Source organism: Streptomyces sp. bgisy027, assembly GCF_057710365.1.
Map to the genome: position 1 here is coordinate 1 of NZ_JBYIVZ010000012.1, position 112,375 is coordinate 112,375.

Annotated in this window: 111 protein-coding genes and 2 pseudogenes (1 of these 113 cut by a window edge); 72 read left to right on the forward strand and 41 right to left on the reverse strand. The window is 71.0% G+C overall.

The features are described 5' to 3' along the window. The first annotated feature begins 12 nt into the window (after window positions 1–12). The 9 genes from AC3ETA_RS14335 (at window position 13) to AC3ETA_RS14375 (ending at window position 8,015) form a co-directional block, all read left to right on the forward strand. Window positions 13–657 (forward strand): HAD family hydrolase, encoded by a 645-nt coding sequence (locus AC3ETA_RS14335; protein ID WP_432193422.1) that lies wholly within the window; start codon window positions 13–15, stop codon window positions 655–657. Window positions 658–750: 93 nt separating this feature from the next. Then, window positions 751–1,530: a VC0807 family protein gene (locus AC3ETA_RS14340; protein ID WP_432193264.1), complete on the forward strand. Its 780-nt coding sequence runs from the start codon at window positions 751–753 to the stop codon at window positions 1,528–1,530. A 66-nt stretch (window positions 1,531–1,596) separates the two neighbouring features. Further along, window positions 1,597–2,814, forward strand: a complete 1,218-nt coding sequence (locus AC3ETA_RS14345) for an MFS transporter (RefSeq protein WP_432193265.1) — start codon at window positions 1,597–1,599, stop codon at window positions 2,812–2,814. Beyond that, the gene (locus tag AC3ETA_RS14350; protein WP_432193266.1) at window positions 2,765–3,937 is read left to right on the forward strand and encodes an acetoin utilization protein AcuC; all 1,173 of its coding nucleotides are present in this window, start codon (window positions 2,765–2,767) and stop codon (window positions 3,935–3,937) included. Before AC3ETA_RS14345 ends, AC3ETA_RS14350 begins: the two co-directional genes overlap by 50 nt. Before the next feature lie 281 nt (window positions 3,938–4,218). Continuing rightward, the gene (locus AC3ETA_RS14355) at window positions 4,219–5,034 is read left to right on the forward strand and encodes a phosphatase (RefSeq protein ID WP_432193267.1); all 816 of its coding nucleotides are present in this window, start codon (window positions 4,219–4,221) and stop codon (window positions 5,032–5,034) included. Window positions 5,035–5,163: 129 nt separating this feature from the next. Continuing rightward, window positions 5,164–5,376, forward strand: a complete 213-nt coding sequence (locus tag AC3ETA_RS14360; RefSeq protein ID WP_004984898.1) for a helix-turn-helix domain-containing protein — start codon at window positions 5,164–5,166, stop codon at window positions 5,374–5,376. Between the two features lie 157 nt (window positions 5,377–5,533). Then, complete coding sequence (locus tag AC3ETA_RS14365; RefSeq protein WP_003948845.1) at window positions 5,534–5,632, forward strand: 30S ribosomal protein bS22; 99 nt, start codon at window positions 5,534–5,536, stop codon at window positions 5,630–5,632. A gap of 254 nt (window positions 5,633–5,886) precedes the next feature. Beyond that, window positions 5,887–6,948, forward strand: a complete 1,062-nt coding sequence (locus AC3ETA_RS14370) for an NAD-dependent epimerase/dehydratase family protein (protein WP_432193268.1) — start codon at window positions 5,887–5,889, stop codon at window positions 6,946–6,948. A 14-nt stretch (window positions 6,949–6,962) separates the two neighbouring features. Beyond that, on the forward strand, window positions 6,963–8,015 hold the full coding sequence (locus tag AC3ETA_RS14375; protein ID WP_432193269.1) for a lysophospholipid acyltransferase family protein: 1,053 nt from the start codon (window positions 6,963–6,965) through the stop codon (window positions 8,013–8,015). 96 nt (window positions 8,016–8,111) lie between these two features. On the opposite strand, the gene AC3ETA_RS14380 is transcribed toward AC3ETA_RS14375, so the two are convergent. From AC3ETA_RS14380 to AC3ETA_RS14390, 3 genes are all read right to left on the reverse strand, one after another. Then, on the reverse strand, window positions 8,112–9,359 hold the full coding sequence (locus AC3ETA_RS14380) for a DUF5667 domain-containing protein (RefSeq protein WP_432193270.1): 1,248 nt from the start codon (window positions 9,357–9,359) through the stop codon (window positions 8,112–8,114). 251 nt (window positions 9,360–9,610) lie between these two features. Next, window positions 9,611–10,384, reverse strand: a complete 774-nt coding sequence (locus AC3ETA_RS14385) for an ECF subfamily RNA polymerase sigma factor, BldN family (protein ID WP_432193271.1) — start codon at window positions 10,382–10,384, stop codon at window positions 9,611–9,613. Between the two features lie 411 nt (window positions 10,385–10,795). Continuing rightward, on the reverse strand, window positions 10,796–11,725 hold the full coding sequence (locus tag AC3ETA_RS14390; protein WP_432193272.1) for an HAD family hydrolase: 930 nt from the start codon (window positions 11,723–11,725) through the stop codon (window positions 10,796–10,798). A 131-nt stretch (window positions 11,726–11,856) separates the two neighbouring features. On the opposite strand from AC3ETA_RS14390, the gene AC3ETA_RS14395 reads away from it, so the two are divergent. The 5 genes from AC3ETA_RS14395 (at window position 11,857) to AC3ETA_RS14415 (ending at window position 17,621) form a co-directional block, all read left to right on the forward strand. Next, window positions 11,857–12,144 carry a glutaredoxin family protein gene (locus tag AC3ETA_RS14395; RefSeq protein WP_432193273.1) on the forward strand — a complete coding sequence of 96 codons (288 nt, stop codon included), beginning with the start codon at window positions 11,857–11,859 and terminating at the stop codon, window positions 12,142–12,144. Between the two features lie 281 nt (window positions 12,145–12,425). Next, complete coding sequence (locus tag AC3ETA_RS14400) at window positions 12,426–13,196, forward strand: redox-sensing transcriptional repressor Rex (RefSeq protein ID WP_030957690.1); 771 nt, start codon at window positions 12,426–12,428, stop codon at window positions 13,194–13,196. Beyond that, the gene (locus AC3ETA_RS14405) at window positions 13,193–14,962 is read left to right on the forward strand and encodes a glutamyl-tRNA reductase (RefSeq protein ID WP_432193274.1); all 1,770 of its coding nucleotides are present in this window, start codon (window positions 13,193–13,195) and stop codon (window positions 14,960–14,962) included. Before AC3ETA_RS14400 ends, AC3ETA_RS14405 begins: the two co-directional genes overlap by 4 nt. Then, window positions 14,959–15,918: a hydroxymethylbilane synthase gene (hemC, locus tag AC3ETA_RS14410; protein WP_432193275.1), complete on the forward strand. Its 960-nt coding sequence runs from the start codon at window positions 14,959–14,961 to the stop codon at window positions 15,916–15,918. The genes AC3ETA_RS14405 and hemC overlap by 4 nt, the downstream gene beginning before the upstream one ends. Next, window positions 15,915–17,621 (forward strand): bifunctional uroporphyrinogen-III C-methyltransferase/uroporphyrinogen-III synthase, encoded by a 1,707-nt coding sequence (locus AC3ETA_RS14415; RefSeq protein WP_432193276.1) that lies wholly within the window; start codon window positions 15,915–15,917, stop codon window positions 17,619–17,621. Before hemC ends, AC3ETA_RS14415 begins: the two co-directional genes overlap by 4 nt. A 120-nt stretch (window positions 17,622–17,741) precedes the next feature. Here the strand turns inward: AC3ETA_RS14415 and AC3ETA_RS14420 are convergent, their stop codons facing one another. Then, complete coding sequence (locus AC3ETA_RS14420; RefSeq protein WP_432193277.1) at window positions 17,742–19,145, reverse strand: FAD-binding oxidoreductase; 1,404 nt, start codon at window positions 19,143–19,145, stop codon at window positions 17,742–17,744. A 239-nt stretch (window positions 19,146–19,384) separates the two neighbouring features. On the opposite strand from AC3ETA_RS14420, the gene hemB reads away from it, so the two are divergent. Then, window positions 19,385–20,383 carry a porphobilinogen synthase gene (hemB, locus tag AC3ETA_RS14425; RefSeq protein WP_432193278.1) on the forward strand — a complete coding sequence of 333 codons (999 nt, stop codon included), beginning with the start codon at window positions 19,385–19,387 and terminating at the stop codon, window positions 20,381–20,383. A gap of 10 nt (window positions 20,384–20,393) precedes the next feature. Here the strand turns inward: hemB and AC3ETA_RS14430 are convergent, their stop codons facing one another. The 4 genes from AC3ETA_RS14430 to AC3ETA_RS14445 all read right to left on the reverse strand — a co-directional run bounded on the left by AC3ETA_RS14430 (window position 20,394) and on the right by AC3ETA_RS14445 (window position 23,504). Beyond that, window positions 20,394–20,582, reverse strand: a complete 189-nt coding sequence (locus tag AC3ETA_RS14430) for a hypothetical protein (protein WP_432193279.1) — start codon at window positions 20,580–20,582, stop codon at window positions 20,394–20,396. A gap of 411 nt (window positions 20,583–20,993) precedes the next feature. Further along, the gene (locus tag AC3ETA_RS14435; protein ID WP_432193280.1) at window positions 20,994–21,815 is read right to left on the reverse strand and encodes a DUF4253 domain-containing protein; all 822 of its coding nucleotides are present in this window, start codon (window positions 21,813–21,815) and stop codon (window positions 20,994–20,996) included. Between the two features lie 34 nt (window positions 21,816–21,849). Then, window positions 21,850–22,698: a helix-turn-helix domain-containing protein gene (locus AC3ETA_RS14440; RefSeq protein ID WP_432193281.1), complete on the reverse strand. Its 849-nt coding sequence runs from the start codon at window positions 22,696–22,698 to the stop codon at window positions 21,850–21,852. Next, a complete protein-coding gene (locus tag AC3ETA_RS14445) occupies window positions 22,695–23,504 on the reverse strand; it encodes a peptidoglycan-binding protein (RefSeq protein ID WP_432193282.1) in 810 nt (269 codons plus the stop codon). The genes AC3ETA_RS14440 and AC3ETA_RS14445 overlap by 4 nt, the downstream gene beginning before the upstream one ends. A 321-nt stretch (window positions 23,505–23,825) precedes the next feature. On the opposite strand from AC3ETA_RS14445, the gene AC3ETA_RS14450 reads away from it, so the two are divergent. Further along, complete coding sequence (locus AC3ETA_RS14450) at window positions 23,826–24,281, forward strand: peptidoglycan-binding domain-containing protein (RefSeq protein WP_432193283.1); 456 nt, start codon at window positions 23,826–23,828, stop codon at window positions 24,279–24,281. A gap of 71 nt (window positions 24,282–24,352) precedes the next feature. Here the strand turns inward: AC3ETA_RS14450 and argS are convergent, their stop codons facing one another. After that, window positions 24,353–26,110: an arginine--tRNA ligase gene (gene argS / locus AC3ETA_RS14455; RefSeq protein WP_432193284.1), complete on the reverse strand. Its 1,758-nt coding sequence runs from the start codon at window positions 26,108–26,110 to the stop codon at window positions 24,353–24,355. A gap of 144 nt (window positions 26,111–26,254) precedes the next feature. Here argS and lysS point away from each other — a divergent pair, with 144 nt between their 5' ends. Continuing rightward, entirely contained in the window at window positions 26,255–27,997 is a 1,743-nt protein-coding gene (lysS, locus tag AC3ETA_RS14460; protein ID WP_432193285.1) for a lysine--tRNA ligase, read from the forward strand. Between the two features lie 74 nt (window positions 27,998–28,071). Here the strand turns inward: lysS and AC3ETA_RS14465 are convergent, their stop codons facing one another. The 3 genes from AC3ETA_RS14465 to AC3ETA_RS14475 form a co-directional block, all read right to left on the reverse strand. Next, complete coding sequence (locus AC3ETA_RS14465) at window positions 28,072–29,388, reverse strand: DUF2637 domain-containing protein (RefSeq protein ID WP_432193286.1); 1,317 nt, start codon at window positions 29,386–29,388, stop codon at window positions 28,072–28,074. 214 nt (window positions 29,389–29,602) lie between these two features. Beyond that, window positions 29,603–30,451 carry a DUF3558 family protein gene (locus AC3ETA_RS14470; protein WP_432193287.1) on the reverse strand — a complete coding sequence of 283 codons (849 nt, stop codon included), beginning with the start codon at window positions 30,449–30,451 and terminating at the stop codon, window positions 29,603–29,605. A gap of 121 nt (window positions 30,452–30,572) precedes the next feature. Continuing rightward, window positions 30,573–31,448, reverse strand: coding sequence for a DUF3558 domain-containing protein (locus AC3ETA_RS14475; protein ID WP_432193288.1), 876 nt, complete (start codon window positions 31,446–31,448; stop codon window positions 30,573–30,575). A gap of 216 nt (window positions 31,449–31,664) precedes the next feature. Here AC3ETA_RS14475 and AC3ETA_RS14480 point away from each other — a divergent pair, with 216 nt between their 5' ends. Further along, a complete protein-coding gene (locus AC3ETA_RS14480; RefSeq protein WP_432193423.1) occupies window positions 31,665–32,858 on the forward strand; it encodes an RtcB family protein in 1,194 nt (397 codons plus the stop codon). A gap of 47 nt (window positions 32,859–32,905) precedes the next feature. Here the strand turns inward: AC3ETA_RS14480 and AC3ETA_RS14485 are convergent, their stop codons facing one another. From AC3ETA_RS14485 to AC3ETA_RS14495, 3 genes are all read right to left on the reverse strand, one after another. Continuing rightward, the gene (locus AC3ETA_RS14485; protein WP_432193289.1) at window positions 32,906–33,739 is read right to left on the reverse strand and encodes an LAGLIDADG family homing endonuclease; all 834 of its coding nucleotides are present in this window, start codon (window positions 33,737–33,739) and stop codon (window positions 32,906–32,908) included. 160 nt (window positions 33,740–33,899) lie between these two features. After that, complete coding sequence (locus AC3ETA_RS14490) at window positions 33,900–34,028, reverse strand: hypothetical protein (RefSeq protein ID WP_432193290.1); 129 nt, start codon at window positions 34,026–34,028, stop codon at window positions 33,900–33,902. Next, window positions 34,025–34,804 (reverse strand): SDR family NAD(P)-dependent oxidoreductase, encoded by a 780-nt coding sequence (locus AC3ETA_RS14495; protein ID WP_432193291.1) that lies wholly within the window; start codon window positions 34,802–34,804, stop codon window positions 34,025–34,027. Before AC3ETA_RS14495 ends, AC3ETA_RS14490 begins: the two co-directional genes overlap by 4 nt. Window positions 34,805–34,915: 111 nt before the next feature. On the opposite strand from AC3ETA_RS14495, the gene AC3ETA_RS14500 reads away from it, so the two are divergent. Further along, window positions 34,916–35,350, forward strand: a complete 435-nt coding sequence (locus AC3ETA_RS14500; protein ID WP_432193292.1) for an ester cyclase — start codon at window positions 34,916–34,918, stop codon at window positions 35,348–35,350. Between the two features lie 24 nt (window positions 35,351–35,374). Here AC3ETA_RS14500 and AC3ETA_RS14505 read toward each other — a convergent pair whose 3' ends face one another. Beyond that, window positions 35,375–35,710 (reverse strand): YnfA family protein, encoded by a 336-nt coding sequence (locus AC3ETA_RS14505; protein ID WP_093746886.1) that lies wholly within the window; start codon window positions 35,708–35,710, stop codon window positions 35,375–35,377. A gap of 138 nt (window positions 35,711–35,848) precedes the next feature. Between AC3ETA_RS14505 and AC3ETA_RS14510 the strand changes: the two genes are divergently transcribed. Next, entirely contained in the window at window positions 35,849–36,358 is a 510-nt protein-coding gene (locus AC3ETA_RS14510; protein WP_432193293.1) for a hypothetical protein, read from the forward strand. A gap of 79 nt (window positions 36,359–36,437) precedes the next feature. Here AC3ETA_RS14510 and AC3ETA_RS14515 read toward each other — a convergent pair whose 3' ends face one another. Beyond that, window positions 36,438–36,845, reverse strand: a complete 408-nt coding sequence (locus AC3ETA_RS14515) for a winged helix-turn-helix transcriptional regulator (protein WP_432193294.1) — start codon at window positions 36,843–36,845, stop codon at window positions 36,438–36,440. A gap of 131 nt (window positions 36,846–36,976) precedes the next feature. On the opposite strand from AC3ETA_RS14515, the gene AC3ETA_RS14520 reads away from it, so the two are divergent. Further along, window positions 36,977–37,867, forward strand: a complete 891-nt coding sequence (locus AC3ETA_RS14520; RefSeq protein ID WP_432193295.1) for an NADP-dependent oxidoreductase — start codon at window positions 36,977–36,979, stop codon at window positions 37,865–37,867. A gap of 338 nt (window positions 37,868–38,205) precedes the next feature. Here the strand turns inward: AC3ETA_RS14520 and AC3ETA_RS14525 are convergent, their stop codons facing one another. After that, the gene (locus AC3ETA_RS14525; protein ID WP_432193296.1) at window positions 38,206–39,027 is read right to left on the reverse strand and encodes a DUF6597 domain-containing transcriptional factor; all 822 of its coding nucleotides are present in this window, start codon (window positions 39,025–39,027) and stop codon (window positions 38,206–38,208) included. A 62-nt stretch (window positions 39,028–39,089) separates the two neighbouring features. Between AC3ETA_RS14525 and AC3ETA_RS14530 the strand changes: the two genes are divergently transcribed. The 6 genes from AC3ETA_RS14530 to AC3ETA_RS14555 all read left to right on the forward strand — a co-directional run bounded on the left by AC3ETA_RS14530 (window position 39,090) and on the right by AC3ETA_RS14555 (window position 45,234). Then, window positions 39,090–39,683, forward strand: coding sequence for a TIGR03086 family metal-binding protein (locus tag AC3ETA_RS14530; protein WP_432193297.1), 594 nt, complete (start codon window positions 39,090–39,092; stop codon window positions 39,681–39,683). Window positions 39,684–39,834: 151 nt separating this feature from the next. Then, complete coding sequence (locus AC3ETA_RS14535; RefSeq protein WP_432193298.1) at window positions 39,835–40,929, forward strand: LLM class flavin-dependent oxidoreductase; 1,095 nt, start codon at window positions 39,835–39,837, stop codon at window positions 40,927–40,929. Then, complete coding sequence (locus tag AC3ETA_RS14540) at window positions 40,926–41,522, forward strand: CE1759 family FMN reductase (RefSeq protein WP_432193299.1); 597 nt, start codon at window positions 40,926–40,928, stop codon at window positions 41,520–41,522. The genes AC3ETA_RS14535 and AC3ETA_RS14540 overlap by 4 nt, the downstream gene beginning before the upstream one ends. Window positions 41,523–41,700: 178 nt before the next feature. Then, window positions 41,701–42,423, forward strand: a complete 723-nt coding sequence (locus AC3ETA_RS14545) for a response regulator transcription factor (RefSeq protein ID WP_432193300.1) — start codon at window positions 41,701–41,703, stop codon at window positions 42,421–42,423. Next, window positions 42,424–43,872, forward strand: coding sequence for a sensor histidine kinase (locus AC3ETA_RS14550; RefSeq protein ID WP_432193301.1), 1,449 nt, complete (start codon window positions 42,424–42,426; stop codon window positions 43,870–43,872). It begins immediately after the preceding gene. Between the two features lie 96 nt (window positions 43,873–43,968). Beyond that, window positions 43,969–45,234, forward strand: a complete 1,266-nt coding sequence (locus tag AC3ETA_RS14555) for an ArgE/DapE family deacylase (protein ID WP_432193302.1) — start codon at window positions 43,969–43,971, stop codon at window positions 45,232–45,234. Here AC3ETA_RS14555 and AC3ETA_RS14560 read toward each other — a convergent pair. Then, window positions 45,227–45,982 (reverse strand): thioesterase II family protein, encoded by a 756-nt coding sequence (locus AC3ETA_RS14560; RefSeq protein WP_432193303.1) that lies wholly within the window; start codon window positions 45,980–45,982, stop codon window positions 45,227–45,229. The genes AC3ETA_RS14555 and AC3ETA_RS14560 overlap by 8 nt on opposite strands. Window positions 45,983–46,192: 210 nt before the next feature. Between AC3ETA_RS14560 and AC3ETA_RS14565 the strand changes: the two genes are divergently transcribed. From AC3ETA_RS14565 to AC3ETA_RS14575, 3 genes are read left to right on the forward strand one after another with little or no spacing between them, the layout of a single operon-like run. Then, entirely contained in the window at window positions 46,193–47,257 is a 1,065-nt protein-coding gene (locus tag AC3ETA_RS14565; RefSeq protein ID WP_432193304.1) for an LLM class flavin-dependent oxidoreductase, read from the forward strand. Then, window positions 47,254–48,516, forward strand: a complete 1,263-nt coding sequence (locus tag AC3ETA_RS14570; RefSeq protein WP_432193305.1) for an MFS transporter — start codon at window positions 47,254–47,256, stop codon at window positions 48,514–48,516. The genes AC3ETA_RS14565 and AC3ETA_RS14570 overlap by 4 nt, the downstream gene beginning before the upstream one ends. Next, on the forward strand, window positions 48,516–49,754 hold the full coding sequence (locus tag AC3ETA_RS14575) for an ATP-grasp domain-containing protein (RefSeq protein ID WP_432193306.1): 1,239 nt from the start codon (window positions 48,516–48,518) through the stop codon (window positions 49,752–49,754). Before AC3ETA_RS14570 ends, AC3ETA_RS14575 begins: the two co-directional genes overlap by 1 nt. A 50-nt stretch (window positions 49,755–49,804) precedes the next feature. Here the strand turns inward: AC3ETA_RS14575 and AC3ETA_RS14580 are convergent, their stop codons facing one another. Then, complete coding sequence (locus AC3ETA_RS14580; protein WP_432193307.1) at window positions 49,805–50,560, reverse strand: sulfite exporter TauE/SafE family protein; 756 nt, start codon at window positions 50,558–50,560, stop codon at window positions 49,805–49,807. Between the two features lie 4 nt (window positions 50,561–50,564). After that, a complete protein-coding gene (locus tag AC3ETA_RS14585) occupies window positions 50,565–52,112 on the reverse strand; it encodes a PqqD family protein (RefSeq protein ID WP_432193308.1) in 1,548 nt (515 codons plus the stop codon). Window positions 52,113–52,342: 230 nt separating this feature from the next. On the opposite strand from AC3ETA_RS14585, the gene AC3ETA_RS14590 reads away from it, so the two are divergent. From AC3ETA_RS14590 to AC3ETA_RS14620, 7 genes are read left to right on the forward strand one after another with little or no spacing between them, the layout of a single operon-like run. After that, window positions 52,343–52,588: a phosphopantetheine-binding protein gene (locus tag AC3ETA_RS14590; protein ID WP_163016846.1), complete on the forward strand. Its 246-nt coding sequence runs from the start codon at window positions 52,343–52,345 to the stop codon at window positions 52,586–52,588. Further along, the gene (locus AC3ETA_RS14595) at window positions 52,585–53,391 is read left to right on the forward strand and encodes an FkbM family methyltransferase (protein WP_432193309.1); all 807 of its coding nucleotides are present in this window, start codon (window positions 52,585–52,587) and stop codon (window positions 53,389–53,391) included. The genes AC3ETA_RS14590 and AC3ETA_RS14595 overlap by 4 nt, the downstream gene beginning before the upstream one ends. Then, complete coding sequence (locus tag AC3ETA_RS14600) at window positions 53,388–55,574, forward strand: amino acid adenylation domain-containing protein (RefSeq protein ID WP_432193310.1); 2,187 nt, start codon at window positions 53,388–53,390, stop codon at window positions 55,572–55,574. The genes AC3ETA_RS14595 and AC3ETA_RS14600 overlap by 4 nt, the downstream gene beginning before the upstream one ends. Before the next feature lie 41 nt (window positions 55,575–55,615). Beyond that, window positions 55,616–56,875: a TauD/TfdA family dioxygenase gene (locus AC3ETA_RS14605; RefSeq protein ID WP_432193311.1), complete on the forward strand. Its 1,260-nt coding sequence runs from the start codon at window positions 55,616–55,618 to the stop codon at window positions 56,873–56,875. 44 nt (window positions 56,876–56,919) lie between these two features. After that, a complete protein-coding gene (locus AC3ETA_RS14610; RefSeq protein WP_432193312.1) occupies window positions 56,920–57,159 on the forward strand; it encodes an MbtH family NRPS accessory protein in 240 nt (79 codons plus the stop codon). Continuing rightward, a complete protein-coding gene (locus AC3ETA_RS14615) occupies window positions 57,156–58,391 on the forward strand; it encodes an ATP-grasp domain-containing protein (protein WP_432193313.1) in 1,236 nt (411 codons plus the stop codon). The genes AC3ETA_RS14610 and AC3ETA_RS14615 overlap by 4 nt, the downstream gene beginning before the upstream one ends. A 49-nt stretch (window positions 58,392–58,440) precedes the next feature. After that, window positions 58,441–58,965, forward strand: coding sequence for a flavin reductase family protein (locus tag AC3ETA_RS14620; protein WP_432193314.1), 525 nt, complete (start codon window positions 58,441–58,443; stop codon window positions 58,963–58,965). A 176-nt stretch (window positions 58,966–59,141) separates the two neighbouring features. Here AC3ETA_RS14620 and AC3ETA_RS14625 read toward each other — a convergent pair whose 3' ends face one another. Further along, window positions 59,142–59,744, reverse strand: coding sequence for an ABATE domain-containing protein (locus AC3ETA_RS14625; RefSeq protein ID WP_432193315.1), 603 nt, complete (start codon window positions 59,742–59,744; stop codon window positions 59,142–59,144). A 365-nt stretch (window positions 59,745–60,109) separates the two neighbouring features. Beyond that, on the reverse strand, window positions 60,110–61,009 hold the full coding sequence (locus AC3ETA_RS14630) for a LysR family transcriptional regulator (RefSeq protein ID WP_432193424.1): 900 nt from the start codon (window positions 61,007–61,009) through the stop codon (window positions 60,110–60,112). 79 nt (window positions 61,010–61,088) lie between these two features. Here AC3ETA_RS14630 and AC3ETA_RS14635 point away from each other — a divergent pair, with 79 nt between their 5' ends. From AC3ETA_RS14635 to AC3ETA_RS14645, 3 genes and pseudogenes are all read left to right on the forward strand, one after another. Then, window positions 61,089–62,144 (forward strand): EamA family transporter, encoded by a 1,056-nt coding sequence (locus AC3ETA_RS14635; RefSeq protein ID WP_432193316.1) that lies wholly within the window; start codon window positions 61,089–61,091, stop codon window positions 62,142–62,144. Window positions 62,145–62,368: 224 nt separating this feature from the next. Then, a pseudogene (locus AC3ETA_RS14640) lies at window positions 62,369–62,593 on the forward strand (NAD(P)H-binding protein); the annotation flags it as partial. Window positions 62,594–62,662: 69 nt separating this feature from the next. Then, complete coding sequence (locus AC3ETA_RS14645) at window positions 62,663–63,316, forward strand: NAD(P)-dependent oxidoreductase (protein ID WP_432193425.1); 654 nt, start codon at window positions 62,663–62,665, stop codon at window positions 63,314–63,316. Window positions 63,317–63,399: 83 nt separating this feature from the next. Here the strand turns inward: AC3ETA_RS14645 and AC3ETA_RS14650 are convergent. Together AC3ETA_RS14650 and AC3ETA_RS14655 are read right to left on the reverse strand one after the other, a co-directional pair. Continuing rightward, window positions 63,400–63,719, reverse strand: a pseudogene (locus tag AC3ETA_RS14650) (alpha/beta hydrolase family protein); the annotation flags it as partial. Between the two features lie 253 nt (window positions 63,720–63,972). Further along, window positions 63,973–64,410 carry a hypothetical protein gene (locus AC3ETA_RS14655; RefSeq protein WP_003974483.1) on the reverse strand — a complete coding sequence of 146 codons (438 nt, stop codon included), beginning with the start codon at window positions 64,408–64,410 and terminating at the stop codon, window positions 63,973–63,975. A gap of 604 nt (window positions 64,411–65,014) precedes the next feature. Between AC3ETA_RS14655 and hemL the strand changes: the two genes are divergently transcribed. The 7 genes from hemL to ccsB all read left to right on the forward strand — a co-directional run bounded on the left by hemL (window position 65,015) and on the right by ccsB (window position 72,843). Then, the gene (hemL, locus tag AC3ETA_RS14660) at window positions 65,015–66,349 is read left to right on the forward strand and encodes a glutamate-1-semialdehyde 2,1-aminomutase (RefSeq protein WP_432193317.1); all 1,335 of its coding nucleotides are present in this window, start codon (window positions 65,015–65,017) and stop codon (window positions 66,347–66,349) included. Beyond that, a complete protein-coding gene (locus AC3ETA_RS14665; protein ID WP_432193318.1) occupies window positions 66,346–67,086 on the forward strand; it encodes a histidine phosphatase family protein in 741 nt (246 codons plus the stop codon). Before hemL ends, AC3ETA_RS14665 begins: the two co-directional genes overlap by 4 nt. A 111-nt stretch (window positions 67,087–67,197) precedes the next feature. Further along, window positions 67,198–68,487, forward strand: coding sequence for a polysaccharide deacetylase family protein (locus AC3ETA_RS14670; RefSeq protein ID WP_432193319.1), 1,290 nt, complete (start codon window positions 67,198–67,200; stop codon window positions 68,485–68,487). 66 nt (window positions 68,488–68,553) lie between these two features. Then, window positions 68,554–69,156 carry a TlpA family protein disulfide reductase gene (locus AC3ETA_RS14675; protein ID WP_432193320.1) on the forward strand — a complete coding sequence of 201 codons (603 nt, stop codon included), beginning with the start codon at window positions 68,554–68,556 and terminating at the stop codon, window positions 69,154–69,156. Between the two features lies 1 nt (window position 69,157). Beyond that, a complete protein-coding gene (locus AC3ETA_RS14680) occupies window positions 69,158–69,931 on the forward strand; it encodes a cytochrome c biogenesis CcdA family protein (RefSeq protein WP_432193321.1) in 774 nt (257 codons plus the stop codon). A gap of 3 nt (window positions 69,932–69,934) precedes the next feature. Further along, the gene (resB, locus tag AC3ETA_RS14685) at window positions 69,935–71,746 is read left to right on the forward strand and encodes a cytochrome c biogenesis protein ResB (RefSeq protein ID WP_432193322.1); all 1,812 of its coding nucleotides are present in this window, start codon (window positions 69,935–69,937) and stop codon (window positions 71,744–71,746) included. Beyond that, window positions 71,743–72,843: a c-type cytochrome biogenesis protein CcsB gene (gene ccsB, locus AC3ETA_RS14690; RefSeq protein WP_432193323.1), complete on the forward strand. Its 1,101-nt coding sequence runs from the start codon at window positions 71,743–71,745 to the stop codon at window positions 72,841–72,843. The genes resB and ccsB overlap by 4 nt, the downstream gene beginning before the upstream one ends. A gap of 415 nt (window positions 72,844–73,258) precedes the next feature. Here ccsB and AC3ETA_RS14695 read toward each other — a convergent pair whose 3' ends face one another. Continuing rightward, on the reverse strand, window positions 73,259–73,693 hold the full coding sequence (locus AC3ETA_RS14695; RefSeq protein ID WP_432193324.1) for a hypothetical protein: 435 nt from the start codon (window positions 73,691–73,693) through the stop codon (window positions 73,259–73,261). A 138-nt stretch (window positions 73,694–73,831) separates the two neighbouring features. Here AC3ETA_RS14695 and AC3ETA_RS14700 point away from each other — a divergent pair, with 138 nt between their 5' ends. Then, complete coding sequence (locus AC3ETA_RS14700; RefSeq protein WP_432193325.1) at window positions 73,832–74,029, forward strand: hypothetical protein; 198 nt, start codon at window positions 73,832–73,834, stop codon at window positions 74,027–74,029. Next, complete coding sequence (locus AC3ETA_RS14705) at window positions 74,026–74,427, forward strand: SRPBCC family protein (protein ID WP_432193326.1); 402 nt, start codon at window positions 74,026–74,028, stop codon at window positions 74,425–74,427. The genes AC3ETA_RS14700 and AC3ETA_RS14705 overlap by 4 nt, the downstream gene beginning before the upstream one ends. 15 nt (window positions 74,428–74,442) lie before the next feature. Here AC3ETA_RS14705 and AC3ETA_RS14710 read toward each other — a convergent pair whose 3' ends face one another. The 4 genes from AC3ETA_RS14710 to AC3ETA_RS14725 form a co-directional block, all read right to left on the reverse strand. Then, window positions 74,443–75,834 (reverse strand): condensation domain-containing protein, encoded by a 1,392-nt coding sequence (locus AC3ETA_RS14710; RefSeq protein ID WP_432193327.1) that lies wholly within the window; start codon window positions 75,832–75,834, stop codon window positions 74,443–74,445. An 83-nt stretch (window positions 75,835–75,917) separates the two neighbouring features. Then, window positions 75,918–76,913 carry an isopenicillin N synthase family dioxygenase gene (locus AC3ETA_RS14715; protein WP_432193328.1) on the reverse strand — a complete coding sequence of 332 codons (996 nt, stop codon included), beginning with the start codon at window positions 76,911–76,913 and terminating at the stop codon, window positions 75,918–75,920. Beyond that, entirely contained in the window at window positions 76,906–77,355 is a 450-nt protein-coding gene (locus AC3ETA_RS14720; protein WP_432193329.1) for a nucleoside deaminase, read from the reverse strand. The genes AC3ETA_RS14715 and AC3ETA_RS14720 overlap by 8 nt, the downstream gene beginning before the upstream one ends. Before the next feature lie 878 nt (window positions 77,356–78,233). Beyond that, window positions 78,234–78,563 (reverse strand): PLD nuclease N-terminal domain-containing protein, encoded by a 330-nt coding sequence (locus AC3ETA_RS14725; protein WP_432193330.1) that lies wholly within the window; start codon window positions 78,561–78,563, stop codon window positions 78,234–78,236. A gap of 86 nt (window positions 78,564–78,649) precedes the next feature. On the opposite strand from AC3ETA_RS14725, the gene AC3ETA_RS14730 reads away from it, so the two are divergent. Further along, window positions 78,650–80,107, forward strand: a complete 1,458-nt coding sequence (locus AC3ETA_RS14730; protein WP_432193331.1) for a menaquinone biosynthesis decarboxylase — start codon at window positions 78,650–78,652, stop codon at window positions 80,105–80,107. On the opposite strand, the gene AC3ETA_RS14735 is transcribed toward AC3ETA_RS14730, so the two are convergent. Then, window positions 80,014–81,345: an RNA-guided endonuclease InsQ/TnpB family protein gene (locus AC3ETA_RS14735; RefSeq protein ID WP_432193332.1), complete on the reverse strand. Its 1,332-nt coding sequence runs from the start codon at window positions 81,343–81,345 to the stop codon at window positions 80,014–80,016. The genes AC3ETA_RS14730 and AC3ETA_RS14735 overlap by 94 nt on opposite strands. A 29-nt stretch (window positions 81,346–81,374) precedes the next feature. On the opposite strand from AC3ETA_RS14735, the gene AC3ETA_RS14740 reads away from it, so the two are divergent. After that, entirely contained in the window at window positions 81,375–81,533 is a 159-nt protein-coding gene (locus AC3ETA_RS14740; RefSeq protein WP_432193333.1) for a toxin-antitoxin system HicB family antitoxin, read from the forward strand. A gap of 84 nt (window positions 81,534–81,617) precedes the next feature. Next, window positions 81,618–82,520, forward strand: coding sequence for a menaquinone biosynthesis prenyltransferase MqnP (gene mqnP, locus AC3ETA_RS14745; protein WP_432193334.1), 903 nt, complete (start codon window positions 81,618–81,620; stop codon window positions 82,518–82,520). Between the two features lie 17 nt (window positions 82,521–82,537). Here mqnP and AC3ETA_RS14750 read toward each other — a convergent pair whose 3' ends face one another. Next, window positions 82,538–83,155 carry a rhomboid family intramembrane serine protease gene (locus AC3ETA_RS14750; RefSeq protein ID WP_432193335.1) on the reverse strand — a complete coding sequence of 206 codons (618 nt, stop codon included), beginning with the start codon at window positions 83,153–83,155 and terminating at the stop codon, window positions 82,538–82,540. 92 nt (window positions 83,156–83,247) lie between these two features. Here AC3ETA_RS14750 and AC3ETA_RS14755 point away from each other — a divergent pair, with 92 nt between their 5' ends. The 8 genes from AC3ETA_RS14755 (at window position 83,248) to AC3ETA_RS14790 (ending at window position 90,596) form a co-directional block, all read left to right on the forward strand. Beyond that, entirely contained in the window at window positions 83,248–83,931 is a 684-nt protein-coding gene (locus AC3ETA_RS14755) for a UbiX family flavin prenyltransferase (protein WP_432193336.1), read from the forward strand. Window positions 83,932–84,031: 100 nt separating this feature from the next. Next, window positions 84,032–84,487 carry an Lrp/AsnC family transcriptional regulator gene (locus AC3ETA_RS14760; protein ID WP_030944826.1) on the forward strand — a complete coding sequence of 152 codons (456 nt, stop codon included), beginning with the start codon at window positions 84,032–84,034 and terminating at the stop codon, window positions 84,485–84,487. Between the two features lie 47 nt (window positions 84,488–84,534). Next, window positions 84,535–85,698 (forward strand): aminofutalosine synthase MqnE, encoded by a 1,164-nt coding sequence (gene mqnE / locus AC3ETA_RS14765; RefSeq protein WP_432193337.1) that lies wholly within the window; start codon window positions 84,535–84,537, stop codon window positions 85,696–85,698. A 48-nt stretch (window positions 85,699–85,746) separates the two neighbouring features. Then, window positions 85,747–86,283, forward strand: a complete 537-nt coding sequence (locus AC3ETA_RS14770) for a GNAT family N-acetyltransferase (protein ID WP_432193338.1) — start codon at window positions 85,747–85,749, stop codon at window positions 86,281–86,283. A gap of 75 nt (window positions 86,284–86,358) precedes the next feature. Then, entirely contained in the window at window positions 86,359–86,670 is a 312-nt protein-coding gene (locus tag AC3ETA_RS14775) for a DUF4229 domain-containing protein (protein ID WP_432193339.1), read from the forward strand. 176 nt (window positions 86,671–86,846) lie between these two features. Beyond that, window positions 86,847–88,499: an SPFH domain-containing protein gene (locus tag AC3ETA_RS14780; protein ID WP_432193340.1), complete on the forward strand. Its 1,653-nt coding sequence runs from the start codon at window positions 86,847–86,849 to the stop codon at window positions 88,497–88,499. Then, window positions 88,496–89,836 carry an SPFH domain-containing protein gene (locus tag AC3ETA_RS14785; protein WP_432193341.1) on the forward strand — a complete coding sequence of 447 codons (1,341 nt, stop codon included), beginning with the start codon at window positions 88,496–88,498 and terminating at the stop codon, window positions 89,834–89,836. The genes AC3ETA_RS14780 and AC3ETA_RS14785 overlap by 4 nt, the downstream gene beginning before the upstream one ends. A 58-nt stretch (window positions 89,837–89,894) precedes the next feature. Beyond that, a complete protein-coding gene (locus AC3ETA_RS14790) occupies window positions 89,895–90,596 on the forward strand; it encodes a TetR/AcrR family transcriptional regulator (RefSeq protein ID WP_432193342.1) in 702 nt (233 codons plus the stop codon). On the opposite strand, the gene AC3ETA_RS14795 is transcribed toward AC3ETA_RS14790, so the two are convergent. Both AC3ETA_RS14795 and AC3ETA_RS14800 read right to left on the reverse strand, forming a co-directional pair. After that, on the reverse strand, window positions 90,578–91,429 hold the full coding sequence (locus AC3ETA_RS14795; protein ID WP_432193343.1) for a MaoC family dehydratase: 852 nt from the start codon (window positions 91,427–91,429) through the stop codon (window positions 90,578–90,580). The two genes, AC3ETA_RS14790 and AC3ETA_RS14795, sit on opposite strands and share 19 nt — an antisense overlap. Further along, window positions 91,429–92,724, reverse strand: coding sequence for a 3-oxoacyl-ACP reductase (locus tag AC3ETA_RS14800; RefSeq protein ID WP_432193344.1), 1,296 nt, complete (start codon window positions 92,722–92,724; stop codon window positions 91,429–91,431). Before AC3ETA_RS14800 ends, AC3ETA_RS14795 begins: the two co-directional genes overlap by 1 nt. An 86-nt stretch (window positions 92,725–92,810) precedes the next feature. On the opposite strand from AC3ETA_RS14800, the gene AC3ETA_RS14805 reads away from it, so the two are divergent. The 3 genes from AC3ETA_RS14805 to AC3ETA_RS14815 all read left to right on the forward strand — a co-directional run bounded on the left by AC3ETA_RS14805 (window position 92,811) and on the right by AC3ETA_RS14815 (window position 97,736). Next, window positions 92,811–94,253: an acetyl-CoA C-acetyltransferase gene (locus AC3ETA_RS14805; protein WP_432193345.1), complete on the forward strand. Its 1,443-nt coding sequence runs from the start codon at window positions 92,811–92,813 to the stop codon at window positions 94,251–94,253. Between the two features lie 236 nt (window positions 94,254–94,489). Then, window positions 94,490–96,418, forward strand: coding sequence for an AMP-dependent synthetase/ligase (locus AC3ETA_RS14810; protein ID WP_432193346.1), 1,929 nt, complete (start codon window positions 94,490–94,492; stop codon window positions 96,416–96,418). Between the two features lie 181 nt (window positions 96,419–96,599). Beyond that, window positions 96,600–97,736, forward strand: a complete 1,137-nt coding sequence (locus AC3ETA_RS14815; protein ID WP_432193347.1) for a sugar ABC transporter substrate-binding protein — start codon at window positions 96,600–96,602, stop codon at window positions 97,734–97,736. On the opposite strand, the gene AC3ETA_RS14820 is transcribed toward AC3ETA_RS14815, so the two are convergent. Further along, the gene (locus tag AC3ETA_RS14820; RefSeq protein ID WP_432193348.1) at window positions 97,737–98,624 is read right to left on the reverse strand and encodes a LysR family transcriptional regulator; all 888 of its coding nucleotides are present in this window, start codon (window positions 98,622–98,624) and stop codon (window positions 97,737–97,739) included. 278 nt (window positions 98,625–98,902) lie between these two features. Between AC3ETA_RS14820 and kstD the strand changes: the two genes are divergently transcribed. Beyond that, the gene (gene kstD, locus AC3ETA_RS14825; RefSeq protein ID WP_432193349.1) at window positions 98,903–100,675 is read left to right on the forward strand and encodes a 3-oxosteroid 1-dehydrogenase; all 1,773 of its coding nucleotides are present in this window, start codon (window positions 98,903–98,905) and stop codon (window positions 100,673–100,675) included. A gap of 6 nt (window positions 100,676–100,681) precedes the next feature. Here the strand turns inward: kstD and AC3ETA_RS14830 are convergent, their stop codons facing one another. From AC3ETA_RS14830 to AC3ETA_RS14845, 4 genes are all read right to left on the reverse strand, one after another. Then, a complete protein-coding gene (locus tag AC3ETA_RS14830; RefSeq protein ID WP_432193350.1) occupies window positions 100,682–101,329 on the reverse strand; it encodes a class I SAM-dependent DNA methyltransferase in 648 nt (215 codons plus the stop codon). Between the two features lie 141 nt (window positions 101,330–101,470). After that, on the reverse strand, window positions 101,471–101,731 hold the full coding sequence (locus AC3ETA_RS14835) for a glycine zipper domain-containing protein (protein WP_432193351.1): 261 nt from the start codon (window positions 101,729–101,731) through the stop codon (window positions 101,471–101,473). A 25-nt stretch (window positions 101,732–101,756) separates the two neighbouring features. Beyond that, on the reverse strand, window positions 101,757–102,071 hold the full coding sequence (locus AC3ETA_RS14840; RefSeq protein WP_432193352.1) for an AzlD domain-containing protein: 315 nt from the start codon (window positions 102,069–102,071) through the stop codon (window positions 101,757–101,759). Beyond that, window positions 102,068–102,730, reverse strand: coding sequence for an AzlC family ABC transporter permease (locus AC3ETA_RS14845; protein WP_432193353.1), 663 nt, complete (start codon window positions 102,728–102,730; stop codon window positions 102,068–102,070). The genes AC3ETA_RS14840 and AC3ETA_RS14845 overlap by 4 nt, the downstream gene beginning before the upstream one ends. A 106-nt stretch (window positions 102,731–102,836) precedes the next feature. On the opposite strand from AC3ETA_RS14845, the gene AC3ETA_RS14850 reads away from it, so the two are divergent. Then, the gene (locus AC3ETA_RS14850) at window positions 102,837–103,385 is read left to right on the forward strand and encodes a helix-turn-helix domain-containing protein (RefSeq protein ID WP_150500494.1); all 549 of its coding nucleotides are present in this window, start codon (window positions 102,837–102,839) and stop codon (window positions 103,383–103,385) included. 93 nt (window positions 103,386–103,478) lie between these two features. Here AC3ETA_RS14850 and AC3ETA_RS14855 read toward each other — a convergent pair whose 3' ends face one another. Further along, entirely contained in the window at window positions 103,479–103,682 is a 204-nt protein-coding gene (locus AC3ETA_RS14855) for a cold-shock protein (protein WP_003992177.1), read from the reverse strand. A 357-nt stretch (window positions 103,683–104,039) separates the two neighbouring features. Between AC3ETA_RS14855 and AC3ETA_RS14860 the strand changes: the two genes are divergently transcribed. From AC3ETA_RS14860 to AC3ETA_RS14880, 5 genes are all read left to right on the forward strand, one after another. Beyond that, on the forward strand, window positions 104,040–104,888 hold the full coding sequence (locus AC3ETA_RS14860) for a menaquinone biosynthetic enzyme MqnA/MqnD family protein (RefSeq protein ID WP_380853716.1): 849 nt from the start codon (window positions 104,040–104,042) through the stop codon (window positions 104,886–104,888). Between the two features lie 60 nt (window positions 104,889–104,948). Next, on the forward strand, window positions 104,949–106,754 hold the full coding sequence (locus AC3ETA_RS14865; protein ID WP_432193354.1) for a serine/threonine-protein kinase: 1,806 nt from the start codon (window positions 104,949–104,951) through the stop codon (window positions 106,752–106,754). Window positions 106,755–106,767: 13 nt separating this feature from the next. Continuing rightward, complete coding sequence (locus tag AC3ETA_RS14870) at window positions 106,768–107,499, forward strand: prepilin peptidase (protein WP_432193355.1); 732 nt, start codon at window positions 106,768–106,770, stop codon at window positions 107,497–107,499. A 141-nt stretch (window positions 107,500–107,640) separates the two neighbouring features. Continuing rightward, window positions 107,641–108,840, forward strand: coding sequence for a cyclic dehypoxanthinyl futalosine synthase (mqnC, locus tag AC3ETA_RS14875; RefSeq protein ID WP_432193356.1), 1,200 nt, complete (start codon window positions 107,641–107,643; stop codon window positions 108,838–108,840). 7 nt (window positions 108,841–108,847) lie between these two features. Beyond that, the gene (locus tag AC3ETA_RS14880) at window positions 108,848–109,453 is read left to right on the forward strand and encodes a hypothetical protein (protein ID WP_432193357.1); all 606 of its coding nucleotides are present in this window, start codon (window positions 108,848–108,850) and stop codon (window positions 109,451–109,453) included. Window positions 109,454–109,558: 105 nt separating this feature from the next. Here AC3ETA_RS14880 and AC3ETA_RS14885 read toward each other — a convergent pair whose 3' ends face one another. Next, a complete protein-coding gene (locus tag AC3ETA_RS14885; protein ID WP_432193358.1) occupies window positions 109,559–110,584 on the reverse strand; it encodes a chitinase in 1,026 nt (341 codons plus the stop codon). Between the two features lie 225 nt (window positions 110,585–110,809). On the opposite strand from AC3ETA_RS14885, the gene AC3ETA_RS14890 reads away from it, so the two are divergent. Next, the gene (locus tag AC3ETA_RS14890) at window positions 110,810–111,124 is read left to right on the forward strand and encodes a hypothetical protein (protein ID WP_432193359.1); all 315 of its coding nucleotides are present in this window, start codon (window positions 110,810–110,812) and stop codon (window positions 111,122–111,124) included. A 19-nt stretch (window positions 111,125–111,143) separates the two neighbouring features. Next, on the forward strand, window positions 111,144–112,375 hold the 5' portion of the coding sequence (locus tag AC3ETA_RS14895; RefSeq protein ID WP_432193360.1) for a bifunctional polysaccharide deacetylase/glycosyltransferase family 2 protein. Its footprint extends 1,048 nt past the window's final position; 1,232 of the gene's 2,280 nt are visible here — the first part of the coding sequence; it begins with the start codon at window positions 111,144–111,146; the stop codon falls past the right edge of the window.

Consider the following 112,375-nt stretch of genomic DNA (forward strand, 5'->3'; position numbering starts at 1 on the left):
AAGCTCAAACGTATGCGCTATGACCTGGTGATCTTCGACAATGACGGCGTGCTCGTCGACAGCGAGCCCATTTCCAACCGGTTTCTTGCCGCGTACCTCACGGAGCTGGGGCACCCGACGTCGTACGAGGACTCCATTCGGGACTACATGGGATCGGCGATGCACCGGATTCACGACCTGGTGCTGGAGCGGACCGGGGAGCGGCTGCCCGAGGACTTCGACGACGTGTTCCATGCGCGGGTGTTCGCCGCGTTCGAGCGGGAGTTGAAGGCTGTTCCGGGCGCCGTGGACGCGCTGGAGAAGCTGGGTGCGGACGGGGTGCCGTACTGTGTCGCGTCCTCCGGGAGCCATGAGCGGATTCGGGTGGGGCATCGGACGACGGGGCTCGACCGGTACTTTCACGAGGGGCGGGTCTTCAGCTCGCAGGATGTGGGGCGGGGGAAGCCGGCGCCGGATCTGTTCCTGCATGCCGCTGAGCGGATGGGGGTCGCACCAGCGCGCTGTCTCGTCGTCGAGGACAGTCCGCTGGGGGTGCAGGCGGCCGTCGCGGCCGGGATGGATGTCTATGGGTTCACCGCCATGACGCCGCCCGCGAAGCTCGCCGGGGCCACTCAACTCTTCGCTGACATGGGCGAGTTGGCTGACCTGTTGGTGTGATGCGGCGTGGTGGTGCGGTGCTGACATTTGTCATGCAGAGGGCTGGACGATCGTTTCTACCGGGGGCCCGGCGCCGGACGCGAAGCTGAGGGCATGACGAACACGGGGACCACCAAGGCAAACAGCACCAACCGTCGCCGCGTGCTGCGGAACTTCGCGCCGCTGCTCATCGATGTCGCGGTGCCCATCGGGACGTACTACCTCCTGAAGAACGGCTTCGGGATGAGCACCCTGATGGCGCTCGCGCTGAGCAGCATCGTGCCGGCCGTGCGGACCGGGTGGGGCGTGCTGAAGTCGCGTGAGGTGAACGGGATGGCCGCGCTCATCCTGTTCGTGAACGTCGTGTCGCTGCTGCTGAGCTTCGTCGCCGGGGATCCGCGGCTGATGATCGCCAAGGACAGTGCCGTCAGCAGCACCATCGGGATCGGGATCATCGTCTCCGTGATGCTGGGCAGGCCGATGATGACCGCCGGCATGAAGCCCTGGGTGGTGAAGGGGGACGCCGGTCGGGAGGCCGCCTGGGCTCGGCTGCACGCGGGGTCGGCGCGGTTCCGGCGGGCGGAGCGGATGTTCTCGCTGGTGTGGGGTGTCGTACTGCTCGCGGAGTGTGTGGTGCGGATCGTGGGGGCGTACGCCCTGCCCGTGGACACCATGGTGTGGGCCGGCAATGTGATCATGGTCGGTGCCATGGCCCTGGGCTTCGTGGTCGGCGGTGCGCTGGGTGCCGGTCCGATGGCCGCCATGGTCGTCTCGGAGGCCAAGTCGGGGGCCAAGTCGGAGGCGGGGAAGGGCTGTCGGGCCGGTGAGGTCACCGGGGCTTGTGAGCTCGTCCGAGCTGAGCCGGCGCCCGCCGGTCTGGCGCACGCCAAGTAAAGCTGAGGGAAATTCATCTTTGGCTGGATCTACCCACCGGTACAACGGGGCTCTACGCTCGCCGCCATGACTGATGTGCTGCGGCGCGGTAGGGCCTCGTTGGCGTTGAGCTTCGGCGCTCAGGGTGTTGCCTTTGCCCTGCTGGTGACGCGGATTCCGGCCATCCAGGACCGGTACGGAGTCTCCGACGCGTTGCTGCCCGCTTTCCTCGCGGCCGTACCGGTCCTCGCCGGTGTCGGCAGTGTGGCCACCGAGCGGCTGGTGAAGCGAATACCGCCGAGCCGGGTGCTGCGCTGGTCCCAGCCTGTCGTGCTGCTGGCGCTTCTCGGGGTCGGCGCGGGGGAGCGGATGGTCGAGCTGGGCGTGGCGCTGGCCGCGTTCGGGCTGGCCGTGGGCGCGTTGGACGCCTCGATGAACATGCTCGGGGTGAGCCTCCAGCGGGCGTACGGGCGCAGCATCATGCTCAGCTTCCACGCGGCGTACAGCCTGGGCGGGATCGTCGGGGCCTCGCTGGCGTGGGTGGGGGCGCACTGGGATCTGGCGCTGTTCGTGTCGTATCTGCCGGTCGTCGTGGTGCTGTTGCCGACCGCGCTGGTGGGGAGCCGGTGGTACGTCGACGGGAGTGACGGCGATGAGGTCGTGCCGGAGAGCGCGGGTGAGCGTGGGCCCGTCGTGTTCAAGGTGCTGTTGCCGCTGTGTCTGGTGATGACGTTCGCGTACATCGGGGACTCGACGGTCTCCAACTGGAGCGCCAAGTACCTCCAGGACGTGCTGGGCAGTTCGGAGCAGCTGGCGACCGTGCCGTACAACGTCTACATGGTGACCACGCTGGTGGGGCGGGCCATCGGGGACTTCGGGGTACGGCGGTTCGGGGCCGTGGTGGTCGTGCGGGGCGGGGCGCTGGTGGCGGCGGCCGGGTTCGCGGTCGTGGCCTCGGCGCCGGGGGCCTGGGTCGGGATGCTGGGGTTCACGCTGGTCGGGGTCGGGTTGTGCGTGCTGGTGCCGCAGACTTTCGCGGCGGCCGGGCGGCTGTTCCCAGGGGCTTCGGATGTGGCCGTCGCGCGACTCAATGTCTTCAACTATGTGGGCTTTTTGATCGGGTCGCCGTTGGTCGGGGCGCTGGGCGACGCGTGGAGCTATCGCGGGGCCATGCTCGTGCCGATGGTGTTGGTGCTGGTGACGCTCGGGTACGCCCGTTCGTTCGCCGCTCAACCGGACCGATACGGTGACGGGCATGAGCGGCCGCGCACAGCTGATGTGGGACGAGGCAGTAACGGGCTATGACTTCGGTCCGGAGCATCCGATGGATCCGGTCCGGCTTGCCCTGACCCGGAGGCTCGTCGACGCCTTCGGGCTCGACCGGGAGGTGGAGGTCGTCGCGGCCAAGCCCGCCGGGGAGTCGACGCTGCGGCTGGTCCACCGCGAGGACTACATCGAGGCCGTGAGGGCGGCGTCGGCCGAGCCGGGGGCGGCGGACATGTCGTACGGGCTGGGCACGCTCGATGATCCCGCGTTCGCCGGAATGCACGAGGTGTCGGCGCTGATCGCCGGGCAGTCGGTGGGTGCGGCGGAGGCGGTGTGGCGCGGGGAGGCGCTGCACGCGGTGAACTTCGCGGGCGGGTTGCACCACGCGATGCCGGGCGGGGCCTCGGGTTTCTGCATCTACAACGACGCCTCGCTGGCCATCGCGCGGCTGCTGGAGCTGGGGGCCGAGCGGGTCGCGTACGTCGACGTCGACGTCCACCACGGTGACGGGGTCCAGGCCGCGTTCTGGGACGACCCGCGGGTGCTGACGATCTCGCTGCACGAGCACCCCCGCACCCTGTTCCCGCAGACCGGGTGGCCCGAGGAGACCGGGGCGCCGGGTGCGGAGGGCGCGGCGGTGAACGTGGCCCTGCCGGCCGGCACCGGGGACGCCGGGTGGGTGCGGGCGTTCCATGCCGTGGTGCCGGAGCTGCTGGCGGAGTTCCGGCCGCAGGTGCTGGTGACGCAGCACGGTGCCGACACGCACTTCGAGGATCCGCTGGCGCATCTGGCGGTGTCGCTGGACGCACAGCGGGCCGTGCAGGTGGCGTGTCACGACCTCGCGCACGAGTACGCCGACGGCAGGTGGGTCGCCCTGGGCGGCGGCGGATATGCCGTGGTGGAGGTCGTGCCGCGGTCCTGGACGCATCTCGTGGCCATCACCGCGGGCCGGCCGATCGAGCCCGAGGCGATGATCCCGGAGAGCTGGCGACAGGAGGTCTTCGCGCGGACGCGGCAGCTGGCGCCGATGCGGATGACCGACGGACGGTGGCCGGTGTCCTGGGCGGACTGGGAGTCGGGGTACGACCCCGGGGACCGGCTGGACCAGGCCGTACTGGCGGCCCGGCGGGCGGCGTTCCCGCTGCGGGGACTGCTGCCGTAGCGGCCCCCGCGGGGTCGGGACCCCGGTCGGGTCAGGAGCAGAGCCCGCGCATGCTGTCGTCCCTGTGTTGGCGGACGACGTGTGCGCCGCCCGGGTCGTGGGTGGCGCCGGTCAACTGGCGGTCGTCGCGCCCGTGTGGTGAGACCAGGGACCCTGCCCGACGGTGGTGGGGTGGTTCTGTCGCTGTTCAGTCGCCTCGGTCGCCGTGGTCGTTACGCCAACTGTGCGGTGTTTCCCCGTTCCGTCGGCATTCGTCCGCTTCTTCGGTCACGATCGCTGACGTGTTGAGCACCGGTGCCCTGCGCGCCCATCTCCTCGCCGCGCGTCTTGCCGGGCCCGTGGCCACTTCCCGTGAGGAGAGCCTGCGGAGTTACCGGCTCTTCGCCGCCCGCGATCCTCGTGTGCTGCTCGGGCTGGATCCCGAGGGGGTCTGGGGGCAGCGTGAACTGATTGCGCTGATGGCGGAGAAGTGTGGGGTTTCGGCCGATCCGCATCAGATTTCTGGCCAGGATGTGATCGATCCGGAGCTGACTCTGACCGCTCTGGATGCCTTTGCGGAACGCCTCGCGGCAGTCGCCCAGCGCAGAGCGCCTGTCCTGCTCGGCACCGGGCACCCCCACAGACTGCTCGGGTTCTACGTCGCCTTGGCGGACGCGTTGTCGGCGGCGGGATGTGCCGTTCTCACCCCCGCGCATGGCCACAGTGTCGACATAACGACCCGGTTCGGACTACGCACGTACAACCTTGCCTACGTACGAGGAGTCGCGCTGGTGCGGGAACCCGGCGCCTCTCGCCCCGGTTGTGAGCCCGGCGCACACACGCACTCACCCCTCCCGGTTCGCACGGCCCTGGCAGCCGCGGTGGAGGCCGGCGGCCCCCTGCCGGAGCTGGTGATCGGGGACCACGGCTGGGTCTGCGGGGCAGGTCAGCTGGGGTTTGAGGCCATTGGTCCGGCCGATACGAATGACCCCGCGCTCTTTGTGGGGCAGGCCGAGGGGTCCGTGTCCGTCGTCGTTCCACTTGATGACGCTGTGCGGTCTGATTACTACCGACCGCTTACCCGCTACGTACTCAATCGAGCGTGTCTGTCACAGTAAGGCGCCGATGCCATCCCCTCTTCCCCACTCGCATCACCCGCCCCTACATTGGGGAGTGAGCACGCAGCGACGAAGAGTCACCGGAAGGGGAAGCCGGTGGCCGTCGAGTGCGGAAGGTTCAGGTGTGTCATGGCTGCAGCTGGCGAGAGGCCTCTGAACGAGGTTCAGTTCCTTACCGTGGCGGAAGTCGCCTCGGTGATGCGAGTGTCGAAGATGACCGTGTACCGGCTGGTGCACAGCGGTCATCTGCCCGCGATCCGTGTGGGGCGGTCGTTCCGCGTCCCGGAGCAAGCGGTTCACGAATACCTCCGCGAGAGCTACGTGGGGGTGGAAACCGCCTGACGGCAAAGGGCGGGAGGGGGCCCTCAGGGCACTTCGGGATTCCCTCCCGCCTCCTCGATTACGACCTCAGCGCTCGGGCGGGTAGGCTAGCCCCTCGTAGGTCGTGTGGGCCCATGGCGCCCAAACACCGAGTGATGAGAAGTGAGCGAGGGTAGTCGTGGGCTCTGTTATCAAGAAGCGGCGCAAGCGGATGGCCAAGAAGAAGCACCGCAAGCTGCTCAAGCGCACGCGCGTTCAGCGTCGCAACAAGAAGTGAGCGACGCTGCGAAAGCAGCGTGATTGTGGCCCCCCACCGCACCGGTGGGGGGCCACACGCGTATCGGGGGCGATGTGCGAAGGGCCGAACTCTGTGCGTATGCCTGCACAAAGGACTGACCCGTCCGGTGGTACGCGGAGAATTATCGTCACTTCGTGCATTGGGCGGTCATCACAGTGCAACATCGACCCGCTAAGTTGGCCGCACACGGGGAACTCGGCAGGGGTACGAGTGCTGGAAGGAAGGCGCTGATCTTGGGCAAGGTCGTGCTCGTGACCGGAGTGGCCCGTCAACTGGGGGGCCGTTTCGTACGACGGATCCAGCGTGACCCCCAGGTGGACCGGGTGGTGGCCGTGGACGCGGTTCCGCCCGGGCACCATCTGGGCGGGGCCGACTTCATCCAGGCCGACATCCGCCAGCCCACCATCGCGCGGGTACTGGCGGAGAGCGGTGCCGACACCGTGGTCCACATGGACGTGACCGGGACCGCGCTGGGCAGCGGCAGCCGGACCACGGTCAAGGAGACCAACGTCATCGGGACCATGCAGCTGCTCGGCGCCTGCCAGAAGTCCCCCACCGTCAAGCGCCTCGTGGTGAAGTCCAGTACGAACGTCTACGGGTCCGCGCCCCGCGACCCGGCCGTCTTCACCGAGACGACCCCGCCCAAGTCCCTGCCCAGCGGCGGCTTCGCCAAGGACGCCGTCGAGGTCGAGGGCTATGTGCGCGGGTTCGCCCGGCGGCGGCCGGACGTCGCCGTGTGCGTGCTGCGGTTCGCCAACATCCTCGGCCCCTCCGCGGACACGCCGCTGGCCTCGTACTTCTCGCTGCCGGTGCTGCCGACCGTGTTCGGTTACGACCCGCGGCTCCAGTTCGTCCACGAGGACGACGTGATCGAGGTGCTGCGCATCGCCTCGCACGAGCCGGAGCGGGGCACGCTCAACAGCGGCACCTTCAACATCGCCGGCGACGGCGTCCTGCTGCTCTCGCAGTGCTCCCGACGGCTGGGCCGGCCCACCGTGCCGCTGCTGCTCCCCGCGGTCACCTGGGCGGGCTCCCTGGTGCGTACGCTGGGCATGTCGGACTTCTCGCCGGAGCAGATCCGATTGCTCACTCACGGCCGGGTGGTGTCCACGGACCAGATGCGAGAGACACTCGGATTCAAGCCGAAGTACACGACGGCGGAGACCTTCGCGGAGTTCGCACGCAGCCGCGGACCGGGTCTGCTGCCGCCGGAGGCCCTCGCGGGGGCCGTCGACCGGATCGCCGCGCTGCCCTTGCCGGGCGGCGGCCACCTCCCGACGCAGAGCGCCAACTGAGGAGCGCATCAACGATGGCGGACGCCAAGGTCATTCCGTTCGACGACGACCGGTCCCGCGGGAGCGCCGTGCAGCGGCCGTCGCGGCGCCGGAGCGCGGGGAGCCGGCGCAAGAGCGGTGAATCCGCGCTGGTACGCGAGGTCCAGCCACTCCCGGGACGGTCCATCGCGCAGGATGATGTTCCTGTGACACGTGAGGAACAGCCGCCCCAGCAGCCCCTGGACGACGGCGGCCTGGAGCGGCGTATCGCGAGCGGCCTGGCCTTCCTGCGGCGCCGCCTCACCGGGGACTACGAGGTCGACGACTTCGGGTACGACGAGGAGCTCACCGACCAGGTCCTGATGTCCCTGCTGCGCCCGGTGTACGAGAAGTACTTCCGGGTCGAGGTGAAGGGCGTCGAGAACATCCCGGCCGAGGGTGGCGCGCTGATCGTCGCCAACCACTCGGGCACCGTGCCACTGGACGGCCTGATGATGCAGGTCGCCGTGCACGACCACCACCCCGCGGGCCGGCATCTGCGGCTGCTCGCGGCGGACCTGGTCTTCGTCCTGCCGGTGGTCAACGAACTCGCCCGCAAGCTGGGCCATACCCTGGCCTGCGCGGAGGACGCCGAGCGGCTGCTCGGGAAGGGCGAGTTGGTCGGGGTGATGCCGGAGGGCTTCAAGGGCATCGGAAAGCCGTTCGGCGAGCGCTACAAGCTCCAGCGCTTCGGCCGTGGCGGCTTCGTCTCCACGGCTCTGCGCAAGCGCACGCCGATCATCCCGTGCTCGATCGTCGGGGCCGAGGAGATCTATCCGATGATCGGCAACGCGAAGACGCTGGCCCGGCTCCTGGGCTTCCCGTACTTCCCGCTGACGCCGACCTTCCCGTGGCTCGGCCCGCTCGGCGCGGTCCCGCTGCCGACGAAGTGGACGATCCAGTTCGGCGAACCGATCCCCACGGACGGCTACCCGCCGGAGGCCGCCGAGGACCCGATGCTGATGTTCAACCTGACCGACCAGGTCAGAGAACAGATCCAGCACACGCTGTACAAGTTGTTGGTGCAGCGGCGGTCCGTGTTCTTCTGAGGCCGGCTCTTCAGGCGGAGAAACGTTTGTACGACGATGGGGGCGCCCCTTGTGCGAGGGGCGCCCCCATCGTCGGACTGGCGATTCCGCGGTGGCCTAGTGCGCGTCCTCGCCCTCGATGCCCAGGCCGGGCAGGAGGCCCGGGAGCAGGGGCGGGAGGGTGACCGCGGGCTCGGTGGTGGGGGTCGGGGTGGTGGACGACGAACCCGAGCTGCCGGTGTCCTTGGGCGGGTCGAGGAGGCCGCCGGTGTTTCCGCCGAGCAGGCCCTCGCTCTCGCTGCCGGAGCTGTCCGCCGAGTTGCTCGGACGGCTGGAGCGATGGCCGTCGGAGGAGCCGCTGCCGCCGGCGCTGGGCCGGGCCGTCCGGTCGGAGCCGGACGTACCGGTGGAGGCCGATCCGGAACCGCCGTGCCGCTTGCCCTCGCCGCTCTGGGCCGGCTGCTCCGGCAGGAGGGACTCCAGCGGGGCGACCTCTTCGTCTATGGCGTCGAACACCGAAGACACCTGGTCCCCGACGTCCCCGAGCTGGAGGGGCAGCCGCTCGCGGAGGCTGCCCCACACCGCGCGGTGCGAGCGGGAGAAGGCGGACAGGGCCTGGATGGGGCCCAGGGAGTCGGGGTCGCGCTCGTAGGCCTCGCGCAGCAGCCGGTGGCCCTCCGAGGCGTCGTGCCGCATGCCGTACAGAGTGCGGCGGATCTCCGCCATCGACTCGTGGTCGAGCTGTCCGCCACGGTCGCGCTCCATCAGCCGCCGGGCCTCGCTCAGCCGGGTGGAGGCCTGGTCGAGGTAGCTGCGCCCGCGCTCGTCCTTGCCGTCGGCCAGGACATTGAGCTTGAAGTCCTCGATGCCGCGCTTGAGGCCGTACAGCGAATCGCCGGGCAGGGCGTCGGAGCTCGCGGCGGCCACCCCGCCGAAGGCTCCGGCGGCGACGCCGACACTGAGCCCGCCGGCGGTGAGGCCCTTGGCGAGTCGTGAGCGCGGCCGCAGTTTGCCCAGTGGGGAAGCCCGGTGCGCCCCTCGTTCCCGTTCCGAACGCTGCCCGGGCAGGGTTGGGCCCGCCTCGGTGCCCGTGGTGCCCTCCTGGAGCATGGCCTCCATGGCGGCCACGAGCTGGGCGCGCTGGACGACCTTGACCTCGGGGTCGAGCTCGGGCTTGGGCAGTTCGCCGAGACTCTCGGTGAGGGCCAACAGGCGACCCTGCTCGGTGCGTTCCGCAGCAGTGTCCGCCGGTGCCGTTCCCTCGGGCTGCTCGGGCTGCTCGGCCGCCGAACCCCGGTCGGTCAGCTCGTCCAGGGCCTGGGCGAAGGCGTTCGCCCGCCGGTGTGCCGATACGTTCGCGATCACTGGCGGCACCTCCTCTCGTGATGACGGTCGACTCCCCAGGGGGTCCTGAGGGTTGCACGCCCTGACCACTTGCACACGATCGAGTGATCGAAGTCGGCCAGGGAGTGACCACAGGGAGCCTGCATCCCGCACAACGAGCGGCTTGGCACTTGGGTTACGGACTGCGGATGAACGGACCGCGAAGTCAACAGACTTTCACCGAGGGTGAGTTGGAGGTTGCGGAGAGTGCTGGATCGGTGCCGGTGAAGCGCTCAGCGCGCGTCGTCCGGCAGCAGTCGGGCGAGGGTGCGGACGGCCCGGTACTGGAGGGTCTTGATGGCGCCCTCGTTCTTGCCCATGACACGGGCCGTCTCGGCGACGGACAGGCCCTGGAGGAAGCGGAGGGTGACGCACTCCTGCTGCTGGGGGTTGAGTCGCCGTACGGCTTCCAGGAGGGCGGCGTTGGAGAGGGACTCCAGGACGGAGTCCTCGGGGGAGCGCTCGACCTCGTTGGCGTCGAGCATCTCGCCGGTGGTCACCTCCAGCCGGAAGCGGCTGGACTTGAAGTGGTCGGCGACCAGGTTGCGGGCGATGGTGACGAGCCAGGCGCCGAAGTCCCGGCCCTGCCAGGTGAAGGTGCCGATGCGTCGCAGGGCCCGCAGAAAGGTCTCACTGGTGAGGTCCTCGGCGGTGGCCTTCCCGCCGACGCGGTAGTAGATGTAGCGGTAGACGGTGTCGCTGTACTGGTCGTAGAGCCGGCCGAACGCGTCGGCCTCGCCGGCCTGTGCGCGTTCGACGAGATCCATCATTCGAGCGCTGTCGCTGTCCGCGGCGGGCCGACGCGCGGTCGTCGCGCCGGCCGCGCGTCCCCGTCTGCCGACTGCGGCGCCGCCGTCGGCGAGCGCGTAGCACGGGCCTACGGGTGCGGCGGTTACGGCGAGGGCGGGGACGGCGTACGCGGTGGGGACGAAGCCGCGCAACAGGTCTTGGACCGTTGCGCGCAGCGTAGCCAGGCCCGAGGCGTCAACCCCGACGTGTGGGTACACGGGACTCCCAGAGGCAGAGCTTCCATCACGTGCAGTACGGAACCATTCACCCGTCGTAGCGACGGAGCGGTACCGGTTTGCGTCTGAGGAGAATAACGCTTCGTGCAGGCACTGCTACGCCCAGTTGCTCAAATCACCGATTGCGTCTCTTCTGTAACCGATTGACGCCCGATCAAGTGCCGCAGAGTGACCGTTTGTTGATCGATTGCGTCCGCGTTGGGGCTGACTCCAGGGCGTGTTGTGGCCGTGTGCAGCCAAGGGGACTGGACAGGGAGTCATGGGGGTATGGGGTGCGGATCGGCGGGTCGGCCCGGGCGTGCCCCGCCGCGCGAAACCGCGCCGAGGCCGTCGCGGGCGGATTCCGCGGCGGCCTCGGTACGGAGGGACTCGGTGACGGCGGTGCGGACGCATTCAGCGGCGGCGGCGGTGCAGGGCGATTGCCGCTGCCGTGCCGCCGGCCACCGCGCCGACGCCGGCGGCGGCCGGGATGCCGACCTTGGCCGCCTTCCGGCCCGTGCGGTAGTCGCGCAGGCGCCAGTCCAGGTGGCGGGCGTGTTTGCGGAGCTTGGTGTCCGGGTTGATGGCGTAGGGGTGACCGACCAGGGAGAGCATCGGGATGTCGTTGTGCGAGTCGCTGTACGCCGCGCAGCGGGCGAGGTCCAGGCCCTCCGCCGAGGCCAGCGCGCGCACCGCCTCCGCCTTCGCCGGGCCGTGCAGCGGCTCGCCCACCAGCTTGCCGGTGTAGACGCCGTCGACCGACTCCGCGACCGTGCCCAGGGCGCCGGTCAGGCCCAGGCGGCGGGCGATCACGGTGGCGATCTCCACCGGGGCCGCCGTGACGAGCCACACCTTCTGGCCCGCGTCCAGGTGGGCCTGGGCGAGGGCGCGGGTGCCGGGCCAGATGCGCTCGGCCATGTACTCGTCGTAGATCTCCTCGCCGATCGACTGGAGCTCGGCGACGCGGTGGCCCTTGACGATCGACAGTGCCGAGTCGCGGGCCTCCTGCATGTGTTCCGGATCCTCGACGCCCGCGAGCCTGAACCACGCCTGCTGCCAGGCGAACTTCGCGAGGTCGCGGGTCTCGAAGAACTTCCGCTTGTACAGGCCCCGACCGAAGTGGAAGAGGGCGGCACCTTGCATCACGGTGTTGTCCAGGTCGAAGAAGGCCGCGGCCTGCTCGTCGCCGAGCACCGGGAACTCCGGCTCGGCCTCCGAGGGCTCCGAGACCTCTGTCGCCTCCTGCGAGGACTTGCGCGCGGCCTCCGCCGAAGCCTCGCCAGCCAACACGCTCCGCGCCGTGGCGGAGCGCCTACGGGGAGTGAGCCATCCAAGAGCGGCCATGACCGTGAGCATAGCCAGTCTGTTCGGTGCTTCCGGAGTCGAGAGGTTTGAAGGCCGTGAACTCTCCGCGACCGCGCAGTTAAACGGCGTGGTCGGGCGACGACCGGTCATCCGGGCTCGGGCGCGCGAGAATGGCTGACATGAGCCCCCTCTTCCGTCGCGCCGCGGCCAAGTCCCCCGGGGACCGGCTGGTCACCCTCATCGGCAAACCCGACTGCCATCTGTGTGATGACGCACAGAGTGTCGTCGAGCGGATCTGCGGCGAGCTGGGGGTTCCCTGGGAGTGGAAGGACATCACCCGGGACGCCCGACTCCACGACCAGTACTGGGAACAGATCCCCGTCGTCCTCGTCGACGGAGCCCAGCACACCTTCTGGCGCGTGAACGAGGATCGCCTCCGCAAAGCACTGACCGAGTAGTCCAAAGTCCTCGGGAATCGGCTTAGGATCGACGGCGACTTGGTCTCGGGGGCGGGGATCGTTGAGGAGAGTGTGCGGTTTTGCCCCCAAGAGTTGAGGAACGGTGGTGCGTATGCGCCGGTTCCACACCAGTGCGCCGGGCGTGCGTGAGCCCGGTCACGTTGGGCGGGCAAATCGGACACCATCTTTGTGCACGCGTTCACAAAGACATAGCCTGCATTCGACGGGGCGGTCTAGGTACGTGTGACCGCCTGCCCCCACGCTCTACCCGCAGGAGCACCGTGGCAACTGGCCGAACTCACCGACCGGCGACCCGTAGCCGAGGGATTCCCGAGGCCACCGTCGCCCGGCTTCCGCTGTACCTCCGCGCCCTGACCGCACTGTCGGAGCGCTCGGTACCCACGGTCTCCTCCGAGGAGCTCGCGGCCGCGGCGGGGGTCAACTCCGCCAAGCTGCGCAAGGACTTCTCGTACCTCGGGTCCTACGGAACGCGCGGTGTCGGCTACGACGTCGAGTATCTCGTCTACCAGATCTCCCGCGAACTCGGGCTGACCCAGGACTGGCCGGTTGTCATCGTCGGTATCGGCAACCTCGGCGCCGCCCTCGCCAACTACGGCGGATTCGCCTCCCGCGGCTTCCGGGTCGCCGCGCTCATCGACGCCGACCCGGCCATGGCCGGCAAGCCCGTCGCCGGGATCCCGGTGCAGCACTCCGACAGCCTGGAGAAGATCATCCAGGAGAACGGCGTGTCCATCGGCGTCATCGCCACTCCCGCCGGTGCCGCCCAGCCGGTCTGCGACCGTCTCGTGGCCGCCGGTGTGACCTCCATCCTGAACTTCGCGCCGACCGTGCTGACCGTCCCGGACGGTGTCGACGTGCGCAAGGTCGACCTCTCCATCGAGCTGCAGATCCTCGCCTTCCACGAGCAGCGCAAGGCGGGCGAGGAGGCCCACACCGACGGCGCCGGACCGGCCGCCGCCACCCGTGAGGGGTCCGACGACTCCGCCGATCAGGGGCCCGACGGGGACGTTCCCGCCGTGATGCCGGCATGAGTCTCCTCGTCGTGGGGCTGAGCCACCGCAGCGCCCCGGTCAGCGTGCTGGAGCGGGCCGCGCTGGGCACGGACGCCCAGATCAAGCTGCTTCAGGACACGGTCGCCGCCGAGCCCGCCACCGAGGCCGCGGTGCTCGCCACCTGCAACCGCATCGAGCTGTACGCCGACGTGGACAAGTTCCACGCCGGTGTCGCCGAGCTGTCCACGCTGCTCGCCCAGCACAGCGGGGTGGGGCTGGACGAGCTCACGCCGTACCTCTACGTCCACTACGAGGACCGGGCCGTCCACCACTTCTTCTCGGTGGCCTGCGGGCTCGACTCCATGGTCGTCGGGGAGGGGCAGATCCTCGGGCAGATCAAGGACTCCCTCGCCAAGGCGCAGGAACTGCACAGCGCCGGACGGCTGCTGAACGACCTGTTCCAGCAGGCCCTGCGGGTCGGCAAGCGCGCCCACTCCGAGACCGGCATCGACCGCGCCGGCCAGTCCCTGGTCACCTTCGGCCTTCAGCAGCTGGCCGAGGGCGCGGACGTCACGGCGTGGGCCCGCGGCAAGAAGGCCCTGGTCATCGGCGCCGGTTCGATGTCCTCGCTGGCCGCGGCCACGCTCGCGCGGGCCGGGGTCGCCGAGATCGTCGTCGCCAACCGCACCGCCGACCGCGCCGAGCGCCTGGCGGCCCTGCTCGAAGAGCAATATGGACCGGGTCTCGACGCGGCGGACGACACGCACCTGCTGGCCCGCGCGGTACCGATGGAGTCGGTGCCGGTCGAGCTGACACGTGCCGACGTCGTCGTTTCCTGTACCGGCGCGACCGGCCTCGTCCTCGCGGCCGAGGAGGTCGCCGCCGCGGTGGAGGGCCGTACCGGTCGTCCGGTCGCCTTCGACGGGGCCGGCAGCGGCGGTCGTACGGCCGACCGGGCGCCCGCCCCCAGGACGAACGCCGACAGCGCCGACGTACGGCAGACCCCGCTGCCGCCCACCAGCGTCGGCACCGACGAGAACTGCCCGCTGGACGTCGCCGCCGTGCAGGGAGGTTTCTCCGTGCTCGGCGAGGCCGCCGTCGCCGGGATGGACGCGGCCACCCTGGAGCAGCACGCCGCGTGGGCGGCGGGCAGTGCCGTCGACCGGCGCGAGGCCGCCCGGCGCAGCCCCGAGGCCGACGCCGAGCTGATCACCGCGCTCGCCGCGACCGCGGCCACCGTCGGCCGCATCCCCGAGCGCCGCAAGCCCGAGCCGGTGATCGACGTGCCCCGGCCCGCGCCCGCGCTGTCCCTGCTCGACCTCGCCATGCCCCGCGACATCGACGCGGCCGTGCACCGGCTGACCGGGGTGCGTCTGGTGGACATCGAGTCGCTGGCGGAAGCCTCCGCCGACGCCCCGATGGCGGCCGACGTCGACCAGGTCCGCCGGATCGTCTCCGACGAGGTCGCCGCCTTCGGCGCCGCGCTGCGGGCCGCCCACATCACGCCCACCGTCGTCGCGCTGCGAGCGATGGCCGCCGATGTCGTGGCGAACGAGATCGCCCGCCTTGAGGGCCGTCTGCCCGGCCTCGACGACAAGCACCGCGGTGAGATCACGCAGACCGTGCGGCGCGTGGTCGACAAGCTGCTGCACGCCCCCACCGTGCGGGTCAAGCAGCTCGCGGCCGAGCCCGGCGGCGCCGGGTACGCGGACGCCCTGCGGACCCTGTTCGACCTCGATCAGGAGACGGTGGCCTCCGTCTCCCGCGCCGAGGACAGCACCGAGAAGAACCGAGGCCCACGATGACTCAGCAGGCACTACGGCTCGGCACCAGGCGCAGCAAGCTCGCCATGGCCCAGTCCGGGCAGGTCGCGGACGCCGTGCGTCGGGTGACCGGACGGGCCGTCGAACTCGTCGAGATCACCACGTACGGCGATGTCTCGCGCGAGGCCCTCGCGCAGATCGGCGGCACCGGCGTGTTCGTCACCGCCCTGCGCGACGCGCTCGTGCGGGGCGAGGTCGACTTCGCGGTGCACTCCCTGAAGGACCTGCCGACCACGCAGCCCGAGGAACTGGCCCTGGCGGCCGTCCCCGAGCGCGAGGACCCGCGCGACGTGATCGTCGCCCGGGACGCCCTCAAGCTCACCGACCTGCCGCGCGGCGCGCGCATCGGTACGGGCTCGCCGCGCCGGATGGCCCAGCTGAACGCGTACGCGCGCAGCCACGGGCTGGACTTCGAGACGGTCGCGATCCGCGGCAACGTCGACACCCGGATCCGGTACGTGCGCGACGGCGAGCTGGACGCGGTCGTGCTGGCCGCGGCCGGCCTGAATCGCATCGGCCGCAGCGAAGAAGTGACCGACTTCCTGTCGGTCGACACGGTTTTGCCCGCCCCCGGCCAGGGGGCACTGGCGATCGAGTGCACCGCGGACAACGCGGACCTCGTCGCCGCGCTCGGCGAGCTCGACGACCCGTTCACGCGGGTCGCCGTGAGCGCCGAGCGATCACTGCTCGCCGCCCTGGAGGCCGGCTGCTCCGCCCCTGTGGGGGCGCTGGCCGACCTTTTGGCCGACGGGCAGATTGTCAAGGAAATGCGCCTGCGTGGCGTCGTCGGCACGACCGACGGTTCGCGCATGGTGCAGCTGTCCACCACCGGTCCCGTGCCCGAGACGCACGACCAAGCGCTGGCGCTCGGTCGCGAACTCGCTACCGAGATGCTTGCCCAGGGCGCGGCCGGTCTGATGGGGGAGCGAGCACAGTGAGCCCCACCACCCTTCCCGCCGGCCTTGAACACGGGCACGTCACCTTCCTCGGTGCCGGACCCGGGGATCCGGGGCTGCTGACTCTGCGCGCCGTCGAGGCACTGGCGAACGCGGACGTACTGGTCGCCGAGCACGAGGTGCTCGACGTCGTACGCGTGCACGCCAGAGCCGGCATCGCCGAAGTGCACACGGACACGGGTCCCGATGCGGACGCGGTTCCGGGCACAGGCACGCCTCAACTAGCGGTTGTTGACGGCGCGTCAACGACCGCTGGGCTACCCGCGGTGCGGGATGCCGCACATCTTGTCATGGAGGCCGCACGCGGCGGCAGGCGGGTCGTGCGTGCGGTGTCCGGGGATCCCGGGCTCGACACGTACGCCACCAACGAGATGCTCGCGTGCGCCGCGGCCGGTGTGCCGTTCGAGGTCGTACCGGGTGTCGCCGCGGCCGTCGGCGTCCCCGCCTACGCCGGCGTCCCGTTGCGCGACGCGCAGGGCGCGGACGTGCGGTTCGTCGACGCGCGCACCGCGTCCGACCGGTGCTGGACCGAGGTCGGCGCGTCCGACGGGACCGTGGTCGTGTCGACGACGCTGGACTCCGTGGGCGCGGCCGCCGGTGAACTGGTCTCGGCGGGACGCAAGCCCGACACGCCGCTGACGGTCACCGTCGCCGGTACGACGACCCGGCAGCGGACCTGGACCGCGACGCTGGGCACCATCGCCCAGACGCTGAAGCAGGCCAAGGTGCTGCCCTCACCCGAGGGCGGCCGGCCGGTGATAGCCGTGGTCGGTGAGCGTTCCGCCGCAGCACAGCGCGACCAGTTGTCGTGGTTCGAGTCCAAGCCGCTCTTCGGGTGGCGGGTGCTCGTGCCGCGTACGAAGGAGCAGGCGGCTTCGCTCTCCGACCAGCTGCGGTCGTACGGGGCCGTGCCGCACGAGGTGCCGACGATCGCCGTCGAGCCGCCGCGCACGCCCCAGCAGATGGAGCGGGCCGTCAAGGGGCTCGTGACCGGACGGTACGAATGGATCGCCTTCACCTCGGTGAACGCGGTCAAGGCCGTGCGGGAGAAGTTCGAGGAGTACGGGCTCGACGCCCGTGCGTTCGCCGGGATCAAGGTCGCGGCGGTGGGGGAGCAGACCGCGAAGGCGCTCATCGCCTTCGGCGTGAAGCCGGACCTGGTGCCGAGCGGTGAGCAGTCGGCCGCGGGGCTGCTGGAGGACTGGCCGCCGTACGACCCGGTCTTCGACCCGATCGACCGCGTGTTCCTGCCGCGGGCCGACATCGCCACGGAGACCCTGGTGGCCGGGCTCATCGAGCTGGGCTGGGAGGTCGACGACGTCACGGCCTACCGGACCGTGCGGGCCTCGCCGCCGCCGGCGGAGACCCGGGAGGCGATCAAGGGGGGTGGCTTCGACGCCGTTCTCTTCACCTCGTCGTCCACGGTGCGCAATCTCGTGGGGATCGCCGGCAAGCCGCACAACGTGACCGTGATCGCCTGTATCGGTCCCGCCACCGCGAAGACCGCCGAGGAACACGGGCTGCGGGTGGACGTGATGGCTCCGGAGCCGTCCGTGCACAAGCTGGCCGAGGCGCTGGCGGACTTCGGGCTGCGGCGGCGTGCCGCGGCGGTCGAGGCCGGGGATCCGGTGACTCGGCCGAGCGAGCGGCGGCCGGGGGCGCGTCGGCGGCGGTCGACGACGTAAAGGTGCGGAGGCGGTGGCGGGCGCGGGCCCGAAGGTTCTCGCCCCGCCGCCCCTACCCGTCCCATCCTGAAGGGGCTCCGCCCCTTCGGCCCCGTCGCCGGCCCTGAACGGGCCTTGTCCTCAAACGCCGGACGGGCCGGGAGGGGTCACCGTGTGGCCGAAGCTGAGCAGGTTGGACGGGTCGTAGGTCGACTTGTCCCTGCACAGGCGGTCGTAGACCTCCGGCGTCCAAGCCCGCGCGCGGTCGGCCTCGTCGCCCGGGGTGCCGTGGATGTTGACCATGGTGCGCCCCGTGCCGTAGGGGGCCATCGCCGTGTGCAGGGCTGCCGCGGCGGCCTCGATCGCCTCGGCCGCGGGCGGGGCGGCCAGGACACCCACGGTCTCCAGGAAGTAGTCCGCGTCCCGGGCGCAGATCGCGTCCTCCAGCCGGGCGGGTCGGGCCAGGGCCCCTCCCATGTGCCGGATCTCCACCAGCAGCAGGGGACAGTCCGGAACGTCCGGGCCGACCCGGTCGAGGAACGCGCCGATGGCGTCCGGGGTCAGGTCGTGCAGCAGGGCGCAGGACTCCAGGGCGGGAAGCGGGTCCTGAGGCTCCATGTAGATGCGGTCCATCGCCGCGTACGGCATTTCCTCCACCGTGTCGACGGTCACCGGCGCCGCCGAGCGGATCGGGGACAGCAGCTCTTCGCCCGTCTTCGGGTCGCCGGTCCAGGCGACCGCCACCCTGGCCCAGAAGCCGCCGCGCAGGGGCTCGGGGATCTGGGGCAGGGGCGGCAGGCGCAGCAGGCTGAACGCCGTGCACATCTCGTCCGGGACCTCGTGCGTCCAGTCGGCCCAGGCCGTCAGAAGTGCCTGCGCGTGCTCGCCCGGGCAGTGGATGCCGCCGCCGAGGAGGGTGGCGAGCGGGAGCAGCTCGAAGGTCAGCGACGTCACCACTCCCACGTTGCCCTTGCCGCCGCGCAGCGCCCAGAACAGCTCCGGTTCGTGCTCGGGGTCGGACTCGCGGAGTGTGCCGTCCGGTGTGGCCACCTGGAACGAGCGGACAAGGTCGGCCGCGTAGCCGTAGGTGCGGCCGAGGGCGGGGAGGCCGCCGCCCAGGGTGTAGCCGACCACACCGGCGTCCGTCGATGTGCCGCAGAGTGCGGCGAGGCCGTGCGGCGCGGCGGCGTCCAGGACATGGCGCCACTTCGCCCCGGCCCCGGCGGTGGCGAGGCGCCGGTCCGGATCGATGCGTACGTCGGCCATGCGCATCGTGGTGACCAGCAGGCCGTGGTCGATGGGGAAGTTCGCCCCGTGGCCCGTCGCCTGGATCGCGACGGGAGTGTTCGTGGCCGTGGCCCAGCGCAGCGCCGCGACCACGTCGTCGGCGCCTGTCGCACCCACGACCACCTCGGGGGTGTGCAGCGCGGCCAGGTTGAAGCCGGTGACCTCGTCGGCGTAGCCGTCGTCGCCGGGACGCAGGACCGGGCCGCGGATGTCGGACAGGGCGAACAGATCGGGGATGTTGTGATGGGTGGCGGTCATCGCGTCCTCCGTGGTGCGCGTACGTACGGAGGGACGGCGGCGGCGAAGCGGGGAGGGCGGGGCCGTCGGGTCCTTGAGGCCCTGGCTCTCGGGGCCGGACGGTGCACGGTGTCCCTGAGGGCCTCTCTTCAGGATGGACCCGGGTGCCGGGGGGCCGCATGCGGGGCCGTGCGCGGCGTACGGCCGTCCCGACGGCCAGTCGGCAAAGGTGCTGCCGGGGCGGGCGTAGCGTAGGTGGCATGACGACGTACGGATCCTTTCCCGGTACTCGGCCGCGGCGTCTGCGGACCACCCCCGTCATGCGGCGCATGGTCGCCGAGACCAGGCTGCACCCCGCCGACTTCATCCTCCCGGCCTTCGTCCGCGAGGGTGTCGGCGAGCCGGTGCCGATCGCCACCATGCCGGGGGTCGTCCAGCACACGCGGGACAGCCTGAAGAAGGCGGCGCTGGAGGCCGTGCAGGCCGGTGTCTCCGGGATCATGCTCTTCGGCGTGCCCGAGGAGGGCAAGAAGGACGCGCTCGGGACGCCGGGGACGGATCCCGACGGCATCCTCCAGGTCGCCATCCGCGACGTGCGCGCCGAGGTGGGCGACGACCTGCTCGTCATGTCCGACCTGTGCCTGGACGAGACCACCGACCACGGGCACTGCGGAGTGCTGGACGACGAAGGGCGCGTCGACAACGACGCGACCCTGGAGCGCTACGCCGAGATGGCGCAGGTGCAGGCCGACGCCGGGGCCCATGTCGTGGGGCCCAGCGGCATGATGGACGGGCAGATCGGCGTCGTGCGTGACGCGCTCGACCAGATCGGGCGGGAGGACGTCGCGATCCTCGCCTACACCGCCAAGTACGCCTCCGCCTTCTACGGGCCCTTCCGCGAGGCCGTCGCCTCCTCGCTCAAGGGCGACCGCAAGACGTATCAGCAGGACCCCGCGAACGTCCGGGAGTCGATGCGCGAGCTGGCCCTCGACCTGGAGGAGGGCGCCGACATGGTGATGGTCAAGCCGGCCGGGCCCTACCTCGACATCCTGGCCCGGGTCGCCGACGCGGTGGACGTGCCGGTGGCCGCCTACCAGATCTCCGGCGAGTTCTCGATGATCGAGGCCGCCGCCGAGAAGGGCTGGATCGACCGGGACCGTGCGATCTTCGAGACGCTGACCGGCATCAAGCGGGCCGGCGCGCGCAACATCCTCACCTACTGGGCGACGGAGGCCGCGCAGAAGCTGGGCCGGCAGTAACCGCGGACCGTCACCCGCCGCCGTCCGGCGGAGGCGGCGTCGTGGGCGACGTCGCCGTCGGACTGGTCGGGGTCGACGGACCCTCGTCGCGCAGGCCCTGGCCGTCCTCGCACGCGGTGAGCGCGAGTACGGCGACCGCCACCAGCGTGGCGGCGAGCAGCCGGGCCCGGGAGCGAGGGGGGTGTGCGGACGCGGACATGGCGCGGCCCTCTCCATGGGTGGGGGTCGGGGTCGCCCTCCAGCCTGCGCGATCATCCGTCCCGACCGCCACCATGGACCGCCAATTCGGGACGCCCGAGCCGTGGGACGGTCGCTGACCTGCGGGGACGTCGGATGCCGACGGCTGGCTGTGGGACGCCGGAAGCCGCCGGTCCCGGCGGCCGGGCCAGTGTGCGGGGCGGCGGGTCCGTATCCCGGACCCCTGTGCGCGGGGCGGCGGGGGCCGGGCCCCGGGAAAACGGCCGGCTCCTCGCCGAGACGCGGGCGGACGGAACGGTCGTGGAGCGTGAGGTGACGGGGGAGGCGGAGGCGCGGCGGCTGCTGGACGAGGAGTTCGGGATCGAAGCCTCCGACGGGATGACGCTGCCGCCGCCCGCGTGAGGGCGGGCCGTCAGTCCCACCAGAAGTGCCAGGCCGGCCGGCCCAGCAGACGGTTCTCGGCATAGGCGCGGATGCCGGTGTCGCCGCTCTGGAGGATGTTGTCCGGGCAGAACGCGAAGTGCTCGGCGGCGACGGCCTCCGCCTCGGCCAGGGTGACCGGCGGGAACGCGACGGAGACGAGCAGGTGGTCGAAGCCGAGCGCCACGACGCGTATGCCGAAGCGGTCCTCCCACGAGCGGAGCACCGCGCACAGGCGGGCGGTGTCGCCCTCGTGGTTCACCGGGCCCGACCAGCCGATCGCCGCCGGGATGTCCGCGCTGCGGCGGGCCGGGACGAGCGCGAGGCGGGGCTCCTCCAGCAGGCCGCCCCTCTCCACGAGGTCGTCCGCGATGTCCATGGCCACGGCGTCCGGGTCCTCCGCGGAGCGGGAGCCGGAGCCGGAGTCCGGGTCCGCGGTGGCGTCGGCCAGGCCCGGCCAGTCCTCCTGCGTCTCCCCGGCGGCGTACTCCTCCCAGAGATCCGCCAGCACCTCGTCGGCGTCGTGATCTCCCGGGTACGACACCGCGTCGGGCGCCAGCTCCCAGTCCTGCGGGCCGCCGTGCAGGCCGCCTGCGTCGACTACGACCGGCAGCAGGCCGGCGGACCGCCGGGCCGGGGCCAGCGTGGCCCAGTCACCTGGCGCCGCCTTCTCGTCCGCGAGCCACAGCAAGGGCTCGTGCCAAGGGCCCTCGTCGGTCGCGTCGACGAGCCGCCCGGGCGGGAGTTGGAGACCGAGAGCGGCACCCGTGGGGTCGCTCGTGAGCTTCGGCAGCGGGTTGGGAAGAGTCGCCATGCCGGTGACTGTAGGGGGTGGCACTGACATCGACTTACCTCACCACCCGGCTGTCGAAGCACTCCTCGCCGCTGCCGGCCACCGGGTCGAAGCAGGCCCGCACGACGCTGCCCGGGTCGGCCGCGGTCATGGGCGTGTAGACGTAGGAGTCCGCGTCGACGCCGTTCTGGATCTCCACGCTGCGGACGCGGCCGTGCCCGGCGCCGACTCCGCCGACTCCGGTTGCCGACATCTCCAGCCGGTCGCCGATCCGCGTCCCCCACATCCGGGCCCAACTCGTCCCGCACTCCTGGCTGTAGCGCAGCTCCAGCGAGGCACCGGTCGCGGTCCGGTACGAGGCGAGGGTCAGCGGCGCCGCCGCGCACTTCATCCACATCGGGCTCTTGCCCTCACAGACCTCCCCCCGGCAGCGCGGCCCGGCCGCGGACGGCGGCGGCGACAGCGACGCCCCGGGCCCGCCGCCGGGGTCCGGCAGCAGCAGGGCCGCCGCCGCGACACCCCCGACGGCCACGGCGGACACCGACGCGAGAACCGCGACCAGCGTCGCGCGGCGGTGCGCGGAACTCCGGTCCGCCGAGCCCCGCGCGCCGTCGTCCTCGCCGGGCGCGGCCTCTTCAGGGGGCGGAGCCGCCGCCCGCCCGCTCCCCTCCGACTCGGCGATCTCCCACAGCGCCAGACAGCGCCCCTCCGGCTCCCCGGCAAGGCGGCACAGCTCCTGCACCGCGTCGCGCGGCGGCAGCGTCCTGCCGTTGAGGTAGCGGTCCCAGGACGACTTGCTGAACGCGGTCTTGGCCGCCAGCCCGGCCAGGCTCAGGCCGGTGCGGCCCTTCAACTCCCGCAGCACGGCGGCCAGCCGGGCCCGTTCCGGCGACGGCGCCGTCATCCCCGTAGAGCCTTCCAGGTGTGCGGCCCGATGATGCCGTCCACCACCAGACCCGCCCGCCGCTGCACCTGCCTGACCGCCCGCTCCGTCACCGGCCCGAAGATCCCGTCGACGGCACCCGGCGAAATCCCCGCCCGGCGCAGCAGACACTGCGCCTCGGCGACGTCCGGCCCCGCCTGGCCGCCTGCCAGGATGGCGTCCCGGGTGCGGCTGAGGCCCGCGTACCAGTGGCCGTCGACCCGTTCGAGACGGCAGGTGTACACCGGTGCCGAGGGCGGGGCCGACGCGGACACCACCGGGGAAGACCGTCCGCCGGTCGCCGCCAGGGGCGAAGTCGGCTGTGCCTGGTCGCCGCCGCTCAGCCGGACGACGACGAGCACGGCCGTGGAGAGCGCCAGCACCAGCGCCACGGCCCCCGCCACGAGGGCGACCCGCAGCGAACGGCCGGGCGGCACAGGGCCGGCGACCTCGACGGAGAGGCTCCCGGGCGCCACGAGCGGCTCCCGCTCGGGCTCTCCGGCCGGCGCCTCGCGGCGTCCGTTCCGCCACGCCTCCGCCGCCACCTCGTGCAACGCCAGCAACCGCGTCGGATCCTCGGCCACCGCCCCGGCCAACGCTTCGACGGCCTCCCGCGGCGGCAGCGACCGGCCGCCCAGATACCGCTCCCACGACTTCTGGCTGTACCCCGTCCGCGCCGCCAGCTGCCGCAGGCTCAGCCCGCTGTGATCCTTCAGCCGACGCAACCGCACCACCAACTGCCGCACGCGCGGATCCAGTTCCGCGGGCAGCGCTGCCCAACGCGACATGTTCCCCCCATTCGCGTTCACGGTCCGGGCCCGCGGTCCGTGGTCAGCGGCCCCCGCGCCCCCGCCGCATTCTGCAACAGCATCCACGGCCCGCACCGGAAGTCGGTTCCGGCACCGGTACGGAATCGGCCACCCACCCCGCCACACCCGTCCCGCCGTGCCGCCCAGGCCGGAAGTGTCCGCGCAGGTCAGCGTGTAGGACGTCCCACGATGACGTCACTTGTGCGACGGCCCTGGCAACCCTCGCCGCCCGCCCCGCACTCTCGTCGCACCAGCCGCCGGCAGGGGGCCGGCACCCCAACCAGAGCGAGAGGGAGACACATGCGAGCGAACATCTGGACGAGGACCCTCGTGAGCGCCGGCGCCGTCGTCGGCCTCGCCGCCGGAAGCCTCGCGACCGCGGGCACGTCCTTCGCCGCCTCGGACGCGAAGCCGGCCGTGCGCTCCGAAGTCGGCGTCCTCGCGGTGAACAACCTCGGCCTGAGCACCACTCAGGCCCGCTACGTCCAGTGCTGGATCCAGGACTACTGGGGCTACACCGGCGCCCTCGACGGGCAGCTCGGCACCAACAGCTGGAAGGCGCTCCAGCGCTGGCTCAAGGCGCACTGGGGCTACAACGACAGCATCGACGGGATCGTCGGCCCGAACACCATCAAGGCCCTGCAACGTGACCTGAAGGCGTACCACGGCTACCCCGGCGCGATCGACGGCATCGCCGGATCGGGCACCAAGGCCGCCTTCAAGGACTTCGCGGCCGACTCCAAGCAGTACTGCTGAGCCGTCGGCCCGACATGACCGCGGCCCGTCCTCCCCGCGGGGAGGACGGGCCGCGGCCTCACGTCACAGGCTCAGAGGCGCTCGGGCGTCCGGATGCCCAGCAGGGCCATGCCCCGGTGGAGCGTGCGGGCCGTCATGTCGCACAGCAGCAGACGGTTCTCGACCTGCTCGGGCGACTCGGCCTTCAGCACCGGACACTTGTCGTAGAACGACGTGTACAGCGACGCCAGCTGGTACAGGTACGCGGCCAGCTTGTGCGGGGCGTACTCCGCCGCCGCCTCGAAGACCGTGTCCCCGAACGCGTCCAGGTGCAGGCCCAACGCCCGCTCCGCAGCGTGCAGTTCCAGCTCCGCGTGCGCGACGGGCCGGACGTCGCCCGCCTTGCGCAGGATCGACTGGATACGGGCGTACGCGTACTGGAGGTAGACGGACGTGTCGCCGTTCAGCGAGACCATCTGGTCCAGGTCGAACTTGTAGTCCCGGTTCGGCGACGTCGACAGGTCGGCGTACTTCACGGCGCCGATGCCGACCTGCTGCGCCCGCTCCTGGATCTCGTCCTCGGTCAGGTCCTGCGCCTTCTCCCGGACCACCTCGGCGGCCCGCTGCACCGCCTCGTCGAGCAGGTCCTCAAGGCGTACGGTCTCGCCCTCGCGCGTCTTGAACGGCTTGCCGTCCGCGCCCAGCACCGTGCCGTAGCCCATGTTGTGCGCGGTGACCTCGTCGGTCAGCCAGCCGGCCCTGCGCGCCGCCTCGAAGACCATCTTGAAGTGCAGCGACTGCCGCACGTCCACGACATAGATCAGGGACGTGGCGTTGAGGTCCGTGATCCGGTTGCGGATCGCCGTCAGGTCGGAGGCCGCGTAGCCGAAGCCGCCGTCGGCCTTCTGCACGATCAGCGGGACCGGCTTGTCGTCCTTGCCGCGGATGTCGTCGAAGAACACGACGAGCGCGCCCTCGGAACGCTCCGCGACACCCATCTCCTCCAGAAGACGGGCGGTCTCGGGCATGCCGTCGTTGTACGCGGACTCACCGACGATCTCTTCGTCGCGGATCTCCATGTCGAGCTTCTCGAAGACGGAGTAGAAGTAGACCTTCGACTCGTCGACGAACTGCTGCCACAGCTCCAGCGTCTCCTCGTCGCCGGACTGCAGGGCGACGACCCGCTTACGGGCCCGCTCCTTGAACTCCTCGTCCGAGTCGAAGACCGCGCGCGACGCCTTGTACACCCGGTTCAGGTTGCTCATCGCCTGCTCGCCGTCGACGTCGGCCGCAGGGGCCAGCTCGCCGGGGTTCTCGAACAGGTGCTGGATGAGCATGCCGAACTGGGTGCCCCAGTCGCCGATGTGGTGCCGGCCGATCGTCCTCTCACCGGTGAAGTCGAGCATGCCGCGCAGGGCGTCGCCGATCACCGCGGAGCGCAGATGGCCGACGTGCATCTCCTTGGCCACGTTCGGCTGGGCGTAGTCGACGACCGTGATGCCGGGCTCGGCCTTGGGCGCCACGCCGAGCCGGTCGCCGTCGGCGTACCGCGCGGCCAGGTTCTCGGTGATCGCCCGGTCCGTGAGGGTGATGTTGAGGAAGCCGGGGCCGGAGACCTCGACGTCCTCGATCACGTCACCGGTGGTGATGCCGGCGACGACCTGGGTGGCGAGCTCCCGCGGGTTCGACCCGGCCTTCTTGGCGAGGGCGAGGATGCCGTTCGCCTGGTAGTCCGCCCGGTCGCTACGTCGCAGCAGCGGGTCGACGTCGGTCGCCTCCGGCAGGGTGGCCGAGAGGGCGGACGTGAGCTGCTGTTCGACGGAGGCGCTGAGAGGCGTGACCGAGGCCATGGAATGGGGAGCCGTTCTCCTCGTGGGTCGGATGGACGCAGTCAGTATCCCATGGGTGGTAAAGCCGTTTTCTCGACCGGGAGGCCGTCTGGGAGAATGCAGTGCCGGCCGTTGACCGTACGGCTGCCCTGGAGAAAGAAGGACGTGCCGATCGTGGCTCAGAGCACCGAGACCACCGACTGGGTCTCCCGTTTCGCGGATGAGGTCATCGAGGAGTCGGAGCGTCGGGCCCCGGGCAAACCGGTCGTCGTCGCGTCCGGACTCTCCCCCTCCGGCCCCATCCATCTGGGCAACCTGCGCGAGGTCATGACCCCGCACCTGGTCGCCGACGAGATCCGGCGGCGCGGGCGCGACGTCCGGCACCTGATCTCCTGGGACGACTACGACCGCTACCGCAAGGTGCCGGCCGGCATCGCCGGCGTCGACGAGTCGTGGGCCCAGCACATCGGCAAGCCGCTGACCTCCGTGCCCGCGCCGCACGGGTCGTCGTACCCGAACTGGGCCGAGCACTTCAAGGCCGCGATGGTCGCCTCGCTCGCCGAGCTCGGCGTGGAGTTCGACGGGATCAGCCAGACCGCGCAGTACACCTCCGGCGTGTACCGCGAGCAGATCCTGCACGCCATGAAGCACCGCGGCGACATCGACGCCGTGCTCGCCCAGTACCGCACCAAGCCCAAGGGCGGCGCCAAGAAGTCGCAGAAGCCCCTCGACGAGGCCGAGCTGGAGGCCGCCGAGGGCTCCGGCGCGGCCGGCGAGGACGACGGCAGCTCCGGCTCCGCCGGGTACTTCCCGTACAAGCCCTACTGCGGCAACTGCGAGAAGGACCTCACCACCGTCACCTCCTACATCGACGACACCACCGAGCTGTCGTACACCTGCAACGAATGCGGCTTCTCCGAGACCGTCCGGCTGAACGAGTTCAACCGCGGCAAGCTGGTCTGGAAGGTCGACTGGCCCATGCGCTGGGCCTACGAAGGCGTCGTCTTCGAACCCAGCGGTGTCGACCACTCCTCGCCCGGCTCCAGCTTCCAGGTCGGCGGGCAGATCGTCGGGATCTTCGGCGGCAAGCAGCCCATCGGGCCGATGTACGCCTTCGTCGGCATCAGCGGCATGGCGAAGATGTCCTCCTCGCGCGGCGGGGTGCCCACCCCGGCCGACGCCCTGAAGATCATGGAGCCGCAGATCCTGCGCTGGCTCTACGCCCGCCGCCGGCCCAACCAGTCCTTCAAGATCGCCTTCGACCAGGAGATCCAGCGGCTCTACGACGAGTGGGACAAACTGGACGCCAAGGTCCAGGACGGCTCCGCGCTGCCCGCCGACATCGCCGCGCACTCCCGCGCCGTGCGCACCGCCGCGGGAGAGCTGCCGCGCACGGCACGCCCGATGCCGTACCGGACGCTCGCCTCCGTCGCCGACATCACCGCAGGACACCAGGACCAGGCGCTGCGCATCCTCTCCGAACTCGACCCGGAGAACCCCCTCGCAACCCTGGACGAGGCCCGCCCCCGGTACGACAGGGCCGAGGCGTGGATCAACACCCAGGTACCCGCCGACCAGCGGACCATCGTGCGCGAGGAGCCCGACGGCGAACTGCTGAAGTCCCTCGACGAGGACACCCGGCAGTCGCTGCGGCTGCTGCTCGACGGCCTCGCCGAGCACTGGTCGCTCGACGGGCTCACCCACCTCGTCTACGGCGTGCCCAAGGTGCAGGCCGGGTTCTCCGCCGACGCCACCCCCAAGGAACTGCCCGCCGAGATCAAGACCGCCCAGCGGACGTTCTTCGCCCTGCTCTACCACCTGCTGGTGAGCCGGGACACCGGACCACGACTGCCCACCCTGCTTCTCGCGGTCGGGCAGGAGCGAGTGCGGCGCCTGCTCGGCGAGTAGCAGCCGGCCAGACGGAGAAAGGGGCCCCCGAACCGTCGGGGGCCCCTTCCCATGCGCCTCGGGCGCCGTCCGTGTCAGGCGATGTGCTCGTCCGTCAGCTCCGCGTTCAGACGGTTGGAGAAGCGGTTCACCATCCGCTTGGACTCCGCCTCCTCCAGCGTGACGCCGTACGTCGCCTCGACGTCGGCGATGAACCCGCGCGGAGTCGGCGCGCCGTTCCCGCCCTTGATCGACTCACGGAACACCAGGTAGTAGTCCTCCTCGCCCGGCGCCGGCGCCGGGGTGCCGCCGCCCTCGCCCAGCTGACGGGTGCGGTTGGGCGTCACCGGGATCGGAAAGGTACCGGTGTCCTCCGGAGAGGGCTCCTGGACCGGGGGCTCCTCCACGTACTGGTCCTGGTACTGCTCCGCCTGGACCTGCTCCTGGTACCACTCCTCGTAGTGCTCCTGCGGGTCGTACGAAGCGTCGTAGCCGCCCTGGTACTCGACCTGGCGAGGCGTGTTGAACCAGTCCTGCACATACTCCTGCCGACCCGGCACCGGCGGCCCCGCCAGCTCGGGACGCTGCTCGCCCGAGGGCGCCGACCGCTGCTGCGGGACCGGTGCCGGAGCAGCGGCGGCCGGCGCGGGCGCCGACGCGGCCACCTCGGCCGCGGGCGCCACGCCCAGGACCTGCTGCCGAGCCGGCGGCAGCACCGCCGGCTCGATGCCCGCCGCGGCCAGGCCCGCCGGAGCCGTGTCCGCGAGCGGAACGCCGTAACGCGCCAGACGCAGCGGCATCAGCGACTCCACCGGCGCCTTGCGGCGCCACGCCCGGCCGAAGCGCGAACGCAGCCGGGCCTGATACACCAGGCGCTCCTGCTCCAGCTTGATGACCTGCTCGTAGGAGCGCAGCTCCCACAGCTTCATACGGCGCCACAGCAGGAACGTCGGCAACGGCGAGAGCAGCCAGCGCGTGAGGCGGACACCCTCCATGTGCTTGTCGGCCGTGATGTCCGCTATACGGCCGATCGCATGCCGGGCGGCCTCCACGGCCACCACGAACAGGATCGGGATCACCGCGTGCATGCCCACGCCCAGCGGATCCGGCCACGCCGCCGCCCCGTTGAACGCGATCGTCGCGGCCGTCAGCAGCCAGGCGGTCTGCCGCAGCAGCGGGAACGGTATCCGGATCCAGGTCAGCAGGAGGTCAAGGGCGAGCAGGACACAGATGCCCGCGTCGATGCCGATCGGGAACACATAACTGAAGTTCCCGAAGCCCTTCTGGATGGCCAGCTCGCGGACGGCTGCGTACGAACCGGCGAAGCCGATGCCGGCGATGATCACGGCGCCGAACACGACCACGCCGATGAGAACGCGGTGCATCCGAGTCAGCTGCGGTGGCCCGGCCACTCGTACTCCCCTCCCCTTGCGTGTTGTTGCGCGCAACAGAGTGGCACATCCGTACGGCGAACGTTCTCCCGGTACGGCACGAGCCCGGACCGTTATCGGACCGGGCCCGCCCAAAGGGCTTCGCTGAGCTGCGCGTTGTGACCCAACGCCATGCCGGGTGTGACGGTCAGCTCTTCTTCGCCGCTGACTTGGACGGGGAGCTGGACGCCGCCTTCTACGAGCTGCCGGACGCAGACTTCGAAGCCGACTTCGAGGGGGCGCTGCTCGGCGTGCCCGCACCGCCGCCGTCGTTGGCCTCGGCCACCGCGGCCACGGCCTCCTTGATCGCCTTCTGGGCGAGCTTGTTCAGGGTGTCCGCGCTCGGGGTCTTCTCACCGGCGAGACCGGCACCGTTGTAGTCCAGCGTCACCACGACGTTCTCGACCCGGGCCACGACCGTCTGCTGCTTGAAGGAACCCTCCTTCTTCTTCAGGTCGTAGCGCACCGCCGTCGCCTGGTCCCCCACCCCGGCGACCGGCTCCGACTTCAGGCTCTTCGCACCGGACACCGACTTCGCGTCCTGCACCTGCGTCTCGTAGTACCCCTGCGCCAGATCCTCGCCCGAGCCGCGCGTCACATCGGACTCGAAGCGCAGCAGGGACACATTGAGCCACCGGAACTGCGAGCCCTTCACACCGTTGTTGTCCAGGCTGCTCCAGGAGCAGGAGCCGCGCGTCGACGCATCGTCCGACGAGCCCTTCTTGCCGGACTTGGCCTCGGGAACCAGATCCTCGAGCGTCTTCTTCCCCAGCACCTTGCACGCGTCCGGGATCGACTTGTACACGGCCGCCTGCACCGTCGGCGACGGGCTCGCGGACGACGACGCCGAAGACTTCGTGCCGCTGTCGTCGGCGGCCTTGTCACCCGAACCGGAGTCCGAGGAGCAGCCCGCGGCGATCAGCATCACGGGGACTGCGGCCGCGCAGACAACGGCTCGGCGCAGGCCCCTCGCCCGCTGCTCGCGCTGGTCACGCCGGTCATGCTCGTCTCGCTTCACTGCTCGCTGCATGGTTCCTTCACTCATGACTGCCACTGTGGTTCCTGCGGTCGGATCGGGTCCGAGGGGCCACGGTACGCGGTGAAGAAGCTGTGCGGTCTCGTTTCGGTTACGTCGCACAAGGGGGTGGAGGAGTGAAGAACGGGCGCTAGTCCGACAGCGCGTCCGCCAGCCGGGCGGCCAGTTTCTGGGCCCTGTCCTGCATTTCCTCGCTGTCCGGGACCACGCCCACGGCCGCCGGCTGCTCCTCGTACTCGATGGTCACGATCACGTTGGACGTGCGGAACGCCACAGTCACCGTGCGCTGCCGAGCCGTCGAACCGGAACCGGCGAGCCGGTCGTCGAGGAACGCCTCGTCACCGAGGTCCTCCAGTACCCGGGGCTGGAGTTCGGCGGCGGCCGCGTCGTCGGTGGACGCGGACGAGGAGGGGGAGGCGCTGGATGAAACCGACGGTGACGCGGAGTTGGCCGCCGAGGAGGAGGGCGAGCCGCTCGGGCTGCCGCCGGCGTCGGCCGACGGATCGGTGCTCGCGGTGCCCTCGCCGCCCGCGGTGTCACTGTCCGAACTCGCCGGCTCGGGCAGGTCCGCCGCCTCCTGCTTGGTCGCGAAGAGCTGCTCGGCCTCGCTGTCGTCGCTGACCGCGGTGTCGTACGACACGACGCGCTCGAAGCCGACGAAGAGGTGGTCGGTGGCGTCGGCCGAATCCACCTTCCAACGACAGCCGATCTTGCGGTCGGTGTCGTAGGTGAGCGTCGGCGTGCCCTCGTACGCCTTCTCCTGCTGGTCGGCGTTCGTGAGCTCCTGGATGCCCGGCAGGAGCGAGTCGAGGGTGTCCTCGCCGACCACGCCACACGGCTCCGGGAGCGTGCGGTAGCGGCCGGGTTCGGCCGTCGCGGTCGCCGTGCCGGTGTCGCCCGGGTTGGAGTCGTCGGTCGCGCCGCCGCTGTCGGAGCTGCCGGTGCAGCCGGCCAGCAGTGCCGCGAGGAGGGCTGCGACGCCGGATACGTAGGCCTTCCGCTGCACGGTCAGGCTCCTCTCGACGGTGGCTGTGTGGTCGGTCCGCTGCCGGTCTCTCAGTGTCCCCGCTGGTTATTCGCTTGCCGCGCGGGGGCGCCCACTGGAGACAATGTGTATCGCACGCACCACCGTGGACGCCGGTCCGTTGTCCCTTTTCATCGACCCTGGCGCCGGTTTTGCGTTTTCAGACTTGTGTTTTGTTTCCGGGGGATTGAGGACGATATGTCGTACGTGGAGGTGCCGGGCGCGAAGGTTCCCATCCGTATGTGGGCCGACCCGGCGACGATCGAGGGCTCCGCACTCCAGCAGCTCCAGAACGTCGCGACCCTGCCGTGGATCAAGGGCCTCGCCGTGATGCCGGACGTGCATTACGGAAAGGGCGCGACGGTCGGGTCCGTCATCGCGATGCGCGGGGCCGTGTGCCCCGCGGCGGTCGGCGTGGACATCGGCTGCGGGATGTCGGCGGTGAAGACGTCCCTGACGGCGAACGACCTGCCGGGCGACCTGTCCCGGCTGCGGTCGAAGATCGAGCAGGCGATTCCGGTGGGGCGGGGGATGCACGACAGTCCTGTGGAGCCGGGGCGCTTCCATGGGTTGGCCACCGGAGGTTGGGACGACTTCTGGGAGAGGTTCGACCGGGTCGCTGACGCGGTCCACTTCCGCAAGGAGCGGGCGGCTACGCAAATGGGAACCCTTGGCCAGGGCAATCACTTTGTCGAAGTCTGCGTAGATTCAGACGATTCGGTCTGGCTCATGTTGCACTCCGGATCAAGGAACATCGGCAAGGAACTGGCCGAGCATCACATCGGTGTGGCCCAGAAGCTCCCGCACAACCAGGGCCTGGTCGATCGTGATCTCGCGGTCTTCGTGGCGGACACACCGCAGATGCAGGCGTACCGAAACGACTTGTTCTGGGCGCAGGAGTACGCCAAGTACAACCGCACGATCATGATGGCTCTCCTCAAGGACGTCATCCGCAAGGAGTTCAAGAAGGGGAAGCCGACCTTCGAGCCGGAGATTTCGTGTCACCACAATTATGTGGCCGAGGAGCGGTACGAGGGCATGGATCTGCTCGTGACTCGTAAGGGCGCGATCCGGGCCGGCTCCGGCGAGTACGGGATCATTCCGGGTTCGATGGGAACGGGCTCGTACATCGTGAAGGGTCTCGGTAACGAGCGGTCCTTCAACTCGGCGTCGCACGGCGCGGGTCGGCGCATGAGCCGCAATGCGGCCAAGCGGCGGTTCTCGACAAAGGATCTGGCGGAGCAGACCCGTGGCGTGGAGTGCCGTAAGGACTCCGGTGTCGTGGACGAGATCCCGGGCGCCTACAAGCCGATCGAGCAGGTCATCGATCAGCAGCGCGATCTGGTGCAGGTCGTGGCGAAGCTGAAGCAGGTCGTGTGTGTGAAGGGCTGACGGACGCCTGAGGCCCCCGGTCGCTATCGGGGGCCTCAGGCGCTTTTTCACTGGTTGCCGGGCATGGGTACTTGGCCGCTGCGGAGACGCCAAAGGCGAAGGCTGCAGCTCTGGACGGTTCTACCGAGTGCTTCGGCGGCCGAAGTCGGGCTGTTGTGCCTTAGCAAGATCCGGTCTTCGAATTCGCTCCAGCGGCGTGCCGTGTAGGCAGCCCTCATCGTCGCGGGGCGTGTCCAGTCAGCGAGGGCATCGGCAGCGGCGTACTTGCGCTGCAAGGAAAGGCAGCCGGGATAGTAGAGGTCGAGTGCCAGATCCTGAGCGGCCTCCATGGTGTAGAGAACGTTGTAGATGCCGTCCCGCGAATTGCGCTTGGTGGTCCGCTGGGCTCCCGTCACTTCCTTGGCGTAGCAGGACAAGTACTCCGCGATAGCGGTGCTGGCCGTCGTCAGGGAGACGAAGGGGAAGCCTCTGCTGGTGTAGCCGACCGAGCCGTCCGCGTCGATGACCCCGCGTAGGTAGTCGTGACGTGAGAACTCGCCGTTGGGCGGGGTGATCGTTCTCGACTTGCGGCCGTAGGGGAGGCCCAGTTCGTTGAGCCTGGTCCTGGCCTCCAGGGAACACAGGGTCCAGGCCGCCGAGTTGTGAGCCCTGGCGAAGTTCGTTGACCGAGTGCGCTCGGTGATGCTGGTGTAGTACGGCGTGAGCTTCTGAAACTTTCGCAGGAGTTCGACGTCGCGGGCGTTGATCTCGACGGATAACTTGCCCTTTTGCCCGACGCCCCTCTGTAGGTGCTCGTCCGCCTGTAGAAAGCCGAACATGTACGCGTACTCGGGGACCGTCAGGTCCATGAATTGGTGGACGCTAGGCTCGCAGTCAGCCATGAGGAAGTGATTCCTTCCTTGCTGGTCAGGCCCTCGGGCGGGATGCCGCCCGGCCGGGGGCCGTCGTTTTGATGTTGTGGCGCGAGCCTAGGTCGACTGTTCGGACTGCGGTCGGGTGATCGGTGAGGATCGCCCTTGTGAGTTAACTCGCCGCTCCGGGTTACTTGGGGGCGTGGGTCACCGCGTAGATCATCACGAAGGCCACGATGTGGATGCCGAAGAGGAAGTAGCCGAGCCACCACCACATCTGGCGTTCGTTGTGGGGGTCCTTGCGATCGTCCTGTGTCATGACAGCTCCCTGTGCACCTTCGTGTTGGACGCCTGGGCGCGGGGGCGGACGACGAGGAGGTCGATGTTGACGTGGCTGGGGCGGGTGACCGCCCAGGTGATGGTGTCGGCGACGTCGTCGGCGGTGAGGGGCTCGGCCACACCCTCGTAGACCTTCGCCGCCCTGGTCTCGTCGCCGCCGAAGCGGGTCAGCGCGAACTCGTCGGTCCTGACCATGCCGGGGGCGACCTCGATGACGCGGACCGGGCGGCCGACGATCTCCAGGCGGAGGGTCTCGGCGAGGACGTGGGCGCCGTGCTTGGCGGCGACGTAGCCACCGCCGCCCTCGTAGGTGCCGTGGCCGGCCGTGGAGGACAGGACGACCACCGTGCCGTCGCCGCTCGCCTCCAGCTTGGGCAGCAGGGCCTGGGTGAGGTTCAGGGTGCCGATGACGTTCGTCTCGTACATCGTGCGCCAGTCGGCGGGGTCGCCGGTCGCGACCGGGTCGGCGCCGAGCGCGCCGCCGGCGTTGTTGACGAGGACGCCGATGGTCTTGAAGGCCGTCGCGAACTCGTCCACCGCCGCGCGGTCGGTCACGTCGAGCTGGTACGCGGTCGCGGCGTGCCCGGCCGCGTTGATCTCCTCGGCCAGCGCCTCGATGCGGTCCTTGCGGCGGGCGGTGAGGACCACGCGGTAGCCGGCCGCGGCGAGCTGCCGTGCCGTGGCGGCTCCGATTCCGCTGCTCGCACCGGTGACGACGGCGATGCGGGAGGCGGCGGGCGGTGCGGCGGTGGGCATGGCTGCTCCTCGTGCGGGTCGATGCGGCCGGGGCCGGGCCTGTCCGGCCAGGATAGGCGCGCGGTGCGGTGGGACAATGAGACGGGTGATCCCTCGGGCAGGAGGTGGATCATGGGACAGGCACGTGAGGTCATGGACCGGCTCACCACGGCGATCACCACCGGGAACTCCGACGCCATCGCCGGTCTCTACGCGCAGGACGCGGTCGCGGTCACTCCGGACGGCGGGGAGCTGCACGGGCGCGACGACATCGCCGCGTACTGGCGGCAGATGACCGAGGCGGTGCCGGACGGCTCGTACGAGTCGGTGCACGCCTACGAGGTCGGCAACACGGCCATCGACGAGGGCGTCTTCACCGGCAGGAACACCGGGCCGATCCAGTTGCCGACGGGGGAGACGCTGCCCCCGACGCAGAAGGAGATCAGGATCCGCGGGGTGGACTTCGCCACGGTCGACGACGCCGGGCGGATCGTCGACTACCGGCTCTACTTCGACGAGATGGAGTTCCTGGGGCAGTTGGGGCTGCTGCCCGACGAGCCGTCCTGAGCCGGGACCGGCGGGAGGCGCCGGTCAGTTCCCTCGCGGCGCGTACATGATCACCGCCATGCCCGCGAGGCAGATCAGTGCGCCCGTGACGTCCCAGCGGTCCGGGCGGTAGCCGTCGGCGACCATCCCCCAGGCCAGCGAACCGGCGACGAAGACGCCTCCGTACGCGGCGAGGATCCGGCCGAAGTTCGCGTCGGGCTGGAGTGTGGCGATGAAGCCGTAGGCGCCGAGGGCCATGACGCCGGCGCCGATCCACAGCCAGCCGCGGTGTTCGCGCACGCCCTGCCAGACCAGCCACGCGCCGCCGATCTCGAAGAGCGCGGCGACGACGAACAGGGCGACGGAGCGGAGGATCAGCATGGCGACGAGCTTCGCATGCCGTCGCCGGGGACCCTCGGCCGTGTGTCACCTGTTGGACGGCGCCTGCCGGGCGCCGGGCGGGGGATACATCGCTACGACCACGTGGAGTTACGACCACGTGGAGTGAGGAGTGGCGGTATGCGGCGGATGCGGGTTGCTGCGGTGTGCGGCGCGGTCGTGGTGACGGCGATCGGCGGGGTGACTCCGGCCGCCGGGGCGGTGCGCGGTGCCGAGGCGGTGCGCGGGGTCGGGGCGGTGCGCGGTGCCGAGTCCGGGCTCGCCTATCACGGCTCCGCCGACATGGTCGGGGACCGGGTCGACGTACGGTTCACGCCGCACAATCACGGGCCGGGTGCGGTGCCGGGCTCCGTGGTGCGGATCCGCTGGTCGCAGCCGTTGGAGGAGGGGCAGGCGCTGCCCGTGGGGTGCGTGCCGGAGGGGGATCGGGCGGTGCGGTGCCGGGTCGGGCCGTTGGGTGCGCACGACTCGGGTGAGCGGATCGGCCTGCGGGTACGGCTGCGCGGGGCGCCGTCGGAGGTGCTGGTGGAGTTCGACCCGGTGGGCGCCGACGGGACGGTCGACGAGAGCCGGGCGGCGCAGCGGCAGCGCGTGCTGGTGCTGGACACGGGGGACACGTACTACTTCTGAGAGGTGTTGCTCCTTCTGGCAGGTGTTGCTTCCGACCTCGGCCCGCGCCCCCTGTACGGGCGCTCCTCCGGCTCCGGCGTCAGCCCTCGGGGGTCTCGGCGTCGTAGCGCTCGCGGGAGCGGTGCACCTCGTCGAAGTGGGTCTCCGCCCAGTTCTTCACCGCCAGCAGCAGCAGGGCCAGGTTCTGGCCGAGCGGGGTCAGTTCGTAGTCGACGCGGACCGGGACGGACGGGGTGACGGTGCGGGTGAGGAGGCCGTCGCGTTCGAGGGAGCGCAGGGTCTGGGTCAGCATCTTGGGACTGACGCCGGCGATCTTGCGGCCGAGGTCGCTGTAGCGCAGGGGGCCGGGGGCGAGGGCGGAGACGACGAGGCTGACCCACTTGTCGCTGATGCGGTCCAGGAGCTGGTTGGTCGGGCAGCTCTTGAGGAACGCGTCGTACTCGATCCGGGCCTGTTCGCGTCGCTGGGCCGCCGTCGTGGTCGCCATGGCTCACCTCTGGGGTACGTACGCACTCTCAGGTAACTACTTACCCAGAGATAGTAACTCTTCCTAGGGTTGTTCGCAGGTGGTCGGGAGAACGTCCCGTCCACACGCTGACGGACAACAGGAGAGTCGCTGTGCGTGCTGTAGTGGTGGATTCGGTCGGTGGGCCCGAGGTCGTGGAGGTCGTGGAGACGGGCGTACCGGAGCCCGGCGAGCGGCAGATACGGATCAAGGTCGCGGCGGCCGCGCTGAACCCCGTGGACGCGGGTGTGCGGGCCGGGGTCTTCGGAGGTCTTCAGGGGCGGACCGGGCTCGGCTGGGACGTCGCCGGGACGGTGGACGCGGTCGGCGGCGCCGGCCCCTGGAGCGTGGGTGACGAGGTGGTGGCCCTGCACTACGGCATGGTCAAGCCGCTCGGCACCCATGCCGAGTATGTCGTCGTGGACTCGGACGCCGTGGCCTCGGCGCCGGCGACCGCGGACGCCGTGCACGCGGCCTCGCTGCCGCTGAACGCGCTGACCGCCCTGCAGGCGCTGGATCGCCTTGAGCTGACGTCCGGGCAGTCGCTCCTGGTCACGGGTGCGGCGGGGGCGGTCGGTTCCTACGCCGTGGAGCTCGCCGCGCGGCGCGGGATCGAGGTCACCGCGCTGGCGCGGGAGGCCGACGAAGAGTTCGTGCGGTCGCTGGGTGCCGCCGGTTTCTCGGCGGGCGGGGCCGGGGTGGGGAGTTTCGACGCGGTGCTGGACGCGGCCGTCCTGGGCGAGCCCGCGCTGGAGTGGGTGCGGGACGGGGGTGCCTACATCGGCGTCATCCCGCATGCCGAGCCGGGGCCGGTGCGTGGGGTGCGGACGGGCGCGGTCGAGGTGAGCGCCGACGGTGCGCAGCTCGCCGGACTGGTCCGGCTGGTGGACGAGGGCGTGCTGACCCTGCGGGTGGCGGAGACCTACGCCCTGGACGACGCGGCGAAGGCGCACGCGCGGCTGGCGGAGGGTGGGATTCGGGGGCGGTTGGTGCTGGTGCCGTGACCGGGTGCCGGGAGGTGTCGTGGGTCGGGTGCGGCGGCGTTGTGGCCGGTCGCGCAGTTCCCCGCGCCCCTTGAGGGGGTGCCGCGGTGCGTGGTTGTTCGGGTGCGGCGGTGTTGTGGCTGGTTGCGCAGTTCCCCGCGCCCTTTGAGGGGGTGCCGCGGTGTGTGGTTGTTCGGGTGCGGCGGTGTTGTGGCTGGTTGCGCAGTTCCCCGCGCCCCTTGGGGGGGTGCCGGGAGGTGTCGTGGGTCGGGTGCGGCGGTGTTGTGGCCGGTCGCGCAGTTCCCCGCGCCCCTTGGGGCGTTGCTGCTCGGCGGTGTCGTCGAACAGGCCCGGCGGGGCTATCGGGGGTCTGTGCCCTGTGCGTACGCCGTCGGTGGTACCCCCACCGTCGTGGTGAAGTCCCTGACCAGGTGGGCCTGGTCGGCGTAGCCGAGGTCGGCTGCGAGGGTGGCCCAGTCGACGTCCGTGCGGGTGCCGGCGAGTTCCAGGGCCTCGTGGATGCGGTAGCGCAGGATGCACCACTTGGGGCTGACGCCGACGTAGGTCGAGAAGAGCCGTTGCAGCGCCCGGACCGACAGGCCCTGCGCCTGGGCGAAGTCGCCGACGCGCAGGACGGTGCGGTCGGCGCGGATGTGGCGGACGAGGCCGATCGCGAGATCGGCCTGGGGGTCGGGGGTGCGGGGGAGTGCGAGGAGGAAGGCGTCCAGGGCGGCCACCCGGGCGTGGTCGTCGGCCCCGGTGACGATCGTGCGGGTGGTCTCGGCCGAGACCCCCGGGAACACCTCGCCGGCGGGCAGTGCGCGGCCCGTCCAGCGGGACACCGGGGCCCCGGGGGCGTACGGGCGGAATCCGCCGGGCCGGAACTTCACCCCGCAGACCCGGCCCCGCCCGGTCAGCTTCCGGGTGTACATGCCGAGCGCGACGCCGGTGAGCTCGGCATACGGGGGACCTTCGTCCTTGTCCCACTGGAAGGTGAGGTTGACGGCCGGGTGCGGGACGAGGTGGGAGGCGTAGGGCTCGGGCAGGTCCCAGTCGATGAGCCAGTACCACTCGACGTACCGGCGCAGCGGCTCGGCGGGCTCGTGGCGGCGGAACCGCACGCGCCGCAGCAGCCCGGACGGGTCGACGATCCCGCGGGTGTCGTGGCGGGGTGCCTCCATGGCCGGATCGTACGTCGCGTTTCTTCAAGAAGGGCAGCCGCCGGAGTCCCTACCGTCGAGCCATGGACACGAATGGTGTGAAGACGTACGGCATCGGCGAGCTGCTGGTTATGGCGCGCGAGCGGGCGGTCGTGGTGGTGCGGGGCATCCCCGACGAGGCGCTCACCGCGCCCACGCCCTGCGCCGAGTACGACGTGAAGGCCCTGGTCAATCACCTGTACCAGGTGATCGTGCAGTTCCAGCGGCTGGCCGCGAAGGAGGCGTCGGAGTTCGGCGACAGCACCCCGGACCGGGTCGCCGGGGACGCCGAGTGGCGCGAGGGGCTCGTGCGGGAGGCGGACCGGCTGGTGGCGGCCTGGTCCGCGCCCGGCGCCGAGGAGGGGAGGACCGGTGGGATGGACATGCCCGCCCGGCTGGTCGGCTCGATGGCGCTGCTCGATCTGACCGTGCACGTGTGGGACCTGGCCCGGGCGACCGGCCAGGACCACCCCGGCGCCGACGAGCCGGTCGTGGTGGAGCTCACCGGCGCGGTGGACACGCTGGCGCCGACGGCCCGGAAGATGGGCGTCTTCGGGGAGCCGGCGCCGGAGCCGGCGGGCGCGTCTCCCTTCGAGCGCCTGCTCGCCCGGACCGGCCGGGACCCGCACTGGCGTTAGTCGCGGCGGGTCGGCGGGTCGGCGGGCGTCCGGACAGGTCGGCAGTGCTCTGTTCGGTTGCCATTCGTCCCGGCGGGCCGGGAATAGTCCTCGCCGGGTCTCCGTTCTCCGGGTATAGTTGAACCGTCAACAACCTGGAGGGTGAGCGACCATGCAGTTCGGGATCTTCAGCGTCGGCGACGTGACGCCGGACCCCACCACGGGCCGTACGCCGACCGAGCGCGATCGCATCAAGGCCATGGTCGCCATCGCGCTGAAGGCCGAGGAGGTCGGACTCGACGTCTTCGCGACCGGTGAGCACCACAATCCGCCGTTCGTGCCGTCGTCGCCGACGACGATGCTCGGCTACATCGCGGCGCGCACGGAGCGGCTGGTGCTGTCCACCTCCACCACGCTCATCACCACGAACGACCCGGTGAAGATCGCCGAGGACTTCGCGATGCTCCAGCACCTGGCCGACGGCCGGACGGACCTGATGATGGGCCGCGGCAACACCGGCCCGGTCTACCCCTGGTTCGGGCAGGACATCCGCCAGGGCATCAACCTCGCCATCGAGAACTACGCCCTGCTGCACCGGCTGTGGCGCGAGGACGTGGTGAACTGGGAGGGGAAGTTGCGCTCGCCGCTGCAGGGCTTCACCTCCACGCCCCGCCCGCTGGACGGCGTCGCGCCGTTCGTCTGGCACGGCTCCATCCGCTCCCCGGAGATCGCCGAGCAGGCCGCGTACTACGGCGACGGCTTCTTCCACAACAACATCTTCTGGCCGGCCGACCACACCAAGCGGATGGTCGAGCTGTACCGGTCCCGGTACGCCCACTACGGCCACGGCACGCCCGAGCAGGCGATCGTCGGGCTTGGCGGCCAGGTGTTCATGCGGAAGAACTCCCAGGACGCGATCCGCGAGTTCCGGCCCTACTTCGACGTCGCCCCGGTCTACGGGCACGGCCCGTCGCTGGAGGACTTCATGGACCAGACCCCGCTGACGGTCGGCTCCCCGCAGCAGGTGATCGAGAAGACGCTCGCCTTCCGCGACTACGCCGGTGACTACCAGCGCCAGCTGTTCCTGATGGACCACGCCGGGCTGCCGCTCAAGACCGTCCTGGAGCAGCTCGATCTGCTCGGCGAGGAGGTCGTGCCGGTGCTGCGCAAGGAGTTCGCCGCCGGGCGCCCGGCCGACGTCCCGGAGGCGCCGACCCACGCTTCCCTGCTGGCCAGGAAGGAGTCGGAAGAGGTGACCGTCGCATGAGGCTCGTAGTCGTGTCCGCGGGGCTGAGCGTCCCGTCCTCCACCCGGCTGCTGGGCGACCGGCTGGCGGCGGCGGCCGTACGGACCGCCGCGGAGCCGGTGGAGGTCGAGGTCGTCGAGCTGCGCGACCTCGCCGTGGAGATCGCGCACAACTTCACAGGCGGTTTCCCCGGCCGGCAGCTGGCCGCCGCGATCGACGCGGTGACCTCGGCCGACGGACTGATCGTCGTCACGCCGGTGTTCTCGGCGTCGTACAGCGGGCTGTTCAAGTCGTTCTTCGACGTGATCGAGAAGGACGCGCTGGCGGGTCTGCCGGTGCTGATCGCCGCGACCGGCGGCACGGCACGGCACTCCCTGGTCCTGGAGCACGCGCTGCGCCCCCTCTTCGCCCACCTGCGGGCCGTGGTCGTCCCGACCGGCGTGTACGCCGCCTCGGAGGACTGGGGCGCGCAGGGCCTGGACGGGCGCGTCGAGCGGGCGGCGGGGGAGCTGGTCGGGCTGACGTCCGGACGGCCCGCCCGGAGAAGGGCGGAGCCCGAGGTGGTGCCGTTCGCCGAACAGCTGGCGGCCCAGTCGGGCCCGGCCGGAGGCTGAGGCCGGGAGGCATGTCCCAGTCCGTCCGGCGTTTGAGGACGAGGCCGTCCAGGCCGCAACGGGGGTCCGGGGGCGGAGCCCCCGGAGGCGGCCCTGTGACGGTGAGATCCCAGTAAGAAGGGCAACCGCGGCGCACCCGAAACGGCCGAACCGCCACAGGCCTTGGCAGACTGAACGGGTGTCCCAGACTGTTCTCCTCGCCGAAGACGACCGCGCCATCCGCCACGCCCTGGAGCGCGCGCTGACCCTGGAGGGCTACCAGGTCACCGCGGTCGCCGACGGCGTGGAGGCGCTGGCGCAGGCCCACCGCACGCCGCCGGACGTGCTCGTGCTGGACGTGATGATGCCCGGCATAGACGGGCTCCAGGTCTGCCGGGTGCTGCGCGCCGAGGGCGACCGCACCCCGATCCTGATGCTGACGGCGCTCGTGGAGACCCAGGACCGCATCGCCGGCCTGGACGCGGGCGCCGACGACTATGTGGTCAAGCCCTTCGACGTGGAGGAGGTCTTCGCCCGGCTGCGCGCCCTGCTGCGCCGCACCAGCGAGGCCAACGGAGCCCCTGTCGACGCACCCCCGAAGCCGGCCCCCGAGCCCGTCGGCCGGCTGATCGAGGCGGCCGGGCTGCGGATGGACCCGCAGGCGCGCCGGGCCTGGCGGGGCGGGCGGGAGCTGGAGCTGACGCGGACCGAGTTCGAGCTGCTGGAGCTGCTCGTGCGCAACGCCGGCATCGTCCTCGACCACGCCACCATCTACGACCGCATCTGGGGCTACGACTTCGGCCCCGGCTCCAAGAACCTCGCCGTCTACGTCGGCTACCTGCGCCGCAAACTCGACGAGCCGGGCGCCCCGCAGCTGATCCACACGGTCCGCGGGGTGGGTTACGTGCTGCGGGAGGACTGAGTGGGCGGCCCCGCCCGCCGGCGGCTCGCCCGGCTCGTCGCCGCACGGCTGCTGACCGGACGCCGGCGTACCGGGCTCGTCTCGCTGCGCTCCACCTTCGCCGTGTCCTTCGCGGCCGTCACCGCCGTCGTCACCGTCCTGGTCGGCCTGCTGTCGTACACCGCCGCCGCCCGGCTGGTGCGGGTGGACCAGGAGTCCGTGTTCGACGAGGTCGTGCAGGACCTGCGCGGGGAGGTGACCCAGCGGCCGATGCTGCCGGACGACTTCTCCTCCTCCGCGCCCGGCCACGATCTCGTACGGCCCGCCCGTACCGATGTGCAGGTGCTGGGCCCGGACGGCGCCGTCGTCGACCCGGGGCGCCCGGGGCTGCCGGTGACGGCCTCCGACCGGCGGATCGCGGCCGACGGGACGGCCGGGCGCATGGTCCAGCACAAGGACGTCGACGTCGGCAGCGACGTCTACCGCGTGGCGACCGTGGCGCTCGGCGGCGGCCGGGGCGCGGTGCAGATCGCCCAGGAGTTCAGCGACACCGAGGACCTGCTGCGGGCGCTCCAGCAGCGGACGCTGCTGCTGATGGCGGCCGTGGTGGTCCTCGCGGGGCTCTTCGGCTGGTGGCTGGCCCGGCGCATCACCCGCCGGCTGGTCGTCCTGACCGACGCGGCCGAGGACGTCGCGCGCACCCGGCAGCTCGGCATCCAGGTGCCCGTCACCGGCTACGACGAGGTCGGCCGCCTCGGCCGGGCCTTCGACCGCATGCTGGGGCGGCTGGCCCAGTCGGAGGAGGACCAGCGGCGGCTGGTGCAGGACGCGGGCCACGAGCTGCGCACCCCGCTCACCTCGCTGCGCACCAACATCTCCCTGCTGCGCCGCATCGACGAGCTGCCGCCCGACACCCGTAACGAGCTGGTGGCCGACCTGGGCCAGGAGGCGCGCGAACTGACCGACCTGGTCAACGAGCTGGTCGATCTGGCGGCCGGGCAGTCCGACACCGAGCCGGCCCAGCGGGTGGACCTCGCCGACATCGCGGAGGACGTCGCCGGGCTCGCACGGCGGCGTACGGGACGGCGGATCCAGGTCCGGGCGTGCGGCGACACGACCACGCAGGGCCGGCCCGCGATGCTCCAGCGTGCGGTGACCAACCTCGTGGAGAACGCGGCGAAGTTCGACCGCGACGGCACCGCGCCCATCGAGATCAGCGTCGCCGGACCCGCACGGCCCGGCACGGTCCGCGTCGAGGTCCTGGACCGGGGACCCGGCATCGCCGAGGACGACCTGATCAGGGTCTTCGACCGCTTCTACCGCGCCGCCGCCGCCCGCTCCCTGCCCGGGTCGGGGCTGGGTCTGTCGATCGTGCGGGAGGTGGCGCTGGCGCACGGCGGGGCGCCGTTCGCGTTCCGCCGGGAGGGCGGCGGGACGGCGATCGGCTTCACGGTCGGCGGCTCCGGCTGACCCGGCGAGGGTCCGCGCTCTCTCGGATCTCCCCGTCATGGGCCACCATCTGATCGGGCGGGCCGTGCGCCCGGTGGCGAGGGGAGGGACGTCGTCGTGCTGAGTGACGTGGAGAACGCCGTACTGGCGGAGATCGACGAGGCCGGGATCGGGCGGACGCTGCTGGAGCTGATCTCCGTGCCGAGCGTGACCGGGAGCGCCGCCGAGTCCGAGCTCCAGCATCTGCTGGCCGGGCGGCTGGAGCGGCTCGGTCTCGACGTCGACCTGTGGTCCATGGACCTGGACGCGCTGCGCGCGGACCCGGAGTTCCCGGGGACGGAGGCCGAGCGCGAGGAGGCCTGGGGGCTGGCCGGGGTCACCGGGGACGGCGGTGACGGGCCCGCCTTCGTCCTGCAGGGCCATGTGGACGTCGTACCGCCCGGGGATCCGGAGGCCTGGGACGGCGACCCGTTCGTGCCCAGGGTCGTCGGGGACGTCGTGCACGGTCGCGGCGCCTGCGACATGAAGGCCGGGCTGACCGCCCACCTCGCCGCGCTCGCCGCGATACGGGCCGCCGGGGTACGGCTGCGCGGGCGGGTCGGGGTGCACTTCGTGGTCGGGGAGGAGGACGGCGGCCTCGGCGCCTTCGGCACGCTGCGCCGCGGCCACCGCGGCGACGTCTGCGTCATCACCGAGCCGACCGGCGGCGCCCTCGTCACCGCCAACGCCGGCGCGCTGACGTTCCGGATCGCCGTGCCCGGCAAGGCGGCCCACGGCAGCGCCCGCGACCAGGGCGTCAGCGCGATCGACGCCTATGTGCCGCTGCACGCGGCGCTGGCCCGGCTGGAGACCGAGCGCAACCGGGACGCCGACGCGCTGATGGCCGAGCACCCCGTCCCCTACGCCCTGTCGGTGGGTACCGTGCGCGCCGGGGACTGGGCGAGCAGCGTGCCCGATCTGCTTCTCGCCGAGGGGCGGCTCGGCGTACGGCTCGGCGAGGACCCGGCCCGGGCGCGGGCCGCCTTCGAGCGGTGCGTCGCCGAGGCGTGTGCCGCCGACCCGTGGCTGCGCGGGCATCCGGCGACGGTGACCTGGCCGGGCGGGCAGTTCGCCAGCGGCCGGCTGCCCGAGGGCCACCCCCTGCCGGCGCTGATACGCGGCGCCCACGCCGATGCCGGGGGAGCCGCGGACCCGCGCGAGTGCGGGGCGCCGTACGGCAGCGATCTGCGGCTGTACTCCGGGGCGGGGATCCCGACGCTGCAGTACGGGCCGGGCGACATCCGGGTGGCGCACAGCGCGCGGGAGAAGGTGTCGCTGGCCGAAGTGGCCGAGGTGGCGCGGACGTTGGCGGTGACGGTGCTGCGGACGGTCGGCGTCAGGTGAACGCGCGGGTGGCAAAAACGCCGCTCAGGATGTCGGCCAGCACCTCTTGCTGGTGCTCCGTCAGGAAGAAGTGGCCGCCCGGAAAGGTACGCAGGGCGAAGTCGCCGGTGGTCGCCTCGCGCCAGGCCGCCGCCTGCGCCACCGTGACACCGGGGTCCGTCTCGCCCGTGTGGACGGTCACCGGCGTGGTGATCCGCGCGCCGGGCGCCGGGCGGTAGGTCTCCATCAGGCGCAGGTCGGCGCGCAGGGAGGGCAGGACGACCTCCAGCAGGTCGGGGTCGTCGGCCAGCGTCTCGTACGCCCCGCCCAGGCCGCGCACGCCCGCGAGCATCGTGGCGTCGTCCTCGTGGTGCAGCGGGCGGCCGGTCCGCTCCGCGAAGGGGGTGGCCTGACCCGAGGCGAACAGCCGCAGCGGGGGTGTGCCGCGGTCCTCCAGGCGGCGCGTCACCTCGTAGCCGACGGTGGCTCCCATGCTGTGGCCGAACAGGGCGAACGGCGCCTCCAGCAGCGGGGCGAGGGCGTCGGCGACGGCGTCCGCGAGGGTGTCCATGTCCGTGACGCACGGCTCGGCCAGGCGGTCCTGGCGGCCCGGGTACTGGACGGCCACGGGCTCCACCTCCTCGGGCAGGTTCTGCGCCCAGTCGCGGAAGAATGCGGCGGTGCCACCGCCGTGCGGCAGACAGAACAGCCGCAGCCGGGGTGCGGCCGAGGGGCGGTAACGCTTTAGCCAGCGGGTGGAGTGGAGCACTTTTCAGACATCCTTTCCTCGCCCTTGGACAAGCCACGGTAACCGCCGATCGACATCTCCGGCGGGCATTCCAGAATATGGATCGATCTTGACTGCCCAGGCGGGCACGTGTCAGTGTCCCCAAGGAATATGAGTCGCACGGGGGAGCGAACGCCCGGTTTGGCCATGATCGGGTAGGGGTGACCTCGTATTCACGAACGGGGAACCAGCATGGCGGAGCTGAAGTTCCATTGGTGTTCACCGCTGGACAGTGGGCAGCAGAAAGCGACCGAAAAATACCGGTCCGGGGAGCTTGACTTCGACGGGATCGTCGACTTCGCGCGGGAGGCCGAGCAACTCGGCGTCGACTCCCTGCTCATGGGCATCAGCTACCACATGCCCGACCCGCTTCCGATGATCGGCGCCCTGGTGCGCGAGACGGAACGCGTCAAGTTCATTCTCGCCTATCGTCCGGGCCTTTTAGGTCCGACGCTCTTCACCCAGGTCGTGAACACCATTTCCTGGATGTCGGACGGCCGGATATCGCTGAATCTGGTGGCCGGAATTTCCCCCGCCGAGCAGGCGTACTACGGCGACTTCCTGGCTCACGACGACCGCTATGCCCGCTCGAACGAGTTCCTGAGCGTCCTGCACCGCTTCTGGGAGGGCGAGAATCCGCTTTCTCACCGGGGCGCGCACTATCGCATCGAAGAAGCCCAGCTCGGACTGGGATACAAAGGCGGCGGCCGGCCCACGATCTACATCAGCGGCGCCTCCGCCCCCGCGCAGAAGACCGCCGTCGACTTCGGCGACTGCTGGCTGCGCTACGGAGACACCCCGGAGGGCATCGCGCGGGCCACCGCCCCCGTGCTCGCCAACGGCTGCCGGGCCGGCATCCGCATGCACGTCCTGGCCCGCCCGACCCGCGAGGAGGCGCTGACCGACCTCGCCGAGATGATGCGGGACCCCGACGAGGACCACCGCGCCTGGGTCAGCAGCTTCGTCGCCGCCTCCGACTCCGAGGCGGTGAAGAACTCCTTCCGCCTGGCCGAGAAGGCCCAGGACGACTGGCTGTCCCCCTACCTCTACTCCGGCGCCGTCGCCTACCGCGGCGGCCCCGCGCTCTGCGTCGTCGGCAGCTACCAGGAGGTCGCGGCCTACCTGTACGAGTACAAGGCCGCCGGCGTCAGCGAGTTCATCTTCTCCGGCTGGCCCACCCGCGACGAGATGCGGATCTTCTACACCCACGTACTGCCGCTGATCCGCGAGCACGAGCGCACCGCCGGACCGGCATGACGGCGCGGGTGGAGAGCCTGCACCGGGGGCTGTTCGGCACCGGCGTGCTGCTCGGGCTCATCGCGGAGCAAGTGGTGCTGTTCGCCGTGCCGTTGCTCATCTTCCAGGACACCGGCGACGTCTCGACGCTCGGCTTCGCGTTCGCCCTGGAATGGCTTCCCGGGCTGCTGGCCTACCCCTTCGCGGGACTGATCGCCGACCGGGACGGCGGCGCCCGGCTGTTCTCCCGGGTCTCGATCGGCCGTGCCGCCGTCCTCGGCCTCGTCGTCGTGATCGTCGTGGCCGAGCCGGGCTGGACCACGGCCGCCCTGATGGCCAACGGCGCACTGCTGTCGATCCTCGCGGCACCCGTGCGGATGTCGGTCGAGAAGATGGTCCCGCAGGTGGCCCGCGGCGAGAAACTGGCGACCACGCAGTCCCTGGTGCAGAACATGGAACTGCTGGCGATGGCCCTCGGACCCGCCCTCGCCGCCGTCGCCGTACTGGTCCTCGGCAAGGTGTGGCTGCTCGCCCTCGCCGCCGGCGTCTTCCTGGTCGCCGCCGCCTGCTGGCTCCCGCTGCCCCGGCAGAAGTGGCAGCCCGGCAACGGCGGCGGCGCCCGCGAGATCCTCGGCGAACTCGGGCTCGGCTGGAGACTGCTGATCCGCAACCGCCCCGTCCGGCTGCTGGCCGTGCTCAACTTCGCCATCAACCTGGTCTTCGCCACCGTGCTCAGCGCCAACGCCGCCCTGGTCACCGGGGTGTTCGGCGCCTCCGAGTCGTCCTACGGCCTGCTCAACACCTTCGTCGGCATCGTGGGCCTTGGAAACCTGCTGGTCATCCCGCTGCTGCTGCGCAAGCTCGATGTGCACGTCCTCGGCGTCATCGGGTTCACCTCGCTGTGCGCGGCCCTGCTGGTCGCCGGCACCGCGTCCTCGTTCGCCGTCTACGGCACCGCCTTCGTCGCGGGGATGACCGGAGTGGCGTACTACAACGTCTTCAACCGCACCCAGCGGATCAAGGTCATCCCGCAGGAGCACCTGGGCAAGGTCATGGGCCCCTTCTACCTGCTCAACCTGCTCTCCTACCCGATGGCCGGGCTCCTGGTCGGCACCGCCGGCGAGGCGATCGAGCCCCAGGACCTGGTGACCGGGCTCGCCGTGCTGCTCAGCGTCTTCGGGGCCGTCCTGCTGCCGCTGGTGATGCGCAGCTTCCGCCAGGTGCTCACCCCGCGGGACACGGGCTCCCCGGACGTTCCCCAGACAACAGAGGTGCACTGATGCATATCGTCCTGGTCAATCGCTGGCCCCGCTTCTCGGACGGGATCCGCTGGGACAACGAGCTCACGCGGTACGAGGAGTTCATCGACCACGACAAGCACCGGGTGAGCTACGTCGTCGACGCGCTCGGCGCCGAGGGCGTGCTCGTCGACCCCGCCCGCATCGCGCACTACGTGCAGGTCGAGGACGTCAACGACTACGACGCGCTGCGCTCGGCGGTCCAGGAGGTCACCGAGAAGGCCGGGCCCGTCGACCAGCTCATCGCGCTGTCCGAGTTCACGCTGGAGATCGCCGCCCGGGTGCGGGTCGCGCTCGGCATCCCCGGGCCCACTCCCGAGCAGGTGGCCGTGTACCGGGACAAGGTCCGCATGAAGGAGGTGCTGGCCGAGGCGGGGGTACGGGTACCGCGCTTCGCGCCCTGCGCCGACCTGGAGAGCTGCGTGGCCTTCGCCGGCTCCACCGGCTACCCGGTGATCCTCAAGCCCGTCGACGGGGCCGCGAGCATCGGCGTCCACCGCGTCGACGACGAGGCCGCGCTGCGGGAGCTCGTGCCCACGCTCGACCTGACCCGGTACGAGATCGAGGAGTTCGTCACCGGAGTCATCCACCACGTGGACGGCTTCGCCGACGCGCGCTGCCAGGTCCCCTTCCAGGTCGCGTCCGTGTACGTCAACGACTGCCTCGCCTTCGGCTCCGGCTCGCCGCTCGGCTCGGTGGTGCTGCGCGAGAGCGAACTGCGCACCCGCATCGAGGACTTCACCCGCGAGTGCATCGCCGTCCTCGGGATGTACGACACCCCCTTCCACCTGGAGCTGTTCGTCACCGGCAGCGGGGAGTTGGTCTTCCTGGAGGTGGGCGGCCGGGTCGGCGGCAGCGAGGTGCCGCACCTGGTGAACAAGCTCTTCGGGGTCAACCTGTACGAGGCGTGGCTGCGCGCCCTGTCCGGCGAGAGCGTCGACCTGCCGCCCAAGTCGGGCGACCCGAGCGGCGGCTGGCTCGTGCTGCCCAAGCCGGACGGGCTGCCGCTGCGGGTGCGCAGGGCGTCCCCGATGAAGGAACGTTTCGAGACGATCTGGCGCGAACTCGTGCCCCGGCCGGGGCAGGTCCTGGAACCGGGCGGCAGCTACGACGCCCTGCACAGCGGCCGGTTCATCCTGCTCCACGAGGACCAGCAGCGCGTCACGGACGACATCCACCGCATCATCGAGACCTTCGAGTTCGAGGTGGAGCAGCCATGAGCCGGGCCGGCCGGTGAACGCCCCTCACGCGAGGGGCGCCCACCGGTGGCTCACGTGACGATCATGACCGTCGCCGCGGTGACCCCGACGACGACGATCACGACACGCAACGCCATCGCCGGCAGCTTGCGGCCCACCTTGGCCCCGAGCAGACCGCCGACCGTCGAACCGGCCGCGATCACCGCGGCGGCCGCCCAGTCGACGTCGGCGACCGCCACGAACACCACCGCCGCGGCACCGTTGACGACGGCGGCCAGCACGTTCTTCGCCGCGTTCAGCCGCTGGAGGTCGTCCCGCAGAAAGCTCCCGAACAGGCCCATGAGCAACACCCCCTGGGCCGCGCCGAAGTAGCCGCCGTACACGCCGGTGCCCAGCACCCCGCACCACAGCGGGACCCCGCCGTCCGCGCCGCCGCGCTCCGGGCGCTTCCTCAGCCAGGCGTTCAGCCGGGGCTGGAGCAGCACCAGCGCGCACGCGGCGAGGATCAGCACCGGCACCACGGTGTCGAAGGCGGCGGAGTCCAGCTGGAGCAGCAGCAGGGCTCCGGTCAGGCCACCGATCAGGGACGCGACGCCGAACCGCAGCAGCCGGCGCCGCTGCCCGCGCAGCTCACGGCGGTAGCCGTAGGCGGCGCTGAGCACCCCCGGGACGAGCCCGATGTTGTTGGTCACGTTGGCCAGAACCGGCGGAAAACCGCAGGCCACCAGAGTCGGAAAGGTGATGAGCGTGCCGGACCCCACCACCGCGTTGATGGCGCCCGCGGCCACGCTCGCGGCCCCGATGGCGACGGCTTCCACGAAGTTCAACGAGTCACCTTCCGGAGATCAGCTCGTCGACGACGGGACCGTCGGGCGTGTGCCGGGTCGCGATGCGCTGCTTGTGGGGATCGCCGTCGAGAATCAGGTCCACGACACCCGACTGTCCCATGCCGGTCATGGAGCGCGTGGTCCGGGCCGCCAGAACGCGCAGCTGGGCCAGCGGGAGCCCGCTGAACCGCTCCAGCTCGGCGACCAGGTCCGCCTCGTCGCCGGTCGGGTCCGCGTCGGAGGTGAGGAGCGCGACCATGGCGTCCACCCGCTCCAGCAGCTCGGGCTGTTCGGCCCTGACGTAGCCGGCCAGACCGGCGCCGCCGTCGGTGAAGGGCGAGTGGACCATGCAGACCAGCTGCTCCTCGGTGATCGCGAAGCAGTCCTGTGCGTAGGTGTCCATGCCGGCGCGCATCCGCTCGACGGCGCCCTCGCCCTCGTACCGGGAACCGATCAGCTCGATCAGCTGGTCAGGGAACTCCTTCTTCCGCATCAGCTGCTTGCCGAACCTCACGTACTCGTCCAGGCCCTCCTCGTAGGAACGGCCGTAGACGCGCTCGCACTTCAGGCCGCGGATGTGGGCCATCAGCGCCGGGTTGCCGCAGTCGGACTCGGAGAAGCTGAAGGCGAGTTCGTCGAAGCGGAAGCCGAGGAAGTCCGTCAGCAGGTCCCAGTGGTCGCCGGAGGCGTAGGCGGTGTCGTCGTAGATCGAGAAGAAACGCAGCTGGTCGGGGGTGTCGTGGTGGACCCGGCGCTCGTGGATCAGGTTCTTGGCCCCGGCCCCGTAGATGTCGCCGAAGTAGGCGCGCCCGATGTTGTCCGTGGCCTTGAGGACGCCGCGGAAGCCGGCCCGGTCCTGTCCCTCGGGGGCGACGCCCATCTTCTCGGCGAGGCGGTGGATCCAGACCAGGTAGGTGCGCTGCTCGTAGGGGGAGTCGCCGGTGATGATGACGTCCACGCCGCCGTCGTACGAGGCGCCGAGGCCGAAGGCGTGGGCCGCGCTCAGGTTGCAGGCGTTGCAGAAGGTGGGGCGGCCGTCGCCGAGGGTGCGGTGGCCGGTGACCAGGATGTCGAGGCGGTTGCGGGCTATGACGTGGTCGCGCTGCGGCAGGTCGACGTGGAATGGCGAGATTTCGTCCCCGTCGACGAGCAGTTGCTCGCAGTCGGGGTCGGCCTCCAGCCGGAGTGCCGCATAGGTGCGGTCGATGTTGTGCATGACGGCGACCGGCATTCCGGCGTGCCGCATGGTGACCACACGCAGCCGGAACGTCTCACCCGCCTCCTCCAGCAGCCGCAGCTGCATGGCCCGCACGAACGCGGTGGTGTACGCGCTGTCCTTGCCGCCGCCGTAGGCGACCATGACGACCCGCTCCGGGAGCGGGCCCAGTTCCTCCAGCTGGGCGCGGAGTTTGGGGACGCAGCGCTCCACCTCGTCCCAGTGGCCCGAGGACATCCAGTGCCGCAGCTCCTTCAGGGTCGTCCTGCGCAGCTCGGCGACGTCCCGCGGGGCCGGCCGGCCGGGCCCGGTCGTTTCGGTGGTCTGGGTGGACAATGTCGGATCCCCTCACAAACGGAAGGGGGAATTTCCAAATTCAGTACGCGATCCGCGCGTCCCGGGCATCCCCCAATGCAACTCGCCGGAGGATAGCGCAGGGGTCACTCGGAATGTCCACCACAAGAAAAGGATTGAGACGCGGCAAAAGCGGACTCTCCTCTTCGGTTGTCTCATGATCCGAGATCGAACCTTTTCCGATCCGTTAAGTGCGTGCTACCGTCCGTGGCGTGATCGAGAATGGCCTCTCAGGCGCAGAGATCGAGCAGGAGATTCGAGACATCTGGAGGGGGTTGTTCGGTGTCGACGTAGGTCCTGATGACAACTTCTTCGACCTTGGCGGCGACTCGTTGAAGGTGGTGGACGTCGTCGCGGCCGCTCGAAAGCGGGGGATCACTTTCCGCAGTTCGGCGGTGTTCAGAAACCCGACGCCGTCTCTGCTGGCGTCCAGCCTGACCAGGGATGATGCCAGGTGACCCAGCAGGAGTTGCCCAACGGTATGACGGTGCACGGGCTGAACCGCAATGAGACCGAGTATCTCTACAAGGAAATCTTCGAGGACGAGGTTTATACGCCGGGCGACGGTTTCGGTTTTCCGGAACGGCCCGTTGTCTGTGATGTGGGCGCCAACATAGGAATGTTCGCTCTGTTCATGGCGGCGAAGTTCCCGGAAGCCCGGATCTTCTCCTTCGAGCCGGTGCCGCGCACGTTCGACGCATTGCGGAAGAACGCCGGTGGTGTGCCGAACGTGTCCGTCTTCAACATGGCCCTCGGGGACACCGCGCAAACCCGTGAGCTGACCTTTTACCCGCAGTACTCGATGATGTCGGGCTTCGACGCCGATCCGGAGGTCGACCGGGCCTTGGTCAAGTCGTACATCGGGAACATCGCGGAAACACTCGACGAAGACCGCCGGGATTTGCTGCTGGAAGAGGCGGACGAACTGATCGGCGAGCGCTTCGACACGGTGGAGCGGGTGCCCGTCCGGATCGACCGACTGGAGACGGTCGCCGCCGACCTCGGCATCGACCGCATCGACTTCCTGAAGATCGACGTCGAGGGCTTCGAGGTGAAGGTCCTTCAGGGCATCGGCGACGCGCTGTGGTCCCGCATCGGCCGGGCCGCCGTCGAGGTCGAGGACGACAACGGCGAACTGGCCGAGGTCACCGAGCTGTTCGCCGCGCACGGCATGGAGACCGTGGTCGAGCAGCCGGCCGAGTACCGCGGCACCAGCGTCTACACCGTCTTCGCCACCCGCCCGGCCGGAGTCGCGCCATGACCCCGGCCGGCGCGAGCGGCGCCACGGTGTTCGCGCTGCCCACGGCCTGGCGCCCGGCGCCCGGATCCGACCCGGCACCCGGGACGGCCGTCGTCGAGCACGCCGATCTCGCCGACGGGCTGGACGCGCTCGCCGGGATCTGCGGCACCGACCTGCCGACGGTGCTGCTGGCCGCCCACATCAAAGTGCTGGGCATGCTGGGCGAGGCGGACGAGCGGTGCGCCGAGGTCGCGGACGGTGCCGGGGTGCGGCACGTCGCCGTGGTCCGGTCGGCGGCCACCTGGCAGGAGCTGGTGTTACGCGTCGCCAAGGCGGAGCGGCCGGTGGCCGGGTCGGCCGACGAGGTGACGTACGGCGAACGCGCGCTGTTCACCGCCGGGGCGGAGGCCGGCGGTGAGCACGGCGGGCGGGACGGGAGTGCCGAACGGTCCGGGGGTGGCGGGAGTGTCGAGCGGTCCAGGTACGGCCTGCGCGTTCACGCGGGTGAACGTCGGCTGACGTTCACCGCAGCCCTCGCGCCGCCGTACCTCGCCCGCCTCGCCTCGATGCACCGCGAGGTCCTGCGGGCCATGGCGGCCGACCCCGACGGCGACGCGCTCGCCGCCCGCCTCGACCCGGACGAGCGGCGGGCGGTGCTCGGCGACTGGAGCACCGGGCCGCGGGTCGACCGGGGCAACGGCACCGTCGTCGAGCGGATCGAGGCCCAGGCCGCCACGACGCCCGACGCGATCGCCGTCAAGGTCGCCGGCGCCGGGACGACGTACCGGGAACTCGACGAGCGGGCCAACCGCATCGCCCGCCGCCTGACCGGGCTCGGCGCCCGTCCCGACGCCCTGGTCGGCGTCTGCCTGCGCCGCACCGCCGATCTGCTGCCCGCGCTGCTCGGCGTGTGGAAGTCCGGCGCCGGCTATCTCCCGCTCGACCCGGCCCTGCCCGCCGAGCGGCTGCGGCACATGATCGCCGCCGCCGGATGTGAGCTGGTGCTCACCGAGTCCGCCCATCTGCCGGCCCTGGAACCGCCGGCCGGCGGCGACGTCGTCCTCCTGGACCGGGAACGGGAGTCGATCGAGGCGCTGCCCGCGACACCCCTCGACCGCACGACGGATCCGCGCTCCCTCGCCTACGTCATCTACACCTCGGGCTCCACCGGCAACCCCAAGGGCGTGATGGTGGAGCACGCCGGCCTCGCCAACTACCTGCTGTGGACGGCCGAGACCTACGCGGCCCGCGGCACCGGCGGCTCCCCGGTGTTCTCGTCGATCTCCTTCGACCTGGGCATGCCCAGCCTGTTCGCCCCGCTGCTGACCGGGCAGCCCGTCCATCTGCTGCCCGACCCGCTGGACACCGCCGACCTCGGCGACGAGCTCGCGGCCGGGGCGCCGTACAGCTTCATCAAGATGACGCCCGGCCATCTCGACCTGCTGAGCTACGACCTGACCCCCGAGGAGATCCACTCGCTCGCCGGTCTCGTCATCGCCGCGGGCGACGCGTTCACCAGCGAACTGGCACGGCGCTGGCTGGAGTTCGCCGGGCCCGGCGGCACCCCGGTGGCCACCGAGTACGGGCCCACCGAGATCACCGTCGGCAACTCCGGGGAGACGCTCGCCGAGCCGCCCGCCACCGAGCTGATCCCACTGGGCGCCCCCATTCCCAACACCACCATGTACGTCCTCACCGACCGACTCGAACCCGTGCCCGTCGGCGTCCCCGGCGAGGTGTACATCGGCGGCACGGGCGTGGCCCGCGGCTACCTGGACCGCCCCGGCCTGACCGCCGAGAGGTTCCTGCCCGACCCGTACGGCGCTCCCGGATCCTGTCTCTACCGCACCGGCGACCGGGCCCGGTGGCGGGCCGACGGCTCGCTGGAGTTCCTCGGCCGGGTCGACCACCAGGTCAAGATCCGCGGGTTCCGGGTCGAACTCGGCGAGATCCAGGCCCGGTTGCGCGAGCACGCGGACGTCGCCGAGGCCGTCGTCATCGCGGTCGGCCCGGTCCGCTCCCGCTCCCTCGCGGCCTATGTGATCCCCGCCGAGGGAGCGCCGATGGACGCCACCGGACTCCGGGACCACCTGGCGGCCGCACTGCCCGCCTACATGCTCCCCGCGCACTTCGTCGCCATCGACCAGGTGCCGCTGACGACCAACGGAAAGGTCGACACCCGCGTGCTGCAGGGCCTGCTCTGACCGCGGCGTGTCCCGTCCGTACCTCACGAGAGGCGAACAACGTGTCCATCGCTGACATATCGGCCGGGTCGGGGACGTCCCACGAGACGGCCGGACCGAAGGAAGGGGCCGAGCCCCGGTCCGGGTCGGAGGCCGACGACACGGCCGGGTACGGGGTCGAGGTGCAAGACGCGGCGGGGCCCGGGTACGGGGTCGAGGTGCAAGACGCGGCGGGGCCCGGGTACGGGGTCGAGGTGCAAGACGCGGCCGGGCCCGGGTACGGGGTCGAGGTCCATGACGCGGCGGGGCCCGGGTACGGGGTCGAGGTGCAAGACGCGGCCGAGTGCCGCCCCGGTGCCGGGAGCGAGCTTCCCGTCCGGCTGGAGCTCACCGGTGCGGAGCGTGCCGCCGTGCGCGACCTGGCCGAGCAACTCACCCGGGTCGCCCCGGGCCTGATCGACGCACATGCCTGGGTGGCCGAGGCTCGCCGGCTGAGCTGCCGGCTGCCCCTGCGGCTGCTGGAGCGCATCCGCCAGTACCGCAGCGACCCCGGCCCCGACGGCATGCTGTGCCTGGCCAACCTGCCGGTCGAGGACGGGCTGCTGCCCGAGACGCCGGCCGTGGCGGACTCGGTCGAGCGGGACGCCACCGTGCCGTCGGCCGTCGCGATGCTGATCGGGCAGCAGCTCGGCGAGGTCATCGCCTACCGCGACGAGAAGTACGGGGCGCTGGTGCAGAACGTCGTACCGGTGCCCTCGCTCGCCGCCTCCCAGAGCAACGGCGGTTCCGTACCGCTGGAGTTCCACATCGAGAACGCCTTCCACCCGCACCGGCCGCACTACGTCGGCCTGCTGTGCCTGCGCTCCGACCACGAGGGGACGGCCGGTACCCAGATCTGCTCGGTCCGCCGGGTCCTCGGCCTGATCGACGAGGCCGACCGCAAGATCCTGGAGGCGCCCCGCTTCGTGACCGAGGCACCGCCGTCCTTCCGCTCCGCCGAGCGCACCGAGGCCCACCCGGTCCTCGTCGGCAGCCCCGAGGACCCCGACATCCGCGTGGACTTCAACGCCACGGTCGCCCTCGACGAGGAGGCCGCCGGCGCCCTGGTCCGGCTGCGCGAGACCATGACGGACGCCTCCGAGTCGGTGGTGCTGCGCCCCGGCGAGCTGGTCTTCGTCGACAACCGCCTGGTCCTGCACGGCCGTACGAACTTCGTCCCCCGCTACGACGGCCGGGACCGCTGGCTGCACCGCATCTTCGTCCACCTGGACAACCGCCTCACCCGGGCGCACCGGGCGGGCAACGGTCCGGTGCTGGTCTGAGCGGGCCACCGACAACCGACGGACGGCACATGGAGAGCAGCAGCGTGACGACAGCAGACGTGAACGACGCGCCCGGGGCGGGCGCGGGGGATACCGACGAGACGTTCGTCGTGGTCGTCAACGACGAGGGCCGGCATTCCCTCTGGTGGCCCGGTCGAACGGTGCCCGCGGGCTGGCGCGTGGCGTCGGACCCCGGCAGCCGGCAGGAGGTCCTAACCCTGATCGAGGAGCGCTGGACCGGACTGCGGACCCGGCCCCGGCTCGCCCAGGGGGACCCGCGGTGAGCGCCCGCCCCACCCTGGTCCTGGTGGACGCCCTCACCACGGGCGCCATGCTGGCGCGCGCGGCCGCCGCCGACCACCGCGTGGTGCATGTGCGTTCGCGCGCACAACTGCCGGAGACCTTCGCCGCGAGCCTGCCCACCGAGGTCTTCGCGGAGGACCTCATGTATGCGGGCCGGGCACAGGAGGTGCTCGCCCGGCTGCGGGCGCAGGCACCGGTCGCCGTGATCGCCGCCAGCGAGTTCGGCGTGGAGGTCGCCGACGAACTCGCCTCGCGACTCGGACTGCGCGGCAACGACCCCGCGCTGTCCACGGCCCGGCGCGACAAGTCCCGCATGATGGACGTGCTCGCGGCGGCCGGCGTGCCGACCCCGCGCCAGCTGCGCGGCAGCGATCTCCCGGAACTGCTGGACTGGCGCCGCGCTCAGGGCCTTCAGCGGGTGGTCGTCAAACCGCTGGACAGCGCCGGCTCCGAGGACGTGTACACCTGCGACACCGAGCAGGAGGTGGCCGCGGCACTGCGGGCGGCCCTCGGCAAGACCAACCTGATGCTGTGCGCCAACGAGGCGGTGCTGATCCAGGAGCACCTGGCCGGGGACGAGTACGTCGTCAACAGCGTGAGCAGGGACGGCAAGCACTGGTTCACCGACGCGTGGATCAGCCGCAAGCAGGTCACCTCCGGCAAGCGGCTCGTCTACGACCACGAGGACCTGCTGCCGCCGGACGCGCCCGTGCTCGACGAGATCCTCGGCTATGCCGGCCGGGTGCTCGACGGCCTCGGCATCGCCCACGGCCCGGCCCACACCGAGCTCATCCGCACCCCGCACGGGCCGCGCCTGCTGGAGACCGGCGCCCGCCTGTCCGGCCTCGCCAACCCGCCCGCGCTCCAGCGCTGCACCGGCGCGGACCAGGTCACCCTGACCCTCGACAGCCACACCTCGCGGGCGACGGCACTGCACGCCCGCCCCCGGCGCTACGTCCGCCACGAGTCGGCCCGCTGCGTCAACCTCCTCGCCCACCGCGAGGTGCCCCTGCAGACGCACGCGCTGCGGGCGGCCCTGGAGCAGCTCCCCGCCTTCGAGAGCGTCCGCTTCCGCAAGGCCGACGGCACCCCGACCCGTCCGACCGTCGACCTCAACTCCTCGCCCGGCGTGGTGTTCCTGGTGCACCGGGACCCGGAGGAGATCGAGAGCAGCTACAAGATGCTGCGGGCCGTGGAACGGGAGTTGCTGTGAGGGCGGGGCCGACGAGCACGCCGGGATCCGTGGTGAGGAGGCAGGCCGTATGCCCGTGAGTCCGGAGAGCTTCCGGGAGTTGTTCGGCTCCTTCCCGGCGCAGGTGGCGATCATCACGGCGGTCGGCGCGGACGGCCGGCCGCGCGGATTCACCTGCACGACCACGTGCGCGGTGTCGGCGGCCCCGCCCCTGCTGCTGATCTGCGTGGACGAGAACTCCCAGACGCTGCCCGCGATCCTGGCCGGCCGCGGCTTCGTGGCGAACGTCCTCGCGGCGCCCGGGGAGGAGGCGTCGAGGATCTTCGCCGGCAAGGCGGGTGACAAGTTCGACCGGGTGGCGTGGGAGCCGTCGCGCAGGGCGGGCGGCGCCCCGATCCTCACGGACGTCGTGCTGGCGTACGCGGAGTGCCGGGTGGTGCAGACCGTGACCGCGGGCGACCACCGGATCATCGTCGGCGAGGTCGAGGGCAGCGCGGTCTTCCCGCGCGAGCCGCTGCTGTACGGCAAGGGCGAGTACCACGCCTGGCCGGTCGTCCCGGTGGCCGTGGGCACGGGCGCGAGAGCGGGAGCCTGAGCCGGGTGCTCGCCGCCGGTTCCGCCCGCGTGACACCGGCCCCGCGCCGTACGGTCGGTGCGGTCTGCGTTTCTCAGTCGGTCGTCGGCCGGGTGCGGCGGGCGTAGGCGCGGGCCGGGTGGGCTCGGTCGCGTGATACCGGCCCCGCGCCGTACGGTCGGTGTGGTCCGCGTTTCTCAGTCGGTCGTCGCTCGGGTGCGGCGGGCGTAGGCGCGGGCCGCGCGGGCTCGGTCGCCGCAGCGGGTGGAGCACCAGTGGCGGCGGCCGTGGCGGAGCAGGTAGCGGTTGCAGGGGGCCGAGCCGCAGGCCGTGAGGCGTTCGGCGTCGGCGGAGGTGAGCAGGTCGGCGGCGTCGGCAGCGAGGGTCGCCAGCGCGTGGTCGACGATCGCGGTGGTGGGGTGCGTCGCGGCCCGGTAGGGGCCGTCCTTCTCGTCCCACCCGAGCAGCGGAGCGGTCGGCACCCTGGTCAGCGCGTCGTTGACGGCGGTCAGCGCGGCCGGCAGTGCGGGCAGCGCCGCGACCCGCGAGTCGAACAGCGACCGGACCTGCTCGCGCAGCGACCGCAGCTGCGCCGCGCACATCTCCCGCATCCCGGCGTCGACGGGAGCCAGCCCGCGCTCCACGAGCCAGTCGTTCGCCGCGGTTGGAGTGCCGAGCTGATCCACGAAGTGTCCGCCCGGCAGCGCGATCACGCTGTTGACGAGGGCGAGCGACGGGTACTGCTCCGCGCCCGGCGCGGGCGGCAACGGCGGCTCGACGTTCTCGTTCATGGCTCTCATGGTACGGAGTCCAGCGATCCGTGAGGCGTCCCCAGCCCGGCGCGGCCCGGGGGGAGAGGAGACGCCGGGCGACGCCCCCGCAGCGCTGCATCGCCCCCACCCTTCAGACCCTGACGCCCGGCATCGAGCGGCTCGTGGCCGAGGGGCGCATGGCACGCGTACCGATGGACGTCCCGTTCTTCGCCGTCGTCCCTCCTGTCTCCGGCATGGTGGAGGTGCCGCCGGCCCGCCGCCCGGGCAGACCCAGACCTGTGCCCGCCTCGCCGAGCGGCTCACGGCCGCGGCCGAGACGCTCGCGGCGCTGGTGGTCAACGTGCGGCCGGCGAAGGGGCCCGTACCGCGGGGCCGAGCCCCCTGGCCCAGGGTCAGGAACCCGCGGAGTGCGGGCCGACGCCGAGGACGTCGAGCATCGCCCGGGTCGCCGGGCTGGGGTTGAAGCGGCTCCACACCAGGTACTCCAGGCGATGCGGCCCGTCGAGCACGCGGACCAGCGCCAGTTCGGGATCGCCGGCCGCCAGCGGACGGACGTACGCCGACGGCAGCAGCGCGATGCCGAGCCCGCGCGCGACCAGCCGGGAGATCAGTTCGACGACCCCGGCCTCATAGGCGACGTCGCGGACCAGACCCGCGGCGGCGAAGGCGCGGTCGGACTGGGCGCGGGCGGGCGTGCCGGCCGCGAAGTCCACGAAGGTCTCCCCGGCGATCTCCTCCAGCGTGACCCGGTCCGCGCCCGCGAGCCGGTGCCCGGCCGGCACGACCAGGGCGTGCTCGTCGTGATCGAGGACGAGGGTCTCCACGCCGGACGGCCGCTCGCCCTCCGGCAGCCCGAGGAAGGCGATGTCCAGCTCGCCGTCCCGCACCGCCGCGGCCAGCTCGTCGCTGCGCCCGGAACGCAGCACGACATGCACGTCCGGGTACCGCGCGCGATACCGCTGCAGCAGGTCCGGTACGTCCACCGCGGCCGTCGTCACGATCACACCGACGGCGAGCCGGCCCCGTACGGCACCGGTCGCGGCGGCGGCGTCGGCGACCGCGCGGTCGGCGGCGGCCAGGCACTCGCGCGCCGCGGCCACGAACGCCACCCCGGCACTGGTCGGCTCGACACGGCGGCTGGAGCGGGCGAACAGCTTGACCCCGAGCTCCCGTTCCAGACCGGCGATGCGATGGCTGAGGGACGACTGCACCACGAAGCAGCGCTCCGCGGCGCGCGTGAAGTTGCGGGTTTCGGCCACGGCCACGACGTAGCGCATCTGCTGGAGATCCACGGATCCATGATTCTGATTCATGGCTGTGATGACAACCATGTGTTGGAGTCATGAGGCCGGTCTGCGGAGACTGCTTCTCATGCATCCCACGACCGAGCGGCCATCGGGCCCGCCGCGGACCTCCCGCGCGCTGCCGATCGCAACCGTCGCACTGACCGCCCTCGCCCCCGCGGCCTGGGGCACCACCTACGCCGTGACCACGGAACTCCTGCCGCCCGGCCATCCGATGTTCGCCGGGCTCGTCCGCGCCCTGCCCGCCGGGCTGCTCGCCCTGGCGATCACCCGCGTGCTGCCGCGCGGCGCCTGGTGGTGGAAGGCCGGCGTCCTCGGCGCGCTCAACATCGGCACCCTGTTCCCGCTGCTGTTCCTGGCCGCCGAACGGCTCCCCGGCGGCGTCGCCGCCACCCTCGGCGCCGCCCAGCCGCTGCTGGTCGCCGGGCTCGCGATCGCTGCGCTGCATGTCAGACCGACGGTCTGGCGATGGGCCTGGGGCGTGCTCGGCGTGGCCGGGGTCGGGCTCGTCGTGCTCGGCCCGGAGGCCCGGCTGGACGCGGTCGGAGTGCTCGCCGGACTCGGCGGTACGACCGCGATGGCCTGCGGCACCGTCCTCACCAAGCGCTGGGGGCGACCCGCGGGCGTCGGCCCCCTGACCCTGGCCGGCTGGCAACTGACCGTGGGCGGTCTGCTGTTGCTTCCGCTCACCCTGGTGATCGAGGGCGTGCCGCAGCGGATCGACGCCGGGGCGGCGGCCGGCTACCTGTGGCTCGGCAGCGTGGGCGGGCTGATCGCGTACACGCTGTGGTTCCGCGGCATCGGAAAGCTGTCGGTGGGCGCGTCGGCACCGCTGGTGCTGCTGTCCCCCCTGATCGCGACAGTCATCGGCACGGCCCTTGGCGAGTCCCTGAGCCTGCCCCAGTCCCTCGGCTTCGTCCTCGCTCTGGCCGCATTGCTGGCAGCGCAGTTCGAGTCCGCGGCGGGGGTGTTGCGGATGCCGGCGCGTGGAGCGCGGGGCCGGCGCCGGGGGCCGGAAGGGGCACGTGAAGGGGGGCCGGTTCCGGGGGTGCCGGTTCGGGATGCGGGCGTTCGGGATGCGGGCGTTCGGGATGAGCGGGTTGGAGAGGGGTGGGTTCGGTGACGGGGGGTTCGGCGACGGGAGGTTCGGTGAAAGAGGCGGCGGCGAAAGGGGCTTCGCTGGAGGGGACTTCGCTGGAGGGGACTTCGGTGGAGGGGGTTTCGTTAGAGGGGACTTCGGTGGATGAGGCTCTGGTGGAGGGGCCTTTGACGGCAGCGAGTTCGGTGACCACGGCGGTGCTTTCCCCAACGCTGTTCCGGACTACCGAGGTCACGGCCGCGCCGCCCATGACGATCGCCGTGCTCGGCGCCACCGGCATGGTCGGCAGCCGGGTGATCGCCGAGGCGGTGGCACGCGGCCACCGAGTGCTCGCCATGTCCCGGAAGCCCGGGGACGGCGACCCGAACGTCACGCCGGTCGCGGTCGACGTCGGCGACCCGGAGGCGGTACGCGAGGCACTCGCGGGCACAGCCGCGACCGGCACCATCACGATCGGCTCGGCCGGGACCAGTGCCACCACTAGCGGCTCCGCCGGGACCACTTGCACCACGAGCGGCACAGCCGCGACAGGCGCCACCACGATCAGCCCCGTCCCGACCGGCGCCACTGCGAAGGGCGTCACCGCGACCGGCACCACCTCGCCCCGCCCCGTCCCGACCGGCGCCACTGCGAAGGGCGTCACCGCGACCGGCACCACCTCGCCCCGCCCCGTTGCGACCGGCACCACCCTGCCCCGCCCTGTTGGGACCGGCACCACCCCGCCCCGCCCCCCGGACGCCGTCGTCCTCTCCGTGCGGACCTTCCCGGCCGACCGGGAGTTCCTGGTCGGCGCCACCCGTACGGTGCTGGACGCCGCCGCGCGGCTCGGTACACGGGTCCTCGTGGTCGGCGGGGCCGGCGCCCTGCACAGTCCCGGTGACCCCGACCTGCCGGTGGCCGAGAACCCTGCGTACGTGCCGGACGAGTACCGGGCCGTGGCGCTCGCCGGCACGGCACAGTTGCGGACCTGTGAGGCCCACGCCGACGCCGACTGGGTCTACCTCAGCCCGCCGGCCGTACTCGAACCGGGCGAGCGGACCGGCCGCTACCGGCGCGGCACCGACACCCTGCTCATGGACTCGGACGGCGGCCGGTCGTGGATCAGCGCGGAGGACCTGGCCGTGGCGGTGGTCGACGAGGTCGAGAACCCCGGCGCGGAGCGCCACATCACGGTCGTCCACCTGCCGTCGACGTGAGTGTCGACACGGTGGTCTTCATAGGCCGGAGGCGGCCCACACCACCGCGCTGACGGCTGTCAGGCACCTCCCCCCGCCGATCATTCGAAGATCCCGTCGACCGGCTCGCCGGCCTGCATCGCCCGGCGGAGGTCGGCGCGGGCCTGCTCGTCGGCGGCGGAACGGGGCCGGTCGCCGCATCCGGCGGCGTCGATGGTGGCCACCGCGTAGCCGCACGCCGCGGGGTGCCGGGCCCGGGCCACCAGTCGGCCGTCCTTCTTGGGCAGCCGTTGTTGTGGGCCATGAGGATCAGCGGGACCGGTGCGGCGGACACGGGTGTCCACAGGGTGCCGGGGATCTCACCGAGGGTGAATTCGCGTTCGAGGGCGCCGTCGTCGAGGCGCTGCTCAGAAGTGAACTGCATGGTCGTGCCCTTTCGGGAGTGCGCTGGAACGGCGCTCCCGGACGACCTATCGCCCGACCGCGACCCCGGAGGGGAGCACCCACGTCGATACTGCGTTCACGGGTACCACCTCCTCGCCCTCCGGCACGGCCGCCGAAAACGTAGCAACGGCCGCCACACCCCGCCAACGGGTTTTCACGGCGCCACTTGAAAAGGCGCCCCATGACGAAGGCGGGATCCGAAGATCCCGCCGGAGTGCAGTGAGAAAACCGGATCAGGGCCACACCAGGCAATAAGGCTGATGCCCCGCCTCATGCAACCGATGGCTGAAGTCCTGCCACTCGTGCAGCAGTTGGTACACGTTGAACGCATCCCGCGGGCCGCCCCGGTCCGGCACCGTCGACCAGATGAAGGCGGCCGCGCCGACCGCTTCCTCTCCTATGCCCCGCAGCGGGTCGACGACCGTCATCGGCAGCTTGACGACCGCGTAGTCGGGGTGCAGGACGACAAGCTCCAGCGGCGGCACCTTGTGCAGGGGCACGCCCTCGATGCCGGTCAGCACCATCGCCGCCATGGTCTCCGGCTTGATCTTGGTGAACATGCCGTTCATGCCGAGCTCGTCGCCGCCCAGCTCCTCGGGGCGCATGGAGATGGGGACGCGGGCAGCGGTGGCGCCGTCCGGCGCGCCGAAGTACTTGTACGTCACCCCCACCCGACCACCATTCCTGCTCCCCGCCCGGAGACGGTCGACCTGGCCGTCGATCCGCCGGTCGAACGGCTCATGCTCACTCGGTACACCCGGTACACCCGTTGCGTCTGGCATACCTGGTACAACGTGTCCCTGGCGTGCTTCGTTCGAATCCTCCGCGTCGCGCCGGTGCTTTCCCCGCCGGGCACGTCGAGGACCCAGGTCATCAGTCCCCTCGCCCAGTCCGCCACCGCGATGCATATCTCCACCCGACTGCTTTTCTAGGACGCGCAGGCCCCGCCGCGCAACCCGATCATCGTGTCAGTGACCTCCCCCACGGCCGCCCGCCGAAACGTGCGCTGAAACACCTGTCCGCGGGATCTTTTCAGTCCCCGATCACCACGCCCCGCATGAGCTGTGTGTATCACGTCCAGTCTCGCAGATTCCCGGAGAGGTGACGGCGGGTGAACCAAGGGCGCCAGGGGTGCGGGAGGACGGGACGACCGCTCCCCGCGCCGGTAGCGCCCCGCGGGCGTCGCCGACCGCTGGCCTACCCTGAGGAGGTCACTGGCAACCGGAGTCCGAGATCATCGGAGTAGGTCAGAGAAGGTCGGAGTAGTCGCAGGCCATGAGCGAAGCGCCCTCTTCAGGAACGCCCTATCCATACGATGCGCCTGCCTCGCAGGCGCTGTTCGACCGTGCGGCCGCCGTCACGCCGGGCGGCGTGAACTCCCCGGTGCGCGCCTTCCGCGCCGTGGGCGGTACGCCCCGGTTCATGGTGTCCGGCACCGGTCCGTACCTGACCGACGCGGACGGGCGGGACTACGTCGACCTCGTCTGCTCCTGGGGACCCATGATCCTCGGGCACTCCCACCCGGACGTGCTCGCCGCCGTCCAGGACGCCGTCTCCCGCGGCACGTCCTTCGGCACGCCCGGTGAGGGCGAGGTCGCGCTCGCGGAGGAGATGGTCGACCGGATCGAGCCGCTGGAGCAGGTGCGGCTGGTCTCCAGCGGTACCGAGGCCACCATGTCGGCCATCCGGCTCGCCCGCGGGTTCACCCGGCGGACCAAGGTGATCAAGTTCGCCGGCTGCTACCACGGGCACGTCGACTCGCTGCTGGCCGCCGCCGGCTCGGGTGTGGCCACCTTCGCCCTGCCCGACACGCCCGGTGTCACCGGCGCCCAGGCCGGCGACACCATCGTGCTGCCGTACAACGACCTGGAGTCCGTGCACGAGGCCTTCCACCGGCACCCCGGCGAGATCGCCTGCGTCATCACCGAGGCCTCGCCCGGCAACATGGGCGTCGTCCCGCCGCTGCCCGGCTTCAACGAGGGGCTGCGGGACGCCTGCCACAAGAACGGCGCCCTGTACATCTCCGACGAGGTCATGACCGGCTTCCGCACCAGCCGCGCCGGCTGGTACGGCGTCGACGGGGTCAGGCCCGACCTCATGACGTTCGGCAAGGTGATGGGCGGCGGCTTCCCGGCCGCGGCCTTCGGCGGGCGCGCCGATGTGATGGCCCACCTCGCCCCGGCCGGCCCCGTCTACCAGGCGGGCACCCTGTCCGGGAACCCGATCGCCACCGCCGCGGGCCTCGCCCAGCTGCGGCTCCTCGACGAGGCCGCCTACGAGAAGATCGACGCGGTGTCGCGGACCGTCCAGACCCTCGTCACCGAGGCCCTCACCAAGGAAGGCGTCGCCCACCGGCTGCAGAACGCCTCCAACATGTTCTCGGTGTTCTTCACCGACCGTGAGGTCCGCAACTACGAGGACGCCAAGCGGCAGGAGTCCTTCCGCTTCACCGCGTTCTTCCACTCGATGCTGGCGCAGGGCGTCTATCTGCCGCCCTCGTCCTTCGAGTCCTGGTTCGTGTCCACGGCACACGGCGAGCAGGCGGTCCAGCGCATCGCCGACGCCCTCCCGGCGGCGGCCCGAGCGGCGGCGGAGGCCACGGCGGAATGAGCGACGACATCAACAAGAACGAGAACGACATCGACAAGAACGACGACGACATCGACAAGAACGACAGTGACGTCACCGTCGTCCACGTGCTGCGGCACGGCGAGGTGGCCAACCCGGACGGGATCCTCTACGGCCGGCTCGCGGGCTACCACCTCTCAGAGCTCGGGCGGCAGATGGCCGACCGGGTCGCCGAGCACCTCGCCCCCCGTGACATCACCCATGTGTGCGCCTCCCCGCTGGAGCGGGCGCAGGAGACGGCGACGCCGATCGCCAAGGCGCACGGGCTCGACCTCGCGACCGACGAGCGGCTCATCGAGGCCGGCAACGTCTTCCAGGGCAAGACCTTCGGTGTCGGCGACGGCGCGCTGAAGAAGCCCGCGAACTGGAAGCACCTGGTCAACCCGTTCCGGCCGTCCTGGGGCGAGCCGTACGTCGACCAGGTCGTGCGCATGATGGGCGCGCTGGACGCCGCCAAGGACGCCGCCCGCGGGCACGAGGCCGTGCTGGTCAGTCATCAGCTGCCGATCTGGATCGTGCGCAGCCATGTCGAGCGGCGCCGGCTGTGGCACGACCCGCGCAAGCGGCAGTGCACCCTCGCGTCCCTGACGACCTTCACGTACCAGGGCGACAGCATCGTGTCCGTCGGCTACACCGAGCCCGCCATCGATCTCGTGCCCGCCCATCTCCGCGCCGGCGCCCAGCCGGTGAAGGGGAAGGACAAGGCTTTCGGCGCTTAAGACGCGTTTGTGACATTTGTTTCGAATCCTCCGTGATCCGGAGGAACCTCCTCGTTCGTCGTGCCCTCTGACTGGGTGACCACCAGAGCAAGCACGACGGACGGGGCAGCAATGCGCAACTTCAGCCGAAGGGGAGCCATCGGACTCGGCGCCGGAGCGGCCGCCGGCCTCGGACTCGCAGGGTGCGGCACCCTCACCTCGTCAGACGGTTCGAACGGGTCATCGGGTTCCGGGAACGGCTCGGCGAACAAGCCGGGCACCCAGACCGGCCGCGCCCGCCCCATAGGCGACGGCTCGACCTCCTTCACCGGCAAGCAGCCGAACCAGCCCGCGAAGCCGGAGCCGCTGGAGCCGGGCCAGGAGCCGCCGCAGTTCGTCATCTTCTCCTGGGACGGCGCCGGCGAGGTCGGCAACGGTCTCTTCCCGCGCTTCCTCGACCTCGCCAAGGAGCACGAGGCGCACATGACCTTCTTCCTCTCGGGGCTGTATCTGCTGCCCGAGAGCAAGAAGCGGCTCTACGACCCGCCGAACAACCCGCGCGGCGCCTCCGACATCGGCTACCTCACCGACGACCACATCAAGCAGACGCTCAAGGGTGTCCGGCGCGCCTGGCTCGAAGGTCATGAGATAGGCACCCACTTCAACGGCCACTTCTGCGGCGGCACCGGCACCGTCGGCAACTGGACCCCGAAGCAGTGGCACAGCGAGATAGACCAGGCCAAGTCCTTCGTCAAGGAGTGGCGCACGAACTCCGGGTGGACCGATCTGCCCTCGCTGCCCTTCGACTACGACAAGGAGCTCGTCGGCGGCCGTACGCCCTGCCTGCTCGGCCAGGACAACCTGCTGCCCACCGCCAAGGAACTGGGCTGGCGCTACGACGCCTCCTCGCCCGGCGGCCGTCAGGTGTGGCCGGACAGGAAGCAGGGGCTGTGGGACCTGCCGTTGCAGCAGATACCTTTCCCCGGCCGCAGCTTCGAGGTCCTGTCGATGGACTACAACATGCTCGCCAACCAGTCGGTCAACTCGACGAACGCGCCCAGCCACAACTACCCGGCCTGGCGCGAGCAGTCGGCGCAGGCGTACATACAGGGGTTCAAGCGGGCATTCGAGACGAACCGCGCACCTTTCTTCATAGGCAACCACTTCGAGCAGTGGAACGGCGGCATCTACATGGACGCCGTCGAGGAGGCCCTGAAGCACATCGCGCGGGAGAAGGAGAAGAGTGCGGACGTCCGACTCGTCTCCTTCCGGCAGTTCGTGGACTGGATGGACGTACAGAAGCCAGACATTCTGGACAAGTTGCGCACTCTGGGGGTCGGGCAGGAGCCCGCGGGAGGCTGGGGTGCCTTTCTGAAAGGCGGCCCCACCGGCTCCTCCGGGGATGCCCAGAACGCCGCCTGAAATGCGGGTTCACATCCCGCAGGGGGGTGCGCAAGATCCCCGGAACGGACATGCGAAACTTTTCACATGAGTGCCGCCCGTCGCGCCAGTAGCCGTACCGCCCTGCTCGCCGCCACCGCCGCAGCCGCGGCGCTGGTGCTGTCCGCGTGCAGTTCGGGAGGCGTTTCCGGCGGGGGTGGTGACACCAACTTCATCATGGGCAAGGACGGCATCTCCACCGTCGAGAGGGGTAAGCGCCATCCGGCCCCGGACCTGTCCGGCAAGACCATCGACGACAAGCAGCTCGCGGTTTCCTCCTTCAAGGGCAAGGTCGTCGTCCTGAACGTCTGGGGATCCTGGTGCGCCCCCTGTCGCGCCGAGGCGCCCAATTTCGAGAAGGTGTACAAGGACCTCAAGGCGCGGGGCGTGCAGTTCGTCGGCCTCAACGTCGCCGACCCGCAGGTCAACAACGCCCGTGCCTTCGAGAAGGAGTTCGGCGTCACGTACCCGAGCCTGTACGACCCGAGCAGCAAGCTGATGCTCCGCTTCGGGAAGGGCACGCTCAACCCGCAGGCGATCCCCTCCACGCTGGTTCTCGACCGGGACGGGAAGATCGCGGCTCGCTCCCTGGCCGCGCTCAGCGAGGAGAAGCTGCGCTCCATGATCACTCCCGTCCTCGCGGAGAAGTGACGTGAGCACAGTCGCCACGCTCGCCGCGGCCACAGATCCGAACCAGACCGTGCTGAGCGGCGCTCTGCTGCTCGCTCTGCCCGTCGCGCTGCTCGGCGGCCTCGTCTCCTTCTTCTCTCCGTGCGTCCTGCCGCTGGTCCCCGGATACCTCTCCTACGTGACCGGGGTCACGGGCACGGACCTGGCCGAGGCCCGGCGCGGACGGATGGTCGCGGGCGCCTCCCTGTTCGTGCTCGGCTTCACCGCCGTGTTCGTCTCCAGCGGGGCACTGTTCGGCTACTTCGGTGACAGCCTGCAGGAGCACAAGGACGTCCTGTCCAAGGTGCTGGGCACACTCATGATCGTCATGGGCGTCTTCTTCATGGGCCTGATGCCATGGATGACCCAGCGCGAATTCCGCATCCACACGCGGCCTGTGACCGGGCTGGTCGGCGCGCCTTTCCTCGGCGCTCTGTTCGGCATCGGCTGGACGCCCTGCATCGGTCCGACCCTGACGTCCGTGATCGCGCTTTCCTACAACGAGGCCAGCGCGGGTCGCGGCGCCATACTGACGGTTGCCTACTGCCTCGGCCTCGGTGCGCCGTTCGTGGTCGCGGCGGTCGCCTTCCGCAAGGCGCTCGGTGCGTTCGGCTGGGTCAAGCGGCACTATGCCTGGGTGATGCGGATCGGCGGCACGATGATGATCGTGACCGGTGTGCTGCTGTTGACGGGTATCTGGGACAGCCTCGTCCGGGACATGCAGTCCTGGTCCGCCGGTTTCACTGTGGGGATCTGATCGATGAGCAACACGACCGACAAGGCCGCCCCGGTCGCGCCCGAGGGGCAGGACCAGGACCTGGGCGCCGCCGGCTCCCAGCTCTCCACCGCCCCCGGGACCGACAAGGCCGCCCCGGTCGCGCCCGAGGGGCAGGACCAGGACCTGGGCGCCGCCGGCTCCCAGCTCTCCACCGCCCCCGCCGAGGACGCCCCCAATCTGCCGTCGCTCGGTGTCATCGGCTGGGCCCGCTGGTTCTGGCGGCAGCTCACCTCGATGCGGGTCGCGCTGCTCCTGCTCCTGCTCCTGTCGCTCGGCGCCATCCCCGGCTCGCTCATCCCGCAGACCGGCATCGACGAGACTCAGGTCGCCGAGTTCCGCAAGGCCCACGGGACGCTCGCCCCGATCTACGACAAGCTCGGTCTCTTCAACGTGTACAGCTCGGTGTGGTTCTCCGCGATCTACATCCTGCTGTTCGTCTCCCTCATCGGCTGCATCCTGCCCCGCACCTGGCAGTTCGTGGGTCAGCTGCGCGGCCGTCCGCCGGGCGCGCCCAAGCGGCTGACCCGGCTGCCGGCCTACACCACGTGGCGTACCGAGGCCGAACCGGAGCAGGTGCGCGAGGCGGCGCTGGCGTTGCTGAAGCGGCGCCGCTTCCGCGCTCACCTCGCCGGTGACGCCGTCGCCGCGGAGAAGGGCTATCTGCGCGAGGTCGGCAACCTCGCCTTCCATGTCGCTCTCATCGTGATGCTGGTCGCGTTCGCCTGGGGTCAGCTCTTCAAGTCCGAGGGCAACAAGCTCCTCGTCGAGGGCAATGGGTTCTCCAACACTCTGATCTCCTACGACGACTTCAAGTCGGGCAATCTCTTCACCACGGATGATCTGACGCCGTACAGCTTCAGCCTGAACGACTTCACCGGCACTTACGAGGTCTCCGGCCCCAACAAGGGCACTCCACGTACCTACCAGGCATCCCTCACCTACTCCGAGGGTGCCTACGGCAAGGACAAGAAGACGATCGTCAAGGTCAACCACCCGCTGGCAATCGGCGACTCGAAGGTCTACCTCACGGCCCACGGCTACGCCCCCGTCATCACGGTCCGGGACGGCAGGGGCAAGGTCGTGTTCCACGATGCCGTCCCCTTGCTGCCTCTCGACGGCAACGTCACGTCCACCGGTGTCGTCAAGGTCCTCGATGGCTACAAGAACGCCAAGGGCGTCAGGGAACAGCTCGGCATCTCGGCCTTCCTCCTGCCGACCTACACCAAGGGCAGTGAGACGGCCTCGACGTTCCCGGCACTGCTGAACCCTGTGCTGAACCTGGCGCCGTACTACGGCGACCTCGGCGTCGATTCGGGAATCCCGCAGAGCGTGTACCAGCTCGACAAGTCGCACATGAAGGAGTTCAAGGACTCCAAGGGCAAGCAGCTCAGGGAGAACCTGAAGCCGGGCGAGACCATGAAACTTCCGAACGGTGCCGGCTCGGTCACCTACGAGGGCACCAAGGAGTGGGCGAACTTCCAGATGACGCAGCAGCCCGGCAGCGGCTGGGCGCTCGCCGGTTCCCTCGCCGCGATCTTCGGCCTCGCCGCCTCCCTGTTCATCCAGCGCCGCCGCGTGTGGGTGCGGGCCGCCACCGGCAGCGACGGCGTCACGGTCGTCGAGATGGCCGGCCTCGGCCGCAGCGAGTCCGCCAAGGTGCCCGAGGAACTCGGCGACCTCGCCGGGATCCTCTACGAGCAGGCGCCGGGCGTTCCCGATGCCGACGACGACCCCGCAGAATCCGAAGCCTCCCCCGACCCCCAAGTCGTACCTGCCGAAGGGGCTGAGAAGTGACTCTCGCCGCCGCAACCGATCTGGCCGCCGCCACCAACGAGAACCTGGCCGGCATGAGCAACACGCTGATCTACTCGTCGATGGCCGTCTACACCCTGGCCTTCTTCGCGTACATCGCCGAATGGCTCCTCGGCAGCCGCAGCAAGGTCGGCCGCACGGCCGCCGCGCTCACCCCGGCCAAGGCCGCCAAGGCCGCGGCGCCCGCCGTCACCGTCAAGAAGGGCGGCTCGACCGCCGTACTGGAGCGGCCGAAGGTCGTCGTGCGGGCCACGGCCGGGCAGCGGGACGTGCCGGACGGGCCCGGCGCGCACGGCGGGGACGAGCAGGGCGACCTCTACGGGCGTATCGCCATCTCCCTCACCGTCCTCGCCTTCCTGGTCGAGTTCGGCGGTGTGCTCACGCGGGCCCTGTCGGTGCAGCGGGCGCCGTGGGGCAACATGTACGAGTTCAACATCACCTTCTCCACGGTCGCCGTCGGTGTGTACCTGGCGCTGCTCGCGCTGAAGAAGAACGTGCGCTGGCTCGGGCTGTTCCTGATCACCACGGTCCTCCTCGATCTCGGCCTCGCCGTCACTGTCTTGTACACCGCCAGCGACCAGTTGGTTCCCGCCCTTCACTCGTACTGGCTGTACATCCACGTCTCCACGGCGATCTTCTGCGGCGCGGTGTTCTACGTCGGAGCCGTCTCCACGCTGCTGTACCTCTTCAAGGACAGCTACGAGAACAAGCTGGCGAACGGCGGCAAGCCGGGCCGCTTCGCGAACTCCGTCCTGGACCGGCTGCCCGCCTCGGCGTCCCTGGACAAGTTCTCCTACCGCGTCAACGCCGCCGTCTTCCCGCTGTGGACGTTCACGATCATCGCGGGCGCCATCTGGGCGGGCGACGCCTGGGGCCGCTACTGGGGCTGGGACCCCAAGGAGACCTGGTCCTTCATCACCTGGGTCGCCTACGCCTGCTACCTGCACGCCCGCGCCACGGCCGGCTGGAAGGGCCGCAAGGCCGCCTACCTGGCCCTCATCGCCTTCGGCTGCTGGCTGTTCAACTACTACGGGGTCAACATCTTCGTGTCGGGTAAGCACTCCTACGCGGGCGTGTAGCGGCCCAGAGCGTCGACCCGGGTCAGCGTCTGAGAGCGGCGCGAATCCTCTGCCGGCAGAGGATGGCTGGTCGGCGCTGGCCGCTGCAGACGGACTCCGGTCCTTGTCGGATCCCGACGACGCCCTCCGACTGCGGCTCCACATCCTGGCGCGCCTGGACAGTGCCGGGAATCGACGGTCACGGCCCGGGGTCCGGGCCGCCGAATACGCGTGGAAAACGGGCGTCCTATCCGCTTCGCTTTCGAGCCGACAGGGAGACGGGCGCTGTCCTGCGATTCACCTATGCATTGCCGGGTGACAGAGAAGTGGGATCGCGCTGGCCGACTCGATTTGATTTTCCGGTCGATATCCTGAAATGGAAATGCTGGAGTACCCGCCAGGACAGCGGGTACTCCAGCACGGTTGAGGGGCCTCGCTACGACGTGACCGAGTAGACGTTGGAGCAAGTCAAGCCGGCGGCGTTGCTGCCGATGCAGACCCAGAAGTTGTAAGGCTTGTCCTCACTGAGGTCTCCGCCGACGTTCTTCGTGAACGGGGAGCTCTTGCCGAACGTTCCGGCCTCGCGAACGGGGTTTGTGCCCAGGTACGCGCCGATGCCGTAGCCGTCGGCAGCGGAGTCGTGGGCCGTAAGGGTGTCGCCGTTCGCCGTCCACTTCCCGTATCCGGCGTACTTGTTGTTGAGGTAGACGTCGATCTCGCGTGAGCCGTCGCTCAGCTTGGGGCCGACATCGAACCTGACCCCGGAAGGTCCGGCGGCGGCGGTTCCAGCGCCTATGGAAAGGACCAGCCCAGCCGTGGCTACAGCGGTTCCCAGAACGTGCGCGGACTTTCTGCCCAGAGAGATTTTCATTCCCAGCCGTTTCGATGCGAAAGCATTGGTCGCTCAAGATCGTAATCGAACTTATGCCCCAGTGCTAGCGAATATTGTGGCCTGGAAGGTCAGGCAATGATTGGTTTGCCGGGAATTGGGTGAAAATGCACTGAGGGGGTGAGTGGTGCATCTGGGATGACGGCGTCGGGTACTCAACTCGCGGCCCTCCTCGCGGCCCTCCTCGCGGCCCTCCTCGTGAAGCGGGGCCAGGGCATCGGCAACACGGCGATCCTGGGCCGGGCCCTGGTCGACCGCGCAGGTCAGCGGCCCCAAGGGGTGCACATCGCGCCCGGCGGGGTCAGGCTGGTGTCATGACCGGTTCGATAGAGCAGGGCATCAGCCAGACCCACGGGAACACCCACATCCTGCACTTCCTGGTACGGCTTCCCCGGCCCATGGACGCGGTTTGGCCGTGCCTCGCCACCCCGGAAGGGCTCACGTCCTGGTGCAGTCCGGTCGACATCCTCGAACCGCGCCTCGGCGGCGAGGTCGATCTGCGCGACTTCGGCCGCGGGGAGATCACCGCCTGGGACGTGGACCGGGTCGCCGAGTACACGGTGGAGGGCGGCCGGATCCGGTTCCACCTGGAACGGGACGGCGAGACGGGCGCCGCCCTCCGCTTCACCCACGAGTTCCAGGGCGAGGCGGAGACGGAGCAGCGCTGGCGGGCCCGCTTCGAGCGGCTGATCGAGGTGCTGGAGGACGGCTCCTGAAGGGCCGCCCTCGGCCTACCGGACGGTCGAGGCGATGACGTCCCGCAGCCGCTCCACGTACAGCCGCATGTTCTTCCACGCCACGTCGGTGTCCGGGTAGCGGCCGGCGAACCACAGACCCTCGTGCAGCCGGGTGACCCAGGCACACACCTGGTCGCCGTACGACACCCTGATCAGCCCGTACGCCTTCTGTTCGGTCCACTGTCCGGAGCCGGCGACGCCACGGATGTCGACGTAGGAGACGATCGAGTACAGGTCGGGCGAGGTGGGGCGGAAGTCCGTGCCGAGCAGATGCAGCACCCGGGCGAGCGGCATGCGGGCCAGATGCCGGGCGGCGTGCAGCGCGTCGCGGACCGTGCGCAGGGCGCTGGGCAGGTCGTACGCCTGCTCCACCGGGATCTCGATGGGCGCGCCGCCGACGTACCAGCCCACCGAGTCGGTCCAGCGGGACTTCACCCGGGTGTGGAACGGCACGACGGTGCGGTAGACCGGCTGTCCGCCGAGGTCGTGGACGATGAGGGCGGTGGCGGCCAGGATGCCGACCGAACTGCCGCCGTAGGGACGGCAGTATGCCTCGAACGCGGCGGCCGTGTCCGGGTCGGTGAGTTCCTCGCGCAGCAGCTTCTGGGCGGGCAGGCCGGCCTCGGGGTCGAGGCCGAGGTCGACGGGGAAGTTCGGCAGCCGGCCGTCGCAGCGGCGGATGAACTCCCGCCAGCGCGCGACGATCTCGTGGCGGTCGTCGATCCGGTCGGCGTCCGTGCGCTCGATCTCGCAGAAGTCGACGTAGCTGGCCGCCGGCGCCGGCTGCGGGGACGTGCCCGCGAGCCGCGCCGCGTACAGCTCGTGGATCTCGGCGGGGATGCGGTGGATGGAGTGGGCGTCGACATTGCTGTGGTCGAAGGCCATGTACACGCTGGTGGAGTCGTCCCGGACGACGGCCGTGCAGATGAAGTTGGGCCAGCGCAGCGCGTCCGCCGTGACGTCGAAGCGGTCCTGGAGATGGCGGACCAGGTCGTCGGGGTCGGTGAAGTCGCCGACCACCGTGCGGTGCAGGGACACGGCGTCGGCGTCCAGCGTGAACCGGCGCATCTCGTCGCCGGGCGCGCCGGACCAGCGGAAGCCGCTGCGCAGCGTCTCGTGCCGGAGCGTCCAGTCGCGCAGCGCCTCCTGAAGCGCGTCGAGGTCGGCCCGGCCCGGCATGTCGAAGGCGGTGCCGAGCCAGGTCGGCACGAACAGGCCGCCGTCCCGCACGGACCGGGCGGTCCTGATGTGCGACTCCTGGATGTACGCCGGGGGCCGTGCGTCCTCCGGCAGGTCCGCCGCCGCCGCGACGCTGGCCGGACTGAACGTCCATTCGACGAGTCGTCCGGGTCGGACCTCGCAGCGCTGGATGTCAGTCATTCGCACGGGCGGCTCCATTCGCGGCGGGGGGCACACCCGAAAGGGTGGTATCCCGCCCAACGAGGCAACCCTTTCTCGGAAACGGCGAATCAGCTGGTTCGGTCGACGGTGATCGAGTCCAGCTGCTGCCGCAGATACACGTGCGAGTCGACCGGCGGGTGCGCCACCCGGCCCACCGGGGCGGGCACGGACTCGACGATCGTGCCGGGCGTGCACTCCCCGAAGTACACGAGCGACATCAGCTCCTCGGCGGGCGCGTCCGCGGGCGGCGGCAGTACCCGGTGCCGCCCCGACCGCCACCGGTCACCGGTCCAACGGGCCATCAGATCGCCGATGTTGATGGTGAACGCGGCCGGGTCGTAGGGCGCGTCCTCCCAGCCGCCGGCGTCCGTGTGGACCTGAAGGCCGCCCTTGCCCGCCTGCCGGTCGAGGATCGTCACCGTCCCGAAGTCGGTGTGCGGCCCGATCCGGAACTGCCCCGGCTCCGGGTCTCCCAGGACCTCCCTGCCCGGGTACCAGTTGATGTTGAAGCCGTACGTCGGGTGGTCCATGTGCCGGGTGAAGAAGTCGGGTTCGAGGCCGAGGGCCTCGCCGAGCAGGGCGAGGAGCCGGTTCTCCAGCTCGCCCATCCGCGCGAGGTACTCCTCGACCAGCGGCCGCAGTTCGGGCACCTCGCCGGGCCAGACGTTCGGCGCGTACCACTCGGCGTTGACCACCGGGTCCTCGAAGGGCTCGTGCGTGGCGAAGCTCAGCGACTCCTTGAGGTCCGGCGGGGTCTCGGTGCCCTCGGAGTAGCCGTTGGCCTCCGCGCCCGGCCCGAGCCAGCCGCGTCCGCCGACCTTCACCTCGTACGCCTGTTTGGCCTCGGCGTCGAGCGTGAAGAAGGCGCGTGCGGCGGTGCGGATCCGGGCGCGCAGGGCCGGGTCCACGCCGTGCCCGGTGACCAGGAGGAACCCCGCGGTCCGCAGGGCCTCGTCGACGGTGCGCGCGATGGCCCCGCGGGCCTCGGCGTCGCCGTGCAGCCAGGGCCGCAGGTCGATGGTGGGGATGCGGGGGCTGCCGGGGGTACGGCGTCGGTCACTCACCGATGTCCTCGTTCCACAGGTCGGGATGGTGCTCGATGAAGGCACGCATCAGGTCGACGCACTCGGGGTCGTCGAGGAGCACGATCTCCACACTGTGCCCGGCCAGCCAGTCCTGTCCGCCCCGGAACGTGACCGCCTCGCCGATCACCACCCGGGAGATGCCGAACTGCCGGACCAGGCCCGAGCAGTACCAGCAGGGGGAGAGGGTGGTCACCATGGTCGTGCCGCGGTACGACCGCTGCCGCCCCGCCGCCCGGAAAGCGGCCGTCTCCGCGTGCATGGAGGGGTCGCCGTCCTGCACCCTGCGGTTGTGGCCGCGCCCCAGCAGCGTCCCGTCGGCCCCGTACAGCGCGGCTCCGATGGGGATGCCGCCCTCGCAGAGCCCGGTGCGGGCCTCCGTGAGCGCGGTGGCGAGCCACTCGCGTGCCTCCGACTGATCCATGCCCCCACTCTCCTGTGGCGGACCCGCGCAGGCAACGGCGGGAAGGGGCGAGCCGGCTCGGCGGCGGAGCGTGATGCCGCCTCGCCGTCGCAGGGGAGGCGGGCCACCGTGTCCGGGGCGCGGGGTGTCGTCCGCGGGCGGGCCGCCGCCGCGCCCGCGCGAAGGGGCACCTCGCCGCTGCCGGCGGGGGAGGCACGGTCGTACGGCTCGCGTTCCCCGCCAAGGCGTCCGGGCCGCCCCGCTCCGGTAATTCGGTGGCGGCGCGAGGGCCGGCCGGTGTTGTGTGGCCGGTCCCGGTGATCACCAGGAGCGCCGGAGGTGGGGAGGGTCGATGGTGTGGTGGGAGCGGGCTTGGCGGATCGCCGAGCTGCGGCAGCGGGGGGACGTGCTGGCGGCGTTCGTGGCCGCGTGCGGCGGGCCGGAACGGGCCCGGCAGGCGCGGGAGCTGGCGGCGGGGGTGTGCGAACTCCCGTACGCCGGGGGCGACCTCGACGCGGCCGAGGACGCCGTACGGACGCTGGAGGCGTGGGCCGACGACCTCGCGGACCACCCGTACCGTCCCGGCGAGTCCCGCCCGGACGCGGCGGACCGGCTGACGCGCGACCACTTCAAGGACGTGCTGCGCGAGGCCCTGACGATCCCGGCCCGCGACTGGATGTCGGTCACCCGGCTCTCCCTGGACGTCCACTACCAGGCCCTGTGCCGGGCGCGCGGTCTGGACTACCGGGTGCGCGAGGACGCCTTCTACGTGTACGGGCGCGGCACGATGGCCCTCGACCTCGGCCATCGCGTGGCCGCCGAACGTGAGGCGGCGCGGCTGCGGCAGCTGAGGCAGACCTGCGTCGGCCAGGCGTCTGCGCCCCTTCGGCCGGGGCCGGTCAGGGCTCGTCGCGCTTCTTCTTGTCGTCGTCCTCGTCCGCCGACTTGTCGTCCTCGCCCAGGGACTTCAGGAACTCGGGGTTGTCGTCGGGCGCGACCCACTGCTGACGCCGGCGGTCCCGTACGCCGGACCAGCCCTCCGCGGCCGGGCTGCGCTTCTTGCCCGCGATCAGCCAGGAGATCGAGCCGACCAGCGGGAACACCAGCACGAGGATCGCCCACAGCGGCTTGGGCATGTGGCGGATGTCGTCCTCCTTCGTGCTGATGCAGTCGATGAACGCGTACACGCTCAGCGCCAGTGGCACGAGGAACATCAGCACCCGGAGCATGGGCCCTCTCAGCGAAACGGTCGACGGACCGGGGGCACGGCCCCCGGGGTAAGGGCCAGGGTAGCCGCTCGGGGATACTTGACCCCATGGCTTACGACGATCTTCGTTCCCTGCTCAGGGCGCTGGAGCGCGAGGGCGACCTCAAGCGTGTGAAGGCTGAGGTCGATCCGTATCTGGAGGTCGGGGAGATCGTCGACCGGGTCCAGAAGTGCGGCGGTCCCGCGCTGCTCTTCGAGAACGTGAAGGGCTCCTCGATGCCCCTCGCGATGAACGTGTTCGGCACCGACCGGCGGCTGCTGAAGGCGTTGGGCCTGAGGTCCTACGGGGACATCTCCGACAAGATCGGCGGGCTGCTGAAGCCCGAGCTGCCACACGGGTTCGTCGGTGTCCGCGAGGCCTTCGGGAAGCTCGGCGCGATGACGCACGTGCCGCCGAAGAAGGTGAAGTCCGACAGCGCGCCGGTGCAGGAGGTCGTGCTGCACGGCGACGAGGTCGACCTGGACCGGCTGCCGGCGCTGTTCACCTGGCCCAAGGACGGCGGTTCCTTCTTCAACCTGGGGCTCACCCACACCAAGGACCCGGAGTCCGGCGTCCGCAACCTCGGTCTGTACCGCCTCCAGCGCCACGACAAGCGCACGATCGGCATGCACTGGCAGATCCACAAGGACAGCCGCAACCACTACCAGGTGGCGGCGCGCAGGGGAGAGCGGCTGCCGGTCGCGATCGCCTTCGGCTGCCCGCCGGCGGTGACGTACGCCTCCACCGCGCCGCTGCCCGGTGACATCGACGAGTACCTCTTCGCCGGATTCGTCGCGGGCAAGCGGATCGAGATGGTCGACTGCAAGACCGTCCCGCTCCAGGTCCCCGCGCAGGCCGAGGTCGTGCTGGAGGGCTGGCTGGAGCCGGGGGAGATGCTGCCGGAGGGCCCCTTCGGCGACCACACCGGGTTCTACACCCCGCAGGAGCCGTTCCCGGCCCTGAAGATCGACTGCGTGACGATGCGCCGCCGGCCGCTGCTCCAGTCGATCGTAGTGGGCCGGCCCCCGACGGAGGACGGGCCCCTGGGCCGTGCGACGGAACGCTTCTTCCTGCCCCTGCTGAAGATCATCGTCCCGGACATCGTGGACTACCACCTGCCGGAGTCCGGCGGCTTCCACAACTGCGCGATCGTCTCGATCGACAAGAAGTACCCCAAGCACGCCCAGAAGACGATGCACGCGATCTGGGGCGCGCACATGATGTCCCTGACCAAGCTGATCGTGGTCGTCGACTCCGACTGCGACGTGCACGATCTGCACGAGGTCTCCTGGCGGGCCCTCGGCAACACCGACTACGCCCGCGACCTGACGATCGTCGAAGGTCCCGTCGACCATCTCGACCACGCCTCCTACCAGCAGTTCTGGGGCGGCAAGGCGGGCATCGACGCGACGAAGAAGTGGCCCGAGGAGGGCTACACCCGCGACGGCGGCTGGCCCGACATGGTCGAGTCGGACCCCGAGACGGCGGCGAAGGTCGACCGCCGCTGGAAGGAGTACGGCCTTTGACTGCCTCCCTCCCTGAAAGGGAGGGGATTCCTGGCTCCGGCTGCCTCCGGGAGCGGCGCTCCCGGAGGTCTCACGCCCTCGACACCAGCAGGGTTCAGACCAGCCCGGATGAGCATCACACGGGCGGAGTTCCTGTCTCTGGGGGACACGGCTCCGCACGCGGTGCAGGTGTAGGTACGTTCCGAAAGAGGAAGTGCGTGCTTGGTTCTCGCTCCGCACGACGCGCAGTCCATTGTGGTGTGCGCGGGGTGCACCAGGCGGACGTCCCGCCCATGTTTGCGGCCCATCTCCAGCAGGGCCTTCTTGGTGGTGCCGATCGCTGCGTCGGCGGCCTTGCGCGCGATGGTAGACCGAGCGAGGAATTTCGGACGGAAGTCCTCCACAGCGATGACGTCGTGGGCGGTCACGACATGTTTGGCCCACTTACGGGCGGCGTCCTGCCGCTGACGGGCGGTCTTCTTGTACGTCTTCGCCCGCAGCTTCTTCGCCTCGCGATAACCCTTCGACGCCGACTGCCCCTCGGCGGGTTTACGGCGGGCCATCATCCGGTCGTACCGGGTCAGCGTCGCCTTGGCCTTCCTGCCGTGCTCGGCATGGGGGAGGTCGTGGGCATCACTGGTGGTGGTCGCGGTCTCGCGCACTCCCCAGTCCACGCCGATGACCGCGCCGGTGGTGGGGAGCGGCTGGGTTTGGGTGGGGACGACGAACGAGGCATACCAGTGCCCGAGACTGTCTCGGTACACGCGGACACTGGACGGATCGGAGGGCAGATCACGCGACCACACCACGGTCAGGACGATGCCGCCCGCGAGGTGCAGACGCCCGTCTTTCAAGCGGAAGCCACGCCGGGTGTAGTTGAGGGTGGGGTCGGCCTCGCGCTTTTTCTTGTGCTTCGGCATACCGGCTCGCTGCCGTTGCGGCAGGCGGTCGTGGATGTCCTTCAGTGCCTTTGCCCGGGACTTGCCGAAGTCGCGGATGAGCTGCCGCTGCGGCACCGAGTTGCCTTCAGCCAGCCACGGTGCGACGGCGCGAGCCTCGGTCAGCATCTTGTCCAGCCGTGCGGGGCCGCACTTCTCCCCGTCGCGGTGGGCCCTCTTGGAGCGGGCGACGCATTCGTTCCAGATCCACCGGCAGCGGTCCCATTCGGCCAACAGCGCCGAGTGGGCGGTCGACGACACGCGCAGCCGGTAGGTGTACCGGGCGTGCCCTGCACCTTCCGCCGCTCGTGGTGTCGTCATGACACCACGCTACCGCTAGAGTTCGGAACGTGACTGATGAAGTGCGTATCACGCTCAGGCTCCCCGCCGACCTCCACGCCTGGCTGGTGGCCGAGGCCACGTCCGCCCGCCGGTCCCTCAACTCCGAGATCGTGTATCGCTTGGACGGCGAGCGCTCAGCCGACGCGTCAGACGACGCGTCGCCATGACAGCTATTCAGCTTTCCGTGCCCTGCGCCGCAGGGGTTTGATTCCTCCCCGATCTGAAGGCCGGGGCACCCTCGGAGGTTCTCAGTGAGTTCCGCATCCGCCGCGATCCCGCAGCCTGGACGCACCAAGGCGTTCTTGCGCCTGGTGATGATCGAGCACTCGGTGTTCGCGCTGCCGTTCGCGTACATCGCCGCGCTCACCGCGATGTTCCAGTGGGACAGGAACGTCCACTGGGGTCGGCTGCTGCTGGTGACGATCTGCATGGTGGGCCTGCGGACCTTCGCGATGGCCGTGAACCGGATCATCGACCGTGAGATCGACGCCCGCAATCCGCGCACCGCGCACCGCGAGCTGGTCACCGGCGCGATGTCGGTACGGCACGCCTGGACGGGCGCCCTGATCGCCCTGGTGATCTTCCTGGGCTCGGCCGCCCTGCTGAACCCCCTGTGCCTGGCCCTCGCCCCCATCGCGGTGATCCCGATGGTGGTCTACCCCTACGGCAAGCGGTTCACGAACTTCCCCCAGGCCATCCTCGGCCTCGCCCAGGCGATGGGCCCGGTCGGCGGCTGGCTGGCCGTCACCGGCACCTGGTCCTGGGACGCGGTGATCCTCGGCCTCGCCGTCGGCGTCTGGATCGGCGGCTTCGACCTGATCTACGCCTGCCAGGACGTCGAGTCCGACCGCGAGATCGGCGTCATGTCGGTCCCGGCCCGCTTCGGCGTCCCGGCGGCGATCTGGGGCGCGCGGGTCTGCCACGCCGTCACCACGGCCCTGTTCGCCTGGTACGCGCTCGCCACCGGCGCGGGCGCCTTCTTCTGGCTGGGTCTGCTGATCGTGGCCGGCGCCTTCGGGTACGAGCACTCGATCGTCCGCCCCCATGACCTGTCCCGCCTGAACAGGGCGTTCTTCAGCGTCAACGGGTTCATCGGGATCGCCCTGTTCGTGTGCGCGCTGCTGGACCTGCTGGTGCGCGGGCTCACCGTCTGACAGGACCTGGCTGTGGCCTAGACCGCGAGTTCCCGACGGGAGACGGGGCCGCGGCGGCGGAACACGAACGCCGCCGCCACCCCGGCCACCAGCCCCACCAGATGCCCCTGCCAGCTGACGCCGGACTGGGTCGGGGCGAGGCCCGCCAGGATCGAGCCGCCCCAGACCGCGGCGACCAGCAGGCCGGCCAGCACACCGAGCGGACGCCGCTCGACGAACCCGGTGACCAGGAGGAAGCCGAAGAGGCCGAAGATCAGGCCCGAGGCGCCCGCGGTGTTCGTGCCGGACGGGGATATCAGCCACACGCCCAGCCCGTCCGCGACGACGATCAGCGCACAGACCGCGGCGAACCGGCGGATGCCGCCGAGCGCCGCGAGGAACCCCAGGACCAGCAGCGGCACGCTGTTCGCGGCGACATGGGCGAAGCCGAAGTGGATGAAGGCGGCCGGAACGACGTCGACCAGCTCCGACGGGGTGCGCGGGACTATGCCGAAGCCGTCCAGCGCGTGCCCGCTGATCACGTCGGCCACTTCCAGCAGCCACAGCAGCGCCACCCAGGCGGCCATCAGCTTGGCCGCGGTCAGCGCCCGGTCACTCCGCGACATCTCGCGCCGCGCGTCCCACATGTCCGGCATGGCAACCCCCACTGCCCAACTCGTCCCCAAACGGGAACGCCTGGCACCCCTTGGTCGGTTCCCACCCCGCCGCGCCGGATAGGCTCGGTGTCGTGAACCCAGTCAAGCCAGGAGAGACGGCGCGTACGCCTTGGATCGTAGGGGTGTCCGGCGCTTCCGGCACTCCATACGCCGCCGCCGTGCTCCGCGCGCTCCTCGCCGCCGGGGAAAGCGTCGACCTGGTCGTCAGCCGGGCGTCGCGGCTCACCCTCCTCGACGAGACGGGGATCTCCTTCCGGGACGGCCACTGGCAGGACGACCTGCGGGAATGGCTCGCTCGGGGCGCCGACGGCAAGCCCGGGACCTTCGCGGCGGACATCGCGGACGTCCGGTACTGGAATGCCGGGGACCTCGCCGCCGGGCCGTCCTCGGGGTCGTACGCCACCAAGGGCATGCTGATCGTGCCCGCCTCGACCGCCTGCGTCGCCGGAGTCGCGCTCGGGCTGTCCAAGGACCTGTTGCAGCGGGCGGCGAGCGTGACCCTGAAGGAGGGGCGCGAGCTGGTCGTCGCGGTACGGGAGACGCCTCTGAACGGGCAGACACTGCGCCACCTGGTGACACTGGACGACGCGGGCGCGACCGTCGTGCCCGCCTCGCCCGCCTTCTACGCCGGGGCCACGCACATCCAGGACCTGGTGGACTTCGTCGCCGGACGCGTCCTGGACGCGGCGGGTGTCGAGCACCGCCTCTACCGCCGCTGGAAGGGCGAACTGGGCGGCGGCGCCCGTTCCACCTGACCGGCACGCGACCGCATCACGCGGCAGCACCGGAACTCATCACTTCAAGGCTCAGTTCAGCAAGTACGTCAGACCTCTTCAGCGGAAGGCTTTCAATCGCATGGACGCGGTGGACAGGCAGCTCATCCAGGCCCTGAGGGAGAACGGCCGGGCCTCCTACGCGGAGCTGGGGCGCCTCGTCGGACTGTCGGGGCCCAGCGTCACCGACCGCATCAACCGGCTGGAGGCGGCCGGCGTCATCACCGGCTACCGCGCCACCGTCGACGCCGCCTCGCTCGGACTCGGCGTCACCGCCCTGATCGGCATCTCGCTGTCCGACGCCACCGACCACGAGGACGTGGCCAACCGCCTGCGGGACCTGGGCGAGATCGAGGACTGCTGGTTCATCGCCGGTGACGACTCCTACATGCTCAAGGTGCGCGCGGCCGACGTGGACGGTCTGGAGAAGATCATCCGGCGGCTCAGCGGCACCACGGGCGTCTCCCGGACCCGTACCACGATCGTGCTGTCCACGAAGTGGGAGAACCGGGTGGGCGAGCTGCCGGAAGAGGTCTAGGGGGCTGGGCGTACGGTTGACGGAGTCTGATCGAGAGAGGTGCACGCATGGATGTCGGGCTCAAGCGCGAGCTGGAGGAGAAGGTCCGTTCCGGTGAGCGGCTGTCCCGCGAGGACGGCATCGCGCTGTACGAGTCGGACGACCTGGCGTGGCTCGGCGGCCTCGCCCACGAGGTGCGCACGCGCAAGAACGGCGACGTGGTCCACTTCAACGTCAACCGCCACCTCAACATGACCAACGTCTGCACGGCCTCCTGCGCCTACTGCTCCTTCCAGCGCAAGCCGGGCGAGAAGGATGCGTACACGATGCGCATCGAGGAGGCCGTGAAACTGGCCAAGTCGATGGAGGCGGAGAACCTCACGGAACTCCACATCGTCAACGGCCTGCACCCGAACCTGCCGTGGCGCTACTACCCGCGCTCGCTGCGGGAGCTGAAGGCGGTCCTGCCGGACGTCTCCCTGAAGGCGTTCACCGCCACGGAGATCCACCACTTCGAGACGATCAGCGGGCTGTCCGCCTCGGAGATCCTCGACGAGCTCATCGACGCCGGCCTGGAGTCCCTGACCGGCGGCGGCGCGGAGATCTTCGACTGGGAGGTCCGGCAGCACATCGTGGACCACCGCACCCACTGGGAGGACTGGTCCCGCATCCACCGCCTGGCGCACGAGAAGGGCCTCAAGACGCCCTCCACGATGCTCTACGGCCACATCGAGGAGCCGCGCCACCGCGTCGACCACGTCCTGCGCCTGCGTGAGCTCCAGGACGAGACGAACGGCTTCCAGGTCTTCATCCCGCTGCGCTACCAGCACGACTTCGTCGACATGAAGGACGGCAAGGTACGCAACCGGCTCCAGGCCCGCACCCAGATGGCCACCGGCGCCGAGGCCCTGAAGACCTTCGCGGTCTCCCGGCTGCTCTTCGACAACGTCCCGCACGTGAAGGTCTTCTGGGTCATGCACGGCGTGCAGACCGCCCAACTGGCCCTCCAGCACGGCGCGGACGACATGGACGGCTCGGTCGTCGAGTACAAGATCACTCACGACGCGGACAACTTCGGCACCCCGAACAAGCTGACCCGCGAGGACCTCCTGGACCTGATCCGGGACGCGGGCTTCCGACCGGTGGAGCGCAACACGCGCTACGAGATCATCCGCGAGTACGACGGCCCGGACCCGGAGCGCCGCGAGTCCCCGCAGCCGATGCGGGTCTGAGCCTGCCGGCCGGGGAGAGGCGGGGTGTGTAAGGGATACGATTTCGCCGTGTCCCTTACTTTCACACTCGACCCCGCCGTCACCCCCGACCTGCGTGACGGCATCCTCGATCTGTGGACCGACGTCTCCAACAAGGGCGGAGCCGTCGGGTTCGTGCCGCCCGTGGCGCGCGAGGACGTCCGGCCGGAGCTGGTGCGGCACTTCGTGGCGATGGCGGAGGGACGCTGCCGGCTGCTGGTCGGGCACGACGCGGCGGGCGAGGTCGCCGCGACGGCGTTCTTCACCTTCAACACGCACCGGCTGATGGCCCACTGGGTGTGGCTGTACACGGTGATGGTGCACCCCCGGCACCAGGGCAAGGGCTACGGCCGCGACCTGCTGGCCGCAGCGGAGGGGGCGGCCCGCACCTTCGACGGCGTCGACGCGATCCGCCTCACCTGCCGGGGCGGCCTCGGCCTGGAGCGCTTCTACGGCTCCTGCGGCTACAAGGAGGTCGGCCGGATCCCGGACGCCATCCGGGTCGCGCCGGGCGACGACCGGGACGACGTGATCATGCTGCTGTCCCTCGGCCGGGTCGCCGCCTGACCCCCCTGCAAGATCGGCGGTCCGCCGTGCTTCACTGGGCAGTGGCCCTTTTTGGATTCGGAAGAGTGGATTGAGATGCTCCGCTACACACTGATGCGCCTCGGGATCTTCGTGGGCTGCCTCGTGGTCGTCTGGGGCCTCGTCTACTCCGGCCTCGCCCCGCGCGGCCTGGGCGACTCCAACGGCATGTGGATCGTCCTGCTCGCCCTGGTGCTCTCGGCCCCGATCAGCTTCGTGGTCCTGCGCAAGGAGCGTGACCGCGCCTCCGCCGGGATCGTCCGGCGCGTCGACCGGATGAAGGCCAACCTGGACGCGAACCGCAGCCAGGAGGACGACGCGGTCGACGAGGCCGCCCGGGCTCAGGGGCGGGCTTCCCAGGCCTCGTAGGGCCGACGTGCCGCCGCTTTCCGGAACCCGGCAGTGAATACCGGCTGGTAGCTGCGCGGGCGACCCCCTTACCCTTGTCCGGATCATGATGTGGGATGGCTGGAACCACATCGGGCCGACCGGTGTATCACCAGTAGGACCCGCATTCGACGGGCACCGGAACACAAGGGGGAACCGTGGCGCGAGCGCGCGCGAAACAGGGCGCACGACGTATTGCCGAGGCCGTGGCCTCCGGCACCGATCCGCGGACGGCCGCGCAGGAGGAACTGCGGCGGCAGACCGGCGGACGAGGAACACAGGGCACCGGCGGTGAGTACGACGCCCAGGGCCAGGGCATCGACCCGGCCGACTTCCCGGCCGCACGGGAACAGGGCGGCTCCACCGCCACCGTCATGCGGCAGAAGACGGTGCCGCTGGACGAGGCCGGGGAGGCGCTCGGCCGCAGCGAGCAGGTCCGCGAGGGCACCGAGACGGTGCACGCCATCTGCCCGATGGTGATCCCCAAGGGCCGCTCGATCATCTCCATGCTGCCGGTGCTGATGCTGCTCGTGCTGGGCGCGGTCGGCGCGGGCATCGCGGGGGCGTCCGGCGCTGACGTGCTCACCAACCCCCTGTTCGGCGTGCACTACTGGCTCGTCTCGCTGCTCGCGGTCGCCTTCGTGTGGTGGCGCCAGGGCATGGTCATGGTCCCCGAGGGCTGCCAGGCGATGATCACCCGCTTCGGCAAGCTGGAGAAGGTCGTCGGACCGGGCCGGATCGTGCTGCTGAGCCCGTGGAAGCGGGTGTCGTACATCGTCAACACCACGATCGAGTACCCGTTCAACGCGCCGGTGCGCGAGGCCCCGACCAAGGGCGGCGTGAAGGCGTCGATCGACCTGTTCATCCAGTTCCGGATCAGCGACCCGACCGAGTTCGTCTACACACTCGGCGCGGTGCGCGGCTTCGAGGAGAAGCTGAGCAACGCGGTGAGCGAGACGATCCGCACCCTCGTCTACGAGCAGGAGGCCGCCGGTATCTACGACATGGTGGGCGAGGACACCGGCCGCCTGCTGGACCTGCTCAACCAGCAGTTCCGCCCGGCCGTCGAGCTGACCAACGCCAACATCACCCACGCCGAGCCCTCCGACCAGCGCTACCGCATGGACCTGGCGGCGCCCGAGATGGTGCGCGTGGCCAAGGAGGCGTACACCCACGAGTACGCGCTCCAGCTCCGCAAGGAGCAGGACGAGGGCGACCTCACCCGGGAACTCGCCTCCAGCCACGAGACGCTCTCCGCGATCCAGGCCGACATCGCCCAGTACCAGGCGCAGATGGACACCGCCGTGGAGCGCGAGACCAACCGCGCCGAGGCACTCGCCCGGCAGCGCTACGTCCAGGCCGAGTCGGAGGCGAAGGCCAACGCGGCCCTGCTGGAGGCGCAGGCGCTCGACATCCGCGCGGTGACCGCCGCCGAGGCGCCGGAGATCCTGGAGTACCGCTACCAGCAGCAGGTGCTGGACACGCTGGAGCAGGTCGCCGACCACCTGCCGCGACTGGTGCGCATCGGCGGCACGACCGACGGCGGCGGCGTCGCCGGCATCGACTTCCTGGAGCTGGCCCGCGAGTTGGTCGGCGAGCGCGGCACGGAACTCTTCACCGACGAGGACATGGCCGCCGTACGGGAGCGTCTGGGCGAGGTGTCCGAGCGGATCGCCGCGCGCGAGGCGGAGATCGGCGCGCTGCTGGCGGCCGACCGGCCGACGGTGCCGCAGGTTCCCGACCAGCCCGCACCGGCCGACACGGACGCCGGCGACGACAGCTCCGACACCGCCGAGGAGGCCACCCGATGAGCACCGCCCGTTCCCAGCGCAGGTCGGTCATCTCCGAGAAGGTCGCCCCCTGGTCCGACATCGCGCGGCTGCTGCGCGGCGGCGAGGCCGACACCCTGATCCCGGTGATCATCCCCCGTCACCGGCGCCGCCTGTGGTGGATGCTGCCGCTGTGGCTCGGCGTGTACGCCCTGTTCATGGGCGTGATGCTGTCCCTGAAGGAGGCGGACGCCGAGTCGGCCGCCGGGGACTTCGCCTACGGCACGCTCGCTGCCCTGTCCTACGCCGGCGGTGCAGTGCTGCTGCTGATCGGCGGGCTGTGGTGGTGGCGCTCCTCGATCGTGGAGATCGAGCAGGGCACCAACGGCGTGCTGACCCGCTACGGCGCCGTCACCCGCACGCTGGACGCCGGCCGCCACTATCTGTGGCACCCCTGGTCCCGGGTCGACTTCGTCGTCGACACGGCCACCGAGATCCCGTACTCCGCGCCGGTGATGGCCTGCCCCACGCAGGAGAACGTGCCGCTGCGCTCCATCGAGTTCTTCCTGAAGTTCCGCATCACCGACGCCGTGCTGTTCGTGCGCACCATCGGCGCGGGCAACTTCGACCTGGTGCTCTCCAGCGCCGTGCAGGACGCGATCCGCCAGCGCGCCCGCAAGATGCGCACCGAGCGCGCGTACGACCTGCGCGGCTCGGACGTCGCCGACATGCAGGAGCTGCTCAACCGTCAGCTCTCCGGCTACGGCGTGCGCATCACCGGCTCCAACATCCCCGACGTGCAGCTGCCGGCGCAGTACCAGCAGCACCTGGCCACCCGGGAGCGGGTCGCCAAGGAGCGCACGGCCTACGAGCAGGAGTGGGGCCTGATCCGCAAGCGCCGGATCGACCAGCTGGGCATGGACATCGAGCGGGCCAAGAAGGTGCGCGACGCCCGGATCGTCGAGGTCAAGGCGGCGCTGAACCGGGCTCGTGAGGAGGTCGCCCAGCTGCTGGAGCAGCAGGAGACCAACGCCCAGCGGGTGCGGTTCGAGATCGAGACACGGGGCCGCAGCGGTCTGATCGCCGCCGAGAACGAGGCCCGCGCCCAGCGTGCCCTCGCCAAGGCATACCGCGACAACCGCGCCGTCCTCCAGTACGAACTGGCCCGGCGCCGCCTGGAGGTGGGCGCGAAGCTCGCGGGCCGGGCACCGCAGCCGGTGGTGGTGCGCACCGACGGCACCGGCGCCGACACCTCGGCCCTGTCCACCCTGCTCACCGCGCAGTTGCTGCCCCGGCTGACGGCTCTGCCGCCCGTCGACGGGCAGGCACTGACGGACCGGATGACACGGTTCGCCGGCGAGCTGGGCGGCGAGGACTAGGGCAGGCGTTCACGGCGGGCCGGGTGGGATCTCCCTCCCGGCCCGTACGCTAACGGCCATGGGTGCCGTGAAGACCAAACGGATGCCGCGGGCCGTCCGTGAGCAGCAGATGCTGGACGCCGCCGTGCGGACCTTCGGCAGGCGCGGGTACATGGCCGCGTCGATGGACGAGATAGCCGAACTCGCGGGCGTCTCCAAGCCGTTGGTCTACCTGTACCTGAACTCCAAGGAAGACCTCTTCACCGCCTGCATCCGGCGCGAGGCGGCCGCACTGATCGCGGCCGTGCGCGGCGGTGTGCGGACCGAGCTGCCCGCCGACCGCCAGCTCTGGGACGGACTGCGGGCGTTCTTCACCCACACCTCGCACTACCCGGACGCCTGGTCCGTGCTGCACCTCCAGGCCCGCACCCACGGCGAGCCGTTCGCGACCGAGGTCGCCGCGATGCGCGCGGAGATCGTCGACTTCGTGACGCAGCTGATCGTCGTGGCCGCCCGCGAGGCCCTCCCTCAAGCTCTCAGCTGCGTTCGAGCAGGGGCGACCCCCATCGACCCCGACCTCCCGGCGAGCGAGGTCGCCGGGATCGCCGAAGCCCTGGTGGGCGCCGCGGAGTCGCTCGCCGACTGGGCCAACACCACGCCGGGCGTGAGCGCGCGGCAGGCGGCGGCCACGCTCATGAACTTCGCGTGGGCCGGCCTGGGCAACCTCATGGACGGCCGGCCCTGGACACCGCCGGAGGCCGCTCACGAGGTGAGCGGATAGACCTCCCCGGTCAGATGGACGCGGTCGTCCCCGCCGCGCAGTGCGAACCGCCCGCCCTGCGCGGCGTACGTCACCGTCCCGGGCAGCAGCACCGGCGCCCGGAAGCCGGCCCGTACCCGCACCGCGTCCGGTGCGCCATGGGCGGCGAGACAGCGGGCCACCGTCCACATGCCGTGCGCGATGGCGCGCGGGAAGCCGAACAGGCGGGCGGTGAGGGCGTGCAGGTGGATGGGGTTGCGGTCACCGGAGGCGGCGCCGTAGCGGCGTCCGACGTCCCCGGCGATGCGCCACTCGGCGACCGCCGGGAGCGGCTTCGGCTCCTCGGACTGCAGGACCGGCGCACCGGCTTCCGTGCCATGCGTGCGGTGCCGGGCGAGGTACCTGCTCGTCGACTCCCACACGACGTCCTCGCCCGACCGCACCTCGGTGACCACCACGGCCTCCGTGCCCCGGCGGTGCGCCGCCAGCCGGTCGATGTGCACGCCGATCTCGTAGGCGCCGGTCGCGGGCATCGCCCTGTGCCGGGTGACCTCGATGCAGGTGTGGACGAGCCCGAGCAGCGGCAGCGGGAACGCCCGCTCGCTCATCAGCCGCATGGCCAGCGGAAAGCCGAGGACGTGCGGATAGGTGAGGGGCAGCGCGTCGGCGCCGGTCGCGAAGCCGCACACCCGCTCGTACGCGGCCAGACGCGCAAGGTCGACACGTACGCCGGGCAGCACGAGCCGGGTGCGGGGGAACTCGGCGTCGGGGCGCGGTCGTTTGAAGGCGGAGAGCACCGCGCCCCGGGCGAGCAGGGCGGGAAGCGAGGGGGTGCCGGTCAGGACGGTCGTCATCAGGCCCCCAGCAGACTCTGGCCGCACACCCGGACGACCTGGCCGTTGACCGCGCCCGACGCGGGGTGCGCCAGCCAGGCGGTCGTCTCGGCGACGTCGGCCGGCAGCCCGCCCTGCCCGAGGGAGTTCATGCGCCGGCCCGCCTCCCGGAGGAACAGGGGGATCGCGGCGGTCATCGTCGTCTCGATGAAGCCGGGCGCGACCGCGTTCACGGTCACCCCGTGCTCGGCGAGCGCCCGCGGCGCCAGGGTGCGGACCAGACCGACCACGCCCGCCTTGCTCGCGCCGTAGTTGGTCTGCCCGGCGTTGCCCGCCAGCCCCGCGATGGAGGCCGTCGCCACGATCCGGCCGCCCTCGCGCAGCGTCCCGCCCGCCAGCAGCGTGTCCGTCGTGCGCAGCACGCTCGCGAGGTTCACGTCGAGCACCGAACTCCAGTGCTCGGCGGGCATGTTGACCAGCCGACGGTCCCGGGTGATGCCGGCGTTGTGGACGAGGAGGTCCAGCCCGTCGGGCAGCGCGGCCGCGATCCGCGCCCCGGCGTCGTCGGCGGTGATGTCCAGCGCGAGCGCGGTGCCGCCGAGTCGGTCGGCCACCCGCCGCGCGTCCTGCTCGGCCCGCGGCACGTCCAGTACGACGATCCGGGCGCCGTCCCTGGCCAGCGTCTCGGCGACCGCCTCGCCGATGCCGCGCGCGCCGCCGGTGACCAGGGCGGTGCGGCCGGTGAGGGGACGCTCGGGGTCCGCGGGCGCGGTGACGTCCTGCGGGCCGACCTCGACGACCTGGCCGCTGACGTAGGCCGACTTGGGGGAGAGGAGGAAGGCGAGGGTCGACGCGGCGGCGTGTGCGTCCGTCAGCCGGACCAGGTTCACGGTCCTGCCGCGCCCGATCTCCTTGCCGAGCGAGCGCGTGAAGCCCTCCAGGGCCTGCTGGGCGGCGGCCTGGTGATGGTCGGCGGGGTCGAGGGGCGCGCCGAGGACGACGATCCGGCCGCTGTGCGCCACCGACCGCACGACCGGATGCAGGGCCGCGTGCACCTCGGCGAGCGTCTCGACGTCCCGCACTCCCGTGGCGTCCAGCAGGACGGCCGCCGGGTGCTCGGAGGAAGCCGTCAGGCCCAGTCCCGTCGCGGCGAGGTCGAGGTCCGACTTGCCGGCCGTGCGGAGCAGCCGGTCGCCCCGGAGCGCGGGCCGCTCGGGCGAGAACCGTTTCAGTGACGCGGGCCGGGGCAGGCCCAGGCGGCGCGTGAGAAAGCGGCCGGGTGCGGTGCCGGTGAAGCTCAGATAGCGGTCGGCCATGTGCGACTCCCAGGTGCGCTCCGGAACTGACTCTGGAGTAAGGTTACCGGAGGTAATCCCGTGCTGGACGTGAGGAGTGGGTGGAGATGAGCCCCAGCGAGAGCGCCGGGACGAGCTCCAGCGAGAGCGCCGTGACGAGCTCCAGCGAGAGCGCCGGGACGGGCCCCGGCGAGAGCGCCGGGACGAGCCCCGGCGACGGCTCCGGGGCGAGCCCCGGTGGGAGCTCGGGTGCGAGTTCCGGCAAGAGCGCAGTGCCGGCCCCGGCGGTCCGGCGCGTCGCGGTCATCGGCGGCACCCGCATCCCCTTCGCCCGCTCCGACGGCCCGTACGCCACCGCGTCCAACCAGGACATGCTCACGGCCGCCCTCGACGGCCTGGTCGAGCGGTACGGACTCGGCGACCCGGGCGCCGTCGGCGAGTTCGTGGCCGGGGCCGTCCTCAAGCACAGCCGTGACTTCAACCTCGCCCGCGAGACCGTCCTCGGCTCGAAGCTGGACTCGCGCACACCCGCCTACGACATCCAGCAGGCCTGCGGCACCGGCCTCCAGGCCGTCGTCGCCGCCGCCAACAAGATCGCGCTCGGTCAGACGGACGCGGCGATCGCGGGCGGCGCCGACACGGCCAGCGACGCACCCCTCGGCGTCAACGACCGCCTGCGGCGCATCCTGTTGGAGGCGCGGCGGGCCAAGTCGCTCGGCGGCCGGGTCAAGGCACTCGCTCAGGTGCGGCCCTCCCACCTCGTCCCGGACGTCCCCCGCAACGCCGAGCCGCGCACGAAGCTCTCCATGGGCGAGCACGCCGCCGTCACGGCACGCGCGTGGGGCGTCACCCGCGAGGCCCAGGACGAGTTGGCGGCGGCGAGCCACCAGCGGCTCGCGGCGGCGTACGAACGCGGCTTCTTCGAGGACCTGGTCGTGCCCTTCCGGGGGCTGGAGAGGGACCAGAACCTGCGCCCCGGCTCGACGCCGGAGCAACTTGCCGCGCTGCAGCCGGTGTTCGGCCTGGACGGGGACCACCCGACGATGACGGCGGGCAACTCGACGCCGCTGACGGACGGGGCGGCGGTGGTGCTGCTGGCGAGCGAGGAGTGGGCCGAGCGCCGGGGGCTGCGGCCGCTGGCCTACCTCACCGCCCAGGAGACGGCGGCCGTGGACTTCGTGCACGGTGATGCGGCGGGCGGCGAGGACGGGTTGCTGATGGCGCCGGCGTACGCCGTCCCGCGCATGCTGGAGCGGGCCGGACTCGGCCTCGCCGACTTCGGGTTCGTGGAGATCCACGAGGCCTTCGCCTCCCAGGTGCTGGCCACGCTGGCGGCGTGGGAGAGGCGCGGGCTCGCCACCGTGGACCGTGCCCGGCTGAACGTCAACGGCTCGTCCCTGGCGACCGGCCACCCCTTCGCGGCGACCGGGGCCCGTATCGTGGCGACGCTCGCCAAGTCGCTGGCGGAGAACGGCGGTTCGGGGCGCGGTCTGATCTCGGTCTGCGCGGCCGGCGGCCAGGGGGTGACGGCGATCCTGGAGCGAACGTAAGGATCGGGTGAGACGAAGCTGAGCGCCCCTCACATAAACCCCGAGGTTGCACATACCCGGCTCCGGATCACCGCCGAACCCGCACAACCTCCACACGCGCGAGCCGTACGATCTCCTGCCTAACCAGCGGTAACCCCTTTCCGCAGGCCTCCGCAGGTGAACGCCAAGGTGCGCGAGGCACGTACGTCATGCAGCAAGCAGACTTCCTCGCTGCAAGCCCGTCGCAGGAGCCGCCCGTGTCCACCTCGCTTCCGTCCTTCGCCCCCTCGGCCGCCTATGACGACGCCCCGGGACCGAAACTGGTACAGCCGGAGACGAGGCGGTTGGACGGCGTCGTACGGGAGGCGTACGTGCCGCCGTTCGCGCCGCCGGTCACCCACGGCTCGCTCGCGGACCTGCCGTTCGACAACGCGGACGCGGCTCCCGGCGCCGTGGTCCTCAGCCGCAGGGGCGCGGACGGGCAGTGGACGGACGTGACGGCGGCTCAGTTCGCCGCACAGGTGCAGCAGGTGGCGAAGGGGCTGATCGGCGAGGGCCTGGTGCCCGGGGACCGGATCGCCGTCATGGCCCGCACCTGCTACGAGTGGACGCTGCTCGACTTCGCCGCATGGGCGGCCGGCCTCGTGACGGTCCCGGTCTATCCCACCTCCTCCGTCTTCCAGACCCGCTGGATCCTCCAGGACTCCGGCGCGGTGGCCCTGGTCACCGAGACCGCGGGCCAGGCGGCCGCGCTCGGCCCCGAGCTGGACCGGGTGCCCGACCTGCGTCACATGTGGGTGATGGAGAAGGGCCATGTCGACCGGCTCGCGGAGGCCGGCGCGCAGCAGCCCGACGGGGAGGTGGCCGTACGGCGGGGCATGCTGGTGCCGGACACGCTGGCGACCCTCATCTACACCTCCGGCACCACCGGCCGCCCCAAGGGCTGCGCGCTGAGCCACAGCAACTTCTTCGCCGAGGTCGACAACGCCATCGAGCTGCTCTACCCCATCTTCAAGACGCGGACCAGCGAAGAGGCGTCGGTGCTGCTGTTCCTGCCGATGTCGCACGTCTTCGGCCGGATGGTGGCGGTGGCCTGCGTACGGGCCAGGGTGCGCCTCGGCCACGCGCCGAGCCTGAAGGCACAGGATCTGCTGCCGGACCTCGCGGCGTTTCGCCCGACGTGTCTGCTGACCATCCCCTACATGCTGGAGAAGGTCTTCAACTCCGCCCGCGCCAAGGCCGAGACGGGCGGCCGAGTCTCCTCCTTCGACCGCGCGGCGTCGGTCGCCGAGCGCTACGGCGAGGCGCTTCAGGCCCGCGCGTCCGGGACCGGCGGCGGCCCGAACGCGGCCCTCAAGACCGCCCGCGCCTTCTACGACCCCCTGGTCTACCGCCGTATCCGCAACGCGATGGGCGGCCGCGTGCGGTACGCGATCTGCGGCGGCTCCCCGCTCGGCCGGCGCCTGGCCGCCTTCTACGCCGGGGCGGGCATCGAGATCTACGAGGGTTACGGCCTCACGGAGACGACCGCCGCCGCGACCGTGACGCCACCGCTCAAGCCCCGCCTGGGCACCGTCGGCTGGCCGCTGCCCGGCACCCGCGTCCGGATCGCCGCCGACGGCGAGATCCTCGTCTCCGGCGACCAGGTGCTGCGCGGCTACTGGGACCCGGCCGCCGGCGGTGTCGTCCCGGCGGCGGCGGACGGCTGGCTGCCGACCGGGGACATCGGTGCCCTGGACGACGACGGCTATCTGACGATCACCGGCCGCAAGAAGGAACTCCTCATCACCGCGGGCGGCAAGAGCGTGGCCCCGGCACCGCTGGAGAACTGGCTGCGCTCGCACCCGCTGATCTCCCAGTGCATGGTCCTGGGCGACCGCCGCCCCTACGTCTCCGCGCTGATCACCCTGGACATGGACGGCGTCACCCACTGGCGCCGGATGAACGGCAAACACTCCGTCCCGGCCGAACTCCTCGTGGACGACGCGGAGCTGAGGGCGATCCTGCAACGCGCGATCGACGAGGCCAACAAGCTGGTCTCCCGCCCGGAGTCCATCCGCCGCTTCGCGATCCTGCCGACGGACTTCACGGAGCTGGACGGCCACCTGACGCCGTCGATGAAGCTCCGACGGGACGCGGTGATGCGGGACTTCGCGGGGGAGGTGGAGGGGCTGTATGCGAAGTGACGCCGCGGGCGCGGATCCCGAGGCGGCCGTGAGCGGGTGATCGCCCGAGCGGCGGGCAGGGGCCGCACAGGACGAACGGTTGCCGTCTCGTTACGACAACCGCTTGACGTGACATGCCCTGTCCGCGTTGGCTACCGCCACCCGGGTAGCAACGACGCTCCTCCGCTCGGAAGGCCCAGCAGTGAACGCTCGCACCCCCCGTACCTCCGCCGTACGCCGTATCGGCACAGCCCTCGTCGCCTCCGCCTCGGCGATGTCGCTCACCGCCTGCGGCGTCATCGACGGCATCGGGGGCGGTGACAGCTCGGCCTCGCCGGAGAAGGGTGACGACATCACGGTGGGGCTGCTGCTGCCCGACAAGGAGACCGCACGCTTCGAGAAGTTCGACTATCCGCTCATCGAGAAGGAGGTCGGCAACCTCACCGACGACAAGGGCAAGGTCGTCTACGCCAATGCCGAGGCGAGCGCGGAGAAGCAGAGCGAGCAGTTCCAGCAGATGATCGACGACAAGGTCGACGTCGTCCTGGTGGACGCGGTGGACGCCAAGGCCATCGCCCCGCAGGTGCAGAAGTCGAAGGACGCGGGCATCCCCGTCATCGCCTACGACCGCCTCGCCGAGGGACCCGTCGACGCCTACGTCTCCCACGACAACGAACTCGTCGGCGAGGTGCAGGGCCGTTCCCTCGTGGAGGAACTCGGCGACAAGGCCGCGAGCAGCAAGGTCGTCATGATGAACGGCGACCCGGCCGACCCGAACACCGGCCGCTTCAAGAAGGGCGCCCTCACGGAGCTCGACGGCGCGGTGAACATCGTCAAGAAGTACGACACCGACAAGTGGTCGCCCGAGGCCGCCAAGGCCAACATGCAGAAGGCGATCGCCGCCGTCGGGGTCGGATCGATCGGCGCCGTCTACTCGGCGAACGACGGCATGGCCGGGGCCGTGATCGACGCGCTCAAGGAGGCCGGCGCGAGCACGATCCCGCCGGTGACGGGGCAGGACGCGAACCTGGACGCGGTGCAGCGGATCGTCTCGGGCGAGCAGTTCATGACGGTGTACAAGCCCTTCCTGCTGGAGGCGACCAACGCCGCGAAGATGGCCGTGTACCGGGTGCAGGGCCGCGACCTCGAGTTCGACTCGCTGACCCAGGACTCCGTCGACAGCCCCACCCAGGACGACATTCCGGCCCAGCTGGTGGCGGTGATCGCCCTGACGCAGGCCAACATCGAGGAGACGGTGGTCAAGGACGGCGTCTACACCGTCGACCAGATCTGCACCCCGGAGTACAAGGCGGACTGCGACCGGATAGGCCTGAACTAGTCAGCCCCGGCGGCAGCTCTCCACGAGGTCCGCGAACGCCCTGGCCGGCGGGCTGAGCGCGTCCCACCGGCGCACGGCCCAGCCGACCGGCAGCGGCCGCAGCGCGGGCACCGGGAGCAGCCGCAGGTCGCCGCTGCCGGGGACCGCAAGCCCCGGCAGCGCGGGTACGACCGCCCGCCCGACCCCCAGCTCGGCCAGCAGCAGTGCCGTGTCCCAGTCGGCGACGCTGGTGTCCTGCGCGAACCGGACGCCCGACTCGGCGCAGGCGGCGTCCAGATGAGCGGCCGACGCGGAGTTCGGCGGCAGCCGGATCAGCCGTACGCCCGCCAGGTCGGCGGCGTCGATGCACGGCCGCTCCGCCAGCGGGTCGTCGGCCCGTACCGCCAGCACCCACGGCAGCTCCACCACCGGCCGCTGCTCGATGCCGCGCACCGGTGGCCCGAGGGTGATCCAGGCCAGGTCGAGCGTGCCGTCGGCCAGCGCGTCGAGGCTGCCCCGGCCCGAACTGACCGTACGGAACTCCAGGTTGACCCGGGGATGCCGGCGCCGGTACGCGACCACCGCCTCCGACATGAAGTGCCGTACGGTCGTCGCCCCCGTCGCCACCCGCACGTACCCGCTCTCGCCGTCGAGCAGGTCCCGCAGCTGCCGTACCGCCAGATCCAGCCCGGATATCCCCTCCGCGGCCGCCGTCTCCAGCACCCGGCCCGCCTGTGTCGGTACCACTCCCCGGGGCTGGCGCTCCAGCAGGACGACACCGGTCTCCCGCTCCAGCCGCTTCACGTGCTGGCTCACGGCCGACTGGGTGCAGCCCAGCTCCCGCGCCACCGAGCTGAGACTCCCGGCCCGGCACACGGCCACGAACACCCGCAGGTCATCAAGGGTCATGACATCCAAGTCAATGCTTGGGTGAGGCCACAGATCCCAAGGATTGACTGGGCTTTGCCCGATCGACGACGATCCTTTAAGGGCCCGGGCGGCAACCCGCTCCTCGCCCCCGTCGGAGTCCGGACCATGGCGGGGAGGGAGCGGGTGCCGACCCAACACGAGCGACGGAGAGCTTCAACTCCGTTGCTTTGCGCTTGACTTCACAAGGCATCCGCGTCACATTCGCATTTCTGACACACCCTCAGAAATGTGGAGTCGTCCAGGCGGGAGCTGCCCTCATGACCACCAGCGCGCACCCTTCCCGAAGACACGTCCTCGCCGCCGGTGCCGCGGGCACGGCCGCCACCGCCCTCGGGCTCACGGCGGCCTCCCAGCAGACCGCGCGGGCGGCCGACGTGCCGCTCCTCGGCACGTACGACGTCGTGGTCGTCGGCTCGGGCGCGGCCGGCATGACCGCCGCCCTCACCGCCGCGGCGCAGGGCCTGAGCTGTGTGGTGCTGGAGAAGGCGCCCACCTTCGGCGGGTCCGCCGCCCGGTCCGGTGCCGGGATCTGGATCCCCAACAACTCCGTGCTCCTCGCGGCGGGCGTGCCGGACACCCCCGCGAAGGCCGCCGCCTATCTCTCCGCCGTCGTCGGACCGGACGTGCCCGAGGACCGGCAGCGGGCCTTCCTCGCCCACGGCCCGGCGATGCTCTCCCTCGTCATGGCCCGCAGCCCCCTGCGTTTCCGCTGGATGGAGGGGTACAGCGACTACTACCCCGAGCTGCCCGGGGGCCTGCCGAACGGCCGTTCCATCGAACCCGACCAGCTCGACGGCAACCTCCTGGGCGCCGAGCTGGCACACCTGAACCCGCCGTACATGGACGTGCCGGCCGGCATGGTCGTCTTCAGCGCCGACTACAAGTGGCTGGCCCTGGCCGCGGTGAACGCCAGGGGCGCCGCCGTGGCCACCCAGTGCCTGGCACGCGGTACGGCGGCCGCCCTGCGCGGGGAGAAGCCGCTGACCATGGGGCAGTCGCTGGCGGCCGGGCTACGGCTCGGGCTGCGCTCGGCCGGTGTGCCCGTGTGGCTCGGCACACCGCTGACCGACCTGTACGTCGAGGACGGCGCCGTGAGCGGGGCGGTCGTCACGAAGGACGGCGGTCCGGGCCTGGTCCGCGCCCGCCGCGGCGTGATCGTCGGTTCGGGCGGCTTCGAGCACAACGCGGCGATGCGCGCGCAGTACCAGCGTCAGCCCATCGGCACGGACTGGACGGTCGGCGCGAAGGAGAACACCGGCGACGGCATTCGGGCCGGACACCGGCTGGGCGCCGCGCTCGGCCTCATGGACGACGCCTGGTGGGGCCCGGCGATCCCGGTCCCCGGCCGGCCGTACTTCTGTCTGGCCGAACGCACCCTCCCCGGCGGGCTGCTGGTCAACGCGGCCGGCGCCCGCTTCGTCAACGAGGCCGCCCCCTACAGCGACGTCGTCCACACCATGTACGACGTCCACGACACCAGCCCGGCCATCCCGTCCTGGCTGATCGTCGACCAGCACTACCGCAACCGCTACCTCTTCAGGGACGTCCTGCCGACGCTGCCCTTCCCGGCCGCCTGGTACGACTCGGGCGCCGCGCACAAGGCCTGGACGCTGGACGCGCTCGCCGCCTCGATCGGCGTCCCGGCGACGGCCCTGCGCACCACGGTGGACCGCTTCAACTCGCAGGCCCTGAAAGGGAAGGACCCCGACTTCCACCGGGGCGACAGCGCCTACGACCACTACTACACGGACCCGTCCGTGCTGCCCAACTCCTGTCTGGCCCCCCTCTGGCTGCCCCCGTACCACGCCTTCCGGATCGTCCCCGGCGACCTCGGCACCAAGGGCGGCCTCCTCACCGACGCCCGCGCCCGGGTGCTGCGGGAGGACGGCTCGGTCATCCGGGGCCTGTACGCGGCGGGCAACGCGAGCGCGGCCGTCATGGGGCACAGCTACGCGGGCGCGGGCTCGACGATCGGCCCGGCGATGACCTTCGGGTACATCGCGGCGAAGGACATCGCCGGGAGTCCGTAGCGATGGCTACCCGGGTTTCCTGGCGATCAGGAACGCCTGCTGCGAGGTCTCGTCCAGCGCCGGATCGGGTTCGCGGACGGTCCGGGAGACGAGGGCGAAGCCTGCCGCCGTCAGCAGCCCGGCGATGTGCTCCGGCCGCCGCCGCTGGAAGGTGAGCGCGACCGGGTGGCCGAAGGGCCGGTCGTGATGCCGGTGTTCGTCGCCGGCCTGGAAGGCGACGAGCAGCGGCGCGCCCGGGGCCAGCACCCGGTGGAACTCGGCGAACAGCGCGGGCAGTCGGTCCACGGGGGTGTGGATGGAGGAGTAGAAGGACAGCGCGCCCGCCAGCGTGCCGTCGGGCAGGTCCAGCTCCAGCATCGAGCCCTGCTCGAACCGCAGCTCCGGGTTCTCACGGCGGGCGATCGTGAGCATCGACTCCGACAGATCGACCCCGAACACGTCCAGCCCCAGCGCGGCGAGGCGTGCCGTCGTCCGGCCCGGTCCGCAGCCCAGGTCGGCCACCGGCCCGTCCCCGTCGACGAGTTCGGCGAACAGTGTCAGGACCGCCCGCTCCAGGGGCCTGTTCGCGAGCTCGTCCTGGAAGAGGACCGCGTAGTCCTCGGCGATGGCGTCGTAGAAGGTGCGGGTGGTGTTCAGGAAGTCGGAGTCGGTCATGGCGCGGGACGCTAGCGAACGGCACTGACAGGGCCGCCGGCCTCGGCGAACGACGCCGACCCGGCCGGGTGGTCCTGGCGAGAGCCGCCGCCGGCCACGGCGCGAGCAGCTGTCCGCACCGGGAATCCCGGCAGCCCTCGACTACTCGGCGCCCCTCTGCGCCTGCTCGCCGTCGCCCCGCGTCAAGCCGGCCCCGATCGCGCTGCCGACGGCGACACCCAGGCACATCCCCAGGGCAAGCCCGAGCGCCAGGTTGTCGAGGACGATCAGCCCGAATACCAGGCCGATGCCGATGCCGATGCCGATGCCGAGGGCCAGCCCGATGGACAGGTTCCTCGCGGGTTCGCTGTCGGCGGGGGAACCGCCCTCTTCCTCGTGCTCGTTCTCGTCTCCGCGGGTCATCCGGCGATTTTCGCACGCGGGCAGCTCAGGCCAGGCCCGCCGCCCGCAGCAGCGCCGCGGCCCCGGCCGCCCCCAGCACCACGACCGGGAACGGCGCCCGCCGCCACGCGAGGACGCCCCCGACCAGCACCCCGGCCGGCCGCGCCCACCCCGCGAAGCCGCCGCCCTCCGTCAGCGCCCCCGTCGCCAGCAGCGCCACCAGCAGCACCACCGCGGCGGCCGACAGCAACTCCTGCACCCGGTCCGGCAGTTCGACCCGCCCGTGCAGCGCCGGACCGACGAGCCGGAAGGCGTACGTCCCCACCGCCAGCACCAGGATCACGGCGACCGTGGCACTCACGCCGCCACCTCCTTGCGGCCGTACCGGACCAGCCCGGCCAGCGCCAGCAGCACCGGTACCCCCGCGGGGACGGCCGGTGTCACGGCCAGTGCCGACGCGGCGCCGAGCAGCGCGCACCGGCGGATGCGGGCGTCCGTGCGCAGGGTGGGCAGGACCAGTGCCACCAGCACGGCCGGGAAGGCGGCGTCGAGGCCGTACTTCGCCGTGTCGCCGAGCGCGGTTCCGGCCAGCGCACCGGCCAGGACACCGGTGTTCCAGGCGGCGAACAGGCCGAGCCCGTTCACCCAGAACGCAGCCCGGCGCCGTACGGGATCGGGCTGGGCGAGCGTGAAGGCCACCGTCTCGTCGGTGACGAGGTGGGCGCCGAGGAGGCGGGCGAGCCGGCTCCGGCCGCCGAGGACGTCGGCGACGGCGAGGCTGAAGGCCGCCGTGCGCGTGTTCAGCAGCAGCCCGGTGGCCGCCGCGGCGAGCGGCCCGCCGCCGGCCAGCAGCACGCCGACCGCGCTGAACTGCGCCGAGCCCGCGTACACGATCAGCGACATCGCCACCGGCACCCAGACCGGCAGCCCGCCGGCCACCGAGATCGCACCGAAGGAGACGCCGACGACACCGCTCGCCAGCCAGACGAGCGCACTGTCGCGGACCAGAGGTGCCATCATCGGTGTTCGGAGTAGCGAACGCATGTTTCCCAGAATGAACAAGTGAACGGGCGTTCGTCAAGACGAACGAACGTACCTGTAGAGCGAACGACGGGAAGTGAACCGGATGAGCGAGCCCCTCGCGTGGATCGCCGTCGCCCTGCGCCGCGAGCGCACCCGGGCCGGGCTGTCGCTGTCGGAGCTGGCCAAGCGGGCGGGGATCGCGAAGTCCACGCTGTCCCAGCTGGAGGCGGGCGGCGGTAACCCCAGCGTGGAGACGCTGTGGGCACTGGGTGTCGCGCTCGGTGTGCCGTTCAGCGTGCTGGTGGAGCCGCCGGCACCGGCCGTGCAGGTGATCCGGGCGGGGGAAGGGCCCACGGTCGCCTCGGAGCGGGCGGACTTCGTGGCCACCCTGCTCTCCGCCAGCCCGCCCGGCGCGCGCCGGGACATCTACCACCTGAGCGCGGAGCCGGGCCCGCCCCGGGAGTCGGATCCGCACATTCCGGGGACCGTGGAGCATCTGATCGTCAGCACGGGCCGGGTGAAGGCGGGCCCCCGGGGCGACGAGGCCGAGCTCGGTCCCGGCGACTACATGTCGTACCGCGGGGATGTGCCGCACTCCTACGGCGCGCTCGCGCCCGGGACGACGTTCGTGCTGGTCATGCAGCACATCTGAGCAAAGGCAGGAGCCCCGTCGCCTTGCGGCACGGGGCTCCTTGGGTACTGCTATCTGTTCCGGATCAAAGCACCAGGCTCCGAGACCGAATGATCAGACGGGGGTGACGTTCTCCGCCTGCGGGCCCTTCGGGCCCTGGGTCACGTCGAAGGAGACCTGCTGGTTCTCCTCCAGCGAACGGAAGCCGCTCGCGTTGATCGCGGAGTAGTGAACGAAGACGTCGGGGCCGCCGCCTTCCTGGGCGATGAAGCCAAAGCCCTTTTCGGCGTTGAACCACTTCACGGTTCCGGTAGCCATAAGCCCTCCTTGGGCCCAAAGGGTTGCCCTGCTCCAGAACCCTGCAAGTGTGAAAACAAAGTGCCGCACAACTGCATACGTCTGAAAACGACGAGAGCCCGCGGTTACATGCTCCGCAGGCTCTGTACTGCAAGGGAAACCAAACTGCAACTTGCGGCGAGCCTAGCACGCAGGCAGCCGAAAGCAATAGAGGCCAAGATCACGTCACTCGGACGTTTGAAGGTCCGTTTCATGTTGACGGGACCGAAGACCGATGCGGTGACGGTGCGAATCCGACACTCGGGTGAAGGGAGGTTGTGACGAGGGTGTCACTACCCTGAAGGCTGCACGCTACCTCATGGGGTCTAGTCTCGCGATGTGGACAATTCTCGCACCCGGCCGCGCGTAGGCCACATCCAGTTCCTGAACTGCCTGCCCCTTTACTGGGGGCTCGCGAGAACGGGCACCCTGCTCGACTTCGAGCTCACCAAGGACACCCCCGAGAAGCTGAGCGAGCGGCTGGTGCGCGGTGACCTCGACATCGGCCCGATCACCCTGGTCGAGTTCCTGCGCAACGCCGACGACCTGGTCGCCTTTCCCGACATCGCCGTCGGCTGCGACGGACCGGTGATGTCCTGCGTGATCGTCTCGCAGGTCCCGCTGGACGAACTGGACGGCGCCCGCGTCGCACTCGGCTCGACCTCGCGCACCTCGGTCCGGCTGGCCCAGTTGCTGCTCGCCGAGCGCTACGGCGTCCAGCCCGACTACTACACCTGCCCGCCCGACCTCAGCCTGATGATGCAGGAGGCGGAGGCCGCCGTACTCATCGGGGACGCGGCGCTGCGGGCGAACCTGCTGGACGGGCCCCGCTACGGCCTGGAGGTGCACGACCTCGGCGCGCTGTGGAAGGAGTGGACCGGTCTGCCCTTCGTCTTCGCCGTCTGGGCGGCGCGCCGGGACTATCTGGAGCGCGAACCGGTCATCACCCGCCAGGTCCACGAGGCGTTCCTCGACTCCCGCAACCTCTCCCTGGTGGAGGTGAGCAAGGTCGCCGAGCAGGCGGCCCGCTGGGAGGCATTCGACGAGCGGGTCCTGGAGCGGTACTTCACCACCCTCGATTTCCGGTTCGGCGGCCCGCAGCTGGCCGCGGTCGCGGAGTTCGCGCGAAGGGTGGGGCCGACCACCGGATTTCCGGCGGATGTGAAGGTGGATCTGCTCCAGCCGTAAAGCACACGGTGATTCCGCACTAATCTGCTGACGGTTCCTACGGGGGAGGGATGGACGCGGATGCAGCCGCTCGGAGTTGACGAGCCCACGGTCGTCGGACCGTACCGGCTGCTCGGCCGGCTCGGTTCCGGCGGCATGGGGCGGGTGTACCTGGGGCGCAGCGCGGGCGGCCGTACGGTCGCCGTCAAGATCGTGCACCCGCACTTCGCCCTCGACGAGGAGTTCCGCGCCCGCTTCCGCCGGGAGGTGGAGGCGGCCCGCCGGGTGGGCGGCGCGTGGACGGCGCCCGTCCTGGACGCCGATCCGGAGGCGCCCGTGCCGTGGGTCGCCACGGCGTACGCGGCCGGTCCCTCGCTGACGTCCGCCGTCGCGGACTCGGGCGCGTTGCCGCCCCATTCGGTACGGGCGCTCGGTGCCGGTCTCGCGGAGGCGCTGGCGGCGGTGCACGAACTGGGCCTGGTGCACCGGGACGTGAAGCCCTCGAACGTCCTGCTGACCCTGGACGGACCCCTGCTCATCGACTTCGGCATCGCCCGCGCCATGGACGGCACCGCGTCCCTGACGTCGACCGGCGTCTCGATCGGCTCCCCGGGCTACATGTCGCCCGAGCAGATCCTCGGCAAGGGGGCCACGGGCGCGGCGGACGTCTTCTCGCTGGGTGCCGTGCTGGCGTACGCGGCGACCGGGAAACCGCCGTTCTCCGGGGACTCCTCGGCGGCACTCCTCTACAAGGTCGTCCACGAGGAGCCCGAACTCGACGCGCTGGACGGTGAGTTGCGGGAGCTGGTGGCGGCCTGCCTGGTGAAGGATCCGGGCGCCCGGCCCGCACCCGGTCAGGTGGCCCGGCGCCTGGCTCCGCAGGGCGCGGCCCGTCTGGTCGCGGGCGGCTGGCTACCGGGACCGCTGGTGGAGCAGGTCAGCCGCGGTGCGGTGCGGCTGCTGAATCTGGAGGCGGCGGAGGACGTCTCATCGGGGCCGGTGCGCTTCGACCTGCCTTCCGTGGGGGCGGTGGAGGCGACGACCGGCGGTGCGGCGGCCGGGCGGGCGACGGTGGGGGAGTTCGGCCCGCCGCCGGTGATGGGGGGTCCTGCCACGCCGATGCCTGCCACGCCGATGCCTGCCACGCCGATGCCTGCCACGCCGACGCCTGCCACGCCCACGCCTGCCACGCCCACGCCTTCCACGCCTTTCACGCCGGGGTCCGTACCGCCCGCTGCCGTGCCGGAACCGCGTGACGCGCCGCCCCCGCAGGACGCCGTCCCCGGTTCCGAGCGCCGGCCCGGCAAGCTCGCCGTCTCCGTCGCCGCGTCCTCGACGCCCGGGGAGGGCGGCCGTGGGCGGCGGATGAGCTGCACGGTGGCGCTGGCCGTCGCGGGTGCGCTGGCGGCCGTGACCGTGGGGTCGGTGTTCGTGTTCGAGCTGCTGCCCGGCGGGGAGAAGGACTCCGCGAGCGGGGACACCGGAGCCGCGTCGTCCCAGGCGCCCCAAGAGTCCGACGCCCCGGCCGGGAGCGCCGTGCCGGACCGCTACCTCGGCACCTGGGAGGGCAAGGCCACCGTCCTGGACGGCGCGTTGCCGGCCGGCACCTTCCGGCTCACCGTGCACAAGGCCGACGTCGGCGACGAGGTGGGCACCCTCCGGCAGACCGACCTGCTCGGCGGTGCCTGCAACGACGTACTGACCCTGAAGAAGGCCTCGGCGAAGGAGCTCGTGGTGACGTCCGTGGGCCGCAAGTCGAACCACGGCGGCTGCAACCCGGCCCCGCACACCGTCCGGATCACACCGGCCGGCGACGACCTGGTGTACCGGTCGGAGAGCGACGACGAGGGCAATCCCGAGGCACGCCTGTCGAAGGTGCAGCCGTGACGGGCCCCTGGGAGTGAGCACATTCGCCGTGGTCGTCGTCGCCGCGCTCTGGGGCCTGGCGGCAGGACTGCTCCTGCCCCGGGCCGCCTACCGGTTCTCCGCGCCGGACGAGGAGGGGTGGCGGCGGCACTGCCCCGCCGGACATCCGATACCGGGCTGGCTCGGCAGGGCCCGGTGCGCGCGGTGCGGGGCGGGCACCTCGTACGGCTCCGGCGGCGCCGCGCCCGCCACCGCGACCGCCGTGGTCTGCGCCGCCCTCGCCGCCGCCACCGGCACCCGCCCCGAACTGGGCGTCTGGCTGCTGCTGGCGCCGGTCGGCGTGCTGCTCACGGTGGTGGACCTCCGGGTACGGCGACTGCCGAACCCGCTGACGCTCTCCCTGGCCGGCGCCGCGCTCGGGCTGCTCGGCCTGGTCGCGCTCGTCCCCGAGCACACCGGCGACTGGCCGACGGCCGTGTGGGGCGCGCTCGCGCTGGGCGCCGGGTACTACGCGCTGCACCTGATCAACCCCGGCGGCATGGGGTTCGGCGATGTGAAGCTCGCGCTCGGGGTCGGGGCGGCGCTCGGCTGGTACGGGTGGCCGACCGTGATGCTCGGTACGTTCGCCGGGTTCCTGTTCGGGGCGGCGTACGGCTGGGGGCTCGTCGCGCTGCGGCGGGCCGGGCGCAGGTCGGCGATGGCGTTCGGGCCGTTCCTGCTCGGCGGGGCCCTCGCGGGACTGCTGATCGGGGCCTACGCGGCCTGACGTCCGTGCGCCGAACGGCCTGGCGTAGGCTGGTTCGGTCCGCTGCCGACAAGGTGGATCCGCCCACCCGTCGCCCACCACCACCCTTGTCCGGAGCGCTTCGCGCCCTCCCCCTGATTCCTTGACGAAAGGGACACCCCGGTGACCGAGAAGGCCGACCTCCAGTCCGTCCTCGACCGTGCCGCCGCGGGTGGGCGCATCACACCCGACGAGGCGCTGGACCTGTACCGCGACGCCCCGCTGCACGCGCTGGGCGCCGCCGCCGACGCCGTACGCCGCCGCCGGTACGCGGGCACCGAGCACATCGCGACGTACATCATCGAGCGCAACATCAACTACACGAACGTGTGCGTCACGGCGTGCAAGTTCTGCGCCTTCTACGCCCCGCCGAAGGACACGGCCAAGGGCTGGACCCGCGACCTGGACGACATCCTGCGGCGCTGCGCCGAGACCGTCGAACTCGGCGGCACCCAGATCATGTTCCAGGGCGGCCACCACCCGGACTTCGGCGTGGAGTACTACGAGAAGCACTTCGCGGCCATCAAGAAGGACTTCCCGCAGCTCGTCATCCACAGCCTGGGGGCGAGCGAGGTCGAGCACATGGCCCGGATCTCCGGTGTGACGGTCGAGGAGGCCATCACCCGGATCCACGAGGCCGGACTCGACTCCTTCGCGGGCGCCGGCGCCGAACTGCTGCCCGCGCGCCCGCGCAAGGCCATCGCCCCGCTGAAGGAGAGCGGTGAGCGCTGGCTGGAGATCATGGAGACCGCGCACAGGCTGGGCGTGGAGTCCACCTCCACCATGCTGATGGGGACCGGCGAGACCAACGCCGAGCGCATCGAGCACCTGCGGATGATCCGGGACGTCCAGGACCGCACCGGCGGCTTCCGGGCCTTCATCCCGTACCTCTACCAGCCGATGAACAACCACCTGAAGGGCCGCACCCAGGCCACGATCTTCGAGTACCTGCGGATGATCGCGATCTCCCGGCTCTTCATGGACAACATCGCCCACATCCAGGGCTCCTGGCTGACCACCGGCCAGGACGCGGGCCAGCTCACGCTGCACTACGGAGCCGACGACCTCGGCTCGGTCATGCTGGAGGAGAACGTCGTCTCGGCGGCCGGTGCCAAGCACCGCTCCAACCTCCAGGAAATGATCGACATGATCCGCACGGCGGGCCGTGTCCCCGCCCAGCGGAGCACCACGTACCAGCACCTCGTCGTCCACGACGACCCGGCGAACGACCCGGTCGACGAGCGGGTCGTGTCCCACATCTCGTCCACCGCGATCGCGGGCGGCACGGCTCACCCCGAGCTGAAGATCCTCGCCTCCAACTGACGTACCCGTGCTGACGATCCACGCGGACTCCAGGGGGCGGGCGCTCGCCGTCAAGGGCGCGTGGGTCGCCGGCGCGGGGCAGTTGGAGGGCCTGGTCGCCGCTCATCCGGGCGCCCGGGTGCGGCAGTGGCCGGGCATCCTCACGCCCGGCCTGATCAACCTCCACGGCAACGAGCTGCTGGAGCAGGCGTACCACCCCGATCCGCGCGAGGCCGGCGAACTGGGCACCGAGCCGCTGACCGGCGACGCGCTGGCGGCCCTCGCCATGGACGACGCCCGCTGGGGCGCGAGCGCCCGGCGCGGGGTGCAGCGGATGCTGGCGCACGGCACGGTCCGCGCGGCCTGCGAGGAACTGCGCAACCGCGCGGTGCGCGACGCCGTGCACCGCTCGGGGCTGGCGGTCATGGGAAGGACCGGCCGCCCGGGCGGCACGCCGGCCCTCGATCCGTACGCCTCAGGAATCCCGGTGGAGTTCGCCGAGCCGAGGGAGCGCGACCGCGCAGCGCGGTTCGCCTTCTTCGACGTACGGGACGAGGCCGAGCTCGCGGAGCGGGGCGCGGGGACGTGCGTGGCGACGGTGGTGGACGGCCGACTGCTCTATCGACGGCGCTGAAGGGCGCTTGGGGGCGCGGGGACCTGCGAGAGCGAGTGCCGCCGCGGCCGGCTCGTGCGATTAACCATGAACGACCGCACTACGCCCACGACCGAAGCCCCTGGCTCATCCCGAGAACGCCTCCCCGAACGCCCCGCTCTCCTGATCCACCCCACTGCACTGGGTCAACTCGTCGTCATCGGAGTCGGCACCGCACTGCTGATCCCGGAACGTCGCCCACATGGACACCCACCCGATCCCCTTTTCGTCGGCGAACTTGCGTACCTGTGCCGCGTCGTCGAGCGTGAACGTCTCGTTGTCCACGTCGTTCTTACCGAGCATCGAGGTCAACGCCATCGCCTTCCACGCGGTGGCGTCCGACGTACCGAAAATCTCCTTCAGCTGGGAATGCGTGGCCTTCGCCGACGTGAGAGCGTAGTCCCCCATGTCGCCGTCGTACGACTCGCCGTAATTCATCGTCATGATGTTCACGGTGGAGACCTGGACGTCGTGTTCGTTCGCGGACTCCAGCAGCGCCACGCCGCCGTCGTCCAGCCCGGTCGGCATCACCGGCAGCGTGAAGGAGACCTCCAGGTCGTCACGCTCCTTCTGGAGCAGGGCGATCGCCTCCGACCGCAGGTCCACCGAGTCGGAGTCGGTCAACCCCTCGCCCTCGATGTCGAAGTCGGCCTGCGAGGAACCCGCCGCGTCCAGCGCCTTCCCGTACGCCCGCGCCAGCTCGGAGGCGCTGTCGCAACTCGCGGCCAGCTCCTCGCCGGAGGCCCCGCCGAAGGAGACGCGGACCGAGGCGCCGCCCTGAGTCAGCCTGGAGACACGGGACTTCACCGCCGCGTCGGAGAGGGCGGTGGTGCCGTTCCACTTCGGCGTGCAGTCGTTCCCGTCCGCGATGACGAAGGCCAGGTTGTACGTCGCCGGGGAACCGGCGGAGTCGTTGGCGGAGGCCCCGGTGGCGCTGACGTAGGGCGCGTACGACGTGCCCGGCGAGGCGCTCTTGGAGGGCGACGCCCCGGCCCGTGACGGCGTCGCAGGCGCCGCGTCCGCGGTGCCGCCGGAGCCCGCGGAGCACCCCGTGACCGCCAGCGCGAACACGCATATGAGACAGGCCGCCGACTTCCCTCGGTACGTATGCATGCCGGCAAATCTCTCATCTTCTGGGGCCAGTCGTCCAAATTCTCAGGCAAAGGACAGGCCCGGACTTTTCTCATGGCCGTCTCACATGGAAAGAGAGCCGTGGGCACATAAAGGCTCCCTAACATCCGGGGAATGCATTCCGAGCCTGCCATCGAAAAACACGCCGCCGAACGGCGTGTACGCGGTCGTCGCCGCAAACGCGGTAACGGGTCCGCAGAGGGGCCCGTGTTCGTCGACAACTCCGGACGCCGCTCCAAGCTGCTGCGGCGCCTCGGCATCCTGCTCGGAGTCGCCTGTCTCGGCTACGCGGTGGTGCTGGGCATGGCCTTCATGGGCGTCGGCACCTCGCTGAGCCCGTCCGAGCTGCTGCCCTTCGCGAACGGCCAGGGCGGCCCCGGCGGCACGGGCCCGGGCAATGTGCCCCAGGGCGGCCGCGGCACCCCCCTCGCCCCGCCCAGCGGTACCCCGACCGCGCCGCCCTCGGGCGCCCCCGCCCCGTCCGCGTCCGCCGCCCCGTCCGCCGACGCGTCCGCGAACTGACCGGAGCGCAGCCCCACTCATGACCACGACGACGCCTTCACGTCGCCGCCGCCGCGCCCCCACCCGCATCGAGCGGGCGGCCGGCAAGGCCGCGGCCCTGCAAAAGCCCCGGGTGATCCTCGCCGGGCTGCTGCTGCTCGCGCTGACCAGCGTGATGCTGCTCGACGGCTATCTGCGCGCCGAGGTCGGCGGCGACCAGCGCGTGCGCACAGGGGCGAGCTCCGGCAAGGTTCCGGACAAGGTCCTCGACGGCGGCCCGATCCTCACGTTCCGGGGCGGCCGGGCCACCACCGTCTCGGTGCCGGACAAGACGATCGCGCTCACCTTCGACGACGGCCCCAACCCCACCTGGACACCGCAGGTCCTGGCGATCCTGAAGAAGTACGACATCCCTGCCACGTTCTTCGTGGTCGGCTCGATGGTCTCGCGCTATCCGTCGATCGTCGCGGACATGGTGGAAGCGGGCAACGAGGTGGGCATCCACACCTTCACCCACGTCGACCTCTCCTATCAGAGCGACGCCCGCGTCAACCGCGAGATGCAGCAGACGCAGCTCGCGCTGGCGGGCGCCGCCGGTATCACGACGACGCTGTTCCGGGCGCCGTACTCGTCGCAGACGGACGCCATCGACAACTACAGCTGGCCCGTCTACAAGAAGCTCGGCGAGGACGGCTACACGAGCGTCTTCGTCGACACCGACAGCGACGACTGGAAGCGGCCCGGCGTCTCGAAGATCGTCAAGTGGGCCACTCCGGACGACGGCGAGGGCGCGTCCGTCCTCTTCCACGACGCGGGCGGCGAGCGTTCGCAGACGATCAAGGCGCTGCCGGAGTACATCGAGAAGATGCGGGCGCAGGGGTACACCTTCACCACGATCAGCGGCGCCCTCCAGAAGGAGGAAGCGGCGAGCGGCGGTCGGGCGCAGCAGGGGCAGGGCGGTCCGAACGGGCAGATCGGCGCGGCCGGCACCGGGTCCGGCACCTCGAACCTGCAGGCCGCCCACCGTACGGCCACCGGCGCGACCCTCTACGAAGGCAAGGCCCTGATCGGGGCGGTGGCGGTCGCCGAATGGACGGTGCCGGCGCTGTCGGTCGGCCTTCTCGTCGTCGGCGTCGCCGTCATGGGCCGCTTCGGGATGATGCTGATCCTCGCCCGGCGCCACCACCGGCAGCGCAACAGGCGCCGGTTCGGCTGGGGACCGCCGGTCCGGCAACCGGTGAGCGTGATCGTCCCGGCGTACAACGAGAAGGA

Coding starts and splice junctions, on each gene's coding strand:
- AC3ETA_RS14335 (WP_432193422.1), top strand. CDS start 13: ATGCGCTATGACCTGGTGATCTTCGACAATGACGGCGTGCTCGTCGAC.
- AC3ETA_RS14340 (WP_432193264.1), top strand. CDS start 751: ATGACGAACACGGGGACCACCAAGGCAAACAGCACCAACCGTCGCCGC.
- AC3ETA_RS14345 (WP_432193265.1), top strand. CDS start 1,597: ATGACTGATGTGCTGCGGCGCGGTAGGGCCTCGTTGGCGTTGAGCTTC.
- AC3ETA_RS14350 (WP_432193266.1), top strand. CDS start 2,765: ATGAGCGGCCGCGCACAGCTGATGTGGGACGAGGCAGTAACGGGCTAT.
- AC3ETA_RS14360 (WP_004984898.1), top strand. CDS start 5,164: ATGGCTGCAGCTGGCGAGAGGCCTCTGAACGAGGTTCAGTTCCTTACC.
- AC3ETA_RS14375 (WP_432193269.1), top strand. CDS start 6,963: ATGGCGGACGCCAAGGTCATTCCGTTCGACGACGACCGGTCCCGCGGG.
- AC3ETA_RS14390 (WP_432193272.1), bottom strand. CDS start 11,725: ATGGCCGCTCTTGGATGGCTCACTCCCCGTAGGCGCTCCGCCACGGCG.
- AC3ETA_RS14395 (WP_432193273.1), top strand. CDS start 11,857: ATGGCTGACATGAGCCCCCTCTTCCGTCGCGCCGCGGCCAAGTCCCCC.
- AC3ETA_RS14405 (WP_432193274.1), top strand. CDS start 13,193: ATGAGTCTCCTCGTCGTGGGGCTGAGCCACCGCAGCGCCCCGGTCAGC.
- hemC (WP_432193275.1), top strand. CDS start 14,959: ATGACTCAGCAGGCACTACGGCTCGGCACCAGGCGCAGCAAGCTCGCC.
- AC3ETA_RS14420 (WP_432193277.1), bottom strand. CDS start 19,145: ATGACCGCCACCCATCACAACATCCCCGATCTGTTCGCCCTGTCCGAC.
- hemB (WP_432193278.1), top strand. CDS start 19,385: ATGACGACGTACGGATCCTTTCCCGGTACTCGGCCGCGGCGTCTGCGG.
- AC3ETA_RS14430 (WP_432193279.1), bottom strand. CDS start 20,582: ATGTCCGCGTCCGCACACCCCCCTCGCTCCCGGGCCCGGCTGCTCGCC.
- AC3ETA_RS14435 (WP_432193280.1), bottom strand. CDS start 21,815: ATGGCGACTCTTCCCAACCCGCTGCCGAAGCTCACGAGCGACCCCACG.
- AC3ETA_RS14440 (WP_432193281.1), bottom strand. CDS start 22,698: ATGACGGCGCCGTCGCCGGAACGGGCCCGGCTGGCCGCCGTGCTGCGG.
- AC3ETA_RS14445 (WP_432193282.1), bottom strand. CDS start 23,504: ATGTCGCGTTGGGCAGCGCTGCCCGCGGAACTGGATCCGCGCGTGCGG.
- AC3ETA_RS14450 (WP_432193283.1), top strand. CDS start 23,826: ATGCGAGCGAACATCTGGACGAGGACCCTCGTGAGCGCCGGCGCCGTC.
- argS (WP_432193284.1), bottom strand. CDS start 26,110: ATGGCCTCGGTCACGCCTCTCAGCGCCTCCGTCGAACAGCAGCTCACG.
- AC3ETA_RS14470 (WP_432193287.1), bottom strand. CDS start 30,451: ATGAGTGAAGGAACCATGCAGCGAGCAGTGAAGCGAGACGAGCATGAC.
- AC3ETA_RS14480 (WP_432193423.1), top strand. CDS start 31,665: ATGTCGTACGTGGAGGTGCCGGGCGCGAAGGTTCCCATCCGTATGTGG.
- AC3ETA_RS14485 (WP_432193289.1), bottom strand. CDS start 33,739: ATGGCTGACTGCGAGCCTAGCGTCCACCAATTCATGGACCTGACGGTC.
- AC3ETA_RS14490 (WP_432193290.1), bottom strand. CDS start 34,028: ATGACACAGGACGATCGCAAGGACCCCCACAACGAACGCCAGATGTGG.
- AC3ETA_RS14495 (WP_432193291.1), bottom strand. CDS start 34,804: ATGCCCACCGCCGCACCGCCCGCCGCCTCCCGCATCGCCGTCGTCACC.
- AC3ETA_RS14500 (WP_432193292.1), top strand. CDS start 34,916: ATGGGACAGGCACGTGAGGTCATGGACCGGCTCACCACGGCGATCACC.
- AC3ETA_RS14505 (WP_093746886.1), bottom strand. CDS start 35,710: ATGCTGATCCTCCGCTCCGTCGCCCTGTTCGTCGTCGCCGCGCTCTTC.
- AC3ETA_RS14510 (WP_432193293.1), top strand. CDS start 35,849: ATGCGGCGGATGCGGGTTGCTGCGGTGTGCGGCGCGGTCGTGGTGACG.
- AC3ETA_RS14515 (WP_432193294.1), bottom strand. CDS start 36,845: ATGGCGACCACGACGGCGGCCCAGCGACGCGAACAGGCCCGGATCGAG.
- AC3ETA_RS14525 (WP_432193296.1), bottom strand. CDS start 39,027: ATGGAGGCACCCCGCCACGACACCCGCGGGATCGTCGACCCGTCCGGG.
- AC3ETA_RS14530 (WP_432193297.1), top strand. CDS start 39,090: ATGGACACGAATGGTGTGAAGACGTACGGCATCGGCGAGCTGCTGGTT.
- AC3ETA_RS14535 (WP_432193298.1), top strand. CDS start 39,835: ATGCAGTTCGGGATCTTCAGCGTCGGCGACGTGACGCCGGACCCCACC.
- AC3ETA_RS14540 (WP_432193299.1), top strand. CDS start 40,926: ATGAGGCTCGTAGTCGTGTCCGCGGGGCTGAGCGTCCCGTCCTCCACC.
- AC3ETA_RS14565 (WP_432193304.1), top strand. CDS start 46,193: ATGGCGGAGCTGAAGTTCCATTGGTGTTCACCGCTGGACAGTGGGCAG.
- AC3ETA_RS14570 (WP_432193305.1), top strand. CDS start 47,254: ATGACGGCGCGGGTGGAGAGCCTGCACCGGGGGCTGTTCGGCACCGGC.
- AC3ETA_RS14575 (WP_432193306.1), top strand. CDS start 48,516: ATGCATATCGTCCTGGTCAATCGCTGGCCCCGCTTCTCGGACGGGATC.
- AC3ETA_RS14600 (WP_432193310.1), top strand. CDS start 53,388: ATGACCCCGGCCGGCGCGAGCGGCGCCACGGTGTTCGCGCTGCCCACG.
- AC3ETA_RS14620 (WP_432193314.1), top strand. CDS start 58,441: ATGCCCGTGAGTCCGGAGAGCTTCCGGGAGTTGTTCGGCTCCTTCCCG.
- AC3ETA_RS14625 (WP_432193315.1), bottom strand. CDS start 59,744: ATGAGAGCCATGAACGAGAACGTCGAGCCGCCGTTGCCGCCCGCGCCG.
- AC3ETA_RS14635 (WP_432193316.1), top strand. CDS start 61,089: ATGCATCCCACGACCGAGCGGCCATCGGGCCCGCCGCGGACCTCCCGC.
- hemL (WP_432193317.1), top strand. CDS start 65,015: ATGAGCGAAGCGCCCTCTTCAGGAACGCCCTATCCATACGATGCGCCT.
- AC3ETA_RS14665 (WP_432193318.1), top strand. CDS start 66,346: ATGAGCGACGACATCAACAAGAACGAGAACGACATCGACAAGAACGAC.
- AC3ETA_RS14670 (WP_432193319.1), top strand. CDS start 67,198: ATGCGCAACTTCAGCCGAAGGGGAGCCATCGGACTCGGCGCCGGAGCG.
- AC3ETA_RS14675 (WP_432193320.1), top strand. CDS start 68,554: ATGAGTGCCGCCCGTCGCGCCAGTAGCCGTACCGCCCTGCTCGCCGCC.
- resB (WP_432193322.1), top strand. CDS start 69,935: ATGAGCAACACGACCGACAAGGCCGCCCCGGTCGCGCCCGAGGGGCAG.
- AC3ETA_RS14695 (WP_432193324.1), bottom strand. CDS start 73,693: ATGAAAATCTCTCTGGGCAGAAAGTCCGCGCACGTTCTGGGAACCGCT.
- AC3ETA_RS14705 (WP_432193326.1), top strand. CDS start 74,026: ATGACCGGTTCGATAGAGCAGGGCATCAGCCAGACCCACGGGAACACC.
- AC3ETA_RS14720 (WP_432193329.1), bottom strand. CDS start 77,355: ATGGATCAGTCGGAGGCACGCGAGTGGCTCGCCACCGCGCTCACGGAG.
- AC3ETA_RS14725 (WP_432193330.1), bottom strand. CDS start 78,563: ATGCTCCGGGTGCTGATGTTCCTCGTGCCACTGGCGCTGAGCGTGTAC.
- AC3ETA_RS14730 (WP_432193331.1), top strand. CDS start 78,650: ATGGCTTACGACGATCTTCGTTCCCTGCTCAGGGCGCTGGAGCGCGAG.
- AC3ETA_RS14735 (WP_432193332.1), bottom strand. CDS start 81,345: ATGACGACACCACGAGCGGCGGAAGGTGCAGGGCACGCCCGGTACACC.
- AC3ETA_RS14750 (WP_432193335.1), bottom strand. CDS start 83,155: ATGCCGGACATGTGGGACGCGCGGCGCGAGATGTCGCGGAGTGACCGG.
- AC3ETA_RS14760 (WP_030944826.1), top strand. CDS start 84,032: ATGGACGCGGTGGACAGGCAGCTCATCCAGGCCCTGAGGGAGAACGGC.
- mqnE (WP_432193337.1), top strand. CDS start 84,535: ATGGATGTCGGGCTCAAGCGCGAGCTGGAGGAGAAGGTCCGTTCCGGT.
- AC3ETA_RS14775 (WP_432193339.1), top strand. CDS start 86,359: ATGCTCCGCTACACACTGATGCGCCTCGGGATCTTCGTGGGCTGCCTC.
- AC3ETA_RS14785 (WP_432193341.1), top strand. CDS start 88,496: ATGAGCACCGCCCGTTCCCAGCGCAGGTCGGTCATCTCCGAGAAGGTC.
- AC3ETA_RS14790 (WP_432193342.1), top strand. CDS start 89,895: ATGGGTGCCGTGAAGACCAAACGGATGCCGCGGGCCGTCCGTGAGCAG.
- AC3ETA_RS14795 (WP_432193343.1), bottom strand. CDS start 91,429: ATGACGACCGTCCTGACCGGCACCCCCTCGCTTCCCGCCCTGCTCGCC.
- AC3ETA_RS14800 (WP_432193344.1), bottom strand. CDS start 92,724: ATGGCCGACCGCTATCTGAGCTTCACCGGCACCGCACCCGGCCGCTTT.
- AC3ETA_RS14805 (WP_432193345.1), top strand. CDS start 92,811: ATGAGCCCCAGCGAGAGCGCCGGGACGAGCTCCAGCGAGAGCGCCGTG.
- AC3ETA_RS14820 (WP_432193348.1), bottom strand. CDS start 98,624: ATGACCCTTGATGACCTGCGGGTGTTCGTGGCCGTGTGCCGGGCCGGG.
- kstD (WP_432193349.1), top strand. CDS start 98,903: ATGACCACCAGCGCGCACCCTTCCCGAAGACACGTCCTCGCCGCCGGT.
- AC3ETA_RS14830 (WP_432193350.1), bottom strand. CDS start 101,329: ATGACCGACTCCGACTTCCTGAACACCACCCGCACCTTCTACGACGCC.
- AC3ETA_RS14835 (WP_432193351.1), bottom strand. CDS start 101,731: ATGACCCGCGGAGACGAGAACGAGCACGAGGAAGAGGGCGGTTCCCCC.
- AC3ETA_RS14845 (WP_432193353.1), bottom strand. CDS start 102,730: ATGATGGCACCTCTGGTCCGCGACAGTGCGCTCGTCTGGCTGGCGAGC.
- AC3ETA_RS14850 (WP_150500494.1), top strand. CDS start 102,837: ATGAGCGAGCCCCTCGCGTGGATCGCCGTCGCCCTGCGCCGCGAGCGC.
- AC3ETA_RS14855 (WP_003992177.1), bottom strand. CDS start 103,682: ATGGCTACCGGAACCGTGAAGTGGTTCAACGCCGAAAAGGGCTTTGGC.
- AC3ETA_RS14865 (WP_432193354.1), top strand. CDS start 104,949: ATGCAGCCGCTCGGAGTTGACGAGCCCACGGTCGTCGGACCGTACCGG.
- AC3ETA_RS14885 (WP_432193358.1), bottom strand. CDS start 110,584: ATGCATACGTACCGAGGGAAGTCGGCGGCCTGTCTCATATGCGTGTTC.